We start from the raw sequence: 115343 nt of genomic DNA on the forward strand, positions 1-115343 counted from the left end.
TTCCCATTGTGTGCACAATACGCCAGCCTCCTGCAAGGGTCCCAAGACTTATTGCCGCTTGACATGAAATGACTACCCAACATGGGACATAAAAAGGTCCTTCGATCCAAGCTGCTGAAAAGAGTAATATAGAGATGATCCCCATAGTCTTTTGGCCATCATTGCTTCCATGGGTTAGGCTAAGTAACGCAGAGGAGCATAATTGGAATCCTTTAAAAAACTTGAAATGAGTTTGTTTTGAGTTTTTCGAAAACTTATAAAAAAAGTAAGTAATAAATAATGCAACAACTAATCCAAGAGCGGGTGAAACAAAAATTCCGCCGATTACTTTGGCAAAACCAGTCATTTTAAGCGATGAAAAACCCCCTTTGGCTATTGCCGCTCCCGCTAATCCACCAATAAGGGCATGCGAAGAACTTGATGGAAGCCCGTAATACCATGTCACAAGATTCCAGAAGATAGCCCCGATTAATGCGGCTAAAATAAAATGCGCATCAACAATGTGAGCATCGATTAAGTCGCTTCCAATAGTTTTTGCCACAGTGAGATTAAAAACTAAAAAAGCAATAAAATTGAAAAATGCAGCCCATATTACAGCTTGCTTGGGGGTTAAAACCTTGGTAGTGACGATCGTAGCTATAGAATTTGCTGCATCATGGAAGCCATTAATAAAATCGAAAGCATAGGCAACCATGATTACAAATAATGTAAATAAAAAGGGTGAGTCCATACCAAAACTATTCCTTAGAATACTATATATAATAACTGCTTTTAGTCATTAATTTAGATACAATATGCATTAAGAGTTTGATAACATAGGGTAATTCTATAGCCCCAGACTCCATAGCAAGGGTTGCGTGCTGTTCTTCATCCTCTTTCATCTTAGTTAACAAGGAATGTGATTTTTTATCCTTTGCTGGTAGTTTTTGTAAATGTCGGAGCAAATGGGCAGAGACTTGTCGCTCCGTCTCCATCACAAACCCTAAGCTAACTCTATCTCCAGCTAACCCAGCAAGAGCTCCTAATATAAAAGAACCACCATACCATAAAGGGTTGAGGAGGCTTGTTTTGGAGCCTAATTCAGTTAATCGTTCTTCACACCAGGCTAAATGATCAATTTCTTCAGCAGCTGCATCACTCATCTGCTTTTTAATATGGGTTAATTGCGCTGTTAAGGCTTGGCCTTGGTAAAGGGCTTGCGCACAAACTTCTCCGGCGTGATTGACTCGCATTAATCCCGAGATATGTTTTTTTTCTTGGGGAGAGAGTGATGCCTCAGGAAGATCTTTGGCGGGTGAATGACGTGTTCCTATGCGCTGAGTGGGAGGAAATAAAGTGCGCAAAGTATTGTCTATTTTGTCTATTAATGCATCTATAGTATTTGTTTTGCGCATAGTGATTTCGTGGCTGCTCTTTTATAATTGAGTAAATTGATTAATCGTTAAGGTTAATCGATTAACTAATTCATTGATTTCATCCTCATTAATAATCAACGGTGGCAATAATCGTACAACAGTATCTGCAGTGATATTAAAGAGTACTCCATTAGCAAGCCCTTGCAGACGCATGTCATTGGCTGGCCTATCTAGTTCAATACCTAGCATATATCCTTTACCACGAATTGCTTTAACATTCGGATGTTCACCAAGATTTTTGATTAATTTTTCCATTAATAGCGCACTGTTTTTTGTGACTTTTTCGCAAATTTTATCCCGTTCAATGACTTCTAATACTGTTAAAGCAGTCGCACACGCTAAAGGATTGCCGCCGAAGGTTGAACCATGGTTTCCAGGTTTAAATAAATCCTTCGCTTTTTTGCTGATGAGACAAGCTCCGATTGGAACGCCATTTCCTAAACCTTTGGCTGTAGTAAGAACATCAGGCTGAATGTCATAATGCATACAGGCAAATAATTTTCCAGTACGACCGTTTCCAGTTTGGATTTCATCTAAAATAAGCATCCAATCATGTTGTTCACAAAGTTTGGCAACCGAACGAAGATAACTTTCCTCTGCTGCATAGATACCACCTTCGCCTTGGATAGGCTCAAGCATCACAGCGACGACATCTTCTCTATTGGCGGCAATAGTATGGATGGCATCCAAGTCATTAAAAGGAGCACGAATAAATCCAGGAACCAAAGGTTCAAATCCTGCTTGTACCTTACGACTCCCTGATGCAGTTAATGTCGCCATAGTACGGCCATGAAAAGCTTTTTCCATCACAATGATTGATGGTGTTTCAATTCCTTTTTTGTGACCAAAAAGGCGAGTTAATTTAATTGCTGCTTCATTCACTTCAGCACCTGAATTGGCGAAAAAAACCTGCTCCATGCCAGTCATGGCTGTCAGTTTTTCCGCGAGTAATTCTTGTTGCTTAATGTGAAAGGTATTCGAGGTGTGAATCAGCTTAGCTGCTTGTTGTTGTATCGTTTTTGTGACATCAGGGTGGGCATGTCCTAGCCCACAAACAGCTATCCCGCTTAAGCCATCAAGATAAGCTTTTCCTTGTTCATCATACAACCAAACTCCTTCTCCATGTGTGAACGTTATTGGCATGGGATTGTAACTTGTGATTAAAGCCATAATGTTTTCCTTTAAAACTTAAGGATTTCCATTTTAAATATTTTTTTCTTATTTTTATGGAAGAGCTAATGATAGCTCACATTATAGCCACAACTTTCTTTCCTGCGCTATATGGGAATAAAAATTCTATAGGTAATTTTTAGCAAGGTTTGTTGCATTTTAGACCTTCCACTGTTGGAAAGGTGACGGTTGAGAAAGTGTCCCCCTCTGTGCAACAGCAGGGGGTCTATTAAAGGTATGCTGTAAGATGAGGTTTCTAGCAAATTTATTGCTTTAGACCTTCCGCTTTTGCGTATAGGCGTCAATTTTTCTTAAGTGGGCGCCATTAGCAATTCTTTTTTATGACCGTGTAAAAAGGATACTACTTCATGTTGTCAGCGACAAAATCCCAGTTCACTAAATTCCAAAATGCCGTCACATAATCGGGTCGAGCATTACGGTAATCAATATAGTAGGCGTGCTCCCATACATCACAAGTCAATAGTGCAGTTAATCCCTCGGTCATTGGGGTGCCTGCATTACTGGTGCTAGTTAGTTTTAACTCCCCAGTATTGTCTTGAACAAGCCATGCCCAACCCGAGCCAAAAGTTGTAATGGCGGTTTGTGTAAATTTTTCTTTAAATGAATCAAAAGAGCCAAAATATTTATTAATGGCTTCAGCAAGTTTTCCTTGGGGTTCGCCACCACCATTTGGGCTTAGGCAATGCCAATAAAAAGTATGATTCCATACTTGTGCTGCATTATTAAATATCCCTCCTTTTGATTTTTTAATAATTTCTTCTAACTTCATGGATTCAAATTCAGTACCTGAAATTAGTTTATTTAAGTTAGTCACGTAGGCTTGATGATGTTTACCATAATGGTATTCGAGAGTTTCACTAGAAATATGTGGTTCTAACGCATTTTTTGCGTAGGGTAATTCAGGCAGTGTAAAGGTCATCCTAATCTCCTAATTTATTATTCTGCGCTAAGTTTAGCAGGTAGATGGTGATATTCAATGAAGATTATCCCTAATTAAGAAAAAAGCTTTTTTAATCGCGTACAAAGATTTACTTTATTGCACTATACTTTGATAATTTATTTTTGGTTGTAGAGAAGAGCAAATCGGGTATTGGTTGGCTTTTGGTCAAAGATCTGTTAAGCTAACGTGCCAAAATATTATTGATATGAGCTTGACAGATTTTCGCAATAATGACTGTCATTAAATTTATTACTTATAAGGTGTGTGAGTGGATACTTTAGAAAAAATTAAAAAGCAAATAACAGAAAACGCTATTTTGCTTTATATGAAAGGTACACCGAAAATACCTCAATGCGGATTTTCTGCACGTGCAGTTCAATGTATCGAGGCGTGTGGTGTTGATTTTGCGTATGTAGATATTCTTGCTAATCCTGATATTCGCCAAACGTTACCTCAGTTCTCTGATTGGCCTACCTTTCCACAGCTTTATATCAAAGGAGAATTGATAGGTGGTTCTGATATTATTGCTGAGTTATTTCAACAAGGTGAATTAGAAACCATGCTGCGTGACGCAATTGCTGCATAATATAGGTTTTATTGACAATTCGTTAGATTGAGCCAAAATAATGTGGCTTAGAGTACCAAAGCATCGTTTATATACAAAGCATGCGAATGTTGGTGCCCCATTTTTGCTAAGATATTAGAATGGTCAACAGGCTCTAAAGAGACATACATAATTATAATTAATGGAGATCATAGAATGAGTGTATTAGTGGGAAGAAAAGCTCCTGATTTTACTGTGGCTGCTGTTTTAGCAAATGGTGAAATCGTGGATAAATTTAATTTACACGAGCATTTGAAAGGTAAATATGGTCTTGTGTTTTTTTATCCTTTGGATTTTACCTTTGTATGTCCTTCTGAGCTGATTGCTTTAGATCATCGCATTGATGAGTTTAAAAGCCGTAATGTCGAGGTGGTTACTGTTTCTATTGATTCACACTTTACGCATAATGCATATAGAAATACTCCAGTGAATAAAGGGGGTATTGGTTCTGTTCGTTATACAATGGCTGCAGACATAACGCATAGTATTTGTCAGTCTTATGGAGTAGAGCATCCTGCTGCAGGCGTTTCTTTCCGTGGAGCATTTATTATTGATACCAATGGTATCGTCCGCTCACAAATTGTCAATGATTTACCCATAGGCCGTAACATCGATGAAATTCTAAGAATCATTGATGCCGTACAGCACTTTGAAGAAAACGGTGAAGTTTGCCCTGCCGGATGGCAAAAAGGAAAAGCAGGCATGACCGCTTCTACAGAGGGTGTTGCTGCATATTTATCAGAGCATTCTGATTCATTATAAAATTTGTAGCCTGAGTTGCATGTTGATTGGCTCAGGCTGTCTATTTTTTTTGTCTTGTCTGCCACAAGTTTGTCATATGGCAAAATAGATCTGCTGTTTTCTCTGCATCATAAATTGCTGAATGAGCTTCTTGGGCATCAAATGGAATACCGGCTGCCTGAGCTGCTTTGGCTAATACGGTTTGTCCGTAAATAAAACCTCCTAAGGTTGCTGTATCAAAGCAAGTAAACGCATGAAATGGGGATTTAACTCCAGTTCTCTTTATGGCCTCCTTTATAAACAGCAAATCAAACCATGCATTGTGACCCACTAAAACAGCGCGTTGGCACTGAAATGTTTTGATTGCGGCAAAAATCGGATGGAATAAATTTTCTAGAGCAGTTTTTTCATCTAATGCAAAGCGTAATGGTTGATAGGGATCAATTTGATTAAACTCAAGTGATTTTGGATCGAGTTCCGAACCAGGAAAAGGCAAAATATGCTCAAAATGGCTCTTTCCTCGATAAAGTTTACCTTGATCATCCATTAGAATTAGTACGATGCACATTTCTAATAATGCATTTTTTTGTGGATCAACGCCAGCAGTTTCAACATCAACAACTACAGGTAAAAAGCCACGAAATCGTTCTTTTATATGCATGCCAAATAAAGGATTATGATTCATGGATACTCCATTGAATCGTTTCTCCAGCTGCTATAGGAACAACTTGATACACGCCTAAAGGTAAATAGTCGGGTACTATTTGCGGTGATTTAACTAATTCAATGTGTTGCTGATTAATAGGTAATTGGTAAAATTCAGCGCCAAAATGACTTAGAAAGTGATTCAATTGGTTTAATTGGTTTAATTCATCAAACACTTGTGCATATAAAGCTAAGGCAAATGGGGCTGAATAAATTCCAGCACATCCGCAGGCATTCTCTTTCGTGTGTACACTGTGAGGTGCGCTATCTGTGCCAGCAAAAAATTTAGGGTTTCCACTACAAGCGGCAAGCTGTAATGCTTTTTGATCCTTTTCATGTTTTAAAATGGGCAAGCAATAATAATGTGGCCTAAGTCCACCTGCAAGTAACTGATTACGATTATATAACAAATGATGTGGGGTAATTGTAGCCGATACCGTTTTTGGCGCTTGCAGCACATATTCTACGGCAGTTTGGGTAGAGATATGTTCAAATACTATTCTCAGTTTAGGAAAATTGCTGACTATAGGTTTTAAATATTCATCTATAAATAAAGATTCTCGCGCAAAGATATCACTATGAGTTACTTCGCCATGAATTTGCAGTACTAAGTTATTGCTTTGTAATACTTCAAAAAGAGGATAAAGTTCAGTAAGTGATTTAGCCCCAGCTTCAGAATTCGTTGTCGCCCCCGCGGGGTAGAGCTTTGCTCCTAAAATATAAGGTATGTGTGCTGCTTTATTTAAATCTTCAGCGCTTACAGAATTGTTCAAATAAAAAGTCATATAAGGCTCAAATGTGTTTCCTTTAGGTAAAGCAGCAAGAATTCGAGTTCTATAGTCATTAATTGAAGACAAAGAGGTAAGTGCTGGTTTAAGATTTGGCATAATTAATGCGCGTGCAAAATGCTCAGCGCTAGCTGTTACAGTATGCTGTAATATTTCATTATCTCTGAGGTGAACATGCCAATCGTCAGGACGGTTAATACGTAACGTTTGTACCATAAAGATCTCGTAATTTTGCAGATAAGTAAGGATAACATGAAACACCATTCAAAATGCAGAATGATAGTATTTATTCCTATTTGTACGGAGGACCAACTAATTCGTCTGCAAAATATTAATTTTTTTCACTTTGAGCAAAAAAAATATTCGATGCTCAAAAAAAGCATATCTACTTGAAAATTATTATTTTTTTTAATAATTTTTCTTGACATATTCCACGTCACTGCTAATACTCAACACTGTTGCATGCATCGACCTGAAGCGACGAAGGCATGCTAATGACAACTCCTAGTAGAGAGTTATCAATGAATATAGAAATACAATAATAATTTATGCGGAGACATAAGCATGTTAAGTTTAAAAAAAACAACTTTGGCAATTTTAGCTTTAGGTAGTAGTGCAGTGTTTGCTGGCACTATGGGACCAGTTTGCACCCCAGGTAACGTGACTGTTCCTTGTCCAAGCACTGGATGGAATGTCGGTGGACAGGCATTGGTTTTACAAACAATGACTGATAATAATGTTTCACTAGGTATAGAAGCGAACCCTGTTATAGGCGGTGGTTCTATTAATACTGATTTAGATGCTCAATGGAACTGGGGTTTTCAAATCGAAGGTTCTTATCACTTCAACACTGGAAATGATATTACTCTAACTTGGTATCACTTAGATACAAGCTGGAATAACAGCACGTTTACTCCAGGTTTCGCACCTGACTTACTAATCGGTTTTGGTCACAAAAACAGATGGGATGCAGTTAACGGTGAATTTGGTCAATTTGTTGACGTCAGCGCTAACAAGAAAATCCGTTTCCATGGTGGTTTCCAATTCGCAAGCATTAAGAGAAGCGTTCATGCATTTGCTGCTGATGTAGATGCTGATCCAGATGATTTCCTTGCTCGTTTCAGTGGAAACACTCAATACAATGGTTTCGGTCCACGTACTGGTATCGACATGAACTATGTATTTGGTAACGGTTTCGGAATTTATGCTAAAGCCGCTGCTGCAGTATTAGTTGGTAGTGCTAAGCATGGTTACAACCTTGATGTCTTTACAAGTGCTGCTGGTGAAGTATTTGACTTAAATATCTCTGGAAGTAGAACAACAGTTGTTCCTGAGTTAGAAGCTAAATTAGGCGCTAGCTATGACTATCCATTGGCACAAGGTGATTTAGTACTGGATGCTGGATACATGTGGTTTGACTACATCCATGCATTAAATACAACTGTATTACAAACTACAGCTACTGATTTTGCTGCTGCAGGCCCTTACTTCGGTCTGAAGTATATAGGAAACATTTAATTCGCTATCATTTTAAGAAATTTAATTAATACTGTTGACTTTATAAAGGTCCGGTAAGATAATTGAGCAAGGTACGCTCTCGGTATAGAGCGAATATGCGTACCGTTGCTAACAATTTAAATTGGTAACGAACGGAAATAATAATAAAAAGTGGAGATAAGCATGTTAAATTTGAAAAAAACAGCGTTAGCTGTTCTTGCTTTAGGTAGCAGTGCAGTATTCGCTGGTACCATGGGACCAGTTTGCACCCCAGGTAACGTGACTGTTCCTTGCCCAAGCAGTGCATGGAATGTCGGTGGACAAGCTTTGGTCTTACAAACAATGACTGACAATAATGTTTCACTGGGTATAGAAGCTAACCCTGTTATAGCTGGCGCTTCTATTAATACTGATTTAGATGCTCAATGGAACTGGGGTTTTCAAATCGAAGGTTCTTATCACTTCAACACCGGAAATGATATTACCCTAACTTGGTATCACTTAGATACAAGCTGGAATAACAGCACATTTACTCCAGATTTCGCACCTGACTTACTAATCGGTTTTGGTCACAAAAACAGATGGGATGCAGTTAACGGTGAATTTGGTCAATTTGTTGACGTCAGCGCTAACAAGAAAATCCGTTTCCATGGTGGTTTCCAATTCGCAAGCATTAAGAGAAGTGTTCATGCGTTTGCTGCTGATGTAGATGCTGATCCAGATGATTTCCTTGCTCGTTTCAGTGGAAACACTCAATTCAACGGTTTCGGTCCACGTACTGGTATCGACATGAACTATGTATTTGGTAACGGTTTCGGAATTTATGCTAAAGCCGCTGCTGCAGTATTAGTTGGTAGTGCTAAGCATGGTTACAACCTTGATGTCTTTACAAGTGCTGCTGGTGAAGTGTTTGACTTAAATATCGCTGGAAGCAGAACAACAGTTGTTCCTGAGTTAGAAGCTAAATTAGGTGCTAGCTATACTTACGCAATGGCACAAGGCGACTTAACTCTAGATGCTGGATACATGTGGTTCGACTACATCCATGCATTAAATACAACTGTATTACAAACTACAGCTACTGACTTTGCTGCTGCAGGTCCTTACTTTGGTCTGAAATATGTTGGAAACGTTTAATTTCTTAATTGATTAAGATTTTGTAAAGCCCGTCTTAAAGATGGGCTTTTTTTTTGATGGAGTATTCATGTTTAAAAAAGTAACTATCGCTGTGTTAGGATTGGCAGCAAATGTAACTATTGCCGGAACTATGGGACCAGCTTGTACCCCCGGTAATGTTACCGTTCCTTGCGAAGCAAAACTTTGGGATTTTAGTGCGCAAGCTCTTTATTTGAGATCAGTTTATGGTAGTGAAAAAGCATTTGAACCAGGTACCTCACCTATAAATAAAGAGGTAAAAAATGAATGGAATTGGGGATACCGCTTAGAAGGCTCTTATCATTTCAATACTGGAAATGATATCACCGTTAATTGGATGCATTTCAGCAGTTCTATAGATCCAACAAATTTTTTTGGAATTCTTACTATCCCTGCAATAGGATTACCACCGCTCCCTACTCCATTTGAATTAACAAGTTTTAATAGAATTGATCAAGTCAACATAGTCATGGGGCAATATACTAATCTGAGTGCTAGAGACAAGATCCGTTTCTATGGAGGCTTACAATATGCCAATATACAATCAACAGCAACGAGCTATTATATAACTCAACAACTTCCGATTCCAATTTTAGCAAGCAATCCTTTGAGTAAATTTAATAATACTGATTATAAAGGATTTGGACCCGCTGTTGGATTGGATTACGCATACTACATCACGGATTCACTAAGCATCACTGCTAATGGTGCGGGATCAATACTTTATGGAACTAATCGTTACCATGCTGGGTTTGTTATGGCACCCTTTGATGCTATTGTTGAACAAGTTTTTTTCCGTAAAAAAGGTATTGTTCCTAGTTTAGAGGCAAAGCTTGGGGTGAATTATGCCCATGCTACTCCTATAGGTGTTGCAAATGTTCAAGTAGGTTATCAAGCAGTTAATTACTTCCATGTACTAGAGGCTCAATCCTTCGCAAATTTAGTAGGTCCTGTTCGCCCAGTAGATTATGGAGTTTTTGGCCCATATTTTGGACTCAAACTCATTGGTGATGCATAACTTATTGGTTCTTTTTTACCCAAAAATGAAAATCAAAATAAAAACCCATCTAGCATGGGTTTTTTTTGATTTATAGTTACAAAAATTATGCAAATTTATAATAAAATGTCTAGTCAGTTTTTATTTGCCAAGATATAATTTCACCCCTCCAGCTGTGGAAGTAAAAATAATAAACAGGAGTACCCCATGAAGTTCAAAATAGTTTTATTGGCTTTGGTCTGTTTATCATCACCCCTCTATGCAGAAAATGATCAACAACTACAACGTCAGATAGCACAGTTACAAAAACAGGCACAACTGCTACAAACTCAATTAGAGGCTTTACAAAAAGAGGTAGTGGCTCATAAAGTGAAGCAAAGTAGTAAAACAGCAAAACCAGTTGCCACAAAAGCTGTGTCAAAGCCTGCTAAAAAGAAAGCTAATGTGCATAATAAGAAAGACGAAATGATCAAATATCATTCATCAAGTATTTCAGTTCATACGCCTGAAGAGCATCCCGAATCTATAGGATTTTATCCCACTGCCTTAGTTGCAGATAATCGAGTAGTGACGTATATTGCTGGAACTCCCGTAGTAGCGTCACCCTACTTAGGAGATCGCCCTGCATTCGATGGTTCGGATTATATCGTTAATATTTCAAGTATTAATCGTGATATTCGTTTAATGCAGCAACGTCGTAGATTATATAAAGCTTATCATACCATAGGTTATCCCATTCCCGAGCGACCCATCATAGCAATTAGTGGTAAAGCAGAACCAGTAGGCATGATGAATAGTGATTATGTCGGCGGGACAAATGTTGATTTGACTTTGGGTTCGAGCGAAGTGGATGTTGCGGCCGCTCTTAACCAAAACGTTGAAGCTTATATTGCAATTGCTTATGATTCAAACCCTCCAGATGTAGGCCCAAGAATTAACAATTCTGCATTTAACCTGAATATGGGTTTTGTTAATATTGGAAACTTAGATAAAACTCCTTTTTATTTTACTGCAGGGCAATTGTATGTGCCTTTTGGACGTTACTCTAGTTCGATGATCAGTGCCCCATTAACGTTAAATCTAGCACGAACTAAAACCAGACCTTTCATCTTAGGTTATAAGTCTCAAGAAGATTCGGGACCATTTGTAGCAACCTATATTTATAGAAGCGATACGACCCTAGGACGGACTGGAGTAGGTGGTGCAAATGCGGGGTATAGTTTTGCATTTGCCGATATTAGGGGAGAAGTAGGAGCAAGTTATATTAGTTCCATAGATGATGCTGCGGGAATGCAAAATACGGCAGCTAACCCTGGCACTTTTGGTGGTTTTGGTTCCTTGCTTAATGGAAACGAAGCAGTGCGGAAAACCCAAGCTGTAGATGTTTATGGAAATATGGGTTATGACCGCTTCAATTTTGCTGCGGAATGGGTTGGTGCAACGCAAGCATTTAGAGCACAGGATTTAAGTTTTAACGGACGTGGTGCAAAACCACAGGCATTGCAAACAGAAATTGATATGACCTTTAGAGCCTTTAACAGACCTTCATCTGTAGGTGTGGGTTATCAATGGACTAAGGATGCATTGGCGCTCAATTTACCTCAACATCGTTTTATTGGTGTATTTAACATTTCAATTTGGAAGGATACTGTAGAAAGTATTGAATACCGACATGAAATAGATTATAGCGCAAATGACTTTGCGAATGGAGCAGCACCTCCAGGTCTTGTAAATGCACCTACATTAGGCACAGGCGGTACCGCAGATACCGTATCTGCACAAATAGGAGTTTACTTCTAGTAAAATAAGCAGCCTGGGTGCGAACAAGTACCCAGGTGCGGCAAATCAAAAGTATTAACGTCCTTAAAACTATAGTGTTGATCGCTTCACGTTAGAATCAGCAAAGTCAAAATCCATTATCAAACAATAATTAATAATGAATTAATCTGTGCTATCTTTTAACTTATAAGGTTTTTGAAAGGGATTAGCGCGTGTGCAAAATTCACATGATGCCAAAATCTATATCTATGCCAACTGTTCTAAGGATATCTATATTTAGTGTCCTCATCTTTATTTTATTCATTAATAGTTCCCATGCTTATACGGCAAGAATAGTTGAATTAAATATAAAGGGGGCAATTGGACCAGCCACAGCAGACTACATCGTTCGTAATATTGATAAGGCCCAACAGGCGGATTTGATTTTAATTACTCTTGATACTCCTGGCGGGCTTGATGAAGCAACGCGAACTATAATACAAAAATTTTTATCCTCTAAAGTACCTATTGTGACTTATGTAAGCCCAAAAGGGGCGCGAGCTGCAAGCGCTGGTACTTATATCCTTTATGCCAGCACGTTAACTGCAATGGCTCCTGGAACACAATTAGGTGCAGCAAGTCCTGTGAGTTTAAATGAAATAGGATTTGTAGATGAAAGTGATACAAAAAAACAATCAACAAGCAAAGAAAAGATGACTAATGATGCGCTGGCAACCATGCGTACTTTAGCACAGTTAAGGGGACGTGATCCTGTATTTGCTCAAAAAGCAGTCTTAAATGCATCCACACTAACTTCTACAGAAGCATTAAAAGAAGGAGTAATCAATTACATTGCCACGGATGAAAAAGATTTATTATCCCAATTAAATGGCATAGTGGTGATGCAAAATGACCAAAAAATAACATTAAATACCACTAACCCCATAATCAAGATTATTAATCCTGATTGGCGCACACGTTTTTTATCATTGATTACTGTTCCAACATTAGCATATCTTCTACTTTTGCTGGGGATATATGGCATTTTCTTTGAGTTGGTTAATCCAGGGCATGTATTACCAGGGGTAATTGGCGCTATATCTTTATGCCTTGCTTTCTATGCACTGCAATTATTGCCTATTAATTATGCAGGTTTTTTCCTCATTATCTTAGGTATAGGCTTCATTATTGCAGAAGCATTTATACCTGCATACGGAGCATTAGGAGGTGGTGGTACTATAGCTTTTGTCATAGGTTCTATTATGCTATTTGATACTCATACGCAAATGTATCACATAGCTTGGTCTGTGATATGGATAATGGCTTTAGTCAATATACTTCTTTTTATAGTCTTATTAGGTGTTGCTTTAAAAGCGAGAGGCCAAAGTGTTAAACATGGATTAGCTGTTTTGGAGGGAGCTAAGGGGAGAGCGCTTGGTGATATTGATCGAGAAGGGCAGGCAATCATTCGTGGAGAAATCTGGAGCGTGCGTTCTCAAGAGTTTATTGCGGCGACTAAGCCGATAAAAGTAATTAAAGCATCAGGCCTTATTCTGGATGTTAAAGAGGATTTAGAGAATCAAGGAGAGTAAAAATGGGTCCCTTTTTAATAATTATTTTAGTATTAGCCATTATGTTCTTTACATCAGCAATTAAAGTTTTCAGAGAATATGAGCGAGGTGTTGTATTTATGCTAGGACGCTTTTGGCGCGTAAAAGGCCCAGGATTAATTCTTGTTATTCCTATAATTCAACAAGTAGTACGTGTTGATCTGCGGACTATCGTCATGGATGTGCCAAGTCAAGACGTCATATCTAAAGATAATGTGTCAGTAAGGGTAAATGCTGTTTTATATTTTCGTGTGGTAACACCAGAAAATGCAATTATCCAGGTAGCCAACTACTATGAAGCAACCAGTCAGTTAGCACAAACTACTTTACGTTCCGTACTGGGGCAGCACGAGTTGGATGAAATGCTCTCCGAACGGGAACGATTAAATAGTGATGTCCAAAAAATATTAGATTCTCAAACGGATAGCTGGGGAATTAAAGTGTCAAACGTTGAGATTAAACGTGTTGACTTGGATGAAAGTATGATAAGAGCAATTGCGCGACAAGCCGAAGCAGAGCGCGAAAGAAGAGCTAAAATAATTCATGCGGAAGGCGAATTACAAGCTTCAGCAAAGTTATTGCAAGCATCACAGGTTTTGGCCCAACAACCCCAAGCCATGCAATTGCGTTATTTACAAACGCTGTCTCAAATAGCAACTAATAATAACTCAACTATAATTTTCCCAATGCCTATGGAATTAGGAGATATTTTAGCGAATATGGCAGCAAAAAAATAAAGGATAATTCCTTATTTGAATGATTTGCTCTAATCGGCTTCTTAGCTCCTGGGAAAAATTCCGAATGGACATCCTGCATGAATGCGGATGCCCATGATTGATGCATGCTTTTCTTCACACGATAAATGAAAACACGCAAGAAATTTTATTTGCTAACCGCTTTGACCGAATACTACAATAACTTGCTCTTTAGCACAGTAATCATTCTATGATGATTTAACCGGTTATCCTGGATAATTTAAAGGATTTAAATATGTATTCCAAAAAATTTAATGGGCCAACGCAATGTTTTGAATTAATTGTCATTGGCCTCGGACTGGTTGGCAGTAGTGCGCTTTATGAAGCTGCAAAATTACTTAATGCAGATTCTTTGGCTTTGTCCTCGAATAAAAAACCAAGAGTGTTAGGCATTGAGCAGTATGAAATACCCCATAAATATGGTTCCAGTCATGGAGAAAGCCGTATTACCCGTCAGGCGATTGGTGAGGGGGCTGCTTATGTATCATTAGCAATTAAATCACAAAATAAATTAAAAGAAATGCACGCTAAAACCAATGGCAAGTTTGGCGCGATATATTATGAGGATAACACCGGTGTTTTAATTATTGGCCCAAAAGATAATCAAAATTCATTACTGCATCATACTAAAGGATTTTTACAAACAACGCAAAATCTGGCGCTCCGCTATCAAATCCCTCACGTTAATTTTAACTCTAAAGAAGAGCTCATTCATCATTTTAAGCAATTCAAATTCAAAGAGCATGAAGGAGCTTATCAGGAACAAACTATAGGAATTATGGATCCTGAGGCATGCATAAAAGCACAAATATATTTAGCACAACAAGAAAATGCAGAAGTACACACTAATGAAAAAGTGCTGAACTTTTGTAAAATGGATAATGGAACAATAAAAGTAACTACATCGAAAGGTGAATACGATACAAATAAGCTTATTATTGCTGCAGGACCATGGATGAGTGATTTTGTTAATCCTGAGGTTCGTGATCAGTTAAGTGTTTATCGTCAAACTGTTTTTTATTTTGAAGTGGCGCCCAATTATCAAGAGCAATTTATGTTAGGCCATTTTCCTCCTTTTATATGGGATCTGGGTAGAAATGAATGTTTATATGGTTTTCCTATCATGCAAAAAGGAAAATCAGCTTTAAAAATAGGGGCAGAAGCTTTTTCATACCCTACAACCCCCTCTTTAGTTAATCGTACAGTCAGTGAACGAGAAAAGCGGGAGATGTATGAGCAGTTCATTGAGCCCAATTTACATGGGGTTCTACCCCTCTGTACTGACGCGTTCGTATGCTTATATACGCAAACTCCTGACTCTCAATTTCAAGTTGATTATCTGCCAGGATTTGAGCCTAAAGTGATATTTGCTGCAACGTGTGCAGGCCATGGTGCAAAGCACTCTCCTGCAGTTGGTGAGGCCTTGGCCCAACAAATGATTTGGGGTTATAATGACGAAAATATTTTAAAGCTTAGTAAGACTTGCTCGATATAAAGAAAACATGCCATAGGTTACAAGGCTAAATTTAATAAAAAATCCGGCGAGGTTTGAGTAGAAATGAAATTTTGGTGGCGAGGCTTATTATGGGTAATAAAAATACATAAGAAATGGCCTCGATCATTTTAAACAGGGATTTTCTTCTTCCTTCTGCCAGAGCATAATGTTCGCTAAATTTTTTAAAAAGTAGCCAATTAGCAATTTTAATACCGCTTGCTTTATAGCCTATAAAAAAATAACCTGTAAAATATCCATAAAATTGAAAAAGCTTTTTCGGATAAAAAACATAAGTAGCTGCAGCTGAAGCTTCAAGATAAGTTGTATAGTGCCAACAATTCTTGGGTAAGAATAGCATCTCCCCTGGGCCAAGGGTGACATCATATCCTTCTGCTTGATTTAATCGTGGAAATTGGTGGCATAGGTCATCCCAGGGATAACCAAATTCAATTAAACTATCACCAACGTAGGGTAATTTATAAATATATTCGCTTTGATCTTCAGTAAATAATAAGAGTCGCTTCTTTCCACTTAAACATAAATGCAGATTACAACAATGCTCTCTGTCAAAATGCATCTCTGTATGAGCGCCCTTTCCACCGAAAAAATAAGAAACTTTTAATTTTTTATTAAAATATCTGGGTCGAAATGGAATTTTTTGCCAAAGAGGTACATGTTTTTCAATTTCGGCTGAAAGTTGTCTAGGCAGAATCAAACCAAAAATTCGATGCGGCATGTTGTTGTCCATTTGTTGCATGATGGTCTTATAATCACCTGCTTGACATGATTTCCATAGATCATTTTCATAGGTATCATAGGTTATTTCTCCATACACAAGATTGGCAAAATAATCTAAATTATATTTTTCAGCAAAAGATTTGATTTTTATTAATACAGGTTCTTTGGAGCGGTAAAGAATTTGTTTAAGACTTTCTTCTTCCCCATAGCGATATTCAATTTCCTGAATTTTTTTTGCTTTCACTTCTTAACCCTTTGAATAAAAGAATAAAAATAATTTCTCAGGTGTTTTTTTCCACTTATTTCCATAGAAATTTTGGCGTTCCTATTCATAAGTATAAGCGAACATTCTTTCGTTTGTTCACTATTTATGATAGAACTCATTTTTTTGATGAGCATGAGGTTTATATTGTGTCAATTAAATCAGATAAATGGATAGAAAAAATGGCGCTGGAACATGGAATGATATCTCCATTCCAGTCAAGGCAAGTGCGTGAAAATGATAGTGGACGAATTATTTCTTATGGTGTGTCGAGCTATGGCTATGATGTCCGTTGTGCCAATGAGTTTAAGATTTTTACTAATATTAATTCAGCGATTGTCGACCCCAAAGCCTTTGATGAAAACAGTTTCGTTGATGTCCATTCCGATGTATGTATTATCCCGCCCAATTCATTTGCTTTAGCAAGAACAGTAGAGTATTTTCGTATCCCACGTAATGTTCTTACAATTTGTCTTGGTAAGTCTACTTATGCTCGTTGTGGGATTATTGTCAATGTGACGCCTTTAGAGCCCGAATGGGAAGGACATGTGACATTGGAATTTTCAAATACTACCACGTTACCTGCCAAAATTTATGCCAATGAAGGGGTGGCACAAATGCTGTTTTTAGAGGCCACTGAAGTTTGTGCTGTCTCATATCGTGATCGCAATGGGAAATATCAGGGGCAAACAGGAGTGACTTTACCCAAAGCGTAATTTATATTAGCCGAAGATAAAAAATTTAGAACCCTAAAAATAGAGGTGCTGATAATTCTCATACCTATGCCAAAATGGTACTTTTCATGCACCCATTTTTTAATTAAGATCTACCCAATAGGGCCGTCCTCGGCCTGTTACTCCTCGGGCAGCTCGTACTTATCACGTGAAGCATCAACGCGTTCGCGTAATTCTTTCCCTGGTTTGAAGTGAGGACTATATTTGGCTGTGGTCACCACTTTTTCCCCCGTTTTGGGATTATGGGCATTACGTGGTGGACGATAATGAAGAGAAAAACTACCAAATCCTCGAATTTCTATTCTCTGATTTTTAATGAGTGCTTCGCTCATTAATTCAAGAATTCTATTTACACTATCAGCTATTTGTTTCTCAGTAAGATGCGTCATTCGAGAAGCGATGTGTTCAATGAGTTCCGATTTAATCATATCCACCCCTTGTTGTCGCATGTGTCAAAGTCTGCTACCAGTAAAGATTCGGCGCTAACAATTATTCCTTATTTATAAGTATAGACTGGTAAAAAAATTATTCAATATTTTCAAGACAGTTAGTTCAATATGTTTTTTCGCGTATGAATATAGGCAGAAACAACCCCCCAACTCATTTTTACTTTAGTCTGCTTCAACAGATTGAAATGGATACAGGGTAGGGGTTTACTGGTTGTAATGATTGTGTTGAGGTGTGGTAAGTGATCTATTTTACAACATAGTTTCTCCCAGGTTGGGCCAAAAAAAGCAGTGGAGTTAATAAAAATAAGTGTTGCATCATTTAGGTTTGCCTCGAGAAAATCACCTAAACGAAACTTAATTTTCTTTGCCTGCCGCTCATATTGTTCCAGGGCTGCTAATTGTTCTACTTGGTGGCAGGAGTGTAAATATAATTCAGGAAACAATTCGATACCAATGCTTTTATGGACAGGAAATACCATACCGCAAGCAATGACTGCTTTTCCTGTTCCAGATCCTAAATCATAAAATACAGTATTTTCATTGGGATTTATTAGCGATAAAAGTGCGATAAAAGAGAAAAACTCAATTTCTCCATATGCATACTCCATTGCGTCGTGTCTTCGTCGTGCATTTTGCGATAATATAAATCCATTGCTTGTTTGATATAGATGATGAAAAATTTGCGCATGCTCTTGCAAATGTAACGATTTTTGCCATCGCTTAATTTGAAAATATTTTTTTTTGTGATGTAAATGAAGTAGCGCGACTAGAAATATAAAAAACAAGCAAACAAAATACGGTATTAACTGGTTCAAAATAAGTCCTTATAAATTTGAGCTTTTTCTTATTGCTTCTTTTCCAATAAAGTCATCAGTTCGCTATTTAGAGATTACTATAGCGAATTATTTTGTTTTTATCCTCTGGATAGCACTTATCAGTCTCAAATCCCTATAAATTCTTTTTATTTTCAAAAATATAAAGAATTAAATCAGCTTAACTCTTGCAAAGGTGAACAAGTAAAATTATTGTACGTAGTATAAAATTATAATGTTAAGTGTTATTTTATTATGATGTTTTGCTTTAGAAATAAAATAAGTGTAGATTTATATTTCATGATGTGTAATTAGTTAATATTTCCTTAATTTTGATTCATTAGAATGGAAATATATAGAGGTTTGGAGAGAGCATTATGGTTGCACTTTCGAGTGGTTTTTTTAGTAATAAAACACAGGGATATAAGCCGCGCGAAGAGTATAGCTTCATCAATGTAGGCAACGAGCAGTTTCATGCTGCGGCAGTGGCTTTGATTGATGCTTTATATGGTACGCAGCGTGGTAATGATGCACTTTTGAGAAAAATATTAGAGCGTTTTTATCATTATTTTCCTAGATATGTCAGTAGCCAACCCTTTTTAACGTTGCCAGAGCGTATGGGAATCTTGCTTAACAATACTCGTAAGACAGAACTTGTTGAATGTATGGCTTATGTATTACGTCAGCTGACCGTAGATGAGTTATATATTCATCCTCTTAAATACCGTGAGGTATTTAATGGGTTAAGCTCTGAAACTCCAAAAAATTATTTACGTGATCCTAAAGTCAAGTTGCCTCCTAGTGCTTTAAATGCTCTAGCACATGCTTTGGGAGTTACTGTTACTTTATCTTTTAAAGAACCAGGAAAGGAACTGAGAAAAAGAGATGTGTATGACGGAGAAGCATAATGTCTAAACTTAATTTAATGATTCAAATTCAAGGGGAACAGTATTTCCCGGCTGTAAAGCATAAAACAGAATTTGCTTATGTGGGTCAATTAGCCATTAATGCGCCTAAACCTGTCGAAGAGACACATGAGCAAGACGAAACTCTAGCAGAGATTATGCATCTGATAGCCCGAGATAATAAAGAGTTATTACAGTCCTACGATCAATGGCGCAAGACCATTTTATCTATGGTACTTGCTGGCGAATTGACTTACGACCAACTAATGAATCTTTATATTACTTTTTTGCCTGCACAATCAAATGGTATTTTATCATTGTCTACCTTAGATCAGTCAATGAGAACGCCAGTTATTGCTAGTGTCCCAGCTGAGAAAGAGCAGCATACGAAAGAATTGTTGGCGAGTGCTTTAGCGAGTTGGATTAGTACAAAGCAAGTTGAACCTGATAGCTTGTTTGATCAAATAGAAAATCAATCTACAGCTGTATTGAGGTAATATTCATTAGTTCAAGCGACGCGGAGTTCACAAAACTCCGCGCGGCAAACCATTAGGATTAGAGAAATCCTTGTGCTTTCATCCACTCATCATTGGCAAATTTAGACATATAATTACGAATTGAGTCAGGTAAAATAACGAGGCATTTTTGTCCTTTACTTAAAGATTTTGCGGCCTGTAGTGCAGCCCACATAGCAGCACCAGAAGAGCCTCCTACTAATAAGCCTTCTTCTCGCATTAACTCTCTTGCTGTTTGAAAGGAATTGGCATCATTGATTTTAATATACTTATCGATTAATTGATTATCCAACACATCTGGGAAGAAATCATAACCTATGCCTTCTACATGATAGGACTTGATTTCAGTTCCGCCACCAAGAATGGATCCTTCTGGATCAACGCCAATGATTTTGATTGAAGGATTATATTCTTTAAGACGTTTTGCTATCCCGGTAATAGTACCACCGGTGCCCACGCTTGCAACGATCATGTGTAAGTCTTTGCCAAAATCATCAATGATTTCTTGGGCTGTACCTCGATAATGAGCATTAGGGTTATTGGGATTCGCGTACTGGTCAAGAATATATGAGTTAGGAATTTCTGCATGCAGTTTTTTTGCTAAAGAAATGTGGCTTTCGGGATCATTATATGCAGCTTCTGTAGGGGTGCGGTAAATTTTTGCTCCCAAGCGTTCGAGTACCGATTGCTTTTCTTGGCTCATTTTTTCGGGCATGGTAATAATGACTTTATAGCCCAGTACCGCTCCTGCTAAAGCAATACCTATTCCTGTATTCCCAGAAGTGGGCTCTATGAGCGTATAACCTGGTTTTATGAGACCATCTCGTTCCGCATGAACGACCATCTCATATCCAATACGATCTTTGACGGAGCCTCCTGGGTTAAAAAACTCACATTTGGCATAGAGCTCACACTCGAGATCACGACCGAGGCGATTAATTTTTACGACGGGAGTATGTCCAATGGTCGCAAGTATGTTCGAGTAAATCATATTGGGTCCTTGATTGAAAGATAGGGATTTTAATTATAGGGCTTTTCATCACAAAAAAAAATTTTTATAGCTTAAGTTTTAAAGCAATCGAGAAATGGATTGATTAATATTTTAGCATTGATATAATGTTTTTTAGCCTTTCATCTCGACAAGGATTTAGTATGTTTGCTCGATTTTTTCAAGCTGCAAATCGCGCAGCTCCTTTAGTATCTAGAAACTTAAGTAACTCTATCATTGCTCAGGACATGAATCGTTTATTTTCTTCGTCTGCCAGCCACATACCCAAACCACATAGTAAAGAATACCTGCAGTTACAACAAAAATTATTTAAACTGGATGATATACCTACAGATTTGACCGTATTACATAAAGGAACAGAGCTGGTTGGGTTAAATATTACCGCAGCAGAGCCTCGTTTTTTAAACACAGGCCCAGTATATAATCCTCAAATATTAAAGACGATCTCTGATAGTGAAAAAAATGAATGGCTAGAAATGGCTAAATCGTATTACGCCCAACTTGGGAAATATGAACTCTTATGCGATGTTAATTGCGTTACTACTAAGTCAGAAGCTGGGGTTCCTATTCATTATATTGATCATAGTTTGCTTCACGTGAAATCTTATACCCCTCTAGAAAAAGTATTTGATGTTAAGATAAATACCCCAACACTATAATGCTATATCGGAACTCTTCTCCGAATTGATTTGTAATTGTTGCTAGAGATGGATTTGATATTCTTTAAAATTCCTGGGTTACGGCTCTGCCTTCACCCAGGTTACGGTCATTTATAGTGAGTGGAGTCTCTGATTACTTCTATTCGCTTCCACTAGGACCAGGAGAAGATAATGATTGCTCTTTGTCTTGTTCACTAGTCTGGAGATTTTCCTTATAGAGCTCATAGTGTAATGCAAAATGCTCAGTAACCAAATCCAGGGCATCGCCAACTTTGGGAGCCATTGAACTTTGTGGATCGACACACTCTTTTAATGATTCTGGAACCGCATGAAGAAGCTCCGTAGGTGTCAACTCTACAAAAGGCTGTTTCCAAACATTATGGTTAACCCAATGTAAGGCTGGAAGAACTTCATAATAATTATGATATCCTTGTTTGTAAAAATTACAGCCTGCTAGAACCATACCTAAGATAATCGTCGCATGAGGACCATCTACAAGCCCTGACTTCCCCGCTTTATGTAAAAGCCCCAATGAAGCTTGCATTACTGCTCCAGTAGTTCCTGAAACATCAAAAAAATGGGGCAAATTCATATGGTCATGGAGATGGATGGTCCTACCCTTGGGATCTCTAACGATTACGCTACGTAGTTGCGGGATCTCTGGAAGAGGGCCGCCCTTATGTGCACAACATTCAAGATAATGATTAATTGTAACACGCTCTTCATCTGTTATTGGGGCGCCTTGAGCATATTGCTGCATTTGCAAATGCGCATAGGGTGAGCCTGGTGCTTTAATGTATGGAACATGAAAAAGGCTTAATGAAGGCATCATCACTGTTTCCATAAAACGCTCTAAATCGCCTATATCCCTTTGTTCTTTTTTCGCCTTAGCAACTTTACAGTGAGGACTTCCATAGGTATTGGCAATCATACCCAAAGGGGATAACACAACTTCAAGAACTCTTGATAGTTGTTGCGGTGAAACCTTTTTATCACCGGTAAGGATGCGAATTAACTCAGACTGATTTTCGACCATATCTTTAGAGCGACTTTCTTTAACATTAGAACCCAGCTCAAAAAGGCTTCCCAACGTTTTTGGATCTAATGTAGATAATTCTTTCCCAAGCTCAGCAGCTATAACACGACTGGTTTGATCAATTTGTGGGTTTGGATTTCTTAATATTCCTATTGCGGTGCGCATTAATAATAAGTGTTCAGGGCAAACAGCAAAAATTTTATCTACTGCGCAAGCCTGGCCATAGGTACTTCCGTGAGCATATACAACGGATGAATGAACTATTTTTCCGGAAGCTAATGGTGGTTGCACTACAGCGGTTTCACGTAAAGAGTGCGTTGTTGGTACTATTGTTGCTAATGTTAGCGTTTTAGCAATCTCTTGTTTTGTAGGATTCGTCCATTCTTGATCAAATCGCTTGGAAGCATAGGTAGATATTCCTCGGCTAGGAGCCCCATTAATAAAAGAAGCAGTAATTTTTTGAGCATTGTAGCGCAATACAGTACTGCCACCCCTAGTTAGTATTTTTGAAAACATAATAGTATATACCTCACATATTCACACATAATGGTATTTGTAAAATACAAATTGGTTGTTAAAAAATGTTTTAATTAAGTTTTAATCAAAATGCAGTGTGTTATTTTTGTTTGTTTTGCTCTATTTTACATTACAATGATTAAAGAATTGTTAAGTAAATCTTTTTGTAAATTATTTAGTGAAAAAATAGATTATTAGAGTTGCACTATGTTTTACGGGGGCTCACTGCCATAAACTTAACGTGAGTTATGAATAGGAAATAAATAAATTATTGAAAATAATGAATAAAAATAAGGTTCTTAGTAAATTTCGACTTTTTTCATCCTAGCCAGGTAAGAAAGGAGTCAAAAGGTTACTAGCACCTGTGGTTGAAGTTTTCTGTAATATTGATGATTTTTGCAATAATTATTCGAAAAAAGAAAAACAAAAATATCTTCTCAGTCCGATCAAATCCATTTGCCATATGGAGCATTCTCGGCATCGTAGTCCCCTTAATTTTTTAGTTAATCTTGCTGGGGGGTTTGCGGCTTACTCTATTAAACCCGTAAACCCTCCATTAAAACAACTAAACTACCCCGATCTTTAAATAATGCGCTTATCCATAATTGACGTTCACTTAATGGGAGTTGCGTATAAGCGAACATGGATTTACTTCCTCCTGTTCGGGCTGAGGAAGCGCATAGCGCTGTCTCGAAGCCTAGCACAAATGTTCAAGTTCCATGCTAAGGCATCGAGATGGCATAAATGCCTCCTCAGCCTGAACGGGTTGGGACAAAGGCTGGATCTCAATAGATTCTTTATCCGAAACTCACGTTCACTTAATGGGAGTTGCGTATAAGCGAACATGGATTTACTTCCTCCCGTTCGGGCTGAGGAAGCGCATAGCGCTGTCTCGAAGCCTAGCACAAATGTTCAAGTTGCGAGCTAAGGCATCGAGATGGCATAAATGCCTCCTCAGCCTGAACGGGTTGGGACAAAGGCTGGATCTCAATAGATTCTTTATCCGAAACTCACGTTCACTTAATGGGAGTTGCGTATAAGCGAACATGGATTTACTTCCTCCCGTTCGGGCTGAGGAAGCGCATAGCGCTGTCTCGAAGCCTAGCACAAATGTTCAAGTTGCGAGCTAAGGCATCGAGATGGCATAAATGCCTCCTCAGCCTGAACGGGTTGGGACAAAGGCTGGATCTCAATAGATTCTTTATCCGAAACTCACGTTCACTTAATGGGAGTTGCGTATAAGCGAACATGGATTTACTTCCTCCCGTTCGGGCTGAGGAAGCGCATAGCGCTGTCTCGAAGCCTAGCACAAATGTTCAAGTTCCATGCTAAGGCATCGAGATGGCATAAATGCCTCCTCAGCCTGAACGGGTTGGGACAAAGGCTGGATCTCAATAGATTCTTTATCCGAAACTCACGTTCACTTAATGGGAGTTGCGTATAAGCGAACATGGATTTACTTCCTCCCGTTCGGGCTGAGGAAGCGCATAGCGCTGTCTCGAAGCCTAGCACAAATGTTCAAGTTGCGAGCTAAGGCATCGAGATGGCATAAATGCCTCCTCAGCTTGAACGGGTTGGGACAAAGGCTGGATCTCAATAGATTCTTTATCCGAAACTCACGTTCACTTAATGGGAGTTGCGTATAAGCGAACATGGATTTACTTCCTCCCGTTCGGGCTGAGGAAGCGCATAGCGCTGTCTCGAAGCCTAGCACAAATGTTCAAGTTGCGAGCTAAGGCATCGAGATGGCATAAATGCCTCCTCAGCCTGAACGGCTTGAGACAGAGGCTGGATCTCAATAGATTCTTTATCCGAAACTCACGTTAAACTTAAGGACATTAGTTATCCTCACAAAAGCAAGGGGCTATTGACGGTATGTTGCAAGGCGAAGTTTCTAACAAGATTTGTTGCTTTTTGGAGTCTGACAAGCAAGGGAACGAAAAGGTACCTAAGGCCTAGCGCTGTGGAACTTACGCTTTGATGTAAAATTATTGGAATATTAAGGCGCCGATAATAATTTCTAATGAGTTTGTATTATTTTGTTCTCTGTATTTTCTAATTTACTGATCAAAGTCAACGCAGCCGATAATGCTATCTCTTCCTCTGGACGAAAATCCATTGCCACAGCAAATCCAATATGATCTTCTTCAGGTAACGCTAATTCTCTATTCAAAATTGGTCTAACTTTATCAATGAGTACTTGCATTGCAATATCATCTATTGAAGTAAAATGTATTTTTCTATGAGTTAGCATTTCTCCCAAGGTTATATGTAACGCATATTTCAGTAAATATAAAGCGTCTTCTTGCGATGGCTCTAGGTTGCTTAACTGAATAAGACCTGCTTCATTGTATAAATGGGTAAGCTCATATAGCTCAGGTGAAAAATCATGGTTAAGAATATCGGATTGTTGCACATGTCTCGCTTGGCATCTAAAGAAAAATAAAACAGTATTTTTTCTCTCTAGCTCAGTAATTTTAAAACATCCTTGAAAAATAAAAGGGGTTTCCCAAACAGCAACTAACAAAAGGGTTTCAACCTTAATTCCGGTAAATTTTTTCTTATTTGACATGATACCTCATGTTCCTAATTTGATTTAGTGGTTGATATTATTCTAAGCAAAATCATTAAGCCAGTTTAGATTTACAGCAACATTTAGTGGTCTCAATTGACCTTCTGCTACAATTTTAGGCAACATAAATGAAAAGTGTCCTAAGAAATTAATATGTTTTCGCCCTAATGGTGATAACCTTGCTTCATCTTCTGTCATGATATTCGGCCCATGTTAAATTGTGGCGACTTTCAATTTTATTGTATCAAAATATGGCGTCGGTATTCTTTTGATTTAAAGCAGGAAAATTTATGAAAATTAGACAAATATTGCTTTTTGGGCTCCTATTATTTTTTGGTGGTACTATTTTTGCACAAAGTGGTTTGCCTAAACTATTTTTATTTTTGGGTGGTAACGAGGCAAGCTCATATGAATATGTCCTCAAGAATAATTGTATCTATGGAGTACAAATTATTTACTCATGGAAACAATTAGAACCTAAAAAAGATGTTTATGATTTTTCAAAAATTGAAGATGATTTAGAGTTTCTTAATAAAGCACATAAAAAACTTTTTATCCAACTACAAGACCGCTCATTTGCTCCAGATGTATTTAACGTTCCTAACTATCTCCGCCAAGAAGACGTATATCATGGCGGAGTGGAAAAGCAATATGATTTTCCTGGTGAAGGAAAACCTATTACAACAGGATGGGTAGCACGAACATGGGATCCTGCGGTAAAAGCTCGCTTTCAGTTACTAATACAAAAATTAGCATCTCAATTTGATGGAAAAATATACGGTATAAACCTCCCAGAAACATCGGCTGATTTTGACCCTGACCATATGCCTAAAGATTTTACCTCAGATAAGTATTTTTATTCAGTAATTGATAATATGAGTTACCTAAAAAAGACTTTTCAAAAAAGTAATGTTATTCAGTATGTCAATTTTTTTCCAGGGGAATGGAACAATGACCATCATTACATGAGTAGGTTATTTGCTTTCGCTAGGAATCAACACATTGGCTTAGGCGGTCCAGATGTTGTGCCTTATAGAAATTCTCAGATGAAAAATAGCTATCCTTTTTTTCATAAATTTAAAGGTAGGATAGTAACGGCTATAGCTATCCAAGAACCTGATTATACCTATAAAAACCCAAATACTGGTGATTTTTACAGTTTTTCTGATTTCTATTCTTTCTCGAAAGAATATTTGGGGACATCAATTCTATTTTGGAACGTAGAAGAACCATTTTTTTCAGATCAGCTTTTGCCCAAATTAGATACTAGCTATTTTAAATGTCATGAGTACCATGGTTAGAGTGTCTTTTCGTTCCAATGATTATCATACTCCTTTTTAGACTTTCCGCTGTTGCGGAAGGTGGTGTTTAGGAGAGTATTACCTTCTACAACAGCAGGACTGCATTCAAATTTATTAAGATGTTTCGTGAGACATTTTTATTTTGTGATGACATTTCAGGTAGTTTAAGTGGTGATTTTATTTTTTTTAATCTATATTAAACGTTGATTCATTAAAAACAATAAAAAGCAGGGAGCATACTATGCCAAATTTTAAATCATTAAAATGGTGTTTTGGACTAGCTTTATCTCTTGGGCTAGGTGCATGTAGTATGGATATGCAACGCTCAGAGCACTCGAATTATCCTCAATCTTATGAGCCAATGAATAAAGCGCAAGCGCAAACTCAAAAGCAAGCGGTTAGTAAGCCAAAAGCGAAGCAAAAGACCTATGCTTCCAAAGATCCTACACAACAAGCTACTCCTGGGCCTGCTCGTAAAGCGGCACCTCAAATTCCTGTGATTCAATAATATTAGAATGGCCTTTCTGTTTATAAGACAGAAAGGCACGTATCAGTAAAAAGTTTCATTTACTGGATTTTTCTAGATTAACGGGGTGATGTCATTTCTTCTGGTTTTACAAATTCAGCAAATTGTTCTGCAGTTAAAAAGCCAAGCTTAACTGCTGCTTCTTGCAACGAAGAATTATCATGATGTGCTGTTTTAGCAATTTTAGCTGCTTTATCATAACCTATATGCTGGTTTAATGCGGTGACTAACATTAAGGAATGATGTAAGTAGTAATCAATTACCTTGTGATTGGCCTCGATTCCTTCGGCGCAAAACTCTTGGAAAGAACGACAAGTATCAGTCAATAAGTTAAGAGAATGAAGCACGTTAAGGATGATCACCGGTTTAAATACATTTAATTCAAAATTTCCTTGGCTATCGGCGATACCTACAGTAGCATCATTACCTAAAACTTGCGCACACACCATGGTCATTGCTTCACATTGAGTGGGGTTTACTTTTCCAGGCATAATGGAAGAACCAGGTTCGTTTTCTGGTATTATCAGCTCGCCTATACCACATCGAGGTCCTGATGCTAACCAGCGGATATCATTGGCAATTTTCATGAGTGCACAAGCCAGGGCTTTCATTGCACTGTGAGCAAAAACTAAAGGCTCATGAGATGCCAGAGCGGCAAATTTGTTAGGAGCACTGACAAATGGCAGTTTAGTGATTTGTGCAATATGTTCTGCTACTTTTGTGGCAAACTGAGGATGGGTGTTTAAGCCTGTTCCTACCGCCGTTCCTCCTGCTGCTAATTCATACAGCTCAGGTAAGACATCCTTGAGTCTTTGAATACAAGCGTCAAGTTGAGCAACATAACCTGAAAATTCTTGGCCTAAAGTAATAGGTACTGCATCTTGCAAATGGGTGCGGCCAATTTTAACTATATCTTTAAATGCGGCCATTTTCACTGCGAAGGCATCACGTAAATTCGTGACCGCAGGAATTAATTGTTTATTGAAGGCAATGGCGGCTGCAATATGCATCGCTGTAGGGAAAGTATCATTTGAAGATTGAGACATATTCACATGATCATTGGGATGAATGGGGGATTTACTGCCCATAGTTCCGCCTGCTAATTCGATTGCGCGATTGGAAATGACTTCATTTGCATTCATGTTTGATTGGGTACCACTGCCTGTTTGCCAGACATGTAAAGGAAAATGTTCATCTAACATCCCTTGACTGACTTCCTCAGCAGCTTGAATAATGAGATCTGCTTTTTCTTTAGGTAATTTACCCAAATCAAGATTAGTGAGTGCCGCAGCTTTTTTTAAAATACCGAAAGCGTGCGTCACTTCACGAGGCATAATGTCTTTGCCTATGTTAAAGTGATGTAGCGAGCGCTCAGTTTGTGCTCCCCAATATTTATCAGCAGGAACAGTAATTTCGCCCATACTGTCGGATTCGATACGTGTTTTACTCATAATTTTTAATTTCCTTGCCCCGTTGATGAAATAAAAAATTCTATCATATGGGACAAAAATAAGTAATTTTTGTTATAGTGCTGTTAACGTTTTAACTCAGTTAGGCAACGAAAGAGAAAAAAAACTCATGAGAGCAGTACGTATTTATCAGCCAGGAAACTACGACACAGGCCAGCTACTCGAATTGTCTCCAGAAGCGAGCCAACATGTTGGCGTTGTTTTGCGTATGCAAGTTGGAGAACCTCTTACTTTATTTTGTGGTGATAACCGAGAGTTTGAAGCAATCATCGAGACGGTGAAAAAAAAGCAGGTTATTGTCGTTGTCGGTTCAATAAAAAATGCAAGCCGAGAATCACCTTTAGCGATTCATTTGGCGCAAGCCATTTCCAAAGGGGAGCGTATGGAATGGGTGATGCAAAAAGCGGTCGAATTAGGCGTCGCCAGCATCACTCCTGTTATTACAGAACGCTGCGTGGTCAAATTAGATCAAGAGCGAATGACCAAAAAACTTCACCAGTGGCAGGCTATAGTAATTGCTGCTTGTGAACAATCAGGACGCAATAGTGTTCCTACCGTTCATGCACCTATTACCCTAAACCGTTATATGGAAGAGGCTCGAGCTGAATTAAAATTTATTTTACACCCAGGCGGCAATAAAACTTGGCGTGATTACACTCTTAAAGTCGTGGATATTGTTTTACTTATTGGCCCAGAAGGTGGGTTAAGTGAACAAGAGGTGCAAGAGACAAGTAAGCATGGATTTCTGCCGCTCTCTTTAGGCCCCAGAATTTTACGTACAGAAACAGCGGCAATTACTGCATTAAGTGTGTTGCAAGCAGTGGGCGGTGATCTATAATAGTAAATTAACCAATTTTAAACAACAGAGGTTTACACATGAGCGATCTTATTAAAACCATAACAGACGCAAGCTTTGAACAAGAAGTCATGCAATCCAATAAGCCCGTATTAGTTGATTTTTGGGCTGAGTGGTGCGGCCCATGTCGTGCATTAACGCCTATATTGGAAGAAGTAGCTGCTACTCATAGTGAACAAGTGACATTTGCAAAAATTAATATAGATGAGCATCCACAAACTCCGGCAAAATATGGAGTGATGAGTATTCCTACCTTGATTTTATTTAAAAATGGTCAAGTTGAAGCAGTAAAAATGGGTTTGCTGTCAAAATCTCAATTAAGTGCTTTTGTTGAGAGCCACGTATAATTTTTTATTTTTCTAGATAAAAAATGTTGTATCTTTTAGTAAAGCTGTGATAGCCTGTTTGCAATATGTGATATACTAATAATATATCACATAGGCAGCATTGAATCCTTAGCTGCTATTCTTATAAACATTTTCCCGGATATTCAATTCGTTAAACAACCAATCAAGTGAGAAGTATGAATCTTAGTGAACTTAAGCAATTGCCTATTGCCGATCTCTTTAACATCGCACAAGAGATTGGTGTCGAAAATCCTTCCCGTATGCGCAAACAAGAAATTATATTTGCCATTCTTAAAGCCCACGCTTTAAAGGGTGAAGATATACACGGCGATGGAGTTTTAGAAGTCTTGACTGATGGTTTTGGTTTCTTGCGTTCTGCCGATGGGTCTTATTTGGCAGGCCCTGATGACATTTATGTATCCCCCAGTCAAATCCGACGTTTTGGTCTACGTTCTGGCGATACTATTTCGGGTAAAATTCGCCCTCCCAAAGACAATGAACGTTATTTTGCCTTATTAAAGGTTGATGAAATCAACTACGATTCACCGGATAGTGCCAAACGGAAAATTTTATTTGAAAACCTTACCCCATTATTTGCTACAGAACGTTTGGTGATGGAGCAAGGAAATGGCAGTACCGAAGATTTGACTGCACGAGTTGTGGATCTCTGTGCTCCTTTTGGTCGAGGCCAACGTGGCTTAATTGTTTCTCCACCAAAAGCGGGTAAGACATTGATGTTGCAAAACATTGCTCGCTCTATAGAAAAAAATTATCCTGAATGTTATCTCATCGTTTTACTGATTGATGAGCGTCCAGAAGAAGTGACTGAAATGCAACGTTCTGTAAAAGGTGAAGTGGTTGCCAGTACTTTCGATGAGCCCGCTAACCGCCATGTTCAAGTTGCGGAAATGGTTATTGAAAAAGCGAAGCGTTTGGTGGAACACAAGCGTGATGTGGTGATTTTACTTGATTCGATTACGCGTTTAGCGCGTGCTTACAATACGGTGATTCCTTCTTCGGGCAAAGTTCTTACCGGGGGTGTTGATGCCAATGCGCTACAAAGACCTAAGCGTTTGTATGGTGCTGCACGTAATATAGAAGAAGGTGGTAGTTTGACCATTATTGCTACGGCGTTGGTGGACACAGGTTCAAAAATGGATGAAGTGATTTATGAAGAATTCAAGGGAACCGGTAATATGGAAATCCACTTGAGTCGTAATATTGCTGAACGTCGAGTTTTCCCTGCAATTAACATTAATCGCTCAGGCACTCGTCGTGAAGATCTATTGTTGAGTCCAGAAGATCTACAACGTACTTGGATATTACGTAAAATCCTCCAATCTATGGATGAATGTGATGCAATTGAATTCTTGCTTGAGCGCATGAAGAACCATAAAACCAATGCAGAATTCTTCGATGCTATGAAACGCCAAGAGTAAGTAATATCTATATATAAAAAATAGTCTGGGTGAAGGCTATAACTTGCTGCTATTAAGTAAGAAATTTGCTTTATCTCTACCTTCAGCGATTTGATCTTGAGTGATCTTAAAAAATTAAGATACTGAGGATCTAGGCGCTACGAAAACCGTTCAGCCTGAGGGACACGGTCGTAGACTTAAGGGACATGTTGTCGTTCTCGCGAAAGTGGGGATCTGTTTTAATGTAGGCACAATTGCTCAAATAGAAATGGATTTTCCACTTGTGTGACAATGACAAAACCCTGAAGTCTAGCAGTGATGCTCCAACTTCACCCACGTTACTCTAGGGGATTTATTCATGAAATACTCTGATCTAAGAGATTTTATTGCTCAACTTGAATCTCGAGGACTGTTAAAACGGATCACCTATCCAGTATCACCTTATCTTGAAATGACAGCTGTTAGTGATCGAGTACTTCGTTCTGCTGGCCCTGCCTTACTTTTTACGAATACACCTAATTTTAAAATGCCTGTATTAACTAATTTGTTTGGTACGGTTGAGCGAGTGGCTATGGGCATGGGTGAAGACAATATCGAGGCATTAAGAGAAGTAGGTAAATTATTAGCTGCTTTGAAAGAGCCTGAGCCTCCTAAAGGATTTAAGGATGCTTTTAATAAATTGCCTTTGTTAAAGCAGGCGCTCAATATGGCACCCAAATATGTAAATGGTGCAGAATGCCAAACTCACGTTTGGGAAAAAGATGAAGTCGATCTTACTTCCTTGCCTATTCAAACCTGTTGGCCCAACGATGTAGCGCCATTAATAACCTGGGGGCTTGTGACGACCAAAGGACCTCATCAAGCGCGTGAAAATATGGGGATTTACCGCCAGCAATTGTTAAATAAAAATCAATTGATTATGCGTTGGCTGTCCCATCGAGGGGGGGCATTAGATTACCAGGCCTGGCAGCAAGTTTATCCTGGAGAACGCTTCCCTGTGGCAGTAACCTTAGGGGCAGATCCCGCAACGATACTTGCGGCAGTAACCCCTGTACCCGACACTTTATCTGAATATGCATTTGCGGGATTATTACGAGGGCAACGCACCCGCTTAACACGTTGTATTGGTAATGAATTGCATGTGCCAGCAAGTGCAGAAATTATTCTTGAAGGTTTTCTGGAGCCGGGAGTTGAGGCACCGGAAGGGCCTTACGGGGATCACACTGGTTATTATAACGAAGTACAAAGTTTTCCGGTGTTTACCGTAGAGCGTATTACCCATAGAGATAATCCCATTTACCACAGTACTTATACCGGGCGGCCTCCCGATGAGCCTGCTATTTTAGGGGTTGCTTTAAATGAAGTCTTTATTCCTTTATTGCAAAAACAATTTCCTGAGATTGTGGATTTTTATTTGCCTCCGGAGGGATGCTCTTATCGTTTGGCAGTAGTCACCATTAAGAAACAATACCCAGGTCATGCAAAACGGATTATGATGGCGGTATGGTCCTTTTTGCGACAATTTATGTATACCAAATTTGTTATTGTATGTGATGATGATATTGATGCACGCAATTGGCAGGATGTGATTTGGGCAATGACCACACGCATGGATCCAAGCCGAGATACAGTGATGGTCGAAAATACACCTATTGATTATCTGGATTTTGCCTCACCTATGTCGGGTTTAGGCTCTAAGATGGGTATGGATGCTACCAGTAAATGGCCTGGCGAAACACAAAGAGAATGGGGAATGCCTATTGTTATGGACGAAGAAATCCTTAAAAAAGTCAATGACTATTGGCCTGTATTGGGATTAGATAAATGACGGAAAAAATCATTAAAGCATTGGTAGAAGACATTTCGCCATTAACCGATAGTATTATGCGCTTGATTTTAGCTCCCGAACAATACGTGGATTATCAAGCAGGGCAATATCTGCAAATTGTTTTTGACAAAGATGCTTTTAGCTATTCTATCGCTAATGCGCCTTTAGGATCGCATAAATATGAGCTACATATTCGCCATAGTCTGGAAAATCCATACACACAACAATTATTTGCTCACATTAAAGAGCATGGCTTCGTTCACATCCGCTTGCCTTTTGGTGTATGCTCCATAGAACATTTAGACGCGCAACGGCCCATCTTATTTATTGCTGGGGGAACTGGATTTGCACCCGTAAAAGCGATGATCGAGCAGTTATTAGCAACTTCAGATACGCGACCTTTTGAGTTATTTTGGGGGGCACGTTTGCAAAGTGATTTATATCTGGATGAAAAGGTGAATAGCTGGAATACCCATGTCAGTCGCTTTAATTATTTTTCTTCAGTCTCTGAGGATAACAGTAAACCCTTAGCCTCTTTGGTGTTGGACAGACACCCCCATGATCTGAATCAATGGCAAATTGTGGTTAGTGGTCCTTTTGACATGGTTTACAGCACAAGAGATGCATTAGTAAATAAGGGTGTTTCACCGGAGCATTTATTTTCAGATGCATTTAGTTTTGAAATTAAAAAGACGTAAGCGAGTACACTTTTTTAGCGTATAAATAAGGAACGATTCATGGAAACTTTATATCAAATTTTAGCTCTAATTGGTGCTGGAATGATTATTTTCATTTTGTACCGTACCATCAAAGGCAATCCTGGCCAATTTAGTAAAGAGAATTTGAATAAGAGCTTTTCTACAATGGGGATTTTAGCGCTTGTTTTGATTGCTTTTATTGCGATACTGGTTTTGATTCTAAGAAACACATAGACTGCATTTTCATAAAGCAGGGCTCTTTGTTGCATTATCCAGGATAATGTCTCAGAGAGTTTCTTAATAACTCCCATAAAGAATGTGTCCGTTTCGCGGCACCCATATAGTTTAAACTCACGTCCATATTTACTCACAGAGGTGAGGCTAAAATCGAATAGCTTCGCTGCTTTCGTTTTTTTAATACCCTGCGCAACTACTGTATAGACCACTTTTTTACGTAACTCTAACAATACTTCTACTGATAATTTCCTATTACTCCTCTTGAGGCAAATTGAATCATTTAAAACCATGGAAAATATCACATAAAAATCAACAACTTTTAGACGTCAAGGTAATAATTGCGATAGTATTCTCGCAGCAATGTGAAAATTCATTCTTTGAGTGCGATTCAGAAAAGGATTTAAAAAATGCAAATACCTCATAAACTGTCCCGTGAAACCGAATGCCGTGATACTGATATTGCTATTATTGGGATGGGGTGTCGTTTCCCGGGTGGAGCAAATTCGTACCAGCACTTCTGGCAACTGCTTTTAAACAAATTTGATGCCATTTCGCCGGTTCCCCAATCAAGATGGGATTCAAGAAAATTTTATCATCCAGACAGCAAACACCCGGCAAAGACTACTATTCAATCAGCTGGATTTATTGATCAAAATCTTGAAGAATTTGATCCGCTATTTTTTGGTATTTCACCACGAGAGGCAGCAGCAATTGATCCGCAGCAACGCTTATTGTTAGAAGTATGCTGGGAATCTATTGAAGATGCGGGAATTCTGCTGAAGCAGCTTCATGGGAGTAAAACATCAGTGTTTATAGGCGGCTTTTGTCTTGATAATCAACTGCTTCAACTTAGCGAATTAAACCGCGTATTAATTGACTCACATACTGCGACCAGCGCAAGCATGACTTTATTAGCAAGCCGTCTTTCTTATACTTTTGATTTAAAAGGACCATGCCTAACGCTGGATACTGCTTGCTCGTCTTCTTTAGTAGCCCTGCATTATGCCTGCCAAAGCATTATTCACAAGGAAGCAGATATGGCTATTGCTGGTGGCGTCAATGTCATGTTTAAACCAGAAAATGCCATAGTGATGAGTAAGGGACAATTTTTGTCTCCAGATGCAAGATGCATGACTTTTGATGCCAAAGCAAATGGTTATGCTCGAGGTGAGGGAGTTGGCATTGTCATTTTAAAATCATTAAAACAGGCTTTATTAGATAACGACCGAATTCATGCCGTTATCTCTGCAACAGGAGTCAACCAAGATGGACATACTTTAGGAATTACCTTGCCCAATGGAACAGCGCAACATGATTTAATGCGAGAGGTCTATCATAGGGCGCAAGTTACAGTAGATGATGTAGGGTATATTGAGGCCCATGGAACAGGTACGCAAGCAGGAGATATCACGGAGGTTAATAGTATTAATGCCCTGTTTAACCAACGCAAGAAACCCGTTTATATAGGCTCTGTCAAAACTAATATTGGTCATCTGGAAGCAGCGGCAGGTGTTGCTGGGCTTATTAAAGCTGTTTTATGCTTAAAACATAAAAAAATACCGGCTAATTTACATTTTCATACTCCCAATCCTCATTGTTCGTTGAATCAACTTACCGTACCTGTTAATACTGTGGATTGGCCAGAAGAGTCTTATGCTTCGGTGAACTCTTTTGGTTATGGCGGGACTAATGCTCATGCATTGCTGCGCACCATTGGAGATTGCTCGACCCAAGATCAGGAAGAATTTGAAGCAGATTTGTCTATTCCCGTTGTATTTAGCGCCATGAATCATACACGATTAGATTCAGTCATTAAGCAATATCTTGACTGGCTGTCATGTAATCCCGGGTTACATTTGCGAGATATCGCTTATACGATGAATCATAAAAAGACACATTTTAATTATCGTTTGGTTACCTTGGTTAAATCTAATGAGGAGCTTATTAATAAACTCGCCAGCTATAGTGCAGGAGAGTCCGTAGCGAATTTATTTACTGCCAATGCAAGTACAGAAGAAGTCGTTTTCGTATTCACAGGTATGGGGCCACAACGGCCACAGATGGGAAAAAAGTTATTTGAAAAAGAACCCATATACAGACAAATGGTTCTTACTTGCGACTCGCACCTGCAAGCCATTGCAGGCTGGTCAATATTAGATGAGTTATTTAAGTCGGAGCAAGAAAGTTGTATGCATGAGCCCCGAATTGCACAATTGGCCAATTTTATTTTGCAAGTTAGTCTAACCGCGTTGTTATCTTCTTGGGGCGTAAAACCAGCAGCAGTGGTGGGACATAGCGTAGGAGAAATTGCTGCTTTTTATGTCAGTGGTGTGCTTGATTTACATGATGCCATTTTAATTTCTTATCATCGTAGTTGTCTGCAAAATAGTTTAATGGGTAGGGGAGAAATGCTTGCAGTAAATCTGTCGCGTGACGAGATTCAACCCTTACTTGAAGGAAGATCTGTAAGTATAGCGGCAGTAAATAGTCCCAATAATGTTACTTTATCAGGCGATAAAAAAGACATTCTGGATATAGCTCAGCAATTAACTGAAAACAAAGTTTTTCATCGCTTGCTCCATGTTAATTTGGCGTATCACAGTCAAGTCTTGGAACCGATAAAAAATGATTTTCTCAGTGCCATCGATTCTGTGCAGTTGAGTCAAAACACAATTCCCTTATATTCCACCGTAACAGGCAAAGCTATTTTATCCTCTCCACTAACAGCATCCTATTGGTGGGATAATGCCAGAAAAACTGTAGAATTTGAGCTGGCTATTAACTCGTTACTAGAGGAGGGCTTTCATAGTTTTATTGAAATTGGCCCCCATCCGGTTCTTAAGAATTATTTAAATGAGATTGCCCAACAAACGTCCCTGCAATTATTTCATACGTTAAACCGCCACCAAAAGAATGAAAGAGAGTATTTGCTCGGCACCATTTGTGATTTGTATTGTAGCGGTATCCCCGTTAATTTTAACGCATTACAGCCCTCTGGCCAATTTATTGATACCCCCTTGCAATTGTGGGCAAGAGAAAAATATTGGCGAGAAAGCGAAGCGTCAAAACAACAACGGATAGGCTCAAATAATGAGAATTGGTTTTATCAGGAAATAGCTATTACTCCCCCCTCATGGCAAGTGGAATTAAATGAAGCATTTTTTCCTTATCTACGTGATCATCGAATTTTTAATATGTTGGTTTTTCCGGGAGCAGCTTATATTTCAGCTGCAATTGCGCTACATAAAAAAAGCGCTCCTGTCGCGTCTTGCCTTATTGAAGATATGCGATTTAAATCCATGCTGGTTTATAATGAGAATGATCTCCTGGTGTTAACCTTGACTCAGCAGAAGGAAATCAACAAATTTAGCCTACATACTTCCAATCATTCTTTAAGTCAGGAACATTGTACCGCTTTCTTATACCCAATGGATTTAACGCCACTAGCATATCATACGGATATAAATCAACTTAAAAATCAATTACAGGCTTTTAGTCCAATAGAACAATTGTATGAATCCTTTGATAGATTAGGTTTAATTTATGGGAATTCTTTTAGAACGATTCATTCTATTTATCGAGGTGATAACCAGGTATTAGCACAGTTAGTCTGGAATGGAGAGCATCAGGAATTATTTGATCAAACCTCTATCTATCCTCCTTTACTGGATGGTGCATTTCAATCGTTAATCGCTTTGCAACTTGACAAATCTAAAGCGTATTTACCTCATAGTATTGATAAAATTTTGTTCTATAAACCACTGCCAAAATCCTGTTGGTCGCATGCTTTTTTAACTACTGTAAATGAAAAGACATTATTCGGTAATGTGGATATCGTTGATGAACAGGGGGAGTTATGTCTGCAATTGCAAGGCCTGCGCTTGAAGGCGATCACCTCAGCAAATTCGCTGCTTTCATCGCACATTTACTATAAAGTGCAGTGGCATGAGCATACAGCACAACCTGTTGTTAAAGAACACCTTCAGAGTCAATCCTGGATAGTGATTTATGACGGCAGTACACATTCAGAGTTGGTGCAGCAATTAAAAAATACAATTCAGAATTTAGTCTTTGTGAGTTGGGCAGATGAACGTCTGCAAATCAGTGATAGCCAATGGCAAATTTCTGCCCATAGTGTGGAAGATTATGTATGGCTATGGCAACGTTGTCAGCCTGAACATATTGTTTATATTAGCTCTATAGCAAATGATCTTTCCCTGGAATCTGTGTCAGAGCAAACCTGGGCTTTGATTGTACTTGCCAAATCCTTAAGCACGCATAAAACCCCGCTTAACCTTTTTGTTCTCACCTGGGAGGCACAACATCCCATTGATAAGGATCATTTGGCTTGCTCGGTATTGCCTAATTTGACCCGAGTTATAGAAAATGAAATACCATTGATTAATATTAAGGCCATAGATACCGATAGAGCAACTTCTTCCCGGCATATTCTTGCTGAATTGCTTTCATCTTTATCCTGCGACACAGTCGTTTATAGGAATAATGTTCGCTATATTCAACAAATTGAGCAGGGGCAAGTGAAAAAAAATGAATTTCAAAATATATCTTTGAGTGAGCATAATGTTGAGTTGAAAATAACTCAACCGGGTTTATTGGATAGTATCTTTTTTATATCTGCTCCAATAAGAAAGCCTGCGGCAAATGAAATTCAAATTAAAGTGTATGCCAGTGCGCTTAATTTCAAAGATTTATTAAAATTATCTAACAAACTCGATGATAAAATTACTGAAAATACTTTTTTTGGTGATTCACTCGGTATGGAGGTAGCCGGTGTGATCACTGCTATAGGATCGCAGGTGACGGATTTTCAATGTGGTGACGAAGTTATTGCTCCCTTGCCTCAAAATTTCTCTTCATATGCTTATGTTAATCAACGTTATGTTCTGCGCAAACCGAGTACACTTGATTTTTATCAAGCTCCAGTATTAACCGGTTTTTTGGCGGCTTATCGTGGATTAGTGCAAATTGCCGATATTCAACCAGGTGAAAAAGTCCTTATTCATAATGCAACGGGCGGAGTAGGAATGGCAGCAATGCAAATAGCACAATGGAAACAAGCAGAAATTTATGCAACTGCTGGCACTGTAGAAAAACGAGCCTATCTTCACACGCTAGGTATTAAATATATCTACGATTCAAGAACCTTATTATTCAAAGAGCAAGTGTTGCGTGACACTGATGGGTATGGGGTTGATGTAGTGATTAATTCTATCGCAGGTGATGCGTTGATTCATAGTTTCAATTTATTGGCGCCCTATGGTCGGTTTATAGAAATTGGCAAGAAGGATATAGCTGAAAACACGCTTCTGCCTATGCAGGCATTTAATCAAAATATTAGTTTTTCAGCGGTTGATATTGATCGCATGCTTGTAGATAAAATGGATGGTATTTCCGCCATGTCAAAAACCATTCTGGCTCTGTTCGAAGAAGGTATTTTAACTCCTCAGCCTGTTAAAGTTTTTCCAGCATCAGCAATTAAAGATGCTTTTCATTTTATGTTACAAAGTAAGCATGTAGGCAAAATAGTTATTGATTATAAAAATCAGCAGTGTCCCGTAGCAATCCCTGCTAAAAAAGTCGATGGCCAGGCGTCATATATTGTTACTGGAGGTACTTCAGGGTTTGGTCTTGAAGCAGGAACATTGCTTGCCAAAGAAGGGGCGGGCAAGGTGTATTTATTAAGCCGCCACGGACAAAGGGATCTTCCTTTGCCTTATGCCAATCTTGAAGTCAGGGCTTTGGATGTCAGTGATAAAGAAGCTTTAGCTTCGTTATTTTTTGAGATTAGTCAAAGCCCGTTTCCCTTAAAAGGTATTGTGCATAGCGCCATGGTTTTAGATGACTCTTTGATTCATCAACTCGAACGAGAGCAATTTGATAGGGTTTTACAACCTAAGGTAGCAGGAGCTATTAATTTGCATGAGTTGACCGAAACACTGGATCTGGATTTTTTTATAATGTTCTCGTCAATTTCATCGCTTATTGGAACTATCGGTCAAGCAAGCTACGTGGCAGCAAATGGCTTTTTAGATGCACTTGCTGATTATCGCCAACAGCATGATTTACCTTGCACTTCAATTAATTGGGGCGTATTTACACAAACAGGGGTTGTGGCTCGTAGTGAATATTTACAACCGCTTTTAAACAATGCAGGTATTAAAGGATTTAATAATGATACGGCATTACACATTCTAAATAATTTGTTCTGCGCGCCTTCTCAGTCTTTAGGTGTATTTGATAGTGACTGGGGGCTATGGTCAAAACAGTATAAAAAAATGGCCTCAAAATCTTTATTTAATTCACTATTAACGCAAAATGAGAAACAAGAATCGACCCATTCTTCATTACATGAAGAATTAATGTTATTACCTGCCAATGCCAGAATGGATCAACTAAGCCAAATAATTAGAGATAAACTAGCTGTTATTTTAAAAATGCAAGCGACACAAATCGATGTTAGCGAAAATATAACTTATTACGGCGTAGATTCCATTTTAGCTATAGAACTGGTTAATCTGTTACGATCGACTCTGGAAATAACCTTATCGCCTGCTGATTTTATGGAAGGTAAAAGCATTAAAGAGTTAGCAGGTTTATTAACTGCACGGTATCAACCTATCTCGGCTTAACCCTCGAGATTGATCAAGGATTGAACCTGAATGGTCATTGCAATAACTGGTTGTTCATACCCTTCAGGCTTAATCCAGTCACTACAGGGACTGAATTGATAATGCTGGTAATATGGTACCATCTCTTCGTGTGCTTCAATAAAGATACGTTGGATATTTTTATCTTTTGCATGAGTTAATACTGTTTGCAGTAAACAGTAAGAAACGGAGGTATGATGATATTCCGGCAATATACAAAAAAAACTGAATAGTGCGCAGTTGCCTGTCAGATAATGAGCTGGCACCTTATGATCTTTTAATATAAAGTTGTCACTACTTTCCAGGCAGCTGAAAGGAGTCACACGCAAGGTGCCTACGGGATTATCATTGATGCTCGCTAGGAACAGATAAGATATATCGTCAATTTGGTTGGAGAATAGTTGAAGCTCATGATTCATGCCAGGAGGAGTATGGTGCTTATATACCTGGCTAAAAATATAATACCGTAATCTAAATATCCTTTCTCTTTGCTGGGTATCCCGCTTACTAACAAGTTTAATATCAATATGTTCTTTCATGTGAAACCCTCTATGGGCAAGAGAGCTAATGTAACTCAAGGGCCGTGAAACGTCTATTTTTATAAACTATTTTTGGATGAGTTATTAAAAAATATTCAAACACAGATTTTTGATTTGCAAATACATTTCTCGTACCCCCCAAAATTAAACGGCTACAATCGATTTGTAGCGTTAATACCATTGACTCTCATGCTTTATGCACCTTCAAAGTAAGACCAAGACTCTTCTCTTTGAAAATAATACATTATCGAATAATTTGATATGACATATTAATAGAATTAATTGGATTGATTGAGATCGGTGCGGTTATATAGCGGGTATTATTAATCGATAAAAACTTACTTTAATGCGCTTTTTTAACGAAATCCAAAGAAATAAACATCCTCAAGCCTGCTTAATTCCAGAGATTGTATGGTCCGAAATTTTTAGTGACAACGTATTTCCCAACGTCCTTATTTCTTGGATGAGCATGCCCTATGAAGTGTTAAAGAAACAATTAACTCCCGCCATAGATGTAGAAAAAAACAAGGCATGGATAGCTATAGTACTGAGTCATCCTACCTTAAATAACCAGCAGCTTATTGAGTTGGGTGATATGTTAGGGCTTTGCAATTCAGAGCTTCTCAATCTTGTCGTCATGTTAAGCAATAACACTAACCATTTAGAGTTATTGAAGCAATATTCTCAAAAAGAATTCAGTGAAAGAGACACTTTCTCTGTTGTTGAAAATTATGCTTTAAGAATACAGCGAGTTGCCAAATTAGGGTATTTAAATACCCTGGAGTCTCTCATAGGAATGATTGAGCCTAAAGTAACTAAAAATCAACTGCAAGACATAATGACTCATTACTCCTGTGCTGCTTTTTGCGGAGCGTCAGAGCAAGGACATCTTGATGTTCTTAAGTTTTTGGAGACAAAAGTACCCGAGAAATTGCCCGACATGATTGAAGCAACCAATTACTATGCTTTTCGATGGGCAGCCAAGCGAGGTCATCTTGCTGTGCTCAGATACCTAGAGTCAAAAATGCCTGAGAAGCTACAAGACATGATTAAAGCGGGAAGCTTTTGTGCGTTTCGATTTGCGGCTTCTCAGGGCTATCTGGAAATTCTTAAATATTTACAAGAAAAAGCACCTGATAAGATGCTTAAAATGCTTAAAACAAATACGTTCATTGCTTTTCAATTAGCAGTATTAAAGGGCCATCTTCCCGTAGTTCAGTATATGTTAAGTTATTTTAGTGTATTTGCTTACGCTGAAGCACACCAGCAGGAATACGGAGAACGGTGCGTTTGGCCCTTTGTGTCACAAACACTCACTGTGCTTCGTGCGCAACAACAAGAAACAGAAGCAAATCACTTAGATGCCGTCTTTGATGTTGTCTCTGCTGCAGAAGCAAAACTTTTATTTTATATAGCACGAAACCTGATTCGCAGAAACGATACGACCTTAATTGATGACCTGCGCTTTTTGCTGAACATTCCTTCGGTCAAAGCATTAGCACATACCGAAGTAACGCCAAACCAATCCAATGAGTTGTTACGTCTTGCTTTATCTGCGGGTAATCAACAAGCGGCAAGCGTGCTGCTCAATATTCCTGCTGTACGCCTCCTTGCCGAACAAAACAATTATTACCGTGAGGAGCAACAAGGTCGTCTTGACTTGGCCGCTTTAGCCGCCGACCGTGAATCCTCCATGACTGCGTTAACTCAAGGAGAGCAACAGCAGTTACAAGCAGTCACCGACCGTTATCAACCTCTGTTACATCAAGCAGGAGTTGCCCTGGTAATGATGGATTTGCGCACTACCTTGCAAGCACATTATGAAGCACATCCTGCTACCCTTCTTCTCCAAAAAAATGGTTGCAGCGAAGAGTTAATATTGCCCATGGCTTGGAGTGACTTTACAGCGCTTCATTTAGCCCCCGAACAAAAAACACAAGCATTAACGGCCTACTATCAAAATAAAGCTCATACCGCTTGGCGTTACCTCGCCAAGCCCAATCCCTGGATGCATGAACATGCTGGCTATGTGTACATCAATGATGAACATACGGAGCGTTGGTCTACTTTTGAAGAATATCAATCACTCATTAGCCTTTTGTATTTGGCAGTCCTTGATAAAGAGACGCCGTGTATTGATGACTATACTTTTGCTACACGTCTTGAGCATTTTATTGAGGAATTGGCTCATATAGGACGTGCGCATAATTGGGATAAAAGTAGACGCAAAAACAATGGCCAGCTCGAACAATACGATGATCTCGAAGGTGATCGTCCCAGTTGTTATTCGGGAGTGAAGCGTAGGCTTTTTCAGTCAGTCCTTGGTCATCCTTTATTAAAACTGGTTACCGAAGACGTCATCAAAGCAGAGCTTAATGAGTTTCTGGTGACCCATTTCAAAAAAGCAATCCAGTCAAACAATGGCATTGTCATTAAAGAAGCGTGGGATAAGGGCATTGAAGGAGAGTCATTGAGTGAAGAGGATATGAAGATACTACAAGGCTTGAATGTCAGTGGGGAACAACAGCAAGATTTTAAAAACTACTTGTCTCACAAATATGGTTCTTCTTTTTCTGCTAGTCTTATTCTTCTCATCAATAAGGCTTTTGAATTAACCTCAACGATGAGCTCTCATTTGTTTAAACATGGGGGCTTAATGGCGGCGTTTTTCGCTAAACTTGAAATCACGGAAAAGCAAAAAGAAGGTTACTCCCAAAATCCTAATCGATTTTTTGGAGGTAGTGTTCCCGAGTCGCCAAACTCTGAATCTCTTGCTTCAGTAATGACGGCAAAGAGATAATAATACTGATGGATTTGAAAAGATTATAATGGTCTATGAGTTTTTTTATCGATAAGTATTTTTCTGTCTATAGCATTTATTTCAAAGTAACTCCTACTTTTTCCGCTTCATCAACTGAATTTTCAAGAAGATGTTCTGCAGAGGTTTTCATTCCGAGGGCCTCTTTAATTGTTTTCACCATTTTAGCAAGAAAGGTAAAAAACCATTTATCATTGAAAGAGTGGATCATCAATGCGCTTCGTTTTCCTGCATCAGTCATGTATTCAGCATGGTCTCTTATGTCAGCAGAGTTGCCTTGGGCACTCAATATAGGATTTATTTTTTGGAGTAAGCGATGTAATATTTGTCCGCATTCTTTTTCCGATAACCAATCAATATGTTTTTCGATGTATTGAGTTTTTTGTTTCACATCAAAAGAAACAGGAAAAAACTTTCCCCCAGCCTCTTTTGATGCTTTAAAAACTTCATGGGCAACTAACATAATCAAGTCATCTATAACTGATTTTTTTCCTCTCACATTAGAAACATCTGAATTACTTAGGAAAAATGAACCAGAAAATTTTCTATTGGTGACTATGAAATCTTCTTGCTTCAACTTGTCTTGCAAAATCAAAAGATTGCTCATTACTTCTCTCAGGCAAGATTTTTTCGGGCTAATTAAATTATAAGAAATGTTCAATACATGAAATGCCTGATTCTCTTTTTTTAAATCTGAAAAACTTAAAGTGCGAATAAAACCATCCAGTGTTTTTGCGGTGTCAGGACTTATTTTTATCCCTTGTACAGCTGGTTTTATCATTTCGAACATATAGGATATGTATTTATCTGGCTCTAAACCGCAATGAGTCACTGCATCTTCATAAATTGCAAAAGCACAACGCACAAAGGTTTCTTTGTTTTTAGCGCTATGAGGATTTTTTAAATAGCTTATAAATGATTTTCTAAATTTTTGACTTAAATTGGGCATGGATGTCCCCCGATAAATTAATTTATAACTATTATCGATCATATTGATTAACGATTTATTAAGCGGCGCCGGGGTCAAGGCTACGCCTAGCGTGCCCGCAGGATTAGCTTTGATGCAGGCGATGTGTGGAGCTAATCTCCCAAGTTATGATTGGTTTACGGGCTCATAAATAGATGTATAAAAATCTATAAAGTGGTTCGTTAACTCTATGCATAAGTCAAAGTTCACTTTATTCTATTCTTTTGGTTTTTCTGAACAGTTATGAATAATAAGAGTAAGATATGCTCATATTTCAACACAAAATTTAGACTTGGTAATTGGATGTAACGAAAAGAAATGTCTGAATTACAAGGTGAGTTAGATAAGAAAGGATAATATTTGCCAAATAATTTATTAAACAATGAGCCGAATTTTATTCATTCGGCTCATTGTATCGATTATAATCATAGCGTGCATGCAGCATGAGAACATCAACAAGTATGTGACAATCATAATTATCAGCAGTTAATATTAGTATATGCGAACTTTTGTGGAAATGCGTCGTTTTCTCTCACTTAATGGGGTGATCATTAATAAGCTTAGCATCTTGGAAAGTGTCAAGTACTACACGAAATAAAAGCCACAGAGCAATTTGAAAAAATTTTCAATGCATTAGAGGACGGGGGCATCATAGTGATCAGGGAATATTTTATGATGGCCAAATATTTGATGCATGCCTTCTAGATAATTACATCGATGAAACAGTATTAGAACAATTGGTAAAGTCAAAGCCTAGTGTGCAGATCTGCATGTTGAAAGTATTAGTAATAATTTAAAGCTAGACGTTAAGAAATATAATGAGCTGAACTACTACAAATGAGCAATATAAAAAAATGGAGCTTGTTCAAGTTGGTTTATCTCATGATCGATTTTAATTATTGATGAGCGCGATATTTATTATATTGGTGCTTCATTAAAAGATTTAGGAAAAAGTGGTTTGCTTCCTCTAAATTAGAATGTGAAAGTTTCGGACTAATGGAACAATAAAAATGCAATAAAGAGAGTGTTCATTTAACTGTGTCACCTCATTGATTATCTAAGCCCCAGATTTAATCTATCTTCAAAATAAATATGAAGCTGGGAAATGATAAGCGCCCAATTGTGCATGGGCTGATTCCATTTTTCCAGTACTTTTTAAGCACAATAAATAAGTTTAATAAGTGCGTTTTCGCTAGTGAAAGCCCCTTTGGTTTTAGTGTATTTGCGGACTTGCCTATGGAACCCCTCAACAATATTGGTGGTATAAATGATGCGTCGGAGCTCTTCAGGGTATTTGAAGTATTGAGATAGAGCATCCCAGTTATTGTTCCAGGATTTTAATACAGCAGGGTATTTTTTGCCCCATTTATCTTCCAGCTCAAGCAAATGATGTTCGGCCAAGTCTTTGCTAGATGCTTTATACACAAGCTTTAAATCGGCCATAAACGCTTTCTGGTCTTTGCTAACGACATACTTTAAAGAGTTTCTAATTTGATGAACAACACAAAGCTGAACCTCGGTTTTAGGAAAGACTTCGGCAATTGCCTCAGGGAAGCCCTTAAGCCCGTCAATGCTTGCAATAAGGATGTCTTCAACCCCGCGCGCCTTGAGGTCATTCAATACCCCAAGCCAAAAGCGAGCACCTTCATTCTCAGATAAATAAAGCCCTAAAATATCCTTTCTACCCTCGGGAGTCACGGCCAGGACTGTATAAAATGCTTGGCTGGTGACTTTGCCTTCAACACGTTTTGAAATGCATGGCATCTAAAAAGGCTATAGGATAGACCGACTCTAAAGACCTATTGCGCCACTCTGTAATCATAGGGAGCAATTTATCGGTAATAAGGCTGATTTTAGCGGATGAAATTTCCAGACCATACATCTCCGCTAAATGCTCACTTATCGCGTCATAGCCCATACCTAAGGCATATAGAGCAAGTACTTTATTATCCAATGATTCATTTAGTACCGTTTGACGCTTCTTCACAAGTTCAGGCTCAAAACTTCCATCTCGGTCTCTTGGGGTCTCTAAATCAAAAATACCTGATGTAGATTTCATCGTTTTCGAGGTTTTGCCATTACGGCGGTTGCCCAGCCCAAACTCATGACACTCATCTATATGAGCATCCATTTCACCTTCTAGAGCAGCTTCAAGGAGTTCCTTTATTAGGGGAGTTAAAATGCCGTCTTTGCCCGTTAGCGATTGACCTGATTTTAATTGAGATAAGGCATCTGCTTTGAACTCGTTAAAATCAAAATTGAATAAATCTATTTTTTTCTTATTCATGATCACCTCTTCTAATTGCACAAATTATAACAATTTAAAAGAGATGACACAGTTATTTAAACACTACCGCAATAAAGCGAGCTTGAAGTCACAATTTATTTCTACAACTAATTCAAATTATGCGATCAGTTTATGAAACACTGCCTATTTTAGTTTTTTTTACATCTAAATTGTCCAATATAAATTATTTATATTGCCTTGGTAAAGCAATTTCTACAAAATTAATGTATTGCGGTTCGTTTTTGACCCAGATTTGTAATTCAACCCATAATGATGTTAGTTAGCACATACTCCGGGTCTAAAACGGTGAGCAAACACTGCTTAACTATGTGCAACAATTCCTTTTACATTAGAACAGCTACTTACCTTCAATAATCCATCTTTCTGGCCAAACATCAAAACTAAATAATAACTCTTCATTTTCGAACACAGAATAGAGTGGGGCATCAGGAAATTCCGAGTTCATCTTTATTTTTAAATTATTACTATTATTATCTTTACTTTGATAGATAAATCTTTTTTCCTGAGAACTGTTCCAGTGAATTTCTTTTTTTATTAGCATTTCTAATTGGGTATTCATATTTGTTCTCCTTAGTAAGAGATACCGACTTCTTTAATATGATAATTATTCTTAAAGTAAATATAGGTCCTATTCTGTTACTTTTTCGAATTATTATGCAACCACGATGTGAATTACGTTTCCATCAATATTAGTCCAATTTTATCGTCAGGATCCAATAAGCGGATCCTATTAAGGCCTGAGACTAAAGATTGTTGCTATACATTAACCAACTTATTAAATTTATCCTGGCTTTATAGTAGGTGCATCTTCTCCGACCTTGGTCACTTTATTTTCATCATCAACATTGTAGTCAGACAAAATCGTTCTTTTATTTTCCACAGGAGTCTTCAGTTCATCTTGTTCTTTTTTTTCTATTACTTCTATGACGATTGGTTTGATTTCTTCCCCACAATTTTTATTAGTAGAGAGTATTGGTATTGATGCTTCCACAAAATGATATTCTTTATTAACCGAAGTCCTTGTTCGCATTCCTGCTTGATGTAGAGAGGCATATATTTCTTCAGATGAAGGTTCTCTACCTAGTTTTTTCTCTAATTTTTTCTTTTGGTATTTATAATAATCTTCCATGGTAGGATTTATATTGCCATATTTTCCTAGATTTGATATTGCTTCGTCTGCTTCCAATTTTTTTCTTTTATCTTCGTCCATTTCACTACGAGCCGATTTTTTAAAATGCTCGCGAAACATGGATGTTATTACAACTTTTTGCTCTATAGTAAATGAATTGCCATGAGAAGCAATTATGTTATTGGAATATTCAATGGAATAATTGTATTTTCCACGGATTATATGATCTCTTAGCTTAGGATCTGTAGTATAAGTGCTATTATATAGATTTTTGCTCGTTGCAGCCCATATGACAGGAGCTGCTTTGCTAACCTTACCCATACAATCATTTATTAACTCTTGGCTTAAGCCCTTCATTACTGGTTCAAGATAATGATGTTTTGACTTCATAACCCATCCTCCCACTATAAATTTATTGAAAAATGAATTTTGTTTAATTATAGACCATATTGGCCTAATTGATTGGACTCTGACAGGATTTACTCAAGACCCTAAAAAATGAGAAATAGATCAAATAATAAGAAAAAAAGCAAAGTTATATTGAGTATGCCAAGATATTGGCACCTAAGCATTAGGCTATAATTTCTATAATATAGAAAATAAGTTGAATATTCGAAGTCTATGTCTATTAAAGGAGAGTAAATTATGAATGTCCAAGAAATGCAAAAAAGAATATATTGATGCAGTTCTCAGGAAAAAGAATTTATCTATTAAGATAGTGATAGTCATTTAAAAATAAAAATGAATCCTAATTTTCTTGAAGTTTCACTCTATTTTGTATTTGAATATGGGAGATTATTATACAGTTTGGTTGGCCAGAAAACTGGATTATTGATAATTAACTGATTAAAAGATAAATAAAAAAGAATATCTCGAAGACGAACTAAAATGAATTGAGTTGTCTTCGGTGATTATAAATCAGAGAATTTTACAGCTTTGGTGTTGAAGTATGTTCAATCCAATTGTCCGGCCAAGCATCAACACTGCCAATTATCTTCCCTTCTTTTTGTCTTATTGTGTATAAAGGAACCTCAGGAAACTCAGGATTCATTTTCATTGTTATTTCTTCATTATGAACTGTTGCCTTATATTTGTAAGATTTATGCTCCGTTTCTTTCCAAAAAATCTGAGCTTTGTTTCCAAATAATGTATCATAAAGGGATGTTGTCATTGTTCTTCCAATCGTTCTTGGTGTAAAAACGCTAAACTTGGTAAGGGGTCTACTAATTATTCTACGCAGCATAAAAATGAACCTCCATTGAAAAATTAGACATAACATTAACATGCGGGGCATATTTTGATCAATATATTCGTTCATTTAGTTTCTCATGGCATGCTAACACTTCCACATGATTTCCATTTGCTTCCGTTTCTTGTAAGCATTGATATAGCGTAAATATAGGCATCGTCCTTCACCTAATACAAAATCAAATAGTGTTGATTTGCCGTAGCCATTATGGCCAATAAGACCAATTTTTTGCTTTTCATATAACGTGGTAGTGACTTATCTAATAGAATCTAATTGCCACGATTTAATGTAAGTTGACGAAGAGTAAGCATGATAAATCTTCTTCAATATAATTTCTTAAGCGAATAATTAGAGGGTGTGGGCATAAATTGTCAATGCACTCAAGTTACCTATTCTAACATAAATCCATTCAACTGGGTTCTGGCTCAATAGTTTTTTCCGAGCTGATTGATATTGAGCTTGTTTTTCGATATAAATATAACGATCCATTTTCGCACTGGAACTATGACCAGCATTATCCCGTATATGCTCACGAGGACGAATTTTCACATCTTCAGTAATTCCAGTATGTCTTAGCCAGTGTACTGTTGCAGCAACTAAATTATCAGTTTCTTCAATAGGGCCATTAATTCGAAGTTGTTCTCCAGCTAGGTCAAGGTATAGGAATTTTAAACCACCTATTTCCTGTTTCCAAAAGTATAGAGCTTAAAATAGTAAACCAGGAACTATTATACCCAGACCGTTTTCATGAACAATTTCCCATATCATCCCGACACCACTTCATTTTTATGTTCTATTTGTGCCCATTTATAAATTCAGTTAGATCACAGGCTTGATGTGATCCCATGGTCTTTTGCTCTTTACTTATGATTCATGTACCCCAAAATTTTGTGATTCACTCGCGGCTCTTCAATACACGCAATGATTCTTACATGGCTCTGGCAATGCTTGCAAACCGTTAGGTCAATGTTGACAACTCGCTTCAAACGCAGAGCCCAGCTCATTTTTGAATGGTGAGCTTCACAGTCCTTTGGAACATCAATGGCTGTTGTCTGATTTCTCTTTATTTTCACTAGTCACTTGAGCCCGATATCTACTCTTTGGTGCAAAAACTCCGAAATGAACTCGGAGTTTCAGAACTAAAGCCGCTAATCGAGTAATAAAATCCAGCGGCTCAAATATCACATGAGTAGTACCATTTTTATGGAGTGTTTTCAGCTCGTAACTAATTGCTCCATTTTGTACAGACAGTCGAGAAAACTTTGTTTGTAGGCGAGCAATTAATTGCTTCGTCTCAATATCCGAACTTCGTAGTTTTTGTTGATGGTATTCAGTTAATTTGGAAGAAATGACATAAACATTCTTGCTCTTTTTTTTCCATGTTTACTTAACTCGAGCAAGCTTCTTCTAGGATTTACATTTATTCAACTGTTCAATGACTTCCAATTTGTCTTTTTTCTGCTAATAGAAAATTTTTTATTTCATTTTGAACATATTTTCTCCTTGCATCTCCCAACAATTAATAAATTTGAGCTCGATTAATTTTCACTGCACGCAAAAAATACCAGGGGATTAAAATAAAAACATTTTTTGTTTGTAGAATTTATTTGCAACTAATTGTATTGAAGGCATTTTGTTTGCTTTTAAAATAAAAACGCAGACATACATAAAATGCACAAAAAAGAAGTGAGTTCGTCATTGATTTTTTTGTTGCTTTGAAGGTTTTTGAGTCAAAATCTCCCATCCAAAAACTTATTTTCCTATTCCATTACTGGCGTACCAAGCCATCAGAAAGCATAAAACTATTAGTCATATGAATTCAATATACTTTTTATTTCAGCATTAGATTGAGCTAACTCATTTCGAATTTGTCTAAAGGTAAAGTTATTCTTTTTACTAAATGCACTGATAATATCTGCGATATTTTTATTTGTATAATTTTCATTAGAATCTTCTATTTTTTCTTTAATTAAACAAAGTGATTTTGCAATATCTGCCCCATCATTTAAATTGATATTTTCAATAATTGATTTTATTTGCAAAAAAATATTGGGTACATTATCTATATGTCCTATTAATTGTTCATTTATTAATACAGCATATATGGCTATTATATTAGCCTCTCTTTCATTAGCTGGAACTTTTAAAAGATGTAACTGAGTTTTAAACTTTTGTTGTGGATCTGATTCGTTCATGTTAATTTTTTAGTAAATTTTATATTATAAATTTTAGCATCGACTTTATATTCTTGCGAATAAATGGCAAAAAAACAATTACAAGTTTATTGTAATGTGTTTATAGTGAATATGATGGCCGCCTTTGTACATGACAATAATCAAATCCTCTGAATAAAAAGCGAAGTGGATTTAAGCTTTTTGTTTTAATACAAGCTACGATTTTCAGGTAGTTTGCTTTCCTATTTTATGATGAAATTATTTTCATTTTTCTTAAGACATTAAAAACAGGTATGAAAAACAAACTACAGCCAATTTGGACAACGCAAAAACGGCCTTATTAAACTGTCGGCTAACCAAAAGAGACAGCGTGCCTCTAGCCTCTAATACTGATGAACTGTTCCGTGGATTTTCAAAACTTTCATGTGAATAACTCTTTAAGCGTTTGCTAGCCCTAGGAGCAATAACAACAGAAGATATTGCTTTCCTTAAAACCGTGGTATCAAAGAATTAAACTTAGCAGATAAACTGATTGCAAATGTCATTGGCTATTTTCATCTGTTCCTTTGGGTGTAGCCACTAATTTCAATATTAATGACGAAGACTATGTTATTCCGCGGGTTGTTGAAGAAACATCAATTATTGCGGCCTTATTCAAATCAGCTAAATGAGGTATAGGAATTTTAAACTACCTATTTCCTGTTTCCAAAAGTATAGAGCTTAAAATAGTAACCAGGAGCTTCATGCTGATCCCATGGTCTTTTGCTCTTTACTTATAATTCATGTACCCCAAAATTTTGTGACTCACTCGCGGCTCTTCAATACACGCAATGATTCTTACATGGCTCTGGCAATGCTTGCAAACCGTTAGGTCAAGGTTGACAACTCATTTCAAACGCAGAGCCCAGTTCATTTTTGAATGGTGAGCTTCACCGTCTTTTCGGGGTTAGCGTTTAAAATCCCTTGTTTATAAATTTCAGCATCAATCCAAGCTTTTCCTCTACCAATACATCATTATCGACTATAGTCCACTAGCTTTTGGGAATTTTTCCTGTGCCATCGGACCAGCAGTAAAGTCGATTTTTTAACAAAATCCTTTTTGTCAAAAGGAGCATTCTCGGAACAAATAAGAGTTTGTTTTTTAAGCACCTTGCTTTTTAGATCATCGAAAGCGCCTGATTCTTGAAGAAGTAGATTTAAGGTAGCCTAGCACTCGTTAGTTGCTCTATGACCATCATAAAAATATCCCAACTTCCAGTTAAGATAATCAAGTTTTGAGCTTTCATAATTCCGCTGTTTCCAATCAATATTTTTATTGTGCAACCGAAAGGGAGGGATATAACTTGTTTCTGTATCTCTTCAGGTGTTTGCAATTCTAAGAAGTTACGATCAAATTGAGCATAGTGGCATACTATTAAATGGCTCTCTTTAAGTGCCTGCAACACAAACTCCCAATTAATTATCTTGCCAATTAGATTTTCATTACGAATACCGGTAATTTTTGTGATTTCAGTGAGTATCGGTTTTTCCAGGGTCATTCAGTTCATTATAAGTATGTTTAATTTCTAGAATTCCGTCCTCATTGGAAAATAAAAATGAAGGCATGCCTATTTCAATGATTTCATGTTGGGTTACATCCGTTCCATTGTTTCCAAATCAATGAATGGTTGTCATGTATATTTTAGATGAAGGCTTAGCTACAAGTTCTTTAAATTGCATAGGCATCCGCTTCGGCGTGCCGTGATAATTCGTCGAAGGATTGTTCAATCATAAATAACTACTTAGGAATATTTAAAAATTTTCTGCTGGGTTAAATGGTAACGTAGAGTTATGAGGGTTGTTAGTGTTTTAAAGAAGATGCTACCTGAATATTCATTTTTTCAAATAAAAACGTTATTAAAATAAACTCCAATTATTTGGATATTTTAAAATCACTATGGCTAATATATAATCCAATCTGCTTTTTTCTTTTAAATATTTACCATTATGCCCAAAAATCTTTATCCGAATAACATCGTTTTTTATAGCGAAGAAATGAACCAAATCATTTCTATGAAGCCGGAATTTAAAATTGAACGCCAAACCATGCGACTTTTACCTGTAGATCATCCGGAAAATGTCTATATTAGTCCTGAAAAACAAGCGCTCTATCTGGTACATTTTGATGAAAAAAACGATGAATTTGTTGATGTAGAGGGTGATACTTTAGATGGAGAGTACAATTTTGTATTAACCTGTGAGGAGTCTCCAAAACTGCTTTGTGATCTCAACCTGAATCATTCTTTTTTAAGCAATGGAAAAAAAGTATTAGGTGCAGGAAGTTTGTTTTTTGAAAATGGCTGCTTACGAGAAATTACTAATAATAGTGGCCATTATCGTCCTACTGATAATGAAATGCTCCCTTTTCTTAAAGCAATGAACGCCATGAGTCTAGGGAGTGTTCTGTCTTATAAGAGCTACTGTACTAATCTTCCCAAAATGTTTGAGATGGGCGATCTATTGGATATAAACGATTTTTCCGAGATATTGTCTTTAGATAAAAGTGCAGAACTTGATAGGCCAACCAGCAACCCTAAAAGTAGCTCGGGTTATGACGATAAAGTAGTGGTGAAAAATGAAAAGGATTCATCGAAGGGACGTCGCTTTGGGCAAAATATTTCCAAAGAACTTCTTTCTCAATACCTGAATATTCTCAAAAACCCTATATTTGCAAAAAAAGAAGATCCTGTTAGAGAAACGATACAATCTCAGCTCAATATAAAAAAGTAACTGGGCTCCAGGAAAGAGAAGTCAAAGAGTCATTTGGAGGAAAACTTACAAAAAATCTCAGCCATGTTAAAATAAGTTCAGTGATCCATTCGTTTTCTATGCTATTGTTTTGAAGCATTGGTATTTAAAATAAAACTTAATTTCCCTGTTCGCTCAAGACGTGCTTCTTTTACATGGCTTAAATCATCATGATGAAGTGCTTCTCTTAGGCTCTCGCGCAAATCTTCTTCGGTAATTTGATTTCTTTTTAAAACATTCCAATCGATTTGGCCCTCTTTGATGACGATTACAGGCTTACCTTTAAGTAATATTCCAATTTTATGATGCTGAAAAGCCCCAAATGCCAATAACCAGTGCAAAAAAATGATAACCCCACTACCAGCCATAGACCCTATAAGTGTTGATGAACCATTAATGGCTCGACTTAACACCGATCCCAGGATGATAACCAGTACAAAATCAAATGAGGTTTGTAAATTAAACCGTCGATTGCCAATGCGGATTAAGAAAATGGCATAAATGTAGATAATAAGCGTTCGGATGATTATATAAATGAGGTGGTGATCTGAATTAATCTTGCTAAGGTAAAAATAAAGCATTCTATTTCCTCTTCTTCAATGGATCGTTTTACCTCATAAAAGCTTATCTCTTGAGCTTTTGAACGTGTGATTCATGCAACTATAAAAATTATTACTCTTAATGATAGAGTTATAATTGGATTATGAAAATAAAGGATTTCATTTTAGGGCTAACCCCCTTAAAAATACCCGCCTAGAGATTCTTTGTGAATCAATAATACAAACTCAAGCTTCATTTGTTTTTACCGATATATTATCCAAGATGCCCAATATGGAGTCTTTCATGGATAGAATTGCACAATTTAATATCGGAGATTTAGTCATTCATAAGCACAGTCGCTATAGAGCGATCATTATCGATGTGGATCCGCTTTTTCAGGCTTCTGGGCGCTATAATCCGCAAGCTAAAAAACGTGAATTTGCTACTCGTAATCCCTGGTATCGTTTATTAGTGGATGACAGCAGTCAAATTACGTACGTGGAAGAATGCATGCTCATTGCGGACCAAAGCGCCCTGCCAATTAATAATCCAAACATTGGTTTTTATTTAAAAGAAAAAGAAGGCCATTATTGTAGTGCAAACTCCACCCATTAAATATTAAAGGAAGTGGTACTGTTATTTAGGAAAAGTAGAATCCCCTTCCCAATTTTATGTCTTAAACTAATGTGTGGAATAAAAAGGAGAATCATTATTATGGGCCGTTCGGACTGAGGAGGTATTTACGCTTTCAATGTCTGGGGTATGCTCTTGTTAAAGCTTCGCGACGATGCTGACGTATCTTCTCCGCACCACTGCAGGAATTTGTAGTTGTCCTCGCGAAAGTGGGATCCCAAGTTGGGGGGCACAATGCTTCTGTAGAAATGGATTTCCGCTTTCGCGAAAATGACGAAACTCTTAAGTTAATGGCAGTACTCCTTAGTCTGACCTAAGATATCCTCACAAAATTTAAACTAAAAAATGATTTTGAGCTATCTCCCCTTGGATCGTTTATGCTGAGGAAGCGCGAAGCCTTATACCAGGCCTTCGAGACGGGGCATTTTGCCCCTCCTCAGGCTGAACGGCCCTAAATAGGGACTGGAGACTCTTTTTTAATTGCATGGGAATGGAGCAGGTAGGATCAGGATCTAATAAAATCCTTATCTAACTCATCTTTGGTTAAGAATAACTTTTTGATTTAATAAGATATTCTTTCATTCAATTATTAAGAAAAACGGTAAAGTCAGTTCAAGTATCACTGAATGAGTTATATAGGATCAAACAGATATCAAGCGCTGTTAAACATACTAAAATAACGTGAGTTATGGATAAGGATATAATTATAACGATTCTCTATCACGCTCCGTTCGGGCTGAGGAAGCGCGTAGCGCTGTCTCGAAGCCTTAGCACGAATTTTCAAGATCTGTGTTAAGGCTTCGAGACGGCATACATGCCTCCTCAGCCCAAACGGGCCGAAATGGAGACTGGATCTAAATAGATTCTTTATCCGAAACTCACGTTAAAATAGGGAAACTCAATATAATTTATTGGGTAAGTTGGATTATTCATTAATCCAACTTACTTGCGAGTAAAAACCTAAAACATGCCATTATTATTGGCAGATTCCGCTGGAATATCTTGTATGACATCCCAATGCTCATAAATTTTGTTTTTCTCCAAACGAAAAACATCAATAATTGCTCTGCCTTGGGTATTAGGTTCTAAAACAGAATGGACATGCACAATCACAAAGTTTCCTTCCGCAAAAATTCTTTTTATTTCACTGTGTGAGTGGGGATAATTGATTTTTAGATAATTAATATAATTTTTTAAACCTTCCAGACCGTCTTGGGCCAGTGGGTTATGTTGAATATACCATTCACCTAAGTATTCTTGAGCGGCATCAAAATTTTTTTCATTAAGTGCTTTTTGATAGAAACGTGTTACGACTTGCTTATTTTCTTCTTGAAGAGAACCTGCAAATCCAAAATTCGACTGAATGAATAAACTACTTGCGATGAATGACAGTAATACCTTGTTCATGATTTCTCCTTTATTATCAATTAAATTGATTATAAATAGCTTTTATAATTTAAAAAGCGCATAATTTAGATGAGATTTATCTAATTTTTTGATGAGTACGAGTGAATCGATAAATGACAAAAATAACGCTTGAGCAATGTCGTGTTTTGCAGGCAGTTGTTGACGAAGGCAGTTTCGCGCGTGCAGCACTTACCTTGCACAAAAGCCAATCTAATATCAGTTATTCGCTCGCGAAACTTCAGGACATGCTAGGGGTACAATTATTTCAACTTGAAGGCCGCAAAGCTGTATTGACCGAGCATGGCGCGCAAATTCTAAAATTATCGCGGCAAATGACGCGAGCAGCAAAAAACTTAGAGAATGCAGCACTCCATTTAAAGTCGAATTATGAAAAATCATTGCGACTCGCTGTCGATGAAATTTTTCCAACTCAGGTATTAATGACCATCCTAAAACAATTTAGTGTTCAAAATACATCGACTAAACTTTTTATTAATCACGGCCTTTTATCGGGACCAAGCGAGCAGCTCATTAATGGCGAAGCTGATTTTGCTATTATTTCGAAAATTCCAGAGGGATATATTGGCAGTAAATTAATGGACATACATTTTATTCCTTATGCTCATCAAAACAGTCCTCTCCATCATAAATGCATTACGCTTGACGATTTGTATGATGAGCGCTATATCATTGCTCAAGATTCTGGACTTAATAAAAAACGAGATGAAGGCTGGTTAGGCTCAGAGTACAGCTGGAAAGTAAGCACGCTAGAGTTAAAAATTCAATGCGTGGTTCATGGAATCGGCTTTGCCTGGTTACCGCAACACATCGTTGAAGAGAGAAGCTTACCTATATATCCTCTTAGGATGACGGAAAATAATGTTAGAACCTACCCTATATACTTAGTACATCAATCACTACAAAACCTGGGACCATCTGGAACATTGTTAATGGAATTATTCACCCAGCATACGTTAATGACAAAAGAGAAAGCTTGGTTGTAGTATTCTGTCTCTTTGCACAATTTCTCCTTTATTCATTTTGTTAAGGTACTTGAGCTATGTTTTTGATTTGATTGGTCTTAATCGCGAAAAGTATTTAAGATACCGTGGTAAAAAAAATCATTCTTCACTGAAATATCTCCCGAAAAAGGGAAATCTATGCTAAAAGCAATCGCCAAATTGAACCCCAGGACCACTGCAAAAACGATAATAGGAATTAAATCAATAAACTTAGATTGGCCGCGGATAAAACCTAATATTAAGGTTAAAAAAATGGAGCCAAGAATGAGAGCCGCACTAAGCCGGCTAGGGATAACACTGTTTAATTGATTTACTCTATCTCGCCGCAGTTTATGGACCGTATTAAGATGATGCAGTGCCTGCGTATAATACAATTTCTCTAATTGAGCAGTTGGTGTAAAAGACTGCATGTTCTGATACAACTCTTTTAATGCTTTGGCAGCATTCGGACTTTCTTTACCCCGTTCCATACTTTTCCACTCATCCGTTCTTACGGCAACGGTATAATTACGGATGGCTTCTGAAAGTTTTATTTGGTTTTCTTGCGGAAACACGGCAATATTACGCATCATGACCGCTAATGAGTTCGCTTCTTGGGCGGCGTTATCCTGTGCTTTTAGTAAATAATTCCAGGCGGTGATAATAATAAACGCTAATAATACCGAAAATCCACCGCTTAGGATGGCAATGATTGAATTGGAACGTTCAAGGTGATCTTTGTCATTAGCTATAGAAAAAAAACGAGAAGAGACAAACGCAGCGCCTAGAGTAGTAAGAACAAGAAAACTGATACAGAGACACACTACCCACCAAAATGGAATAAGATCAATAAATTGTCGAAGCATTCCTCACCTGATCTGACGAACATTACTCGATAATTACCTTATCAGGAAGTTATTCCTGGAGCAATGCAGCTGCTAAAAAATATAAACTAGTAATTGATACGGATTTTGATATTTAAATCAGTCACTAACATGCATTTTTGTATAGTTGGCGACTATATAATAAGTGGCAATTGTGGATAAGGCACCGAAAAAACACCAAACAGAGCCGAAGGCCAAGGCATAAAAAACTGCTGCGACAATAAAACCTATAGTCGTTATCGCACCAATAATCCACATGCCCCTAATACTGGAAATAAAAAATGGAACAATGACCGCAATGAGATATGCTCCCGTTAAAACTAAATCAAGAGCATAGGAATAGAAAATATGTTTCATAGAAGAAACACTATAGGTTAAGGCAAACATGGGGTAATTAATATGGTGATCGCTAATAACGGCGGTATGTTTATGAGCTACTAATCGAAATAAAATTTTACTTGCTGCAATAATACCAGTGATAAAAACCATTAAGAGTAGTTTTTTACGCTTTTTATCCTCTTCTAAAAGATACAAACAACCGGATAACCAAAGTGGCCAAAAAGCACCTGCGAAAAATAAAAATCCATAAACCCCTATTTTGTTTAAAAGACTTATAGAATCACCCTGCATTAAAGTAATCCAAACTATGCCTTCTAAGGCTTGCTGGACTGCAAAAAATAAAGGGGTTAGTGCAAAAAGACATAAAGGATAAGTGCGTGCCTTGAGTAAAGAACAAATACCCACAGCAGAAATAATACCAGCGGCAGTAAAACTGGCAGAAGCTGAAAAGCACATAATTTTCATCCTGAAAATATAAGATATGTAACTAATTTTATACCCCAAAAATGAGTGTCGCAAAAATAGTGACAATAATTGCTTGCCACTAAGTTCTCCTTCGTTGACTTAGTCGAGGTTAACAATCCGAATTATGTTTGGTAATTTCAAAAATTCCAGTAGCGACTGGCTTAAAAATACTTGCCTCTAGGGAGCATAGGAGGATAGCTTGGGATGAAAATCTTTTTGCAAGAGCTCGGGAGTAATATATTGGCTCATAGAATACTTACTTACTTCGCCTTCTTCATTTTTTGCTATTTCTTCCATTTTTCTAACCGTATTATAATAATGGGAATCAACTGAACCCGTGCCCTGGATGGTATGAAGAAGATTCGGTACATTTAATTCATGAGTCATTGGGTCATTATTCGTGGTATTAAAATAATAGAGATTTAATATCACATTTGCAGGTATTAAATTGGGATAGCCGCTGTAAAAACGGTTTAAAGGCACTAAGACTTGCTTGAGTAGATCATCATATACGTTAAAATGAATCTTTGCTTGGGGGTGGCAGAGAGCAATACGATGCATTTGCGGGTATATGATGTTTATTTTATCTTCGGAAAAAGTAAAATCGGCATGATTTCCTTGCAAAAGCTCATCTACAACTTCCTCTGATACACGATTTTCTAATAAATTTAATTTTTTTGCGCGTGCCACCTCGTTGATGCAATTAATAGTAAAACCAGGCTTACGATTTGCTGTGATGTCTGCTAATAGGAGAGGATCAAACCATGCTCCCAATGATTTTGCTAATGCTTTTGCCACAGGAAATGCTAAGTTATTTTGATTGTAAATGCTATTAAGACAATCTAGCCTGATACTTTGCCTATTTGAACTACTTGTTACATAATCAACCGTATATCCGTTGTTTTCTTTTTGATGACTGAGATACTCAATCACGGGTTTATGCATTGTCCCAATTTCGCCAGGCTCCATGTGTTGCAATCCAAAACAACCATCATGATCAATTGCATTAACACGAACAAGTTCGCCAAAATTTTTTGTCATTGTCTTAAAGGAGCGCGTAAAAAATGAATTTCTAGGGAGAACGCTTCCTAATTTGTTGAGATATCTGAACATGTCTTAAAAGTTTAAATGCATCATTCTTTAATACTACAGCAACCCGATAATGCAATATACACTTTGAGTTTAAAAAGGGTGAAGAAGAGGTTTAATCGGGGTTGGGATGTTTTGGACTATGATTTGTACTGGAGCATACAACTATGATTGCTGATATTTTGCGAATAAACCTGTTTTTTACTCTGCCTGCAACCGTCATTTTCAGATTTTGATAATAATTTAAAAAAAGTATGGGGGGAGGATAACGATGTTTGTGGAATGATTTCATTATTTTTTAGAATGGCTCTATGACGACTCGTTTTATGATGATTTGATTTTGATAAGCACACTCCATTAAATAAATGCTCGTTTCCAACAAAAGTAGTGATTTTTTTATAATGTAAAAGAGGATCTTTTTCATTAAAAGAATATTTATGTTCATGAGAGGTGCCAATAAACTGATTGTTCTTTACAAGAATATAAACTGGAGAAAAAGTCATCGTTAAAGGGCCTCTTTCCTGGGTATGAATATTAGGAGAAACGACTTGATGAATTTGATAGGCAAGAGTAGCTGTTGTAAATGGGTTGTCTTCAGGTAAAGCGCTTTGAGGATAAACGGAGAGTGATCGTGACAAATCTTGTTTTCCCGTACTTTTTTCGTAGAACATGGCATTGTTTAGCTTGGCGCTATTTAATGAGATACTATGGCAAGTGAACATATTGAGATGCCCAATACAGAGATATTTATTTAATAATTTGCCTAGTTCCCGGCCAGCGGTTTCAAGTGTCCAATCTAAGAATTCTTTCTTTTTATTAATATTGTTATGACCAAAAATCACCAGCGTTATTGTTTGATTTTCATTGTGATGGTGATTTAAAACCTGCTCCAAAGCATTTTTTTTAGTGACAATGCAGCATTGATTAGGATGCTTTTGAATATATAAAGAGATGCTTTCAATACCTTCTTTTGAGGTTAAGTCTTTATTGGTAATATAAATTACCTGGGATGCATTTTGTGGTTCTACAGTATTAGGATAAGCAAGAGGATGGTTTTGACACAGCAAATTGAAAAATTCCTGAGTGTTGTTGCCACCAATGACTGCGTGGTATACCGAGGCTTTTTTACTCAGTAAAAATGGTTTTCTCTCATAAATAGTTCTTATTATTTCTTTTTTATGGGTATCATTTAATCCATCCCATAATTTATTAATAAAAACAGTATGCCTCTTTTTTTTGATTTGGACGTCACTAAAGAGTACTTGATTGACAATATTCATTATAATTTGGAAGCAAAATGCTGAGTTTTTCTTCTTAATTTCTTCATGAATATGGAGTCCATCGATGGTTTTATTTGCTTTAAATCGTATTTCCGGCTTTAACTCTTTCTCCTCTTCCTCGTTCTTTCTATAGGGAACTGGGGTGCAAATGTATAAACGAAACCCATCTTTTTTTGCGGTAGCCGCATTAATTAATTGGGTTTCTCCACCTCTTTGCTGAATATTATTGAGATCCATATCTGGAAAGAGCATTTGTTTTAACCTATATGAATGAGGAGTATTAAAGTTTAAGAAGTAAGTCGAAGCTCGGCAAAAATAAACGACCTTAAACTCGTTAGACCTCCATGCGAGCTCCGACTTATTTTCGTTTTTTCTAAGACCTATGATTTATGATATGTTCGCTCACAGGATCAGGTATGGATTCTTTTATTGATTGTTTAAAAAAACCATATACTAAAAGTAGCCCATGTTCTTGGGTTTTCATGTGATGGTCTTTTTCACCTAATGTCACTTTATAGTGGCTCTTTTTTTGCTCGTTTGCTTTAGAGAGACATATTCCTTGGAATAATTTGGGATCACCAATAAATACAGTGATTCTTTTATAATGCAGAAGAGGGTCTTCCTCATCAGAAAAGCTATGGGGGTAATAGGGTACTCCTTGGGAGGAGCCGATAAATCGTGATTCATTATTATGAATGTAACGAGGGGAAGCAGAAATAACGAGCGGGCCGCGCTCTTTTTCGTGTATTGCAGGAAAAACAATCTGGCAAATTTGATGAGCAATAGTACTCATTTCAAAAGGGTTGTTTTCAGGAAGCGAGCATTTAGGATAAATCGATAAGGAGCGTGATAAATCCTGACTGCCTGTACTTTTTTCAAAGCATATAGCATCGTGAAGCTTGGTCACATCTAATGAGCCACTGTAACACGTAAATAGGTTTAAATGCCCAATGCATGGATGGGCCTTAGCAATTTTGCCAAGCTCATCACCAACAGTTTCAAGTGTCCAATCCAGACATTTTTTCTTTTTATTAAAATTATTATCTGCAAAGACAGCTAAGGTAATGGTTTGATCACGGCCTTTATGGAGTTTGAGAACATTTTCTAAAGCGGATTTATTATGGACGATACAGCATTCGTGCGGATGTTTTTTACTATACAATGCGACGCTTTCTCTGCCATGTCTTAATAAGTACACCTTAGCATCAATAAAAATAATGCGTGATGCTTGTTCAGGAGGTACTGTAGACGGAGTTGAAATAGGATGATTATGACAAACAATATTAAAAAACTCTTTTGCGTTATTACCTTCTATGATGGTGTTATAGACACTTTCTCTACTTGATAGTAAAAGAGGTTTTTTCTCATAAATAGTCCTTATTACTTCGGTCTTATGCTCATAAGTTAATCCATTCCATAATTTATTAATGAGTACCTTATGCTTGTGTTGTGCCAGTTGGATATCTTCGAGAATGATTTTGTTGATGATATTCATGATCATTTGGAAACAAATGGGTGAGTTTTTCTCTTTGAGCGCGTACCCGATACTCTTTCCATTTAATTTTTTATTTGCCCTAAATCTTATTTCGGGTGCTAAAATTTGCGCTATTTTTCCATCTTCATGATATTGAATAGGGGAGCAAATGTATAAACGAAATCCATCTTTTTTATGGGTAGCCGAATTAATTACATTCAATGAGCCCATATGTTGTTTTTGGGGGTTATCCTGGGTCTTATCATACATTCTCAATGTTCCTCTTTTTTATTTGAGCGCTAGGATAGAAAGTAAATGATTTTATTTTGTTCAAGTCAAGTAGAAATTTAATATAGTGGTTTAATATTAATTCATTGTATAAAAAGCCATCAAAAAGGGCATATTTTTTTATGGAAGTTTAAGAAGGAAAGTTTGATGATGCACAAACTAAGCTAAGCCATACAGTCATTAATTGTGAAGGCTGATTGTTGTGCGTATCAGGTTCAATTCAGATTTTGCTGTTGGGCTGAGTTTAGAGTGCAAAATAAACAGATAAAATGATTCCTATTTCGTAGAGCAAACAAAGAGGCAATGCCAGCATAATTTGAGAAAAAACATCAGGTGGAGTAAGCAACATACCTATTATAAAAGCGCCTACAATCACATAAGGCCTGATGTTTTTTAAGGTAATTATGTCAATGATATTTAAGCGTACGAGCACAAAACACACTAAAGGTACTTGAAAGCAAAATCCAAAGGTCATCAGCATTCTAGTGATGAAATCCAATGCATAGCCCATATCCGGCATGTAACGTACTCCTTGGGGTAAGGAATGAGCAAAAAAATGAAACATGAATGGCAAAACTAAGTAAAAACAAAACAAAACCCCAACTAGAAAAAGAATGAGACTCAATATGAGTGCGATACGTAAAATAGTTTGTTCTTTTTTATAAAGCCCTGGGCTAATGAAACGCCAGAATTGGAATAAGGCAAAAGGAGCGCTCAGTAACATTGCGGCATCAGCAGCAAGTTTTAATGGTGTAAACACGGGCGATGTTACCTGGGTGGCAATGATGCTTTCTTTAGTCGATAGCGTATCAAGTAACGGGCTAACCAAGGCTTGAAATAAATGATTGGCCAGGAAAAAGAAAATGAAAAACAAAGCAACAAACCAAATCAAGGTTTGTAGTCCTCGACGGCGCAGCTCTAATAGATGGTTTAACATGGGATATCGTTCCTATTTATAGGTAACACGCTCCTGTACAGAAATGTATTTGCCATAATCGTCAATCTAAGAGTAGGGGGTAAAACGATACTCAATTTGCCAGTAAATCGGCGCTTCATGAAAGCGGGAGACCCATTTTTATATGGGCATGGTACGAGAGCATGACTGGATTCCCGCTGTTGCGGGAATGATGGCATTTGTTTTCTACTCGCTTGACGGTTATGACCTATGCTCATTGAGACAAATTAGGAGTGCTAAACAGAAGTAAGTTCGGGGCTCTTCACGCCAATCTTCTCGGGTCTAATTTCTCTTAATCGATTAAACTGATCCACAAAAACTACGGTTGGAACCAGGTTCGCACAATCCTCTTCTAATACCTGCGTAAAAGAGGCGATGATTATTAGATCCCCAGGAGTGACTAAATGTGCGGCTGCACCATTAACACAAATTTCCGTTGAGCCGGGTTTGCCAGTGATCGCATAAGTTTCAAAACGAGTTCCTGCAGTAATGTTCCAGACATTAACTGCTTCATAAGGTAAAATATTTGCTGCTTTAAGAAGTTCTGGAGAAACAGTGATACTTCCTTCATAGTCCAAATCAGCTTCTGTAACGCAAGCCCGATGGATTTTTGATTTTAACATTTTTCTATAAGCCATAATGATTCCAGCCTTGTTCATAGTGGACGAATTTTACACCATATCTTGAAGCTTACGCTATACAAATTTAGCAACTAAATAGAGGTAAATCTCTATTTGTGAACCTTATTTATGATTACTCAGATTTTATCAGACTACTTTTTAAGATAGAGGCGCGATATAATTCTTTTTTACTCTTTGGAGATGAATTAAAGTGAGGCATAGTCCGCGTAAGCGGTTTGGACAGAATTTTCTACAGAGCCAACATATTATTAATCGTATTTTGCATGCGATAAATCCACAACCCCAAGATAATATGCTTGAGATCGGTCCGGGCTTAGGAGCGCTGACTCAGTCATTGCTGCGCCACCTAAATCATCTCACCGCTGTTGAAATTGATACTGATTTGCAAAAATATTTGACCGAATTATTGAGTGCACAAGGGAAATTGCATTTGATTTCTGCTGATGCATTAACACTTGATTACAATCAATTCGGCCCCAAATTACGAGTAGTGGGTAATTTACCCTATAATATTTCTACTCCATTGCTCATCCATTTATTGCAATTTACGGCTTACATAGAAGACATGCATTTTATGTTACAAAAAGAAGTCGTCGAGCGGATGGCAGCCCAACCAGGATGCAAGGCTTATGGACGATTAACCGTGATGTTGCAGTACCATTGTACGGTAGAACATTTATTTGATGTTCCTCCCGAGGCCTTTGATCCCAAACCTAAGGTAGATTCTGCGGTGGTTCGTCTTGTACCCCATTGCATTTCACCTTTTGAAGCGATTGATGTGGCGCGATTGGAGTATTTGGTGGCTCATGCGTTTGCGATGCGGCGTAAGACGCTGAATAATAACTTAAAAGGGTTAATAACTGCAGAGCAATTACATGCTTTGGGCATTGATGGAAGTAAAAGACCAGAACAAATTTCTGTTTCGGAATATGTTCAACTAGCGAAATTTATTTCCAATTAGTGTAAAATTAACTATTGAGGACTCATTTTTTAGGTCGGAGTTACTAAATTATTATGGAGATGGCTTTGTTTCAACGTCAACGTAAAGGTTCCTTGTCCTCGCAAGGCAAATCTTTGAAAGATTTAACACGCATGGTGAATGCCAATCTTTTTTTAGCAGAAGAAAGAAGACAAACATTACTCAAAAAGATGAGGGTTTTATCGGGCTTAGAAACGTCACGATATGATAGCTTATGTACTACTCTTGTCGATAATCTTGTTCATTATTGCCAAAATCTGCCTGAGACGACACACAGCTATTATTCTCAGCCAGGTGGGTTAGTCGATCATGCTTTAAATCGTACTGAAGCAGCACTTAGCTTATTTCAAGAATTTATGTTACTCGATCAACCTGATGCAATGTCCGAAGAACAAAAACTTTGGCAATATGCACTTTATTCCGCAGCTTTATTGCAAGGTATCGGTAAGTTATATGCGGATTATCGCATTGGGCTTTATGATACCAATGGCCAGTTTCTAAAAGAATGGAATCCATTGCTTGAGAATTTGACAAGCACTGGGGTTTATTATTTTTATGAATTTCAAAAAGAGTCAGAGGTGGAGCTACGTCGTCGACTTAATTTATTGATGGCTAGGACATTGATGCCCGTAAGTGGTTTTAACTGGATTGCTTCTAATCCCGACGTTCTAGCAGTTTGGTTGGCTTTATTAAATGAGGACGAGCGTTCTGCAGGTACTTTAGGTGCGATATTAATTCATGCCGAAGCAATCGCAATTCAACGTTATTTACTTGAATTTATGGGACGAACCGTTTCCGCTCAAGGTGGGGGTCGTTATCGAGCTGCTACATTTTCTGGTGGTCAGCCAGAATCGATATTGGAAAAAGAACAGGCAATAGGAATGGAATTCATCAAATGGATGATTAAATCTTTAGATGAAGGCCGCATTATGATTAATAAAGCACCTTTATTTATGGTGCCTGGTGGTATGTTGATGTGTCCTGAAATATATCAATTATTTGTGCGGGAACATCCTGAATATAAAAATTGGCAAGCTGCTAAAAATGGATTTTTATCCTTAGCACTCCACAGTCGTGCCGCTGATGGGGGGGTAACAAGCCGATTTGAAGCCAAAGGGAAAATGGAGTCAGGTACGGTCTTTTCTAAATATGCACTTGCTTTACCTGCCTCGGTCAAGGTCCAAAATATGAATACTGGTAAAGTTGAGACTATGTCGGCTACGGAATTGATTCATAAAGCTCAGTTCAACAGTCAATTTACCCAACAAAATAGTGGTTTAGTGACCTCATTGCAGAAATTAAATGCGACTGGAAAATGGCAAGCTGTGGAAAATGAAAATAATGCGCTAAGGCCAGGAGCAAAAAACGGTGCCTGATTATGCAATCGGTGATGTACAAGGCTGTTATGAGCCTTTGCAGAGGTTACTGGAGTTAATCGAATTTGATGAAAAAACGGACCGTTTATGGTTTGTTGGTGATCTTGTAAATCGTGGTCCTGAATCTTTGGCTGTTTTGCGCTTTGTTCGTTCCTTACCTCTTACGCCAAAAATCACCTTAGGGAATCACGACTTGCATTTATTAGCCTCATTATTTGCTGGAAGACCTTGGCGAGAGCATGATGATACCTTACAGGAGGTGATGTATGCGGCAGATAGAGAGGACTTAGGTCATTGGTTAAGAAAGCAATCTATTTTGCATTATTCATCAGAGCTCAACGTTGTGATGTGTCATGCAGGGATAGCTCCCTTATGGGATTTAACCCAAGCGATGCAACTGGCTAAAGAGCTTGAAGACGTTCTGGCTGGCGATCATTTTCGCGATTTTCTAGCCCATCTCTATGGTAATAAACCGGATTTATGGTCTGATGGCTTAACGGGTATAGATAGGCTACGAGCTATAACAAATTATTTTACGCGGATGCGTTTTTGTGATGCAAATGGCCGGTTAGAGTTAGGCTATAAGGGAACTATTGCGCAAGCGCCAGCAAATCTTTATCCTTGGTATGAAGTACCGAGTCGTAAAGAAATCAAGTGTGATATTGTGTTTGGGCATTGGGCGGCTTTAATGGGGAAATGTCCTAATCCTAAAATTCATGCCATAGATACTGGATGTCTCTGGGGAAGACAACTAACCGCATTACGTTTGCAGGACAGGCAGCGATTTGCAGTGTGGAACAAAAAATGATCTTAAAAAAAAGAGCCCTGCTTTTTTTGTTTATTTCTTTGTTTACGCGCCAGATCTGGTCCATCCCCGCTGGGGAAAATTCGTCAATAAAAGACGCTGAAGATCGCCTGCAAAAAGCAATAGAAAATCCTGAGTTTATGTTAAAACACTGGATAGAGTTACCTACATCGCCTGCTTCACGCAATAAAGCCATCCATCAGTTGAGTTTACGAGAGGCTATTTTATTGGCTTTACGCTATAACCCTAATATTCAAAATGCCGAACTTGATCGTATTGTCCAGCGCTACCAATTACGTTTAGCGTATAATGAGTTTGAGTTACAATACGCTATAGGGGCTTCAGGAGCAGTGCAGAAAAGTACTTATTCTGGTGTTGGTTCCAATACCAATCATACCCTTCTAGCCACCCCAGAATTTAATTTGAATACGAAGTTGGGTACCTCCGCAAAGCTAGGAATTGATAATAATCTGAATGGGAACAACAGCTACAATCCTGTATTGAGCTTTTCGTTAACACAGCCTTTATTGCGTGGTTTTGGTAAAGCCGTAAATGAAGCGGCACTTTTAAATGCTGAAGATACTGAATGGTTGAACAAATTAAATTTAAAGCAATCGGTAGCTGATCAAGTGACCCAGGTAATCATGGCTTATCGGATGCTGATTCTCAGTGGTAATAACTTACAAAATCAGCGTTTGCAATTAAAAGAAGCCCAAAAGTCTTATGATATCAATGAAAAGAAAATAAAAGCAGGACAATTAGAGCCCACAGGTAATATTCAACAATCTTATCAAATTGAATCGTTAAGTTTGATGGTTGAGCAGGCAGAAAATGATTTTCAAATCGCATCACAAGATTTATTGCAGACCATAGGACTTGATCCAGAAATGCATATCTCAGTACCTAGCGATGTAGTATTAACCAAACTTACTGTTCCTGATCTAAAGCAATCAATTGAATATGCGTTAAATAATAATACTCAATATTTAGCTTATAAAGTTGCCTTGCGTGCTGATGAGCGTGCTTATAAAGTTGCTAAAAATCAGCAATTATGGCAATTAGATTTAGGAGGGAACATACAAAGTGGCGTTGTGAATGATGTTACTGGGGTTAGCGGGGGTGTGCGCGGTATTTATGATGGTAATAATGTGACTGAAACAGCGCGTTTGACCTTAACTGTACCATTGCATGATCTCAAGCGACGGAATCAATTAATTAGTGCAAAAGTTCGTTTGGAAAAAGATCGCTTGGCACTGCTTGCTGCTAAAAGAGCATTGATTACCAATATCACCAACATCATCAACAATCTTAATAGCTTAGCGAAACGTTATCAGTTGGCACAAAAGCAAGTGAAATTGGCACAACAGTCTTATGCTTTGGAAAAGAAAAAGCAACAAGCGGGGATTTCCAGCGCATTGGATGTAAACAACACGCAAAATCAATTAATTCAAGCACAAGCAGGATTAATCAATGCAAAAATTGCTTATTTGAATCAAATATCAAATCTGCAAAAAATTCTTGGAACAACACTGGAGCATTGGCAAATTAAATTAAGGTATGGTGGATGAATAGGTATCTCAATCAATTAACGAGCATCATCATCTTCGTGATGTGCTTATTTTTGCTTTCATGTGGACAACATGAGAAACAGAAAAAGACAACAGCTGTTTTGCATGAATATAAAGTGCAGGAACGCCCTATCCATAAGTCATTGCATTTTACAGGCACAGTTCAGCCTTTACATGAAAGTACTTTAAGTAGTCCCATTGAGGCAGTGGTTGAAACAATGAGCTTTCATTATGGGCAAATAGTTAAAAAAGGAGATGTAATTGTTACCTTAAATTCAACGGAATTACAAAGACAGTTTAATGACACATTAACCGAGTACTTAAAGGCCAAAGACAGTTATACTATTGCTAAAGCCAAATTTGTAGGAACTCAGGATTTATGGGATTCAGGCTTACTGTCCAAAAATAATTATTTAAGTGAAAAATCAAACGTGGATACGGGCCGGGTTACCTTGATGCAGTCCACACGTAAACTGACAGAGATGTTGGAAAAATTAGATGAAAAGCGTTCACAAAATATATCATCATTAAGTTTGGCTGACTTCGATAGGCTAAAAAATATTTTGGCTTCAAATCATAATTTGATTCATTTAAAAGCACCTAATGATGGAGTATTGCTCTATCCTCCTAAAGCCGGAGAAGATAAGAGTGCGCGCGTCACTGTAGGCGCTTCAGTTAAGTCGGGGCAGGTGATTGGACTAATTGGTGATTTGTCGGGAATCAGTATTGAAATTGATGTTCCTGAAATTGATATTACCCAGGTGCAAGCAGGTATGGATGCAACCGTCAGTGGGGTTGCTTTTGGTAAATATCAATTACAAGGGAAGTTGGTTGCTGTGAATGCACAAGCGTCGAATAATAATGGACTTCCATTTTTCACAGCAGTGGTTGAAGTACGAAAATTAAGTGCAGAGCAACAAAAATGGATCAAAGTAGGCATGAGTGCCTCTATAGAGTTAAGTGTGGATCATGGGAAGCAGTTAGTGATACCTATTGCTGCGATCAAACGTGAAAAAGGACAAAGTATTGTTCAAGTGAAAAATGAATCAGGCTCTATTGAAAAACGTGTCATTTCAACAGGTGCAGCCCAAGCAGATTCAGTGCTTGTTGAAACAGGCTTAAAGTCCGGTGATGTGGTGGTTTATGAGTAATTGCTCTGAACTGTGTGAAAAAAGTATGGTGCAGGAAGCCAGCAAGAATAGAAACGGAAAAAAGCAGCCTTTAATGATGCTTACTGATATTGTAAAAACCTATCATCTTGAGGGAATTAGTTCCACAATTTTAAAAGAAGTATCAGTGAAAGTTTATGAAGGTGATCTTCTCGCTATTGTAGGTGCTTCTGGTTCAGGTAAGTCCACATTGATGAATATTATAGGATTATTAGATAAAGCAGATAGTGGTACTTATTTGTTAAACAATCATAATGTAGCCGCCTTAACGGATGATCAAACCGCAGTGTTACGGAATCAAAATATAGGATTTGTTTTTCAACAATTTAATTTACTACCGCGTTTTAGTGCTAAGCAAAATGTAGCGTTGCCTTTAATTTATCGTGGTGTTCCTGCGACTGAAATTGAAGAAAGAGTCCTTGCGGCTCTTGACTGTGTGGGAATGCACCAATATGCAAAGCACAGACCCACACAATTATCAGGAGGACAGCAACAACGTGTTGCTATAGCGCGTGCTTTAGTTACCGAACCCCAAGTAATTTTAGCAGATGAACCCACAGGTGCGCTTGACTCGCGAACAGGTAATGATGTGATGAATTTATTTTTATCCCTACATGCTCAAGGTCGAAGTATCATTATGATTACTCATGATGAGCAGATCGCTGCACTTTGCCAGCGAAAGATTACACTGGTGGATGGCGTGGTAGTAACGGAGACGGTGTAATGAAGTTTTCTGGGCATTGTCAACAAGCTGTAGTCAACTTGACCGCGGCTAAATTACGTTCATTTTTGGCCATTTTAGGCATTCTAGTCGGTACCGCTGCAGTTGTCGCTTTGATTAGTTGTGGTCAATTGGCGACAGAAAAAGCTTTAGCACAATTTAAAGCATTGGGAACGGATTTGCTCTCAGTTGCAGTTTATTCAAAGACTGTAGGTAAACAAGGTAGTCATGAATCAGTTTCTGTAGCGCAATGGGAGCAACTCGCTGAGCGGATCCCTTATATTATGGAGATGGCGCCTTATAGTACTGCATACCAGTCTATAAGTTATCAAGGAAAATCGATGCAAGGAGCAGTCATTGGGGGCAATGAACATTTGGCCAAAATTGTTAACATCAAGTTAGCTGCAGGTCATTTTGTTTCTTTTGTTGACTCTTATGAGCATTACTGTGTTATTGGGGCGAATTTGGCGCGGCAAATAAGAGAAATTAGTTTTGATGAGCCCATAGGTAGGCAATTACGGATAGGACAATCTTTATATACTATTATCGGAATCGCTGAGCCTTGGAAGGAAAATGGCTTTTTTAATGAAGACATCAATCAGGCGGTGATTGTGCCTTTGGCAGGTATAAACCTAATCAGCAAAGATGCCAAAATAAATAATGTGATTTTGAAGTTAAGGCCAGATAGCCCTATTGATGAAGTTATTGAAGAAATAAAACAAATTATTGGTTCCATTGCTCCTAAATTAAATGTGTTTACTCGCAGTCCCAAACAAATCATTGCCAGTATGGAAAGCCAAGGGCAGATTTTTACTTTATTACTTGCTGTAATCGGTGGCATCTCGCTTTTAGTAGGTGGAATTGGGGTGATGAATGTGATGTTGGTTTCCGTGAGTGAACGTAAAAAAGAAATTGGTATCCGTAAAGCGGTTGGTGCTAAAAATAGCGAAATTCAAGCGCTGTTTTTAGTGGAATCGGTCATGCTTTCTCTATTAGGAGGTGTGCTGGGTGTCTTTTTAGGATTAATTGTCACCCGTATTTTAGCCTATTTCAGTGGTTGGAATTTTTCAATTTATTTTCTTCCTCCTGTAGCAGGCTTTTTGGTATCTGCTGCAACAGGGATTTTCTTTGGTTTTTATCCGGCACGCCGAGCGGCAAAATTGGCCCCCGTAGTTTCTCTCCGCAGCGATTGAGCATAACATTTGCTTGAATGTGTAAGAGATAGTAAGTAACGTGCGTTATGGATGAGCGATTGAATCATTATTTTCGAGTCGTTCGGGCTGGGGAGGCATTTATGCCATCTCGAAGCCTTAGCACAGAACGTGAGCGTTCGCGCGAAGGCTTCGAGATAGCGCTCGCGCTTCCTCAGCTCGAACGGTTGGAAGTCAAATCATGTTCTTTTATATGAAATTCGTTAAGTGACAATCAAAATAAGTAACGTGAATTATGGATAAGCGATTGAATCATTATTTTCGCACCGTTCGGGCTGAGGAGGTATTTATGCCATCTCGAAGCCTTAGTCCCGAACTTGAACGCTCGCATGAAGGCTTCGAGACAGCGCTACGCACTTCCTCAGCCCGAACGGTTCGAAGTCAAATCATGTTCTTTTACACGAAACTTGTTAAGTGACAATCAAATTTCGTGTAGAACTTCCGAGGCTTGTCTGTGAGATCCACTTGAGCAGTTACAGTGAAGAATGATAAGTTGCCGTTTTTTCCTGCCCCTCATAGGGTTTTTGATATTCTGAGGTAAAAAAGAAAAGATTCCTATTTACTTCTTTTTTCAGGGAAGACGGTTTGGGTTGTTTGTGCAAGATGTATTCTTTGGTTGCTTGATGAGATTGCTCCCAAACGCAAGCAACATCTTCAAAGCCACCCAAGGCATAAGGTCCGACATAAAGTGTTTGGGCATGCATTTGTTTTTTATCCAATTCCAGCCGAAGCTCCCACGGCAGAGTGGACATATAATCCTTCCAAACTTTGGTTTCCAAAATATCTACATCTGTTACACCGGGTACTTGCATGAGTTCAGTTTTTAATTGCTGTATTTTTTCCGGAGTAAAGACAAAATCCGTACCTTCATTTTTTTGGCTGAGTTTTAAATTAATGTATGCAGTGCATAAACGTCCATCCTTAGGATTGACTCGATTGTCTCTGGTGGTAATTAAGGCTAAATGCTCTAATCCTTCTGGGGTAAGTCCTTTATATTCATAATAGTGATTTGCTGGATAGCCATGCAATTTGACCACTGCGACGGGGTATTGATACCAACTAAGATTATCGACACATTTTTGTTCCGTTTCTGTAAGTTCCATTCCTAATGTGGGCCAATGTAAAGGTGAAATCGCAAGAACTAGGGAGTTTGCACTGATGCTTTGCAAGCCATCATCTGATTCAAAAACAACAGTAATGCCTTCATCATTTCTAGTAATGGATTGAATGTGCGAGTTATAGCTAATATTAAAATCAGCCGCTATGGCTTTCATTAGCTCTTGGAAGCCATTTTGCACGCAGCGTAGGCCGTGCGTGCCAAAAAGCTTGGGAATGATCAGATCAGGTAGAGTCATGGTGCCGTAGTATTCAAGAACAGCGTAAGTAGGACACTCCTTCATAAGACCATAACCAAATGCAGGAACAAACATATAGGAAAACTCATTGACTTTTTCTAGCTTATGTTTTTTGGCAAAGTCTCTGAAAGGGATTTTATAATCTTCGGGCAGATCCTGATGTTTATCTCTTAAATGTTGATATCTTTTAGCATGTCCCGCAAAAACTAACATTTCATGAGCAAACTCTAATCCCCAAAAACCTTTCTTTAAAAGACCCATTTGACTTAAATTTTTATCAAAAGGAAGAGTACTTAGGTCCGATGGTAATACTTGTTCCCACGCTAATTGTTTTTCTTGCATCTTATCAATGACCTTACCATAATTGGGGGCGATTAAAGCAGCTCCCCATTCGGTTTTATTATTTTTATCTAAGGGGTCGGTAAAGGTATGACATTTACCTCCGGCGTGAGCCTCCTTTTCCAAAATGAATACTGATTTTCCATGCTTACTTAAAACATTAGCAGCGGATAAGCCGGAGGGACCTGCGCCTATGATAATGGTGTCTACCTTGTTTAATGTTTTCATGTGCTACTCCTTAAATATTTGCTAAAAAAGTTTAAGAAGGAGCTATTGCCATGTAAAATATAGAATTTTTATAGAGGCTATAAATAAAATTTATGGCCCCAGGTCATCTTGATGGAGCCTTTGGGATACGAGGCATAGCACTGAAACAAAAGGATTAATCGATGTTACCTTCTGCAAGTGATTTAATTTATTTCTACGAGGTTGCTAAAGAATCAAATTTTAGTAGAGCGGCTAAAAAGCTTCACATAAGTCAGCCTTCATTAAGTTTTTCCATAAAAAGACTCGAAGGATTACTCAATACCCACTTATTTATTCGTCATACCCAAGGCGTTACTTTAACGCGAGCAGGTAATAAATTATTCGAGAATTTTGAGAGTTTATTAACCCAGTGGAATTCATTAACTACAACGATCCAAGAAACGAATCAACACATTAAAGGAAAGGTAACCATAGGTTGTTATTCTACACTTTGTACTTATCTGTCGGAAATGAGTTCTGATTTACTGTTGCAATATCCAGAGCTAGAAATTCATTTCAAACATGGCCTATCTGCTGACATTATGCAAGGTATAATCGAAGGTACTGTAGATTTAGGTATTATGACGGATCCTCATCCGCATGCTAATATCATCATTCGTAAGATTGCTGAAACTGAGTTTTCTTTTTGGTCATCTTGCAAACAAGATAATGAGGTTGATTTATATTCTGATGAGTTGTTAATTTTAGCAGATTTAAAAATTCCCTTAATGCACACTCTGTTGAATGAATTACACAAATTACGCCAACATAAACCAGCACCGCGTATTTGTAATGTGGATCAAATTGAAGCATTAGCTGCGATGGCACTAAACCATCATGGCGCTGCTATTTTGCCACGCTGCTACGTTGAACTTCATTTTAAAGATCAATTAAAAAAGATTGCAGATGCGCCAACCTATGTTAAGCCTTTATGTTTGGTATACAGGCCAGATGTGAGGCAAATTGCTGCAGTGAAAGTTGTCTTAAAAGCAATAGATAATTTGCTGCAAGCAAATAAGTTAAAATCGACATCCACAGTGTCTTAGAAGTACCGTGGGTTTTATTTTCTCTATTGCGCCGATTTTATAAGTACCTTAAGATGAAAAAATTCTTCAATCATGAAATGGACTTGAACTATGTTAAAAAAATTTTTAGAAATAAGTGTGTTAACTGCTAGTCTTTGTTCCTTAGGCTATGCAGATACTCCACCTACTTCTTCAACTGACTCGCTCCCTTCAAGTTATATGCCAGTGGATATTCATGAGAGTTTTCAAAGCATTTTGCAGCGTATGAGCGGTGCAAAACAGGGTGTGGATGATCGCCAGCAAGAACTCTTAAAGCAGCGCTATGATTTAAGTAATAATCCTTCTCAAACCGTAAAGATGTCTAATGGAAAACCCGTGCAAGAAGGGGTACGGGTAAAACTGCCTGAAAATGTTACCTGGGAGCAGTTAGCCAAAATGAGTCCTGATGAAATTAAGGCTAAAGGCTTTTTCCCTCAGGGATTCTTACCGTTGCCTCATCCCAATCATCCGGAAGGCGGCATGTTATTTCCCAAATTTGTTATTGATGAAATTAAAAAACAGGAAGATAGAGATTTAACTCGTTTTGATTTGGATTTTGACATTCCCGATCATTTTTTACCTCCTTATCCTGCACCTATTTATTTAACCACCAGGCCGGATCTGGGTGATGTCTCCAAAGGCAAAGTGGTGACTATCGAAAATTATTATGAGTTATTTAATGGTTTATTAAATCCCAAACAATTAGAAGGGTTACGGTTATTAGTTACTCCTTTTATGCAGCAACAATTTAACCAAACTGAAGACAGGCGTACAGTGAAGCCTAGTCGTGGTGTTGCCTGTTTCGATTGTCATGCTAATGGCCATACTAACAAAGCAACCCATTTGGTGGGCGATATCAGACCTCAGGAGTTTCGTCATCGCATCAATACACCAACGTTACGTGGCGTCAACATCCAGCGCTTATTTGGTTCGCAACGTGCTTTGAAGACGGTGGAAGATTTTACCGAGTTTGAACAAAGAGCGGCTTACTTTGATGGTGATCCTGTTATTGCAACCAAGAAAGGCGTCAATATTCTTGAACGTGGCAGCCAAGTTCATTTCATGGCGGAATTCCAAGAAATCTTAGATTTTCCTCCTGCTCCTAAATTGAATTGGGAAGGGAAACTGGATCCTGCTAAAGCAACTCCAGCAGAGTTACGAGGTCAAGAGCTCTTTTTTGGTAAGGCAAAATGCTCCAGTTGCCATACTCCACCCTATTATACTGACAACACCATGCATAATTTACAAACAGAGAAATTTTATCAACCACAAACAATTAATGGTATGAGAGCTGTGGGTGATGGGCCTATAAAGACATTTCCTTTACGAGGAATTAAAGACTCTCCTCCCTATTTGCATGATGGGCGCTTGTTAACATTAGCGGATACTGTAGAGTTTTTTAATTTGGTTTTACAGCTACAATTAACAAAAGACGAAAAAACGGATTTAGTTACGTTTATGGAAGCGCTTTAACAGTCACTGTATAATAGCGCTTCATAGGATTTCAGAGGCAAATGAGTCCGAGCTTTGCACTGTCTCTTGATCACATCCCTGACTATGCCCCGCGGCGTCCAGTGTTTTAACGCAGTGTTTCTGGATTCCGCGGAAAGATAATGTTGCATAGAAAAAATTTGAGCCTTGGCACCAACACGAAGTAATGAATTAAAGCACGCAAAATAGAAAACAAAGGTAACAGAAAAAACTAGGGGGAAGAAGTATGAAAAAATGGGGACTTGCTGCAATAGTATATGTTCTGGTACATCATGTTGCCTTTGCACAACAAAATTGGAATCAATGGGTTGCTGGAGTTAGAGCGGAAGCGTTACAACAAGGGATTTCGCCAGAAACCTTTGATGAAGCATTTGCAAACATCCATGAGCCCAGTCATCAAATTAAAGGACTTTTGCATTCGCAACCTGAACACCGATTAACGTTTATTAAATATCGTAATACGCGAGTGGATAGTTATAGAATCGCTATTGGTCGTAAAGAATACAAACGTAATCAAGCAGTTTTGGATGCGGTGGCTAAGCAGTATGGGGTTAATCCCTGTTTTATTGTCTCTTTTTGGGGTATGGAAACAAGTTATGGCACTTATATGGGGAATTTTCCTGTAATTAAGGCATTAGCTACTCTGGCTTATGACTCTAATCGCAAGGATTTTTTCCGTAAAGAATTATTTATTGCCTTACGAATTCTTAATGAAGGTCATGTGGATTTGGCTGATTTTAAGGGTGAGTGGGCTGGTGCTTCAGGGCAGCCGCAGTTTTTACCCTCAAGCTGGGTAAAATATGCTGTTGATTATGATGGCGATGGGCGCAAAGATATATGGAGGAGTAAACCTGATGTTTTTGCTTCAATTGCAAATTACATGAAACAAAATGGTTGGCAAACTGGGGAGCCTTGGGCTATTCAAGTTAAGTTACCTCCCAAATTTAACATGGCGATGGCAGGTAAAACAATTGTAAAACCTGTAAGTGAATGGAGTGCTGCAGGGGTACGCACAGAAGATGGTAAGCCTTTACCCTACCAAAATTTGCAAGCAAGTATTGTGCAACCATTGGGTGGTCCTACTTTTTTAGCTTTTCCCAACTATAAGATGATTTTGCACTATAATAACTCTATCTATTATGCCGGAGCCGTAGGGTATTTAGCAGATAAAATTTGTCAAGGACAACAAAGAAGGTAATCCACTATGGACAATTATCTTGATAAGACAGCCAGTTTAACTCCTTTAGCGAAACGAGTAATTTGTGAAAAGGCTACAGAATATCCTCATACTGGAGCCTATAATGTTCTGGTGACTCAGGGGACTTATTTATGTAGGCGTTGTGGTTTAGCCTTATTTCGCGGATCAAGTCAGTTCAGCTCGGGATGTGGTTGGCCAAGTTTTGATGATAATGTTGTTCATGCAGTAAAACAGATTCCCGATAGTGATGGTAGGCGTATGGAAATACTTTGCGCACGATGTGATGCTCATTTAGGTCATGTTTTTACCGGGGAATATTTCACCCAAAAGAATTTACGCCATTGTGTTAATTCAGCTTCTATTGATTTTGTTGCCGATAATCAGGTTTTAGACACTGAGGAAGCTATTTTAGCAGGTGGATGTTTTTGGGGAGTTGATCATTTTTTAAAACAGATTCCTGGGGTACTCAGAGTGGAGGTAGGTTATACCGGCGGTGTTACTTTGGACCCCAGTTATGAACAAATATGTCAAGGTAATACCGGGCATTATGAGGCTGTGCGGGTTATTTTTGATAGAGATAAAACAGATTATCATCATGTTTTAAAACGATTTTTCGAAATTCACGATCCGACGCAAAAATCAGGGCAAGGCCCCGACATCGGGCAGCAATATCAAAGTGCCATTTTTTATTACAACCAAGAGCAGCTAGATGAAGCAGAGCTATTAATCCAAATATTGCAAAAAAAAGGATATGAAGTTGCTACGCGTCTTTTCCCCGTACAAACATTTTGGCCCGCAGAAGAGTATCATCAAGATTATTATGCGAAACATCGTAAAGCGCCTTATTGTCATCAACCAGTAAACCGATTTGATTAGTTTTTTTGGGTGTGTCAGGGGATGAAAAATGGAATTTACTTTTCGAGTTGCTACAAAAAAAGATAAAGAAAAGATTGCTTTCTTAGTAGAGAAATTAGCGGAATATGAACGGAAAAAACTTGAAGCAATGAGTTTAACTCTAGATAAAATTGAAGCTCATGGCTTTGGCAAAAATAAATATTTTTATATCTTATTAGCTGAATATAAGAAGGAGCCCGCAGGTTATGCCTTATATTTTTTTTCCTATTCTGCTGCAGAAGGCGCACCTGTTCTTTATGTGGAAGATTTATTTGTTCAGGAAAAATATCAAAATCATGGTTTGGGTACTTCTTTATTGTCTTATCTTGCTCGCCTAGCGCTTGAGAAACAATGTTGTCGCATGGAAGGGCATGCATTTACCTGGAATAAAAAATCCATTCAATTTTATGAGTTCTTAGGCGCACATCCACGCACAGATCTATTGCAATTTCGTTTGACAGATGATTCTTTAGAGCGATTAGCGGCTGGAAAGCTAGAGTAATCGGCATGCACAGCACTTAGTCGCTATTTGTTTTTATTGAAAACAAAAAAGGGATAAACTATGATTAAATTATCAACACAATTTTTATTGTAAGAAATTTGGCATGCCCTCATTTATGACATGCAGGGATGTTATGATATGGAGAAATCAAAGTACTCCCCAAGGATACTTGGCTATTGAGAGTGGTGTGGTTTAATGTGCAAACATGGGGCCAAAAGCAAATGAATTAGCAAGTGGGTATAGCGTTATTCCAATGACCTACTGTGACGTAAACAATATTTGGAGAGTGCTATGGCAAAAACAGAGCAAGAAGTACAAGAAGAGCTACAGAAAAAGAAGCAACAGCAACAACAGCAAGATCCACCGCTCACAGTCCCCAAAAAATCAGGGGCTCCGGAGCAGGAGATGAGCAATCTCGTTGTTGAAGAGCAAGAGAAAGAAGAAAAAAAGAAACAAAGTGTTCTGATACAGAGCGCGGATATGGAAAGGCTTTTAAAAGACTATAAAAGGTTTTGTGAAAAACAAAAGCCTCCGATAGAGTTCAATGAAGACAAGCTAAAACCTGATGGAGAGGGCAAAGTAAATTTTGATTTCAAAACTCCTGAACAGATGACTGATTTCTTTAAACAGCAAGCTGCAGATGGACACCGTTTTGTAATGATTGATGCAGAAACGAATAAAGTTCTCGCTTATTCAAATGGAGACGGAAAGCTTTATAGACCAGGACTTGGAAAGGATAAAGAGCCTGAAGAGATTACTGGTAAGTCTTTGCTGCCTACTAAAGAGCAAATGAAAGATCTTCCTGATCATAAAGGTTTTGAAATGCCTGAGCCGACGAGCTCTAAATTAGAGAATAAATAGTTTTGCAGGAAAAGTTCATTCAGCTTGAGATGGAACAAAAAGTAGGGCATAGGAGAAAATTACAATGGTTCTTCTTTTTTATACTGCTCATCAGCTTCTTGGGCTTTCCGCTGGTTTTCCTGGAATTGAATTTCTTTAAGTTGCTGTTGCCATAAGGCAACAGCCTGTGCTTTGAATTGATTTATTTTTCTGAGCAATAATCCCAAATGAGTCGCGAGCATAGGCAGTTTTTTAGGACCAAATACAATTAAAGCAACAATCAATATCACTAAAATTTCGCCACTCATAAGGATTTGTCATCCTCTTTTGGTGTTTGGGGTTGTTCTTCATTTAATGCTTTACGAAAATTTCGAATAGCTTCACCAAGATCGGCACCTATGGTTTTTAATTTAGAAGTGCCAAAAAGAATAATAATAATTACTAAGATTAATAATAAAGAAAGAGGGCTGATACCACTTAGTCCCATTTTTAATTCCTCATGCTGCGGTTAAGAAGAACAAACAATCCTGTGATGGCAGCTCCTATAAAAGCCAAAGGAGCTAACTGTTTGTGCTGAATAAAATCCCAATAATCCAGCAGGCCCATGAGAAGGAACGAAATACTTGCACCAGTGGCAATACTTTTCCAGTGTACTGTAGCTTTTTCATCTTCTCGTTTTGTATGGGTTAAAGATTTCTGATCGGTGATTAACTCTTCTCTTTTTAATTCAAGAAAATCAAAGATTAATTTGGGCATATTGGGCAATTGTTCTGCAAAAAAGGGGAGATTTTGTTTTAATTGGGTGAAAAAGGCTTTAGGCCCTATTTGTTCTTTTACCCATTTTTCAAGGAAAGGTTTTGCGGTAGTCCATAAATCAAGCTCGGGATAAAGTTGACGCCCTAGACCTTCTATAGCCAATAATGTTTTTTGCAATAAAACCAGCTGAGGCTGTACTTCCATATGAAAACGCCGTGCCACTTGAAAAAGGCGCAAGACAACTTGTGCAAATGAAATGTCTTTTAAAGGTCTTTCAAAAATAGGTTCGCATACCGTACGAATGCCGCTTTCAAACTCATCAACTCGTGTATCGCGGGCAACCCAACCTGATTCCACGTGCAATTGGGCAACACGACGATAATCGCGATTGAAAAATGCCAAAAGATTTTCCGCTAAATAACGTTTGTCATTGTCATTTAATGTTCCCATAATGCCAAAATCAATACAAATATATTGAGGATCTTTAGGATTTTTATAAGAAACAAAAATATTTCCAGGATGCATGTCTGCATGAAAGAAACAATCACGAAAGACTTGCGTGAAAAAAATCTCTACCCCTCGTTCAGCCAGTTTTTTTATATCTATGCCGTGGGCTTGCAAGCTGCTTATATCAGATACAGGTATCCCATGAATTCGCTCAAGGACCATTACGTTAGAGCGTGAATAATCCCAGTATATTTCTGGGATATACAGAATAGGGGAATGATCGAAGTTGCGCCTTAGTTGCGCTGCATTAGCTGCCTCTCTTAATAAATCAAGCTCATCAAGCAAGGTATGTTCAAATTCAGCGACAATTTCTTTAGGCTTCAGACGTCTAATTTCAGGCCAATATCGATCTGCCCATCTTGCGATGGTGTGCATAATGCTTAAGTCATTCTCAATAATACGCCGCATATTGGGTCTTAGGACTTTGACGATGACCTCTTCCCCTGTTTTCAATTGTGCAGCATGTACTTGCGCCATTGAGGCGGATGCTAAAGGTATGGGATCAAATTCAGCAAAAATCTCATAAGGTGATAAACCATAAGCTTTTTCAATAATTGCCATTGCTTTTGCACTGGGAAAGGGAGGAACTTTATCTTGTAATTTACTGAGTTCAATGGCGATATCTAGAGGTAAAATATCAGGACGAGTGGAAAGTGCCTGGCCAAATTTAATAAAAATAGGTCCGAGTGCTTCCAATGAAATCCGTAGTGCTTCTCCATGGGTTAAATGCTCTTTACGGAACCAGTTCCAAGGATTTAAATAAACCATGAAACGAAGCGGCGCAAATAATCTTAATGACACGACTACATTATCGAGTCCGTTTTTTGCCAGAATATAATTAATATGGATAAGACGAATGAGTTTTTTAATGGATTTCATAGTGACTTATTAGTTGATTGACATGGGCTTGTAAGCGTTCTACACTTAAGGACAGTTCATCAATCTCTGCAAAAAAATCTTCCAGCTCGTATTTTGAGGGTACGATACGTAACTCTTCTTGTAAATACTCAGTCATATTTTGGCGTATGGATTCATCAAATTGCTTTTTGAATTTAAGTCCTTTGCGAAACAAAGAGCCAATTTGATGCGCCACCACGTCACCTGTAAAATGAGCAAGGTGACCTTCCCAATCAATATCCATTTCATCAAATAATTTTTTAATATGTTGCCCTAGCTCTGTATCTCCTGTGATGCGGATTTTATCATTAAATAAAGATCGGGCTTTAGATGCGGGCAATAAACTAAGACGGATTAAACCTAGGGGGCTACTGTGAATGACGGTATCTGCTTCTTTCTCATAATGATCAAGTAAGATAATTTCTCCCTTTTGAAACAAAATGAAAAAATTAACATTTAATGGGCTAATCACCATTTCAAGACACTTGTTGTCAAGTGCTTGCAGCTTAGCAGGCATACCCTCATCTAGCTGGGCTGCTTTGTTTATGGCTTTTTGAAGGGCTTTTAAAGAATATTTTTTTAGCATAATCAACTCAATATTTATAGGCAATGTGCAAGGCAACTATGCCGCCGCTTAGATTGTCATAATGACAGTCTTCAAATCCTGCATGCTCAATCATTTTTTTGAGCTCCATTTGATTTGGATGCATGCGTATGGATTCAGCAAGATATTGGTAACTGGCTTCATCTTGCGCAAAAAACTTTCCTATTTTAGGTAAAATATGAAACGAATACCAGTCATAAATAGGTTTTAAGCCGGGGAGTGTGGGGGTGGAGAACTCAAGAATCATTACTTTCCCTCCGGGCTTACAGACACGGTATATCGAACGCAGCGCTTCTTCTTTATCGGTCACATTTCTTAAGCCAAAGCCCATGGTAATGCAATGAAAACTATTGTCAGCAAAAGGCAAACATTGGGCGTTACCTTGTACATAGTCAATGTTTTTATATAATCCTTCATCTAAGAGACGATCACGACCTACATTGAGCATGGCTGAATTAATATCTGTAAGAATAACACGCCCTGTGTCGCCAACTTTTTTACATAATAACCGTGTTAAATCCCCACTCCCACCAGCCAAATCTAAAACAAATTGTCCGAGGCGAAGCCGGCTAAGTTCGATGGTGTAGCGTTTCCATAAATGATGGATGCCCAAAGACATTAAGTCATTCATTAAATCATAGTTTTTTGCTACAGAATGAAAAACTTCCGCCACCTTTTTTTCTTTTTCATCCCAAGCGACAGTAGTGTATCCGAAGTGGGTATTTTTTTCGTGATCAGCCATAAAAATACGGATTTGCCATTAAAAACTTCATATTAACTTATTTTAGGAAAGATACCCAGTCTTACATCCTCTATTCGGAATGTAACCCAAGTTGATAAAGACTATCATAGTTAAAAATAAGGATAAAATTAAAAATAATTATTGCAAAACAATAATAAATTATTATAATTCGTGGTTAATATTATTGTTAAGGGGTTTTCCATGAATAAAATAAAAAATACCAGTCATTTGCTTTATTTGTTCTTTCGAGCACTTTGTTGGCTTATTCCCTTAACGACAGCGCTTTTGATTTTAGTTAAATTCGATTGGATGTGTCATTTAGGAGGTTGGTCTACGGTGATCTCTCCTGAACGCATTTATGATCCGGAACATTTTTCTTTAGCTCATCGTTGTATTTTATTAGCGATTGAAGGATTACCTCTTACCATTACTATTTTGATTTGTTATAAGCTCGCTAAATTATTTAAACTTTTCGAACAAGGGTATTTATTTGAAGAGGACAATATCAAATTAATTAAACAGGTAAGTATTTACATGATATTAGGGGAGCTGGTTCAGCTTATTTATCAACCTCTAATTACGGCTGCTCTTACTTTTAATAATCCTGCGGGTGAACGGTTTGCAAGTATTACTTTGAAATCAGCAAACTTATCTACTCTAATTACCGCATTTATCATTTTAGTTGCCTCCTGGATTATTCAAGAAGCGCATCAATTAAAGTCAGAAACACAATTAACAATTTAAGGAATAGAGCTGTGTCAATTATTGTTAATTTAGATGTAATGATGGCAAAACGTAAATGCAGGCTTAAAGAGTTGTCTGAGGCAATAGGGATTACTGAAGCAAATTTATCTATTTTGAAAAATGGTAAAGCCAAAGCGATACGTTTTGTTACCTTGGAGGCTATTTGTGCTTACCTCAATTGTCAACCTGGAGATATTCTTGAATATCAAATGGAGCAGCAAGATGAATAACTCAGGTAATCAGCAGTGTTGCTGCACCCAGAAATAGTTTATAGATTTGCTAATATGCGCAGATAGAGAGCTTCGTCGGGTGGCAAATTATTTTTTTGTGAAAGCCAAAGAAATTCGGCAAGTTGCTCCATCATTAAATGCTCTACAGTTAGAGGATCATGATGTTTTTGGATTAAATTATTGTAAATGGTATTTATTCCTACAGGGCGATCAGTGGCTACTTGTTCTCTAATAGCAAGATGAAGCCCCATATGTAAAAATGGATTGGTTTCTCCCTGTTCAGGAAAATAGGATTGTTGTTGGAATTTATTCTGATCTCCAAGAATCTTATGGTATTCAGGATGGGCGAGAATGACTTGAACAATTGCATTTTCTAATGGAGATAAGAGTTCTTTTTGCTGAAATTTGTTCCAGCTGGAAAAAAACATTTGTCGTGTTTCTTGGATGGTATCGCCATACAACATGTATTGCTCAAAATTTATAAAAACATAAGTTTAGCTGAAGCGTGCTAGAACGACAATAGACCTTTTGGGAAACTTCATTTCTTAAAATACACGTTCTTGAGTTGACATGGATCATGGGTTATGAGATATTTCGCCTTGCGAGGTTGGACTTGCTATGTGTCATTCCACTGGGTCAATTGGCGACACACTGATTGGCCCTTTCTATCCTAAGTCGATTTTTCGAGCACTCTTGAAATTAAATGGATACTGTCCGTTCCTAACTTAACTCCTATAAAAGCCATGAGTAGGCCGCTAATGAGTTCAATTCCTTTCCATACATTTGCTTTGGTTAAAGTGTCCGAAAAATATCGTGCGGTAAATGTTAATGAGCTGAACCAAAGAAAGCTTGATGTAAGTACTCCTAGTAGAAAAATATGTTCTTTATTAGGGTAGCCGCTACTGCCCCCACCTATAATAACCAAAGAGTCGATAATTGCATGTGGATTAAGTATACTAAAGCCTAGGGCTAAAAGTATTATTTGAGCTCTAGTGCGAGGTTGGGCTGTACTTTCTGAGGTTTTCTCAGTTTTTGCAAAAGCATTGGTGAGTGCTTTTGCAGAATAAAAAAGCAAAAAGGCAGAGCCCAGTAACAGCATCCAGATTTGCAAAACAGGACGAATTATGAGTAACTCATGAAGACCTGCTATACTGCCACAAATTAAGATGAGATCACAAATAAAACAAATAATGGCGGAGAGGATTGCATGATTTTTAAGCGCTCCTTGTTTGATTAAAAAAACATTTTGTGGTCCTAACGCGATGATTAAGGATAAGCCTAAAAGTAAGCCATCAAGATAAACAAACATAATAACGATATAAAAAAAATCAAAGATAGTTATTATAACATTGCAACTTATGTATTGTGGAGTATAAAATGCGTCGGTTATTCTGTCTCCATAAGATATGCGTACAAAATAAGAATAAATAGGAGGGGGCGTGGGCTCTTTGTTACTAAGAAAGCTAATTGTCATTGCAACGGTGACTGTGCTTGGCATGACAGGTCAATTATTACAAGCGGAAAATGCACCTGTTCAAGAGAAGTTGTCAGTTATTGATGGATACTATCCTGCTTATCCACCTACCGCTCCAGCTACAGGTGAGCAACAAGCTTTAATTCAGAAAGGTGAATATTTAGCAAAAATGGGGGATTGTATTTCCTGCCATACTAATGTTAAAGGAGGTACGCCGGCTTATGCAGGAGGATTACCTATAGCGACACCTTTTGGAACATTCTATAGCCCCAATATTACTCCAGATAAAGAAACCGGTATTGGTAATTGGACCGAACAGGATTTTATTCGCGCATTAAGAGAGGGACGCGATCCTCAAGGTAGAAACTATTTTCCAGTATTCCCTTATATTTATTTTTCTAAGATATCCGATGAAGACGCACGTGCCTTGTATGCTTATTTTATGAGTTTGCCACCGGTTCATCTGGAGAATAAATCATTGCCTTTCCCATTCAATGTTCCTGGCGCTCGTTTTACGCTTTGGGGATGGAATATATTATTTTTCTTCCCTCAAGAGGGCGTTTACCAATATCAAAACGATAAATCTCCAGAATGGAACCGTGGAAAATATATAGTAGATGGTTTAGGCCACTGTAGCATGTGTCATACCCCATTAAACGTATTTGGTTCTCCGAAGACCAGATATTATTTAACAGGTGGTTTTATTGATGGTTATTGGGCACCTAATATCACTAAATATGGGTTGGAATCAGCAACTCACCAAGAAGTTGTTGATGTGTTCAAATTTGATAAACTGATTAACAATGCGGGTCCTGTAGCTGGTCCTATGGCTGAAGTGAATCATAACAGCATGATGTATGTAACAGATGCTGATAAAATGGCTGTTGCAACTTATCTTAAAACGGTCGTTAGTGAAGAGCCTTTGGGGCTTCCTGCTTCAGAAAATCCACCTTCTCTTTCTCGTGGAAAGGAAGTTTATTTCACTGCTTGTGTCATTTGCCATCAAGAAGGGGCGATGACTGCTCCATTAATGGGAAATGCTCCGGGTTGGTATGAGCGATTAAAAACAAGTGGCTTAAATGGACTTTATCGCCATGCTATCCATGGTTTTAACTTCATGCCAGTGAAAGGCGCTTGTGTCACTTGCTCCGATAACGACATTATTTCTGCTGTGGATTACATATTAGATAAGTCATTAACTCGTACCCAATTATTAAACCTCAAATCTGGCGGTGCGAAAAAATATCCTACTAATGGTGAGACTATTTACAATGAAAATTGTGCTGTTTGTCACAATGAAGGAAAAGAAGGTGCACCTAAGATAGGGGATAAAAAAGCGTGGCAACCTTTAATTGCAGAAAATATGGATGTTCTCATTGAAAATACTGTTAATGGAAAAAAACATTTGAAAAACGGTGGCTGTAAACACTGTACCACTGATGAAGTAATCGAAGCAATTAAGTATATGGTTAGTAAATCTAAAACTGAAGGAAACTACTCTTTGTGGTAAATTGAACTTTGAGCTAAGGCCTGAAAAAACTCAGGTTTTGCTCAAGAAAAAGGGCGTATGCGTTATGTTCAAATTAAGGTATTACTTATGGCCTTTTCTTGAATAGAGATATTGATTGAATTGAAAAGCCAATTATCTGAATATAAGGCATGGGAACTTTTTCATGTCTTTTATTCAAACTTCAATGATAAGACGAGGAATGGGGATGTTAAACAGGTTAAAAATCTGTAAATTAATAATAATGCTAGGTGTCTGGTTGGGGAGCCAGCCAATATTTGCTACTGCAAATCATTGGCAGCTGAATATGTATGAAGGAGTTACTCCTATCAGTAAGGATGCTTACTACCTGCATATGGTCTGTATGGCTGTATGTGCTGTAATCGGCGTTGTTGTATTTGGGGTAATGATTTACTCTATGATTCATCATAGAAAATCTAAAGGATATAAAGCAGCCTCATTCCATGATAATCCTAGGTTAGAAATTTTCTGGTCTATTATTCCTTTTTTAATTTTGGTTGGACTCGCAATACCCGCGACTCGTGTTTTAATGCGTATGGATGATACGAGACAGTCAGAAATTACTGTAAAAATAGTGGGGTATCAATGGAAATGGCAGTATGAATATCTGGATCAAGGTATTAGCTATTTTAGTATTTTATCTACTCCATTCAATCAAATTGAAAATACTCAAAAAAAGAATGAATGGTACTTATTAGAAGTCGATAAGCCATTAGTATTACCTGTAAATAAGAAGGTTCGTTTTCTGGTTACCTCAAATGATGTAGTTCATTCTTGGTGGGTTCCTGAATTAGGTATAAAACGTGATGCAATTCCTGGTTTTATGTATGAAGCTTGGGCGACTATTGAAAAACCAGGCACCTATAGAGGGCAATGTGCTGAGCTGTGTGGAGTTAACCATGGATTTATGCCTATCGTTGTCGAAGCGGTAAGTCAAGATGATTTTGATAAATGGGTTGCTGCACAAACAAAATCTGAGGATAAATACGCTCAAGCAGAGGCGAGCGAAGCCACACAAAAAACAATGAGCCGTGACGAGTTACTGACGTTCGGGAAAGAAAAATATGACCAAATTTGTTCCCCATGTCATAGACCAGATGGTCTAGGTATTCCTCCGCTGTATCCGGCACTTAGAGGAAGTTCTGTCGCTACAGGCCATCCTATTTCACGTCATATCGATGTAATACTTCATGGTATTCCTGGTTCTGCAATGCAACCTTATAAAGATCAACTGACTGATGAGGAAATTGCTGCTATTGCCACTTATGAGCGTAATGCTTGGGAGAACAACACGAATGATTTAATTCAACCCGCGGATGTTGCAGCACAACGAAAGAATGCTAATCAACAACCAACCATGGTTAATAAAGTTCAAGCTGGAGGTTTGCAATGAGTAGTTATACATTAGCGCATGATGAAAAACATGATGATCATGGACCTGAGCAAGGTAAAGGTGTTTTAGGGTTTATAAAACGCTGGTTGTTTACTACGAACCACAAAGATATTGGTACACTTTATTTGTGGCTAGCAATGATTAGCTTCTTTTTAGCGGGTGGAATGGCTTTGGTGATTCGTGCAGAATTATTTCAGCCTGGCCATCGTTTAGTTGATCCTAACTTTTTTAACCAAATGACGACACTGCATGGATTAATCATGTTATTCGGTGTGGTCATGCCCGCTTTTACTGGAATAGCAAACTGGCAAATTCCAATGATGATTGGTGCTCCAGATATGGCCTTGCCGCGGTTAAATAATTGGAGTTTTTGGATTCTACCCTTTGCTTTTACTTTATTGCTTTCAACAACATTTCATGCGGGTGGTGGCCCTAATTTTGGTTGGACTATGTATGCACCTTTATCAACTACATATGCCCCTCCTAGCACAGACTTTATGATTTTCTCAATTCATATGATGGGCCTTTCATCCATTATGGGTTCCATTAACATCATTGCAACTATCTTAAACTTACGTGCGCCAGGTATGACCTTAATGAGAATGCCCATGTTTGTTTGGACTTGGTTAGTTACTGCTTTTTTATTGATTGCAATCATGCCTGTGTTGGCAGGGGCAGTTACGATGATGTTAGCCGACCGACATTTTGGAACAAGCTTTTTTAGCGCTGCTGGTGGTGGTGATCCAATACTCTTTCAACACGTATTTTGGTTTTTTGGACATCCTGAGGTTTATGTTTTAGTAATGCCTGCTTTTGGTGTTATTTCAGAAGTAATTCCTACCTTTAGTCGTAAGCCCTTATTTGGTTACTATTTTATGGTGTATGCAGTGGTGAGCATTGCTATATTGTCATTTATTGTATGGGCACACCATATGTTTACAACGGGTATACCTTTAGGTGCAGAATTGTTCTTTATGTATACTACGATGCTAATTGCAGTACCCACTGGGATTAAAGTATTTAACTGGGTGAGTACGATGTTCAAAGGGTCTATGACCTTCGAGACGCCAATGTTGTTTGCATTAGCTTTTGTATTTTTGTTTACAATTGGGGGTTTTACAGGTTTGATGTTAGCCTTGGTTCCAGCAGACTTCCAATACCAAGACAGCTATTTTGTGGTGGCTCATTTCCACTATGTTCTAGTTCCTGGAGTAATCTTTGCCCTCTTTTCAGCCACATATTACTGGCTGCCTAAATGGACTGGGCATATGTATAACGAGTGTTTGGGTAAATGGCACTTTTGGTTATCAGCAATTTCAGTAAACATCGCTTTCTTTCCTATGCATTTTTTAGGATTAGCGGGCATGCCAAGAAGAATTCCCGATTATGCGTTGCAGTTTACTAATTTTAATATGATCTCTTCAATTGGCGCTTTCATCTTTGGTTTTACCCAATTACTCTTTTTATATAATGTAATTGCTACGGTCAGGAAGAAAGGAACTAACAAGGATATTGCTGCTGCGCGATCATGGGAAGGTGCTTTTGGGCTAGAATGGACTTTACCTTCACCGCCTCCATATCATACATTTTCAACTCCCCCTAAGTTAGATTTATAGGTGTATTTATATGAGTGAAAGTAAAGGGCATAATAAGTTAGTTTTTTTATTAGCCTTACTTGTTGTGGGAATGTTTGCTTTTGGTTTTGCCTTAGTCCCTATTTACAATAGTATCTGTAAAAGCCTTGGAATTAATGGTAAAACAAACCCAGAGGCAGTCGCGTATGACGCCACTAAGGTAAAGGTTGCTAAAGACAGAATAGTCACTGTTGAGTTTGTTGCAACAAATAATAGTGGAGTGCCATGGGCATTCTATCCTAAAACTCGAAAGATACAGGTTCACCCTGGTGAAATTGCAAAGTTGGCTTTTTATGCGGAAAATAAAACCGATCATTCAATGTCAGTACAGGCAATACCCAGTGTCACTCCAGGGATTGCTGCTAAGTACTTGAAAAAAACGGAGTGTTTTTGTTTTACCCGGCAAACGTTAGATGCGCATGAGGCAATGAACATGCCTTTATTGTTTCATTTAGATGCAGACTTACCCGAAAAAATAAATACGGTTACGTTATCCTATACTTTATTTGATGTAACTGATAAATGATTATTGATACAGGAGATTAAATTACAATGGGAGCACATGGTACTTATTACATCCCTAAACCAAGCCATTGGCCTTTAGTTGCTTCGTGCGGATTAACAACCACTCTTGTAGGCGCTGGATCTTGGCTTCATGATGATTGGTATGGCCCTTATATATTCACCATTGGTCTTGGAATCATGGTTTTCATGCTTTTTGGCTGGTTTGGCCAGGTCATTTATGAAAACTCAAAGGGTGTGTATGACGAACAAGTGGATCGCTCGTTTCGTTGGGGAATGTGTTGGTTTATTTTTTCTGAGGTTTGTTTTTTCGGTGCCTTTTTCGGTGCATTGTTCTACTCGAGACTTTGGTCTGTGCCCCTTTTAGGTGGTGAAGTACATCCTATTACTCACTTTACGCTGTGGCCTAATTTTAATTCAACGTGGCCTATATTAAATAATCCGGATAATCATGTTTTTGCTGGAGCTCATGAATCAATGGGGGCCTGGGGGCTAGCAGCGATAAATACATTAATTTTATTAACCTCTGGTGTTACAGTAACCTGGGCTCACTGGGCATTAAAATTAAAGAAACAAAAGCAATTGCTGATTGGGATGGCTTTAACAATTTCATTAGGTATCTTGTTCTTGGCGCTTCAAAGTTATGAGTATCATGAAGCTTACACGGAGATGAATTTAACTTTATCTGCCGGTATTTATGGCACCACTTTTTTTATGTTAACCGGTTTTCATGGCATACACGTAACATTGGGAACTATAATGCTGATCGTTATTTTTTTCCGATGTAAATATGGCCATTTTACTCCAGAACGACATTTTGCTTTTGAAGGGGTTGCATGGTATTGGCACTTTGTAGACGTAGTTTGGTTATTCTTATTTGTTTTTGTGTATTGGTTATAAAAGACAATCTATAAATCATTATTTCTCGTGGCAAGTCCTTGCTTCTTCATCCTGCGGTTTACCGCAGGATTCCTGACTCTTCTACATAATGGACTGAAAAACCATATTTGGCACATCTTGAACAAAATAGTTCTTACTAAGAGACAACTGGATTCAGAGATCTAGGCCGAAGGTGTATGGATTTTGGGACAAGCAGTGGAACTTAGGGAAATTCTTTGGTGATAATTTATTGAGCAGTTACAAATATTTTTTCAACCTATTGATAAATCGAAATATTTTTTTTAATCTAAGGTAATGGTTTCTATCGCTTGCCTCATTATAAAGTGATTGTAGTGAGACCCTTCCGTAGTTTTTCTTAAATGGAATTTTCATATAGCGTCATCTACTAAGTTCTAGACAAGACGTAAGTAAAGTGGAGGTGAAGAAGTGTACAAGAGTACATGACTGAGCCGAGCGAGCTTGCAACGATGTAGAGAACTTAGTGTGGGGTTATATTTATTTTATAGGATGAGTCATGAATATAAGGAAATTATTCTTATTGAATACCTTTTGGGTATTGCTTTCTATAGGTTCTCATCTATTTGCTGCAGAAAATGAAGAATGTGGGAAGCTTTTAGATCAAATCATTTTAAAATTTAATACAGTAAGTAGTTTAACTAACCCCGATCTAGGTATGGCCTTCTGGAATGAGTTTTCAAAAAAGAATGGACTTCCAGTTCAATCGGTTAAACCTCTGCCAAGTGGTGCTTATCTTGTTATGATTGACTCTAAAAAAATTGAGCAATTAGCACAAATAAAAAATGCATCCAAAGAGGATTATTTCAATCATGCTATTGCTCAATTATTAAAACAAACGGATATAAAGTATGCGGATCGAAATGCAACAGTTTGTGTGATTAAGTCCCCTGTACACACTAAGGCGCCGTTACTATTAGAGCCCAATCAATTAATTTCTCATTCATCGCAATGGAATGAATTTAATGGTCCAGGAGGGGTCTTTCTAGAATCATCACCAGGCGCATTCAACGGTGCTTGGACAACGACATTAGGTTATGCAAACCCACCTATTGTCTTATCCAACTTAGAGTCCATTAATTATAATCCTGATTTGGCACCTAATGTATTAACGGGATGGAGTTTTACTGACAATAGTACCGATGTTTCAGATTCAACGGATAATCACGGAACACATGTCGCAGGAATTATTGCAGCTGCCGGATCGAGTCAGATTAATACAGGCAGTGATATTGCTGGAATGGGCCCCTTTCTGAAAATTCTACCTATTGAACCAAATTATAATTATGCTGACATAGAAACTGCTATTTATTGGGCAATGGGAAGAGACATTCCTGGTGTTCCACATAACAATTATCCCACAAAAGTTATAAATGCCAGCTTTTATGTTAAAGGATCGACACAATGTCCAGTCTCATTGCAGGAAACCATTGATCAATTTAATAAGAGCAATGGGGTTATTATAGTTGCAGCGGGAAATAATAATAAGTCTATAGTAGATGATATGGATGCTATCCTTTCTTGCAAAAATATAATTATTGTCGCGGCTACCCAAATCAATGGTTATAGAGCCGATTATTCGAATTATGGTCCTTTGGTGACATTAGCGGCACCAGGAGGAGAAATACCAGGATCGGATTCTTGTTACCCAGGTGGCATTTTATCAACAGTTGCTGCAAATACGGGTTGTCAAAACAGTGGATTTGCATTTATGGATGGTACAAGTTTTGCTGCTCCTCATGTTGCAGGAATTGCAGGCTTAATTTATGCATTGAATCCGTATATTAACGCTCAAGAAGTGAAAAGTATTTTATTAGAAAGTGTGATGCCCTTTGGAAATACTGCTGATCCCGAACGTTCTTGCAAAGGAGTTAAATCTTGTGGTATTGGAATTGTTAATGCAAATAAAGCGGTGCAGCTTGCTGCTTCAGGTCGAACTGTTATCGCCGCACCCTCACCCACTGATTTAAGATTACAAACTTCATTCGATCCTTTTAATCGATGCCCACCTAATAAGTATGTTTTAAAGGCTCAGTCTATTGCATCACCCATTAGCAGTAAATGGGTTATTAATGATACAACAATTGCGTGTCAAGTGCTTAATGTGTATGAAAATCCAACACTGCAAGTGAACGGACAACAACTCCAAGTGATGTATGGAAAAACTGTATTAACACTGCAAACACCTGGATTAACGTGTCAAGTTAATAATTCACATGGATTCATATGTTAATCATATTTAATAAGGAATAAGATGAAAATCAAATATATTATATCTGTATTAATTTTGTTAATAGGGGGGATTAATTCTGCATTTGCCTTCCAACTGTTGCCTATTTATGTAAAATTAGGCCCAGATTACTTTTGGAGTCAAAGCAGTAATTATTCATTTACACGAATTCATCCTATCCCGGGAACCTTAGAGCCTTCTATTAATTCTGGTTCTCTCAATAGCGGAAACTGGGCTGGAAATTTCGCAGTTGGATTTACACGACAAGTATCGTCTTCCTGGCAATTAAGCCCCGAGGTTTCTTATTTTCAACTAGGGAATTATTCAAAAACCTTTGATCCATTTATGATCGGCCCTTATGAAGGTACTGATATTACTAATACGCTCCATACAAAGATGGAGGGTAATGTTGTCGCAGGTATTCTCAATATTGAATATTTAATAAATAAAAAATACTCAGTCTATGCGGCACCTGGATTAGGCGCTGCCAATATTAGAACTAAGAATTCATTAAATTATCAATCCAATGAGGATGATACTTATTTATTAATGAAATCTAATAAAAATCGAAGTAATTTTAGCCCCCAAGTATCTGCAGGAATAAGGTATGCAGCACTATCAAATATTTTTATAGACTTAGGAGTAGATTATATTTGGTTAGGAAAAATTCCATTTGGTACGTTTTCAAGGGACGAGGATGATTATACTGAAACAAAAGTTTTTGCGAAAAATGCTTACCTGCTTGGACCAAAACTTAATTTTATTTTTTATTTTGGTTAAAGAGTCAGCTTAATCAGGAGCAGGATCTTAGCAAAACTAAATAGATGGTACTAATCAGGATAGATGATGAATATAAGGAATTATTTTATACTTAGTACTTTTTGGGTACTTTCTTCTATAGGCTCTCACGTATTTGCAGCAGAAAAGCCATGTGGGAAATTTTTAGATCAAATTATTTTAAAGTTTAATACGGTAAACAGCGTAAACAAACCTGATTTAGGGATTCGCTTTTGGGATACTTTTTCAAAAGAAAGTGGACTGCCTATCCAGTCAATCAAACCTATGCCAAGCGGTGCTTATCTTCTTGTGATTGACTCTGAAAAACTTAAAAAGTTATCAACAACAAAAAGTTTATCCGAAAATGCTTATTTCAATCAGGCGATTGCTCAATTATTAAAGCGATCTGATGTTAAATATGCTGATCGAGATTTTACATTTTGTCCTATCAGACCTTCTGACATTCATAAAAAATCATCGCTACAAACGTCAAATCTAGTATTGATTTCTCATGCTTCTCAATGGGATGAATTTAATGGTCCCGGAGGGGTCTTTTTAGAATCATCGCCGGGTGCATTAGACGGTGCTTGGGCAATAACATTAGGTCATGCTAATCCTCCTGTTGTGTTAACCAATTTTGAGGCGATTAATTCAAATGCGGATTTAAATCCTAATTTATTATCACCTGGATGGAGTTTTGTCAAAAATAATACTGATACCTCAAATCCAAGCGAGGATCATGGAACCCATACTGCCGGGACTATAGCTGCAACAGGTTCTGTTTCAGGTGTTGCAGGCATGGGGCCTTTTCTCAAAATATTACCAATAGAAATAAAAGTAACTAATTCCGGCATGGTAAATGGTATCTATTGGGCAATGGGTAGAGATGTTTATGGTGTCCCACACAATAACTATCCAGCCAAAGTTATTAGCATTAGCTTACGTACATTGGAGCCTGGAAACTGTCCAGAATCTCTCCAAGAGGCTATCAATAGTTTCTCAGATAATAATGGTATTATTATTGCTGCGGCTGCCAATGATAATATACCTGTTAATGATATTCCTCAAATTTGTCAGAATGTTATCGTGGTTGCAGCGACACAAATCGATGGCTATAGAGCCGAATATTCAAATTATGGACCTCGCGTTACCTTAGCAGCTCCAGGAGGAGAACAATCCAATGGTGATGCATGTGAAGCTGGAGGAATTTTATCTACAGTTTCAACGAATACTGGATGTCAAAATAGCGGTTTTTCATTTTATCAAGGCACTAGTATGGCAACCCCTCATGTTGCAGGAATTGCAGGCTTAATTTATGCATTGAACCCTAATATTAGTTCTCTGGAAGTCAAAAACATTCTCTTAGAAAGTGTGATGCCATTTGGTGGTACTTCAGATCCTGAGCGCTCTTGTAAAGGAACCAAATCGTGCGGTATTGGGATTGTTAATGCAAATAATGCCGTACAACTTGCAATATCAGGTCGCACTATTATAGCTGCGCCTTCCCCTACAGATTTAGCATTACAATCCTCCTATGATCCTTTTAATCGATGTCCTCCCAATAAATATGTGCCCACAGTACAATCTATTGCATCCCCTATTGTCAGTAAATGGATTATTAATAAGCCAACAAGAGGATGTCAAATACTCGATGTATATGAGAATCCAACATTGCAAGTGAATGGACAACAACTTAAAGTGACGTATGGCAAAACCGTATTAACACTGCATACCCCTGGATTAACGTGTCAAGTCAATAATTCACATGGATTTATATGTTAATTCTTTGACTGAGAAACAAGATGGGGAGCAAGTAAGTTGTATTTGCCTTAATAATCTTGCTCTGAATCTTCTACACATCTCTAAACAAGCAATCTAGTTCTGTTCGGTGGCTTGTCCGCGAAATCCAGGATTCAGCGCTTAAGCGCTGAATCCTACTTTCGGGCATAAGTGTTCACTTAAGTAAAAATTGACTATATTTTTTTGCAGGCCACTCTATTGAAACGCAATTTAAAAGAGGATTCAGTCACTATTTAAGGCTGTTCAGCCTGAGGAGGGGCAAAATGCCCCGTCTCGAAGGCCCTGGTATAAGGCTTAGCGATAGCGCTATGCACTTCCTCAGCCCGAACGATCCAAAATAGAGAATCGATGAAAATCATTTTTCGCCTAAGTGCAGTATTGAACGTGTCACTCTCGAGGCTTTTGAAGGAATGCTGCAAGATAATCTTGGGGCAGCAGTTAATACATTCCTTTAATTAACTGCTCAATAATAGTTTGCAAACTATGTTGATTGTCATAGTGAATAACTAAAGATCCTTTGCCAGCTTTTCCTGGTTTCAGCTTAATTGCTGCTTGCAAATGTCTTGATAGATTTTTTAGTTGGTCATGATATAAAAGAGAAGGGTTTACCTCTTTGGAGTGGTGATTATCAAGATCATTTTTACCTGCTTTAATACGTTCAACTAATTTTTCTGTTTCACGAACAGACAAATTTTTAGCGACAATAAGTTGAGCGACTTGATTTTGTTGCTCTTCCTCCAAGATCAATAATGCGCGCGCATGCCCCATATCAATATCGCCATGCTCTAAAAGTTTTTTTACAGGATTGGATAGGGCCAGTAAGCGTATATAATTACTCACTGCGGTTCTGGATTTGCATAAAAGCTCAGCAACTTGCTGATGGGTTAATGAGAATTCATTAATCAAGCGTTGCATAGCACGTGCTTGATCCATAGCATTTAAATCTTCGCGCTGCAAATTCTCAACCAAAGCCATTGCCATTGCAGTTTCATCATCTACCTGTTTTAAGATTACAGGAATTTCAGTAAGGCCTGCCATTTGGCTTGCTCGCCAGCGACGCTCACCCGCAATAATTTCATAACGACCATCACTTAATTCGCGAACTAATAAGGGTTGCAGTAAACCTTGTTTTTTGATGGATTGGGCAAGTTCTTGTAAGGGGGTTTCTTCCATTTCACCGCGAGGCTGATATTTTCCGGGTTGTAAACAATCTACTGCAAGCATGAGACGTTCAGTTTGTGGTTTTTCATTCAAAAGAACATTACTGGATTGGCTTAGTAAAGCGGATAAATTACGTCCTAAACTACTACGTTTTACTGTCATAAATTACCCCTTATCCTGCAACAGTTTGTTTATTAATAAGCTCAGAGGCAAGTACCATATAGGCTGCTGCGCCAGGTGATGTTTTATCATAATGCAATGCAGGTAGCCCATGGCTTGGCGCTTCAGCTAAGCGGACATTACGAGGCACTACAGTTCTATAAACCTTAGTGGGAAAATGTTCCATTAATTGTTTTGATACTTCAGAACATAAGCGATTACGCGTATCGTACATAGTTCGGAGCACTCCCTCAAGCTGTAAGCGTGGATTTACCGATGCTTTAACTTGTTCAATGGTTGAAAGCAGGGCAGCCAAACCTTCTAAGGCATAATATTCGCATTGCATGGGAATAAGGACTGAATCTGCAGCAACAAAAGCATTAATAGTTAAAGTATTTAATGCTGGTGGGCAATCAATTAGAATGAAATCATAATTACTTTGAATAGGCTGCAATGCTTTGTACAAAAAAGTTTCACGATGATTTTGCTCCATGAGGCTTACTTCAGCAACAGTTAAATCACCATTTCCAGGTATTAAGTCATAACCGCCACTTGTGGTAAGACATGCTTGATCTGCCAGACAATCATGCAGTAACACATCGTTGGTTGTATGTACTAGTTGATTTTTATCAACACCGCTCCCCATCGTTGTGTTTCCCTGGGGATCTAAATCAATTAATAATACTTGTTGTCGATTTGCTGCCAAAGAAGCAGCTAAATTAATGGCGGTAGTAGTTTTGCCTACACCGCCTTTTTGATTGGCAATGGCTATGACTTTTGCCATGATTTATTCCTTAGTTGTGTTTTCAATAATGACGCAACAGCGTTCACCGTCAACACCTGCAACAGAATATGATTTTACTGCGCAGTTTTGTTTTATGTCATTCAATTCTATATCGGGGAAGCGCCCTTTCATTGCCAACCAGAGTCCCTCATCAGCAATTAGGTGGTGCGTCCACTGAATCATCTGTCCAAGACTACTAAACGCTCGGCTTAATACTGTATCAAAACCTGGTGTCGGGTGGTAGTTTTCGACTCTATTTTGTACTATCTCAACATTTTTTAAGTTGAGTTGCCGCTTTACTTCATTTAAAAAGCGCGTTTTTTTCCCATTAGAGTCGAGTAATACAAAGTTTATTTCTGGCTGAGCTAACGCAAGCGGAATCCCAGGTAAGCCTGCACCAGTACCTACGTCGATAATTCGATTGCCTTTAAGCCAAGGCAAAATCGCTAAGCTATCAAGTATATGTTTACCAACCATAGTTTCAATATCACGAATTGCAGTGAGATTATAAGTTGAATTCCACTTGTCCAATAAGAATAAGTAACCTGATAATGAAGCACTTATGGCTTTTAAATCAAATGACTGTAACCCCTGTTCAAGCAGTAGTTTAATCTGTGTTTCATCCTTCATGCGTCAATTCGCTGTTTTTTTAAGTGAACCAAAAGCAAAGAGAGTGCTGCTGGAGTCACTCCAGAGATACGTGCTGCTTGTGCTAAAGTAGTGGGTCTAATTTTTGTGAGTTTCTGGATAACTTCATTGGACAATCCGGTTACTTCACTATAATTTAACCATTCAGGCAATATCGTATTTTCCTGTTTACGCATTTTTTCTATATCTTGTTGTTGCCTTTCAATATAACCCGCGTATTTGTTTTGAATCTCTATTTGTTCACTGACTTCATATGCTAATTCAGGCAGATTCAAATCATGGAGCTTTAATAAATGGTGGTAATTAATTTCTGGGCGCTTCAGAAATTCTACAGCCCTGGTGTCATGCTGCATCGGATTAACTAGAACATCAGAAAGTATTTCATTATGGCTCACCCGAACCCAAGTATTGTGTAATAATGACTGAGTGGATTCTATTGCTTCGCGTTTCGTAGCAAAATGATGCCAACGAGTTTCTCCTACTACACCTAATTCCCTTCCTTTTGCAGTCAAACGCAAATCGGCATTATCTTCTCGTAAAAGTAAGCGATATTCAGCTCGGGATGTAAACATTCTATAGGGCTCTTGAGTACCGCGTGTAATTAAATCATCAATCAGTACGCCTATATAAGCTTCATCACGTCGAGGACACCAGAGTTCTTTTTCTTGCACATATAATGCAGCATTCATGCCTGCGATAATTCCTTGGGCTGCTGCTTCTTCATAACCTGTTGTACCATTAATTTGACCAGCAAAAAATAAATTTGGAATCGGTTTCGTTTGTAAAAATGAAGTAAGTCCTCGTGGATCAAAGTAATCATATTCAATGGCATAGCCTGGGCGCGTGATATGCGCATTTTCAAACCCTTTAATTGTCCGAACAAACTGGACTTGCACTTCAAAGGGAAGGCTTGTGGAAATACCATTCGGATAGATTTCTTCAGTAGTTAACCCTTCAGGCTCCACAAAAATTTGGTGGGATGGCTTGTCTGCAAAACGAACAATTTTGTCTTCAATAGAGGGACAATATCGTGGCCCAACTCCTTCAATAACTCCTGCATACATGGGCGATGTATGGAGATTGTTACGAATAATCTCGTGAGTGGCTTCAGTAGTATGAGTGATATGACAAGGAATCTGTTGCGGATGATCACTAACATGGCTCAAATAAGAAAAGACAGGAATGGGAGTATCCCCGGGTTGTACAATCATTTGACTGTAATCTAAGGAGCGACGATCAATTCGTGGCGGTGTTCCTGTTTTTAAACGACCAACGGGCAAATCAAGATCACGCAGGCTTTTTGCTAATGCGACAGAAGGGGGATCTCCTGCACGTCCTCCGGCATATTGATTCATGCCTACATGAATTTTTCCTCCTAAAAAAGTACCCACAGTCAACACGACAGCACGAGCTCGTAAAGTAAATCCCATTTGGGTAATAACTCCGACTACTCGTTCTCCTTCAATCAATAAATCATCAACTGCCTGTTGAAAAAGGGTCAAATTTTCTTGAGTTTGTAATTGTTCTCTAATGGCTTGTCTATACAGTACTCTATCGGCTTGCGCACGTGTGGCACGTACAGCCGGCCCTTTAGAGGCGTTGAGTATGCGAAATTGAATTCCTGCTTTATCTGCGGCTTTGGCCATCGCACCATCTAAAGCATCGATTTCTTTTACTAAATGGCCTTTACCAATGCCACCTATTGCTGGATTACACGACATTTGACCGAGTAAATCCATGTTATGAGTCAGTAATAAAGTTTGCATCCCCATGCGTGCTGCAGCAAGAGCGGCTTCTGTGCCTGCATGTCCACCACCGACTATAATGACGTCATATAATTTTTCAAGATTCATTTCTGATCAATATTTGTGTAACAAAAAAAGGAATTATACACTTTTTTGCCAATTGTCCCAATATCTAGAAAGCTCCTTCTTAATAAATTTGGTTACTTCCCACCTCATCCCATGCTGCACTCAGCATGATATGGGACGTAACTAAATTTGTTTAAAAACAAAAAAGGAATTTTAGCGGTTAAGATGTGCCCGTTAAATTAATGGAGGTGAATTTAAAGATAGGGGAGGTATTTTATTTCCACCCACTTACTTTAAGTGGAAATTTACATAAGAAATCATCAAGTTGACATCATTAATGAATATTTTTCATAGGGTATGAAATGTATTTAAGTTGCAGATAAGACTTAGATAATCTTTGATTGGTATACTGTTTAATGAATAAGCAATTAGAGGGATAAGCAAATGTCTCTTAATAAAACTGAAATTGAAACTATTGAACAGCCGCAATTAAAAGAAAATGCTGAAGGATTAAGAAAAAAATTAGCATCAATGAAGGGCGTTGCTTCACAAAAGTCTATTGCTTTATCTATATTGAGTTTGATTCCCTTTTTTAACAAATTTATAGCATCGGCAAGTGGCACTGGGAATGCAATTACACGCATGATTGAAATAGAAGGGCTGGTCAATAATGCAACTCAAACAGCAGTAAGCGCGTTTCAATACATTAAATTAGGGACTGCGATCATTGATTTCTTTCGGGTTCCAGCTATCTATCTGGGTGCTATTATTGCCAAGCAAGAAGTACCTTTCACATTCACGCGTAATGCCAGACTTTTATATTCATCCGTTATTTTAGGACTTGCTATTACTGCAATAGCATTCCCTCCTGCAGCACCTATTGTCGCTTTAGTTGCGGGAGTGGCTGCATTAGGTCAAAGTGTAGTTACTTTAGCGAACCTGTATTATAAGCGCCTTGAAACTCAAGATAAATTAGCACAAGTAGAAGAGGACATTACTCAAAAAAAAGAGAAAATAAATTTTTTAATTAATGAGTTAGAGAAATTAGAAAAAGCTGCCGCGGTGGCAAAAGATAAGGATTTAGAGTCGTTAAAAGGTCAAATCGCAAAACATTTAAATGAACTTCAAGGATTGTATGATACCCAAGAATATTGCAAGCAAAAATTAGAAAAACTGGGTACAACAGCTGCTTTAGATAAAACCGTAGGTGTTGGCTTAGCTGCTCTTGCATTAGTTGGTATTGTAACCAGTATGATTGTTCCTCCTGTGGGAATAGGAATACTTGCTGCTACAGGCTCTTTAGGAGTGACTTATTTTGTTGCCCGTGTCACTGTTCCTTTGATGAAATTTCTGGTAGAAAAAGCAATTAATGCGGTTGCAAAAAAACCAGCTCTTAATAATGAGCAGCCAAACTCTGAAGGGTTAAAAAATGTTTTGAGCGAAAAAAATGTTTTAACCCGTTCAGATATTTCTTGTATGTTTGAAAATCCTAGTTTAAAAAATGCGGGAAAAGAATTAGCAAAAAAACACAAAGGATTATTAGGCAATTGTTCAAAGAAAGAAATTGACTCTTCGACGGAATTAGTTGAAAGAAGCACCCAGTCGCTAATTACCAATACAATAACAGCCAAGTCTGATCCTAATATAATGGACCAAAAAACGCCTAGTCTAGTAATGAGCAGCTGATTTTTTTTTAAAAATGCACAAACTCTATAAATCTTGAGGCTCCGTTGCAACGGAGCCTAATTTTTATTAGTTGACTGTTGCTGATAATCACGTTTTATCCTTATGTATGGGGAGATAAAACATATTACTCATAGAGAAATGAATCTTAAGAAAGATTTGGTCTAAGATGGAACAACCTCACTTTTAATATGATTAATTGGCAGGAGTACAACAGCTTTACTGGTCTATAATTAAAATTATAACAATTATTAAATCGTGTGAATATGAATGGAGAATTAAAAAAATATAGCCAAATAGTCAGGCAACTAGGTTTTGCAGTGAAACATCAATGTCTCAATGAATCAGAAGTACGGATTACCAAACAGAATGTCTTGGATGGATATAACAGTTGGGCCCATAAGGCTTATAATAAAGCCTTTTTGAATTGGGGATTATGGGATAAAAAAGTATATAATGAATATTCGAAACTTGATTTTAATTTTTCTACCATATGCAATATACAAGATATATATGCACAACTACTGATTTACTACTTAATTTCCCCATTAATTAAAAAACAATTATATTCTAAACGATTATTAGAAATTGGATGTGGAAATGGCATTGGAGTTAGGGTCTGCTCTGAATTACTTAAAACAAGGTACGCTCTAGGAGTGGATCTAGTCCCTAAGCTCACACACAATGCAAACTCTAACTTTTACAAAGAAAACTCTATTAATTACATTTCATCTGATGCAGAAAACTTGCCTTTAGCAAATGAAAGTTTTGATATTGTAACCAATTTAGAAAGCTCACATCTTTATCCTCAAATTGAGCATTTTTTTTCAGAGGTTGAACGTATATTAATACCTGGTGGATTCTTTTGTTATGCAGACATTCATATTGATGAAAAAAATCAAGAAAAACGATTGGAAGCATTTATTAATTCACGAAAAAACTTAAAAGTGATTCAAAAAAATAATATTACAAAAATGGTCAGATCAGCTATCTACGAACGTATTATTACACGAGAAAATGAGTTCTATCTTCATGCTCAATCATTGTTTGGCCAAGAACCTCAAATATTACTCACAGAAATTCCTGCACTTGCTGAAGCCATGGGTTTATCCTTTCTTCCTTGGTGGAAAATTCGATTTAAAACACCATTACTCCAACCTATTGGAAAAAATATACGCAAAAGAACTTATTGGGGTGGAAAGAAATGCTTTTTTTATTATCTAATCCAGAAGGTTTTTGAATGAAAGTTAAAAAAATTAAAGAATTGGATTATTCGTATGGCGATGAACAATCCCTTATTCAAGTTTTATATAAATCAAAAGAGCCTCTCTTAATTAAAATAAAAAATTTCCCGGATAGATTTAATTTGGATTATTTTATTGAACGATTTAATCAAAAAATAACTTATAGTATTTTTGAAAATGATATATATGTTGGTAATAAAGAAAGTGACTTATACACAGTGCTCTTAGCAATAAAAGATAATAACCCATATCGAGTTTTTGGAGTAGTTCTTCCTCGAAAAGATTCTGCACTAATAGAGTATCACATTCCGTTGTGGCAAAAAATTCCTTTAAGACCCAGATTTTTTAAAAAAGATTTCAAAGTTGGATATTATTTTGGCGGAAAAGGCGCTCATACTGAGATGCATTATGACCGAGAGCATTGTTGCAATCTTCATGTATGTTTAAGCGGGAAAAAGGAGGTATTATTATTCACCCAAGATCAAAGTGATAATATTTATAAACTTCCATTCATTAGTGATAGTTGGATTGACTTTGGCTACCCTCTAGACTTAGTAAGTAAAGATTTTAAGAAACTAGAGCAAGCTGAAGGATATCAAGTACTTATGGAAAAAGGGGATATGTTGTTTTTGCCGCGAAATTGCTGGCATTATACAACTTACCATGAAGCTTCTTCTGCAGCTACTTATGTCTTTTACCCCCACAAATTTTTTCATTTTTATGGGTATTTCACTGGACACTTTTTTTTAGGTTATAAAGTTAATTCTGAAATTTCTGAATGGCCATGGTTCAAATCGTTTAATAAGCACTATGTATTTGCATCTGGAATAAAAAAATATTACCTGAAAGCAGTTGAAAAAATAATATTAGCCATTTTATTTTTCCCCATCAGTATCCGTAATATTATTTCTAATAAAACAAATCCAGATAAATCTGAAAAGACCAATTGAATCCAGCACATCCATTATCAGGAGTTACGAAAAACCCATTCATTAAGGCACTAGATCAATCAAATAGAAGAAATTTCGGCTCCGTTGCAAAAACGAAAATCTGTACAAAAATCCATCTTCCGGGTAGATCTCAGCGAAGTATAAACCATCGCTCGTTTTTGCAACGGAGCCAATCTTGAGCAATGTCCCTCCGAAGAATATTCAAGAGGGATTGATGGGGGGTAAATCGTTTTTGCTTTCTTTTTTATGTGTAGTATTTTTTTTCATTTGCTGAATACTGCGCCATAACTCATCACCCCGCCACAAGATTTTCTCATGATTTTTGTATAAAATTTGTGAAAGAATCTGCACTTGTTTTTTAAAAGCAGCATTAGTGCTTAGTCGTGTTAAATCAGTCAGATTTAATATAGGTGCGTCTGGCCAGTATAAATTAGCCCATTGGAGTAATGCATCACGTGCACGTTGGGGATTTGCCTGCATACATGATTTTTGGAGCTCGTTAAGTACGGTTTTGTATTGGCCTTTTTGAGAGATTTTATGACGTTTTTGCCGTCCCCATAAGATTAAAGTAACGAACCAGGCAAAAGCAAAAAGTGCTGCAACTATCCAGGCCCAATTAAACTGATTTGTGGGGTGGGATTCATTTATTTTGGCCGTTGGTTGTGGTTCCTTTTGATTATTTGCTACGGTAGGTTGGTTGGTGCTTGATACAGGCATAGTGGCTGATGCTGTAACATCAATGACTTTTGAAGGTAAAGTGGCAATTTCTTCTTTGCCTGTTTCTGTGTTAAACCAGGGTAGTTTTAGTTCAGGAATAGTAATTTTTCCCGATTTGTTAAATAGGTAAGTAATCTTAATTTCCGTACGGCCAATTAACTCTCCCTGAATGACTTGATTTTTATCTTTGCCTTTTTCAGGATAAACATTAACCCCATCAATTTCCGAAAAAGTAAGTGTTGGCAAAAGCTGAGCTGGGACTCCAGTTCCTTCTAGAGTCACCGTGCGAATCAGGGTATTGCCTTGAGTAATTGTTGGTTCTGAGTTTTCGTAGTGTTCAGTGAATTTAACTTCTTTTGCAGGAAGCCAGGTCTTACCCGAAAATTCCTTAGGGATCGGGCGTACCTCTAAATTAATTGTTTTATCCTGAGCTTTGACACGTTCTGGATTAAAATCATAAATTAAGGCAGTAAATATGGGTGATTTTATCTTTAAAGGGCCACTTTTTTGCGGAAAAATAGCATAGTTTTGTTCTTCAACAAGATAGTTAATATTATTCTTTTGGGTTTGATAACGCTTTTCCTGTCCTAAGGGTATCAGTAACGCGTTTTCAACTTGTGGGCCTTGATAATCAGCATCTAACAGATGTTTTGAATTGTATAAAGTTACCTTATAAATAATTTGCTGGTTCACATAGGGTTTCTTTTGATTGACTGCGGTAGTTAAATAGATGCTTTGCTGTTGATTGGAATCAGTAGGCGTACTTTGTTGGGTTGGCACACGTGTGGTGGTTACATTGATAGTTGTAGGCGCGGTATACTCTCTGCCGATTTTAATGGCCGGAATGGTTAATTTTCCTTCTTTCTGTGCTTTTAGCGTGATGGTCCATTCACTGGAGGATTGAGTTTGCCCATTGATAATGGAATAATTCATTCGGCGTTCTGTACCTAGAATCACGAATTCATTTTGTAATGGAGTTAGATCAGGAATACCGCCATTTTGCAAATTATCTTGGGTTAAAATCAATTTGAATGATTCATCTAAACTGACTTGAGATGGGTCAATTTGCACTTGTATTTCTGCATTAGCCACTAAACTAAAGAAACAAAAGACTCCAATTATTAATAATTTTTTCATTGATACCATCCACGTTCTCTTCGTAAATGGTCACGTAAGAATTTTTCTCGCATTAATCCCGCGGGATCATCTGGAATCAAACGTAACCATTGTTCTTTCGCTTGTTGTTTTTCTCGCTCAGCTTCAGACTGAGCTTCACTATTTTGAGGGGTCTGATTTTTTTTATTTTGTTGATCTTTGTTTTGCTGATCTTTGTTTTGTTGATCTTTGTTTTGCTGATCTTTGTTTTGCTGATCTTTGTTTTGCTGATCTTTGTTTTGTTGATCTTTGTTTTGTTGATCTTTGTTTTGTTGATCTTTGTTTTGTTGATCTTTGTTTTGTTGATCTTTGTTTTGTTGATCTTTGTTTTGTTGATCTTTGTTTTGTTGATCTTTGTTTTGCTGATCTTTGTTTGGTTGATCTTTGTTTTGCTGATCTTTGTTTTGCTGATCTTTGTTTTGCTGATCTTTGTTTTGCTGATCTTTGTTTGGTTGATCTTTGTTTGGTTGATCTTTGTTTTGCTGATCTTTGTTTTGCTGATCTTTGTTTGGTTGATCTTTGTTTGGTTGATCTTTGTTCTTCTTTAAAAGATCTTCAATTAATTTGCGGTTATAAAGTGCGTCTTGGTTTGCAGAATTAATTGCTAATGCTTTATCGTAGGCTTTGAGCGCTTCTTGGTATTTTCCTAGATGTACTAAAGAATTTCCTTCGTTATAATATCCCTGCTCATTTCCTAAGTTTTGATATAATTCAGCTGCTTTTTGATAGTCGCCGGCTCGATATGCAGCGGTTGCGGCCCAATCATTGCGTGTAAAGGTTTCTTTGGCTTCTTTAAATTGATTTTTCGCCATTAAATCTTGTCCTTGTTGGTCTGGGGTGGCCCATAAATCGTACCAATTAAAGGCATGAACAGAAAAAGAACAGAATAAAAACAATAAAAGAATGAACCAGCGCTTCATACAGTTACCCTCTGTATCCAACCGCGTCGAAATACAGGTAAGAGCAACAGCAACGCAGGGATTAAAAACCATCGCCCTTCATCTCGCCAAAGTGGGATATCTTCATCTTCGCTTAGAGTAAATTTGTTGGTATTTCCAGATTTGAGCCATTGATCCAAATCACTTGAATCAGAGGTATATTTTATTAATTGTCCTTCTCCTGCTTGGGCAAATCTCTGAAATAAGGGATTTAAATTTTTATCTGCTCTGACTGGCATGATGGAGGAATAAATACCCGATTCGGTTAGTTTTTTTGCCAAAGCAATTGACTCACTGGAAGGGGAGTCTGCAGTCATTACTAAAATTTGTCCTTGATGATAACCTGCTTGTTTGATTAGCGTACTGGCTTCGTTTAATGCGCTGTATAAATTTTGACCTGTTACTGGCATGATATCTGGTGTCAAAGAAGCAAGTAATGATGAAATCGTTTGTCCATCATCAGTAAGAGGGGAGACGACAAAAGGTTCACTAGTAAAAACTACTAAGCCAAATTGACCTACATCTTTATAAGCAAATAAGTCATGTAATTTAAACTTAGCGCGGCTTAAACGATTTGGCGTTAAATCATTCGCCATCATATTATCTGACATATCCAAAATCAAAACTCTGGGCTGTATTGGTTTATAGGTTGCGGCAGGTAATTTGTACCATGCAGGTCCTGCAATACTTAAAATCATAAATAGAAGGCTACCTATTAAGCACAGCAAAGAACTCATTCGTTGTCCTTGTTCTTTTTTTTGGAGTAGGTGTTTGAGCAAATGCGGATCACAAACTTCAGACCAGGCATGTAACTTAGGTTTTTGTCGCCATAAAATCAGAGTCAAACCTAATAACGGTATTATCATTAAAAGCCACCACGGCCTTAGAAAATGAAAAGTTGCCATCATGATTTTAATGCCTCCCTTTTTTCTGCCGAAAAGTTTACTCGCAGAGGCAAATCGGTTTTTTCAAACAGCCAATAGAAGCAAAGAAGCAAGGCGAAACCAACAAACCATGGATAATATTCTTTTTGTGGGCGTACAGTCGCTTGCTCTTGGTCTATTGTTTCTAATTGATTAATCGTTTTGTAGATTGAATGGAGTGATTCAGTATCTGTTGCACGAAAATAGCGTCCTCCCGTCATATCAGACATTTTTTTCAAGGTTTCTTCATCCAAATCTGCTGCAGGATTTTGCATGAGAAAATTACCGACGAGTGCTCTGGAATCGGCTTCAGAACCCAAACCAATAGTATAAATTTTAATTCCTTCCTCTTTTGCTAATTCAGCCGCTTTCAGTGGAGCAAGTACGCCTGAATTATTTGCTCCATCGGTTAATAGAATAATAACGCGTCCTTTTTGAGGCACCCTATCCAAACGTTTAACAGCAAGGCCAACCGCATCACCAATAGAAGTTGTTTTGCCTGCAAGTCCTGCTGTGGCATCTTCAAGGCGTAAAAGTATTGAATGTCGGTCGTAGGTTAGGGGTGTTTGTAAGTAAGCTCGCGTACCAAAAAGAATCAAACCAATTTTATCGCCTGAGCGATCACGCACAAATTGTTCAGCGGCACTTTTTACTATATTTAAACGGCTTGTAGGTCTCCCATGCAAAATCATGTCCGGAATTTCCATGCTGCCTGATAAATCCAAGGCCATCATAATGTTATATCCTTCACGAGAAATGGGTTTAGGGGCACCAACCCAACGTGGTCCAGCTAAAGCAAATACAAGTAATAACCATACTAAGGTGGGTATTAAGAGAGAGTGTTGTATCGAAATAGATCGCGTTTCCTGATCTGCTATATCAATCATCGCTGTAAAAAAAGGGACTCTTAAGGCAGTGGGTAATTTTACTTTTACCCTTGGCAGTAAAAACCAGATAATTAAAGGCAAAGGAAAAAGTAATAAAATCCAAGGATTAGCTAATTCGAACATGGCACTCTCCTTTGTTTAATCCAAAGCCGTGCGGTGTTGAATAGGGGATTGAGATCCATGGTTTGACCTGTTTTAAAAGGGGCATCTAAAAGCATGTCTTTTACTAAGTTGAAGTCTATTTCTTTACCTGTTTCATTTAAAAAATGCAGCCATTCTTTGCCATGTAAACTGGCAACTTTTTCTCTTGGATAGTAGGCTAAGGCGACTCGGCGTAATAACTCCGAAATACGGGCACTGGTCAGGGCTACATTTTGCTCTTTTTCGTATTCCATTTGATAATTCATTAATAAAATTAAAGCGTAGTTCTTCGCTTTTGCATGACGATGGTTCTTGTAAATATAATAAAAAATAAAGATGGATATTAATACAATAAGTGCAATGACTAGATACCACCCTGGGGCTAGAGGCCACCAGCCTATAGGCGTGGGCAGATGAATATCTTTTAATTGCGCCAAGGGGTCAGTGTTAGCCACGGGAAAACCTCCTGGGAAAAGTTTGCCGTACTAATGGCGCTAAATCAACATCTGCAGTTACTTGAACATACTGAATATGTAAGCGGCGTAACTCTTCTTGTAATTGGGTGATGCGGTGCTGACAGTAATGTTCGTAAGCAATACTTACTGAGTGAAGGCTGGTATCAAGAATTATTTCTTGTTTTCCATTGGTAATCGCATATTGCTGCGGTTTTGGCGGCGCAAGCTCTATTCGGTCACAGATATGATATGCCAGAATATCGTTGTGGGAGCGCAGCCGATTTAAATGCCGTTCACTTTCATTATCCAGAGAATAAAAATCACTGATTAAAACTAAAATACTTCCAGGTCTAATCACGCGATGTAAACGGATTAATACATCACTGAGTTGTCTTGGCTGCGCTTCTCGTTGTTCTTCGGTTTGTGCCGTATAATGGCTTAACGAGGCTAACATGGGAAGAACCCCTACATCACGGCTACGCGGCATAAACTCACTGTGCTCGGTGGCTGAAAAAAATAAGCCCCCTACTCTATCTCCTTCCTTAATTACCGTCCAAGCAAGAAGGGCAGTTAGTCGTGCGGCGATGACGGATTTAAATGCGATGCGAGTACCAAAAATCATCGAAGGATTAAAATCAGTAAGGATGACTACAGGACGCTCTTTTTCTTCTTGATACACTTTGACATGAGGTCTACCAGTACGTGCAGTGACACGCCATTCCATATGCCGAATTTCATCCCCAGCTTGATAATTTCTTACTTCGGCAAAATCCATCCCTCTACCACGTAATCTGGATAAATGATTGCCTGAGCGTATCGCTTTACCTTCTGGATGATAACGAACAGATTGTACATAACGCCTTAATTCAATCAGTTCATTGAGTTCTGCAATAACACCATTTGTCATAAAGACCTCTAGTACTTCATCATATTTTAGATTGGGGCTTAGCCTATTAGATTCAAGGTTATTATTTACATTGGTCCAGGACGCATGTTGCACATACTGAATCTTCTCCATATCTTCAAGATAAGAGACAGATTACACAAGAGGCCTTCTCTAAGGAACAGCAACTAAGCGTAACAAGGAGTCAATAAAGTCATCACTATTAATTCCCTCTGCTTCAGCTTCAAAACTTAATAAAATTCTATGTCGTAATACATCATGAGCAATCACATGGATATCATCTGGAGTTACGTAATCCCTTCCTGAAAGCCAAGCATGTGCTTTTGAACAACGATCTAAGGCAATTGTAGCACGAGGACTGGCCCCAAAACGTAACCATCGTGCTAATTCTTCGCTATAAACCCCCGGATTTCGGGTAGCGACCACTAATTGTACCAGATAATTTTCTAATGCTTCGCTAGTATGAACATTGAGTACTTGCTTACGTGCTTCAAATAATATTTTTTGGGGTAATTTTTCAGTTGTAGCAGGCTTGTTGGCCATTGCTAGGCCTAAGGCTTCTTTACGAGACAACGCTAAAATATCATGCTCTACCTTCGCATCAGGATAACTAATTTTTACATACATTAAAAACCGATCCAATTGTGCTTCCGGCAAAGGGTAAGTGCCTTCTTGTTCAATAGGATTTTGAGTTGCCATTACCAAAAATAATTCAGGTAGCGGATAAGTTTTACCTCCTATAGTAACTTGTCTTTCTGCCATGGCTTCGAGTAAAGCAGATTGTACTTTAGCTGGAGCACGGTTAATTTCATCGGCTAAAAGCAGATGATGGAATATTGGACCTGGTTGAAAAACAAAAGAGCCATTTTGGGGATGATATACATCAGTTCCTGTTAAATCCCCGGGCAATAAATCTGGTGTAAATTGAATGCGGTGAAAATTCCCCTCAACTCCATCAGATAGCTCTTTAACAGCGCGCGTTTTTGCTAAACCAGGTGCTCCTTCAACCAATAAATGGCCATCAGCAAGTAAGGCGATGAGCAGACGCGAAATTAATCCTTGTTGGCCTAAAATTTGCGAGTTTAAGCGATGACTTAACTGTAATATTTGATGCTGCACCGAATTTTCAGTTTTATTGTCTTCTACTTGCTCCATAGTTTTCTACCTTAAATATGAATAAATTCAATACTGAGATTAGGGGCTATTGACATTTGCCTCCCAGGTCTACGTGCCGTTCTTTCTTTATGTGTGGCATCCAGCGCTGATGATTAAAGTAACACGATACTTATCGATTCACTATCGTCTGGATTCCGTACATAAAGCTCGGGAAGTAGACAACTTAGAATGAATTGTCAACACGTTCTAAAATAAAGAACTTATCCTAACGTGAATTGCATCTGCTGCCAAGTCCTACAGACAACTACTGTGAATTATTTGAACATTTTGGGGTTTATTATTAACCTTCTGAAAAATCGCTAAGGAAAATAAAGGGCAAGAACAATTAGAATGCAGAAGCGAAATACGGATCAGTTACCTCTGAAAACCCCGCCTAACCCTGTTCTTCGACATCCCCAAGGCATTGGCAAAGATGTGATCAAGAGGCAGGGTACATCTGGAAGACGCCGTGTTTCTCCAAGCCTATCGTTGGTAATCAGGGTGAAGTTCTAAAGGCATCATCATTTGCAAGCGCTGATAAAGGGAAAGGATTTCTTCACAAAAGACATGAAATTGTTGTTGGTTTTCCCACAGATCAAAATCAGTCCCTTTGTGAAAAGCCTGTTGTTTGGTCAATGTTTTTAATAAAATGATTTCTTGGTGAGAAAATCCCAGATGGCTGTTTAACTCAACCAGCTCCATGAGCTTTTTATATTCCTTGATTGGACGATGCTCATGCAAACAATAAGCCTTTAGTGTAAGTTGAAAGGCTTGATACATCAATGAAGTGATCGGTGTTAATACGGTGAGAGAATCAGCTTCTCTTACCGTTCCATGAGTGAGTTGTTGAAGTAAGTAATCTGCTGCATAGGCATGTTGTGTCGCAATGTTGAGTATTTCTAAAGGAGATAAATAACGTTTGTCCATGAAGGATTTATCCTATT

Annotated in this window: 103 protein-coding genes and 5 pseudogenes (1 of these 108 only partly in view); 54 read left to right on the forward strand and 54 right to left on the reverse strand. The window is 37.9% G+C overall.

Annotated elements, in window-relative coordinates:
- The 4 genes from DYH34_RS00255 to sodB all read right to left on the reverse strand — a co-directional run.
- Positions 1-730, reverse strand: partial view of an inorganic phosphate transporter gene (locus DYH34_RS00255; protein ID WP_058464187.1) — the 5' portion only. It extends 257 nt beyond the left edge of the window; only the first 730 of its 987 coding nucleotides appear in the window; its start codon is at positions 728-730; its stop codon lies off the left edge, out of view.
- Positions 731-752: 22 nt separating this feature from the next.
- Complete coding sequence (gene coq7 / locus DYH34_RS00260; RefSeq protein WP_058464186.1) at positions 753-1394, reverse strand: 2-polyprenyl-3-methyl-6-methoxy-1,4-benzoquinone monooxygenase; 642 nt, start codon at positions 1392-1394, stop codon at positions 753-755.
- A gap of 21 nt (positions 1395-1415) precedes the next feature.
- A complete protein-coding gene (locus DYH34_RS00265) occupies positions 1416-2585 on the reverse strand; it encodes an aspartate aminotransferase family protein (protein ID WP_058464185.1) in 1170 nt (389 codons plus the stop codon).
- 361 nt (positions 2586-2946) lie between these two features.
- Positions 2947-3525: a superoxide dismutase [Fe] gene (sodB, locus tag DYH34_RS00270; RefSeq protein WP_058464184.1), complete on the reverse strand. Its 579-nt coding sequence runs from the start codon at positions 3523-3525 to the stop codon at positions 2947-2949.
- A gap of 289 nt (positions 3526-3814) precedes the next feature.
- Between sodB and grxD the strand changes: the two genes are divergently transcribed.
- Together grxD and DYH34_RS00280 are read left to right on the forward strand one after the other, a co-directional pair.
- Positions 3815-4132 carry a Grx4 family monothiol glutaredoxin gene (gene grxD, locus DYH34_RS00275; protein WP_058464183.1) on the forward strand — a complete coding sequence of 106 codons (318 nt, stop codon included), beginning with the start codon at positions 3815-3817 and terminating at the stop codon, positions 4130-4132.
- A 174-nt stretch (positions 4133-4306) separates the two neighbouring features.
- Positions 4307-4912: a peroxiredoxin gene (locus DYH34_RS00280; protein WP_058464182.1), complete on the forward strand. Its 606-nt coding sequence runs from the start codon at positions 4307-4309 to the stop codon at positions 4910-4912.
- 40 nt (positions 4913-4952) lie between these two features.
- Here the strand turns inward: DYH34_RS00280 and rnt are convergent, their stop codons facing one another.
- Together rnt and pyrC are read right to left on the reverse strand one after the other, a co-directional pair.
- The gene (rnt, locus tag DYH34_RS00285) at positions 4953-5576 is read right to left on the reverse strand and encodes a ribonuclease T (protein ID WP_058464181.1); all 624 of its coding nucleotides are present in this window, start codon (positions 5574-5576) and stop codon (positions 4953-4955) included.
- Complete coding sequence (pyrC, locus tag DYH34_RS00290) at positions 5566-6600, reverse strand: dihydroorotase (protein WP_058464341.1); 1035 nt, start codon at positions 6598-6600, stop codon at positions 5566-5568. The genes rnt and pyrC overlap by 11 nt, the downstream gene beginning before the upstream one ends.
- 348 nt (positions 6601-6948) lie before the next feature.
- Between pyrC and DYH34_RS00295 the strand changes: the two genes are divergently transcribed.
- The 7 genes from DYH34_RS00295 to solA all read left to right on the forward strand — a co-directional run bounded on the left by DYH34_RS00295 (position 6949) and on the right by solA (position 15651).
- Entirely contained in the window at positions 6949-7902 is a 954-nt protein-coding gene (locus DYH34_RS00295) for an Lpg1974 family pore-forming outer membrane protein (protein ID WP_115342533.1), read from the forward strand.
- A gap of 162 nt (positions 7903-8064) precedes the next feature.
- The gene (locus DYH34_RS00300) at positions 8065-9018 is read left to right on the forward strand and encodes an Lpg1974 family pore-forming outer membrane protein (protein ID WP_115342534.1); all 954 of its coding nucleotides are present in this window, start codon (positions 8065-8067) and stop codon (positions 9016-9018) included.
- 67 nt (positions 9019-9085) lie between these two features.
- Positions 9086-10054 carry an Lpg1974 family pore-forming outer membrane protein gene (locus DYH34_RS00305; protein WP_058464180.1) on the forward strand — a complete coding sequence of 323 codons (969 nt, stop codon included), beginning with the start codon at positions 9086-9088 and terminating at the stop codon, positions 10052-10054.
- A 186-nt stretch (positions 10055-10240) separates the two neighbouring features.
- Complete coding sequence (locus DYH34_RS00310; RefSeq protein ID WP_058464179.1) at positions 10241-11833, forward strand: LbtU family siderophore porin; 1593 nt, start codon at positions 10241-10243, stop codon at positions 11831-11833.
- Positions 11834-12042: 209 nt separating this feature from the next.
- Entirely contained in the window at positions 12043-13383 is a 1341-nt protein-coding gene (locus DYH34_RS00315) for an NfeD family protein (RefSeq protein ID WP_115342535.1), read from the forward strand.
- Between the two features lie 2 nt (positions 13384-13385).
- Positions 13386-14138 (forward strand): slipin family protein, encoded by a 753-nt coding sequence (locus DYH34_RS00320; protein ID WP_058464178.1) that lies wholly within the window; start codon positions 13386-13388, stop codon positions 14136-14138.
- 253 nt (positions 14139-14391) lie between these two features.
- Positions 14392-15651 carry an N-methyl-L-tryptophan oxidase gene (solA, locus tag DYH34_RS00325; RefSeq protein WP_058464177.1) on the forward strand — a complete coding sequence of 420 codons (1260 nt, stop codon included), beginning with the start codon at positions 14392-14394 and terminating at the stop codon, positions 15649-15651.
- Positions 15652-15682: 31 nt separating this feature from the next.
- Here the strand turns inward: solA and DYH34_RS00330 are convergent, their stop codons facing one another.
- Positions 15683-16633: a cupin-like domain-containing protein gene (locus DYH34_RS00330; protein ID WP_058464176.1), complete on the reverse strand. Its 951-nt coding sequence runs from the start codon at positions 16631-16633 to the stop codon at positions 15683-15685.
- 167 nt (positions 16634-16800) lie between these two features.
- Here DYH34_RS00330 and dcd point away from each other — a divergent pair, with 167 nt between their 5' ends.
- On the forward strand, positions 16801-17367 hold the full coding sequence (dcd, locus tag DYH34_RS00335) for a dCTP deaminase (RefSeq protein ID WP_058464339.1): 567 nt from the start codon (positions 16801-16803) through the stop codon (positions 17365-17367).
- A 137-nt stretch (positions 17368-17504) separates the two neighbouring features.
- Here dcd and DYH34_RS00340 read toward each other — a convergent pair whose 3' ends face one another.
- Positions 17505-17813 carry an integration host factor subunit beta gene (locus DYH34_RS00340; RefSeq protein ID WP_058464175.1) on the reverse strand — a complete coding sequence of 103 codons (309 nt, stop codon included), beginning with the start codon at positions 17811-17813 and terminating at the stop codon, positions 17505-17507.
- Between the two features lie 119 nt (positions 17814-17932).
- Positions 17933-18649 (reverse strand): class I SAM-dependent methyltransferase, encoded by a 717-nt coding sequence (locus DYH34_RS00345; RefSeq protein ID WP_115342536.1) that lies wholly within the window; start codon positions 18647-18649, stop codon positions 17933-17935.
- Positions 18650-19023: 374 nt separating this feature from the next.
- On the opposite strand from DYH34_RS00345, the gene DYH34_RS00350 reads away from it, so the two are divergent.
- Positions 19024-19554, forward strand: a complete 531-nt coding sequence (locus tag DYH34_RS00350) for a hypothetical protein (RefSeq protein WP_058464173.1) — start codon at positions 19024-19026, stop codon at positions 19552-19554.
- Positions 19554-20048: a hypothetical protein gene (locus DYH34_RS00355; protein WP_058464172.1), complete on the forward strand. Its 495-nt coding sequence runs from the start codon at positions 19554-19556 to the stop codon at positions 20046-20048. The genes DYH34_RS00350 and DYH34_RS00355 overlap by 1 nt, the downstream gene beginning before the upstream one ends.
- Before the next feature lie 58 nt (positions 20049-20106).
- Here DYH34_RS00355 and DYH34_RS00360 read toward each other — a convergent pair whose 3' ends face one another.
- Positions 20107-21057, reverse strand: a complete 951-nt coding sequence (locus tag DYH34_RS00360; RefSeq protein ID WP_058464171.1) for a pyridoxal-phosphate dependent enzyme — start codon at positions 21055-21057, stop codon at positions 20107-20109.
- A gap of 161 nt (positions 21058-21218) precedes the next feature.
- Here DYH34_RS00360 and DYH34_RS00365 point away from each other — a divergent pair, with 161 nt between their 5' ends.
- Complete coding sequence (locus tag DYH34_RS00365) at positions 21219-21734, forward strand: hypothetical protein (protein ID WP_058464170.1); 516 nt, start codon at positions 21219-21221, stop codon at positions 21732-21734.
- 139 nt (positions 21735-21873) lie between these two features.
- Here the strand turns inward: DYH34_RS00365 and DYH34_RS00370 are convergent, their stop codons facing one another.
- The 3 genes from DYH34_RS00370 to DYH34_RS17920 all read right to left on the reverse strand — a co-directional run bounded on the left by DYH34_RS00370 (position 21874) and on the right by DYH34_RS17920 (position 26056).
- Complete coding sequence (locus DYH34_RS00370) at positions 21874-23286, reverse strand: hypothetical protein (protein ID WP_058464169.1); 1413 nt, start codon at positions 23284-23286, stop codon at positions 21874-21876.
- A gap of 2020 nt (positions 23287-25306) precedes the next feature.
- Positions 25307-25858 carry a hypothetical protein gene (locus DYH34_RS00380; protein ID WP_058464167.1) on the reverse strand — a complete coding sequence of 184 codons (552 nt, stop codon included), beginning with the start codon at positions 25856-25858 and terminating at the stop codon, positions 25307-25309.
- 42 nt (positions 25859-25900) lie between these two features.
- Positions 25901-26056 carry a hypothetical protein gene (locus DYH34_RS17920; RefSeq protein ID WP_157061442.1) on the reverse strand — a complete coding sequence of 52 codons (156 nt, stop codon included), beginning with the start codon at positions 26054-26056 and terminating at the stop codon, positions 25901-25903.
- A 92-nt stretch (positions 26057-26148) separates the two neighbouring features.
- Here DYH34_RS17920 and DYH34_RS00385 point away from each other — a divergent pair, with 92 nt between their 5' ends.
- Together DYH34_RS00385 and DYH34_RS00390 are read left to right on the forward strand one after the other, a co-directional pair.
- Positions 26149-27159, forward strand: coding sequence for a hypothetical protein (locus DYH34_RS00385; protein WP_058464166.1), 1011 nt, complete (start codon positions 26149-26151; stop codon positions 27157-27159).
- 241 nt (positions 27160-27400) lie between these two features.
- Positions 27401-27667 carry a hypothetical protein gene (locus DYH34_RS00390; protein WP_058464165.1) on the forward strand — a complete coding sequence of 89 codons (267 nt, stop codon included), beginning with the start codon at positions 27401-27403 and terminating at the stop codon, positions 27665-27667.
- 77 nt (positions 27668-27744) lie between these two features.
- On the opposite strand, the gene fumC is transcribed toward DYH34_RS00390, so the two are convergent.
- Positions 27745-29136 carry a class II fumarate hydratase gene (gene fumC, locus DYH34_RS00395; RefSeq protein WP_058464164.1) on the reverse strand — a complete coding sequence of 464 codons (1392 nt, stop codon included), beginning with the start codon at positions 29134-29136 and terminating at the stop codon, positions 27745-27747.
- Positions 29137-29263: 127 nt separating this feature from the next.
- Here fumC and DYH34_RS00400 point away from each other — a divergent pair, with 127 nt between their 5' ends.
- The 7 genes from DYH34_RS00400 (at position 29264) to DYH34_RS00430 (ending at position 41188) form a co-directional block, all read left to right on the forward strand.
- Positions 29264-29992: a 16S rRNA (uracil(1498)-N(3))-methyltransferase gene (locus tag DYH34_RS00400; RefSeq protein ID WP_058464163.1), complete on the forward strand. Its 729-nt coding sequence runs from the start codon at positions 29264-29266 to the stop codon at positions 29990-29992.
- Between the two features lie 38 nt (positions 29993-30030).
- Positions 30031-30357, forward strand: coding sequence for a thioredoxin (gene trxA, locus DYH34_RS00405; RefSeq protein ID WP_058464162.1), 327 nt, complete (start codon positions 30031-30033; stop codon positions 30355-30357).
- A gap of 176 nt (positions 30358-30533) precedes the next feature.
- Entirely contained in the window at positions 30534-31796 is a 1263-nt protein-coding gene (rho, locus tag DYH34_RS00410) for a transcription termination factor Rho (protein ID WP_027272008.1), read from the forward strand.
- A gap of 337 nt (positions 31797-32133) precedes the next feature.
- Positions 32134-33603, forward strand: a complete 1470-nt coding sequence (gene ubiD, locus DYH34_RS00415) for a 4-hydroxy-3-polyprenylbenzoate decarboxylase (RefSeq protein ID WP_058464161.1) — start codon at positions 32134-32136, stop codon at positions 33601-33603.
- Complete coding sequence (locus DYH34_RS00420; RefSeq protein ID WP_058464160.1) at positions 33600-34301, forward strand: NAD(P)H-flavin reductase; 702 nt, start codon at positions 33600-33602, stop codon at positions 34299-34301. Before ubiD ends, DYH34_RS00420 begins: the two co-directional genes overlap by 4 nt.
- A gap of 39 nt (positions 34302-34340) precedes the next feature.
- Entirely contained in the window at positions 34341-34535 is a 195-nt protein-coding gene (locus tag DYH34_RS00425) for a hypothetical protein (protein WP_083502721.1), read from the forward strand.
- 410 nt (positions 34536-34945) lie between these two features.
- On the forward strand, positions 34946-41188 hold the full coding sequence (locus DYH34_RS00430; RefSeq protein WP_058464158.1) for a type I polyketide synthase: 6243 nt from the start codon (positions 34946-34948) through the stop codon (positions 41186-41188).
- Here the strand turns inward: DYH34_RS00430 and DYH34_RS00435 are convergent.
- Positions 41185-41745 carry a GNAT family N-acetyltransferase gene (locus DYH34_RS00435; protein WP_058464157.1) on the reverse strand — a complete coding sequence of 187 codons (561 nt, stop codon included), beginning with the start codon at positions 41743-41745 and terminating at the stop codon, positions 41185-41187. The genes DYH34_RS00430 and DYH34_RS00435 overlap by 4 nt on opposite strands.
- A 346-nt stretch (positions 41746-42091) precedes the next feature.
- Between DYH34_RS00435 and DYH34_RS00440 the strand changes: the two genes are divergently transcribed.
- A complete protein-coding gene (locus tag DYH34_RS00440) occupies positions 42092-44545 on the forward strand; it encodes an ankyrin repeat domain-containing protein (RefSeq protein WP_058464156.1) in 2454 nt (817 codons plus the stop codon).
- Positions 44546-44621: 76 nt separating this feature from the next.
- Here the strand turns inward: DYH34_RS00440 and DYH34_RS00445 are convergent, their stop codons facing one another.
- From DYH34_RS00445 to DYH34_RS00490, 9 genes and pseudogenes are all read right to left on the reverse strand, one after another.
- Positions 44622-45512, reverse strand: a complete 891-nt coding sequence (locus DYH34_RS00445) for a hypothetical protein (RefSeq protein WP_058464155.1) — start codon at positions 45510-45512, stop codon at positions 44622-44624.
- 1071 nt (positions 45513-46583) lie between these two features.
- Positions 46584-47817 (reverse strand): annotated as a pseudogene (locus tag DYH34_RS00455) (IS256 family transposase).
- A 358-nt stretch (positions 47818-48175) separates the two neighbouring features.
- On the reverse strand, positions 48176-48397 hold the full coding sequence (locus DYH34_RS00460) for a hypothetical protein (protein ID WP_058464154.1): 222 nt from the start codon (positions 48395-48397) through the stop codon (positions 48176-48178).
- Between the two features lie 222 nt (positions 48398-48619).
- The gene (locus DYH34_RS00465; RefSeq protein WP_058464153.1) at positions 48620-49357 is read right to left on the reverse strand and encodes a hypothetical protein; all 738 of its coding nucleotides are present in this window, start codon (positions 49355-49357) and stop codon (positions 48620-48622) included.
- A gap of 538 nt (positions 49358-49895) precedes the next feature.
- The gene (locus DYH34_RS17880) at positions 49896-50138 is read right to left on the reverse strand and encodes a hypothetical protein (RefSeq protein ID WP_131775180.1); all 243 of its coding nucleotides are present in this window, start codon (positions 50136-50138) and stop codon (positions 49896-49898) included.
- Positions 50139-50381: 243 nt separating this feature from the next.
- Positions 50382-50485: pseudogene (locus tag DYH34_RS18635) on the reverse strand (ATP-binding cassette domain-containing protein); the annotation flags it as partial.
- Between the two features lie 157 nt (positions 50486-50642).
- Positions 50643-50870: pseudogene (locus tag DYH34_RS18260) on the reverse strand (site-specific integrase); the annotation flags it as partial.
- A gap of 384 nt (positions 50871-51254) precedes the next feature.
- Complete coding sequence (locus tag DYH34_RS18640; protein WP_083502720.1) at positions 51255-51566, reverse strand: transposase; 312 nt, start codon at positions 51564-51566, stop codon at positions 51255-51257.
- A 455-nt stretch (positions 51567-52021) separates the two neighbouring features.
- Positions 52022-52411 carry a hypothetical protein gene (locus DYH34_RS00490; RefSeq protein WP_058464150.1) on the reverse strand — a complete coding sequence of 130 codons (390 nt, stop codon included), beginning with the start codon at positions 52409-52411 and terminating at the stop codon, positions 52022-52024.
- Between the two features lie 349 nt (positions 52412-52760).
- Here DYH34_RS00490 and DYH34_RS18590 point away from each other — a divergent pair.
- Positions 52761-53058, forward strand: a pseudogene (locus tag DYH34_RS18590) (hydroxymethylglutaryl-CoA reductase, degradative); the annotation flags it as partial.
- Positions 53059-53586: 528 nt separating this feature from the next.
- Here DYH34_RS18590 and DYH34_RS18270 read toward each other — a convergent pair.
- The gene (locus tag DYH34_RS18270; RefSeq protein WP_238589445.1) at positions 53587-53928 is read right to left on the reverse strand and encodes a hypothetical protein; all 342 of its coding nucleotides are present in this window, start codon (positions 53926-53928) and stop codon (positions 53587-53589) included.
- Positions 53929-54424: 496 nt separating this feature from the next.
- Here DYH34_RS18270 and DYH34_RS00505 point away from each other — a divergent pair, with 496 nt between their 5' ends.
- Positions 54425-55159 (forward strand): hypothetical protein, encoded by a 735-nt coding sequence (locus DYH34_RS00505; protein ID WP_238589444.1) that lies wholly within the window; start codon positions 54425-54427, stop codon positions 55157-55159.
- A gap of 101 nt (positions 55160-55260) precedes the next feature.
- On the opposite strand, the gene DYH34_RS00510 is transcribed toward DYH34_RS00505, so the two are convergent.
- Positions 55261-55758, reverse strand: a complete 498-nt coding sequence (locus DYH34_RS00510; RefSeq protein ID WP_058464149.1) for a DUF421 domain-containing protein — start codon at positions 55756-55758, stop codon at positions 55261-55263.
- A gap of 262 nt (positions 55759-56020) precedes the next feature.
- Here DYH34_RS00510 and hspQ point away from each other — a divergent pair, with 262 nt between their 5' ends.
- Entirely contained in the window at positions 56021-56332 is a 312-nt protein-coding gene (hspQ, locus tag DYH34_RS00515) for a heat shock protein HspQ (RefSeq protein WP_058464338.1), read from the forward strand.
- A 978-nt stretch (positions 56333-57310) separates the two neighbouring features.
- Here the strand turns inward: hspQ and DYH34_RS00520 are convergent.
- Entirely contained in the window at positions 57311-57757 is a 447-nt protein-coding gene (locus tag DYH34_RS00520; protein WP_058464148.1) for a nuclear transport factor 2 family protein, read from the reverse strand.
- Between the two features lie 113 nt (positions 57758-57870).
- On the opposite strand from DYH34_RS00520, the gene DYH34_RS00525 reads away from it, so the two are divergent.
- Complete coding sequence (locus DYH34_RS00525; RefSeq protein WP_058464147.1) at positions 57871-58761, forward strand: LysR family transcriptional regulator; 891 nt, start codon at positions 57871-57873, stop codon at positions 58759-58761.
- A gap of 77 nt (positions 58762-58838) precedes the next feature.
- Here the strand turns inward: DYH34_RS00525 and DYH34_RS00530 are convergent, their stop codons facing one another.
- The 7 genes from DYH34_RS00530 to panD all read right to left on the reverse strand — a co-directional run bounded on the left by DYH34_RS00530 (position 58839) and on the right by panD (position 66170).
- Complete coding sequence (locus DYH34_RS00530; protein WP_058464146.1) at positions 58839-59624, reverse strand: bestrophin-like domain; 786 nt, start codon at positions 59622-59624, stop codon at positions 58839-58841.
- 117 nt (positions 59625-59741) lie between these two features.
- Positions 59742-60437, reverse strand: coding sequence for a DUF6629 family protein (locus tag DYH34_RS00535; protein WP_058464145.1), 696 nt, complete (start codon positions 60435-60437; stop codon positions 59742-59744).
- A gap of 186 nt (positions 60438-60623) precedes the next feature.
- A complete protein-coding gene (locus DYH34_RS00540) occupies positions 60624-61487 on the reverse strand; it encodes a hypothetical protein (protein ID WP_238589443.1) in 864 nt (287 codons plus the stop codon).
- A 188-nt stretch (positions 61488-61675) separates the two neighbouring features.
- Positions 61676-63067 carry a hypothetical protein gene (locus tag DYH34_RS00545; RefSeq protein ID WP_058464143.1) on the reverse strand — a complete coding sequence of 464 codons (1392 nt, stop codon included), beginning with the start codon at positions 63065-63067 and terminating at the stop codon, positions 61676-61678.
- Positions 63068-63188: 121 nt separating this feature from the next.
- Entirely contained in the window at positions 63189-64559 is a 1371-nt protein-coding gene (locus DYH34_RS00550; protein WP_058464142.1) for a hypothetical protein, read from the reverse strand.
- 262 nt (positions 64560-64821) lie between these two features.
- A complete protein-coding gene (tatC, locus tag DYH34_RS00555; protein WP_058464141.1) occupies positions 64822-65514 on the reverse strand; it encodes a twin-arginine translocase subunit TatC in 693 nt (230 codons plus the stop codon).
- A gap of 254 nt (positions 65515-65768) precedes the next feature.
- Positions 65769-66170: an aspartate 1-decarboxylase gene (gene panD / locus DYH34_RS00560; RefSeq protein WP_058464140.1), complete on the reverse strand. Its 402-nt coding sequence runs from the start codon at positions 66168-66170 to the stop codon at positions 65769-65771.
- Between the two features lie 193 nt (positions 66171-66363).
- Here panD and rsmA point away from each other — a divergent pair, with 193 nt between their 5' ends.
- The 7 genes from rsmA to DYH34_RS00595 all read left to right on the forward strand — a co-directional run bounded on the left by rsmA (position 66364) and on the right by DYH34_RS00595 (position 73984).
- The gene (gene rsmA / locus DYH34_RS00565) at positions 66364-67134 is read left to right on the forward strand and encodes a 16S rRNA (adenine(1518)-N(6)/adenine(1519)-N(6))-dimethyltransferase RsmA (RefSeq protein ID WP_058464139.1); all 771 of its coding nucleotides are present in this window, start codon (positions 66364-66366) and stop codon (positions 67132-67134) included.
- Between the two features lie 53 nt (positions 67135-67187).
- Entirely contained in the window at positions 67188-68528 is a 1341-nt protein-coding gene (locus DYH34_RS00570) for a conjugal transfer nickase/helicase domain-containing protein (RefSeq protein WP_058464138.1), read from the forward strand.
- Positions 68521-69336: a symmetrical bis(5'-nucleosyl)-tetraphosphatase gene (locus tag DYH34_RS00575; protein WP_058464137.1), complete on the forward strand. Its 816-nt coding sequence runs from the start codon at positions 68521-68523 to the stop codon at positions 69334-69336. The genes DYH34_RS00570 and DYH34_RS00575 overlap by 8 nt, the downstream gene beginning before the upstream one ends.
- Complete coding sequence (locus DYH34_RS00580) at positions 69333-70901, forward strand: TolC family protein (RefSeq protein WP_115342537.1); 1569 nt, start codon at positions 69333-69335, stop codon at positions 70899-70901. The genes DYH34_RS00575 and DYH34_RS00580 overlap by 4 nt, the downstream gene beginning before the upstream one ends.
- Positions 70898-72052 carry an efflux RND transporter periplasmic adaptor subunit gene (locus DYH34_RS00585; protein WP_058464136.1) on the forward strand — a complete coding sequence of 385 codons (1155 nt, stop codon included), beginning with the start codon at positions 70898-70900 and terminating at the stop codon, positions 72050-72052. The genes DYH34_RS00580 and DYH34_RS00585 overlap by 4 nt, the downstream gene beginning before the upstream one ends.
- 73 nt (positions 72053-72125) lie before the next feature.
- Complete coding sequence (locus DYH34_RS00590; RefSeq protein ID WP_058464336.1) at positions 72126-72794, forward strand: ABC transporter ATP-binding protein; 669 nt, start codon at positions 72126-72128, stop codon at positions 72792-72794.
- Entirely contained in the window at positions 72794-73984 is a 1191-nt protein-coding gene (locus tag DYH34_RS00595; protein WP_058464135.1) for an ABC transporter permease, read from the forward strand. The genes DYH34_RS00590 and DYH34_RS00595 overlap by 1 nt, the downstream gene beginning before the upstream one ends.
- Positions 73985-74475: 491 nt before the next feature.
- On the opposite strand, the gene DYH34_RS00600 is transcribed toward DYH34_RS00595, so the two are convergent.
- On the reverse strand, positions 74476-75924 hold the full coding sequence (locus DYH34_RS00600) for an FAD-dependent oxidoreductase (RefSeq protein ID WP_058464134.1): 1449 nt from the start codon (positions 75922-75924) through the stop codon (positions 74476-74478).
- A 161-nt stretch (positions 75925-76085) separates the two neighbouring features.
- Between DYH34_RS00600 and DYH34_RS00605 the strand changes: the two genes are divergently transcribed.
- The 6 genes from DYH34_RS00605 to DYH34_RS00630 all read left to right on the forward strand — a co-directional run bounded on the left by DYH34_RS00605 (position 76086) and on the right by DYH34_RS00630 (position 81952).
- Positions 76086-76988, forward strand: a complete 903-nt coding sequence (locus DYH34_RS00605) for a LysR family transcriptional regulator (protein WP_058464133.1) — start codon at positions 76086-76088, stop codon at positions 76986-76988.
- Between the two features lie 90 nt (positions 76989-77078).
- On the forward strand, positions 77079-78479 hold the full coding sequence (locus tag DYH34_RS00610; RefSeq protein WP_058464132.1) for a hypothetical protein: 1401 nt from the start codon (positions 77079-77081) through the stop codon (positions 78477-78479).
- 244 nt (positions 78480-78723) lie between these two features.
- Positions 78724-79695 carry a lytic murein transglycosylase gene (locus DYH34_RS00615; protein ID WP_058464131.1) on the forward strand — a complete coding sequence of 324 codons (972 nt, stop codon included), beginning with the start codon at positions 78724-78726 and terminating at the stop codon, positions 79693-79695.
- A 6-nt stretch (positions 79696-79701) separates the two neighbouring features.
- Positions 79702-80571, forward strand: a complete 870-nt coding sequence (locus DYH34_RS00620) for a bifunctional methionine sulfoxide reductase B/A protein (protein WP_058464130.1) — start codon at positions 79702-79704, stop codon at positions 80569-80571.
- Positions 80572-80599: 28 nt separating this feature from the next.
- Positions 80600-81091 carry a GNAT family N-acetyltransferase gene (locus tag DYH34_RS00625; RefSeq protein ID WP_058464129.1) on the forward strand — a complete coding sequence of 164 codons (492 nt, stop codon included), beginning with the start codon at positions 80600-80602 and terminating at the stop codon, positions 81089-81091.
- Positions 81092-81382: 291 nt separating this feature from the next.
- Positions 81383-81952, forward strand: coding sequence for a hypothetical protein (locus DYH34_RS00630; protein ID WP_058464128.1), 570 nt, complete (start codon positions 81383-81385; stop codon positions 81950-81952).
- Positions 81953-82011: 59 nt separating this feature from the next.
- Here the strand turns inward: DYH34_RS00630 and DYH34_RS00635 are convergent, their stop codons facing one another.
- From DYH34_RS00635 to ubiE, 5 genes are read right to left on the reverse strand one after another with little or no spacing between them, the layout of a single operon-like run.
- Positions 82012-82239 carry a Sec-independent protein translocase subunit TatA/TatB gene (locus DYH34_RS00635; RefSeq protein ID WP_058464127.1) on the reverse strand — a complete coding sequence of 76 codons (228 nt, stop codon included), beginning with the start codon at positions 82237-82239 and terminating at the stop codon, positions 82012-82014.
- Positions 82236-82418, reverse strand: coding sequence for a twin-arginine translocase TatA/TatE family subunit (tatA, locus tag DYH34_RS00640; RefSeq protein ID WP_058464126.1), 183 nt, complete (start codon positions 82416-82418; stop codon positions 82236-82238). The genes DYH34_RS00635 and tatA overlap by 4 nt, the downstream gene beginning before the upstream one ends.
- 2 nt (positions 82419-82420) lie before the next feature.
- Complete coding sequence (gene ubiB, locus DYH34_RS00645; protein WP_058464125.1) at positions 82421-84073, reverse strand: ubiquinone biosynthesis regulatory protein kinase UbiB; 1653 nt, start codon at positions 84071-84073, stop codon at positions 82421-82423.
- Complete coding sequence (locus tag DYH34_RS00650; protein ID WP_058464124.1) at positions 84060-84677, reverse strand: ubiquinone biosynthesis accessory factor UbiJ; 618 nt, start codon at positions 84675-84677, stop codon at positions 84060-84062. The genes ubiB and DYH34_RS00650 overlap by 14 nt, the downstream gene beginning before the upstream one ends.
- 7 nt (positions 84678-84684) lie before the next feature.
- Positions 84685-85437, reverse strand: coding sequence for a bifunctional demethylmenaquinone methyltransferase/2-methoxy-6-polyprenyl-1,4-benzoquinol methylase UbiE (gene ubiE, locus DYH34_RS00655; RefSeq protein WP_058464123.1), 753 nt, complete (start codon positions 85435-85437; stop codon positions 84685-84687).
- Between the two features lie 201 nt (positions 85438-85638).
- On the opposite strand from ubiE, the gene DYH34_RS00660 reads away from it, so the two are divergent.
- A complete protein-coding gene (locus DYH34_RS00660) occupies positions 85639-86181 on the forward strand; it encodes a DUF2975 domain-containing protein (protein ID WP_058464122.1) in 543 nt (180 codons plus the stop codon).
- A gap of 11 nt (positions 86182-86192) precedes the next feature.
- Positions 86193-86411, forward strand: a complete 219-nt coding sequence (locus DYH34_RS00665; RefSeq protein ID WP_058464121.1) for a helix-turn-helix domain-containing protein — start codon at positions 86193-86195, stop codon at positions 86409-86411.
- 38 nt (positions 86412-86449) lie between these two features.
- Here the strand turns inward: DYH34_RS00665 and DYH34_RS00670 are convergent, their stop codons facing one another.
- Positions 86450-86875, reverse strand: coding sequence for a DUF1841 family protein (locus DYH34_RS00670; protein WP_058464120.1), 426 nt, complete (start codon positions 86873-86875; stop codon positions 86450-86452).
- Positions 86876-87081: 206 nt separating this feature from the next.
- Positions 87082-87720, reverse strand: a complete 639-nt coding sequence (locus tag DYH34_RS00675) for a LysE/ArgO family amino acid transporter (protein WP_058464119.1) — start codon at positions 87718-87720, stop codon at positions 87082-87084.
- A gap of 130 nt (positions 87721-87850) precedes the next feature.
- On the opposite strand from DYH34_RS00675, the gene DYH34_RS00680 reads away from it, so the two are divergent.
- The 8 genes from DYH34_RS00680 (at position 87851) to DYH34_RS00715 (ending at position 98666) form a co-directional block, all read left to right on the forward strand.
- Positions 87851-89395: a c-type cytochrome gene (locus DYH34_RS00680; RefSeq protein WP_058464118.1), complete on the forward strand. Its 1545-nt coding sequence runs from the start codon at positions 87851-87853 to the stop codon at positions 89393-89395.
- 205 nt (positions 89396-89600) lie between these two features.
- The gene (gene coxB / locus DYH34_RS00685; RefSeq protein WP_058464117.1) at positions 89601-90806 is read left to right on the forward strand and encodes a cytochrome c oxidase subunit II; all 1206 of its coding nucleotides are present in this window, start codon (positions 89601-89603) and stop codon (positions 90804-90806) included.
- Positions 90803-92422, forward strand: coding sequence for a cytochrome c oxidase subunit I (gene ctaD / locus DYH34_RS00690; protein WP_058464116.1), 1620 nt, complete (start codon positions 90803-90805; stop codon positions 92420-92422). Before coxB ends, ctaD begins: the two co-directional genes overlap by 4 nt.
- A gap of 10 nt (positions 92423-92432) precedes the next feature.
- The gene (locus DYH34_RS00695) at positions 92433-92966 is read left to right on the forward strand and encodes a cytochrome c oxidase assembly protein (RefSeq protein ID WP_058464115.1); all 534 of its coding nucleotides are present in this window, start codon (positions 92433-92435) and stop codon (positions 92964-92966) included.
- Between the two features lie 26 nt (positions 92967-92992).
- Positions 92993-93862, forward strand: coding sequence for a cytochrome c oxidase subunit 3 (locus DYH34_RS00700; RefSeq protein WP_058464114.1), 870 nt, complete (start codon positions 92993-92995; stop codon positions 93860-93862).
- A 514-nt stretch (positions 93863-94376) separates the two neighbouring features.
- Positions 94377-96110 (forward strand): S8 family peptidase, encoded by a 1734-nt coding sequence (locus tag DYH34_RS00705; protein WP_058464113.1) that lies wholly within the window; start codon positions 94377-94379, stop codon positions 96108-96110.
- 21 nt (positions 96111-96131) lie between these two features.
- Positions 96132-96887 (forward strand): outer membrane protein, encoded by a 756-nt coding sequence (locus tag DYH34_RS00710; protein ID WP_058464112.1) that lies wholly within the window; start codon positions 96132-96134, stop codon positions 96885-96887.
- 66 nt (positions 96888-96953) lie between these two features.
- Positions 96954-98666, forward strand: coding sequence for a S8 family serine peptidase (locus DYH34_RS00715; RefSeq protein ID WP_058464111.1), 1713 nt, complete (start codon positions 96954-96956; stop codon positions 98664-98666).
- Between the two features lie 456 nt (positions 98667-99122).
- On the opposite strand, the gene DYH34_RS00720 is transcribed toward DYH34_RS00715, so the two are convergent.
- Genes DYH34_RS00720 through mnmG form a run of 4 tightly spaced genes read right to left on the reverse strand, consistent with a single transcriptional unit; the run spans position 99123 to position 103289 of the window.
- Positions 99123-100007: a ParB/RepB/Spo0J family partition protein gene (locus DYH34_RS00720; protein WP_058464110.1), complete on the reverse strand. Its 885-nt coding sequence runs from the start codon at positions 100005-100007 to the stop codon at positions 99123-99125.
- 10 nt (positions 100008-100017) lie between these two features.
- A complete protein-coding gene (locus tag DYH34_RS00725) occupies positions 100018-100788 on the reverse strand; it encodes a ParA family protein (RefSeq protein ID WP_058464109.1) in 771 nt (256 codons plus the stop codon).
- 3 nt (positions 100789-100791) lie between these two features.
- Positions 100792-101418, reverse strand: a complete 627-nt coding sequence (gene rsmG / locus DYH34_RS00730) for a 16S rRNA (guanine(527)-N(7))-methyltransferase RsmG (RefSeq protein ID WP_058464108.1) — start codon at positions 101416-101418, stop codon at positions 100792-100794.
- On the reverse strand, positions 101415-103289 hold the full coding sequence (gene mnmG, locus DYH34_RS00735) for a tRNA uridine-5-carboxymethylaminomethyl(34) synthesis enzyme MnmG (RefSeq protein ID WP_058464107.1): 1875 nt from the start codon (positions 103287-103289) through the stop codon (positions 101415-101417). The genes rsmG and mnmG overlap by 4 nt, the downstream gene beginning before the upstream one ends.
- 402 nt (positions 103290-103691) lie before the next feature.
- Here mnmG and DYH34_RS00740 point away from each other — a divergent pair, with 402 nt between their 5' ends.
- From DYH34_RS00740 to DYH34_RS00750, 3 genes are all read left to right on the forward strand, one after another.
- Positions 103692-104933, forward strand: coding sequence for a hypothetical protein (locus tag DYH34_RS00740; protein WP_058464106.1), 1242 nt, complete (start codon positions 103692-103694; stop codon positions 104931-104933).
- Positions 104934-105196: 263 nt separating this feature from the next.
- Entirely contained in the window at positions 105197-106174 is a 978-nt protein-coding gene (locus tag DYH34_RS00745) for a class I SAM-dependent methyltransferase (protein WP_058464105.1), read from the forward strand.
- Positions 106171-107124 (forward strand): cupin-like domain-containing protein, encoded by a 954-nt coding sequence (locus DYH34_RS00750; protein WP_058464104.1) that lies wholly within the window; start codon positions 106171-106173, stop codon positions 107122-107124. The genes DYH34_RS00745 and DYH34_RS00750 overlap by 4 nt, the downstream gene beginning before the upstream one ends.
- Positions 107125-107325: 201 nt before the next feature.
- Here DYH34_RS00750 and DYH34_RS00755 read toward each other — a convergent pair whose 3' ends face one another.
- Positions 107326-108978 (reverse strand): BatD family protein, encoded by a 1653-nt coding sequence (locus tag DYH34_RS00755; RefSeq protein WP_058464335.1) that lies wholly within the window; start codon positions 108976-108978, stop codon positions 107326-107328.
- 88 nt (positions 108979-109066) lie between these two features.
- Between DYH34_RS00755 and DYH34_RS18645 the strand changes: the two genes are divergently transcribed.
- Positions 109067-109597, forward strand: coding sequence for a pentapeptide repeat-containing protein (locus tag DYH34_RS18645; protein WP_425324459.1), 531 nt, complete (start codon positions 109067-109069; stop codon positions 109595-109597).
- Positions 109598-109610: 13 nt separating this feature from the next.
- Here DYH34_RS18645 and DYH34_RS18650 read toward each other — a convergent pair.
- From DYH34_RS18650 to DYH34_RS00790, 7 genes and pseudogenes are all read right to left on the reverse strand, one after another.
- A pseudogene (locus tag DYH34_RS18650) lies at positions 109611-109988 on the reverse strand (hypothetical protein); the annotation flags it as partial.
- Positions 109913-110842 (reverse strand): vWA domain-containing protein, encoded by a 930-nt coding sequence (locus DYH34_RS00765; protein ID WP_058464102.1) that lies wholly within the window; start codon positions 110840-110842, stop codon positions 109913-109915. The pseudogene DYH34_RS18650 and the gene DYH34_RS00765, both read right to left, overlap by 76 nt.
- Positions 110839-111867: a vWA domain-containing protein gene (locus DYH34_RS00770; RefSeq protein ID WP_058464101.1), complete on the reverse strand. Its 1029-nt coding sequence runs from the start codon at positions 111865-111867 to the stop codon at positions 110839-110841. The genes DYH34_RS00765 and DYH34_RS00770 overlap by 4 nt, the downstream gene beginning before the upstream one ends.
- Positions 111855-112340, reverse strand: a complete 486-nt coding sequence (locus DYH34_RS00775) for a DUF4381 domain-containing protein (RefSeq protein WP_058464100.1) — start codon at positions 112338-112340, stop codon at positions 111855-111857. Before DYH34_RS00775 ends, DYH34_RS00770 begins: the two co-directional genes overlap by 13 nt.
- Positions 112333-113247, reverse strand: a complete 915-nt coding sequence (locus tag DYH34_RS00780) for a DUF58 domain-containing protein (RefSeq protein ID WP_058464099.1) — start codon at positions 113245-113247, stop codon at positions 112333-112335. Before DYH34_RS00780 ends, DYH34_RS00775 begins: the two co-directional genes overlap by 8 nt.
- Positions 113248-113397: 150 nt before the next feature.
- Positions 113398-114399, reverse strand: a complete 1002-nt coding sequence (locus tag DYH34_RS00785; RefSeq protein WP_058464098.1) for an AAA family ATPase — start codon at positions 114397-114399, stop codon at positions 113398-113400.
- Positions 114400-114882: 483 nt separating this feature from the next.
- Positions 114883-115326: a hypothetical protein gene (locus tag DYH34_RS00790; RefSeq protein ID WP_058464097.1), complete on the reverse strand. Its 444-nt coding sequence runs from the start codon at positions 115324-115326 to the stop codon at positions 114883-114885.
- Between the last annotated feature and the right edge of the window lie 17 nt (positions 115327-115343).

It is taken from the genome of Legionella cincinnatiensis, assembly GCF_900452415.1.
GTDB classification, from domain to species: domain Bacteria; phylum Pseudomonadota; class Gammaproteobacteria; order Legionellales; family Legionellaceae; genus Legionella; species Legionella cincinnatiensis.

What these genes read in the sequence shown, in the direction of transcription:
- coq7 (WP_058464186.1), bottom strand. Translation starts at nt 1,394, where the DNA reads ATGCGCAAAACAAATACTATAGATGCATTAATAGACAAAATAGACAAT.
- DYH34_RS00265 (WP_058464185.1), bottom strand. Translation starts at nt 2,585, where the DNA reads ATGGCTTTAATCACAAGTTACAATCCCATGCCAATAACGTTCACACAT.
- sodB (WP_058464184.1), bottom strand. Translation starts at nt 3,525, where the DNA reads ATGACCTTTACACTGCCTGAATTACCCTACGCAAAAAATGCGTTAGAA.
- DYH34_RS00280 (WP_058464182.1), top strand. Translation starts at nt 4,307, where the DNA reads ATGAGTGTATTAGTGGGAAGAAAAGCTCCTGATTTTACTGTGGCTGCT.
- rnt (WP_058464181.1), bottom strand. Translation starts at nt 5,576, where the DNA reads ATGAATCATAATCCTTTATTTGGCATGCATATAAAAGAACGATTTCGT.
- pyrC (WP_058464341.1), bottom strand. Translation starts at nt 6,600, where the DNA reads ATGGTACAAACGTTACGTATTAACCGTCCTGACGATTGGCATGTTCAC.
- DYH34_RS00295 (WP_115342533.1), top strand. Translation starts at nt 6,949, where the DNA reads ATGTTAAGTTTAAAAAAAACAACTTTGGCAATTTTAGCTTTAGGTAGT.
- DYH34_RS00300 (WP_115342534.1), top strand. Translation starts at nt 8,065, where the DNA reads ATGTTAAATTTGAAAAAAACAGCGTTAGCTGTTCTTGCTTTAGGTAGC.
- DYH34_RS00305 (WP_058464180.1), top strand. Translation starts at nt 9,086, where the DNA reads ATGTTTAAAAAAGTAACTATCGCTGTGTTAGGATTGGCAGCAAATGTA.
- DYH34_RS00310 (WP_058464179.1), top strand. Translation starts at nt 10,241, where the DNA reads ATGAAGTTCAAAATAGTTTTATTGGCTTTGGTCTGTTTATCATCACCC.
- DYH34_RS00315 (WP_115342535.1), top strand. Translation starts at nt 12,043, where the DNA reads ATGCCAAAATCTATATCTATGCCAACTGTTCTAAGGATATCTATATTT.
- DYH34_RS00320 (WP_058464178.1), top strand. Translation starts at nt 13,386, where the DNA reads ATGGGTCCCTTTTTAATAATTATTTTAGTATTAGCCATTATGTTCTTT.
- solA (WP_058464177.1), top strand. Translation starts at nt 14,392, where the DNA reads ATGTATTCCAAAAAATTTAATGGGCCAACGCAATGTTTTGAATTAATT.
- DYH34_RS00340 (WP_058464175.1), bottom strand. Translation starts at nt 17,813, where the DNA reads ATGATTAAATCGGAACTCATTGAACACATCGCTTCTCGAATGACGCAT.
- DYH34_RS00350 (WP_058464173.1), top strand. Translation starts at nt 19,024, where the DNA reads ATGGTTGCACTTTCGAGTGGTTTTTTTAGTAATAAAACACAGGGATAT.
- DYH34_RS00355 (WP_058464172.1), top strand. Translation starts at nt 19,554, where the DNA reads ATGTCTAAACTTAATTTAATGATTCAAATTCAAGGGGAACAGTATTTC.
- DYH34_RS00360 (WP_058464171.1), bottom strand. Translation starts at nt 21,057, where the DNA reads ATGATTTACTCGAACATACTTGCGACCATTGGACATACTCCCGTCGTA.
- DYH34_RS00365 (WP_058464170.1), top strand. Translation starts at nt 21,219, where the DNA reads ATGTTTGCTCGATTTTTTCAAGCTGCAAATCGCGCAGCTCCTTTAGTA.
- DYH34_RS00370 (WP_058464169.1), bottom strand. Translation starts at nt 23,286, where the DNA reads ATGTTTTCAAAAATACTAACTAGGGGTGGCAGTACTGTATTGCGCTAC.
- DYH34_RS00380 (WP_058464167.1), bottom strand. Translation starts at nt 25,858, where the DNA reads ATGTCAAATAAGAAAAAATTTACCGGAATTAAGGTTGAAACCCTTTTG.
- DYH34_RS17920 (WP_157061442.1), bottom strand. Translation starts at nt 26,056, where the DNA reads ATGACAGAAGATGAAGCAAGGTTATCACCATTAGGGCGAAAACATATT.
- DYH34_RS00385 (WP_058464166.1), top strand. Translation starts at nt 26,149, where the DNA reads ATGAAAATTAGACAAATATTGCTTTTTGGGCTCCTATTATTTTTTGGT.
- DYH34_RS00390 (WP_058464165.1), top strand. Translation starts at nt 27,401, where the DNA reads ATGCCAAATTTTAAATCATTAAAATGGTGTTTTGGACTAGCTTTATCT.
- fumC (WP_058464164.1), bottom strand. Translation starts at nt 29,136, where the DNA reads ATGAGTAAAACACGTATCGAATCCGACAGTATGGGCGAAATTACTGTT.
- DYH34_RS00400 (WP_058464163.1), top strand. Translation starts at nt 29,264, where the DNA reads ATGAGAGCAGTACGTATTTATCAGCCAGGAAACTACGACACAGGCCAG.
- trxA (WP_058464162.1), top strand. Translation starts at nt 30,031, where the DNA reads ATGAGCGATCTTATTAAAACCATAACAGACGCAAGCTTTGAACAAGAA.
- rho (WP_027272008.1), top strand. Translation starts at nt 30,534, where the DNA reads ATGAATCTTAGTGAACTTAAGCAATTGCCTATTGCCGATCTCTTTAAC.
- ubiD (WP_058464161.1), top strand. Translation starts at nt 32,134, where the DNA reads ATGAAATACTCTGATCTAAGAGATTTTATTGCTCAACTTGAATCTCGA.
- DYH34_RS00420 (WP_058464160.1), top strand. Translation starts at nt 33,600, where the DNA reads ATGACGGAAAAAATCATTAAAGCATTGGTAGAAGACATTTCGCCATTA.
- DYH34_RS00425 (WP_083502721.1), top strand. Translation starts at nt 34,341, where the DNA reads ATGGAAACTTTATATCAAATTTTAGCTCTAATTGGTGCTGGAATGATT.
- DYH34_RS00430 (WP_058464158.1), top strand. Translation starts at nt 34,946, where the DNA reads ATGCAAATACCTCATAAACTGTCCCGTGAAACCGAATGCCGTGATACT.
- DYH34_RS00435 (WP_058464157.1), bottom strand. Translation starts at nt 41,745, where the DNA reads ATGAAAGAACATATTGATATTAAACTTGTTAGTAAGCGGGATACCCAG.
- DYH34_RS00440 (WP_058464156.1), top strand. Translation starts at nt 42,092, where the DNA reads ATGCGCTTTTTTAACGAAATCCAAAGAAATAAACATCCTCAAGCCTGC.
- DYH34_RS00445 (WP_058464155.1), bottom strand. Translation starts at nt 45,512, where the DNA reads ATGCCCAATTTAAGTCAAAAATTTAGAAAATCATTTATAAGCTATTTA.
- DYH34_RS00460 (WP_058464154.1), bottom strand. Translation starts at nt 48,397, where the DNA reads ATGAATACCCAATTAGAAATGCTAATAAAAAAAGAAATTCACTGGAAC.
- DYH34_RS00465 (WP_058464153.1), bottom strand. Translation starts at nt 49,357, where the DNA reads ATGAAGTCAAAACATCATTATCTTGAACCAGTAATGAAGGGCTTAAGC.
- DYH34_RS17880 (WP_131775180.1), bottom strand. Translation starts at nt 50,138, where the DNA reads ATGACAACATCCCTTTATGATACATTATTTGGAAACAAAGCTCAGATT.
- DYH34_RS00490 (WP_058464150.1), bottom strand. Translation starts at nt 52,411, where the DNA reads ATGAACGAATCAGATCCACAACAAAAGTTTAAAACTCAGTTACATCTT.
- DYH34_RS18270 (WP_238589445.1), bottom strand. Translation starts at nt 53,928, where the DNA reads ATGACCCTGGAAAAACCGATACTCACTGAAATCACAAAAATTACCGGT.
- DYH34_RS00505 (WP_238589444.1), top strand. Translation starts at nt 54,425, where the DNA reads ATGAACCAAATCATTTCTATGAAGCCGGAATTTAAAATTGAACGCCAA.
- DYH34_RS00510 (WP_058464149.1), bottom strand. Translation starts at nt 55,758, where the DNA reads ATGCTTTATTTTTACCTTAGCAAGATTAATTCAGATCACCACCTCATT.
- hspQ (WP_058464338.1), top strand. Translation starts at nt 56,021, where the DNA reads ATGGATAGAATTGCACAATTTAATATCGGAGATTTAGTCATTCATAAG.
- DYH34_RS00520 (WP_058464148.1), bottom strand. Translation starts at nt 57,757, where the DNA reads ATGAACAAGGTATTACTGTCATTCATCGCAAGTAGTTTATTCATTCAG.
- DYH34_RS00525 (WP_058464147.1), top strand. Translation starts at nt 57,871, where the DNA reads ATGACAAAAATAACGCTTGAGCAATGTCGTGTTTTGCAGGCAGTTGTT.
- DYH34_RS00530 (WP_058464146.1), bottom strand. Translation starts at nt 59,624, where the DNA reads ATGCTTCGACAATTTATTGATCTTATTCCATTTTGGTGGGTAGTGTGT.
- DYH34_RS00535 (WP_058464145.1), bottom strand. Translation starts at nt 60,437, where the DNA reads ATGTGCTTTTCAGCTTCTGCCAGTTTTACTGCCGCTGGTATTATTTCT.
- DYH34_RS00540 (WP_238589443.1), bottom strand. Translation starts at nt 61,487, where the DNA reads ATGACAAAAAATTTTGGCGAACTTGTTCGTGTTAATGCAATTGATCAT.
- DYH34_RS00545 (WP_058464143.1), bottom strand. Translation starts at nt 63,067, where the DNA reads ATGCTCTTTCCAGATATGGATCTCAATAATATTCAGCAAAGAGGTGGA.
- DYH34_RS00550 (WP_058464142.1), bottom strand. Translation starts at nt 64,559, where the DNA reads ATGTATGATAAGACCCAGGATAACCCCCAAAAACAACATATGGGCTCA.
- tatC (WP_058464141.1), bottom strand. Translation starts at nt 65,514, where the DNA reads ATGTTAAACCATCTATTAGAGCTGCGCCGTCGAGGACTACAAACCTTG.
- panD (WP_058464140.1), bottom strand. Translation starts at nt 66,170, where the DNA reads ATGGCTTATAGAAAAATGTTAAAATCAAAAATCCATCGGGCTTGCGTT.
- DYH34_RS00570 (WP_058464138.1), top strand. Translation starts at nt 67,188, where the DNA reads ATGGAGATGGCTTTGTTTCAACGTCAACGTAAAGGTTCCTTGTCCTCG.
- DYH34_RS00580 (WP_115342537.1), top strand. Translation starts at nt 69,333, where the DNA reads ATGATCTTAAAAAAAAGAGCCCTGCTTTTTTTGTTTATTTCTTTGTTT.
- DYH34_RS00585 (WP_058464136.1), top strand. Translation starts at nt 70,898, where the DNA reads ATGAATAGGTATCTCAATCAATTAACGAGCATCATCATCTTCGTGATG.
- DYH34_RS00590 (WP_058464336.1), top strand. Translation starts at nt 72,126, where the DNA reads ATGATGCTTACTGATATTGTAAAAACCTATCATCTTGAGGGAATTAGT.
- DYH34_RS00595 (WP_058464135.1), top strand. Translation starts at nt 72,794, where the DNA reads ATGAAGTTTTCTGGGCATTGTCAACAAGCTGTAGTCAACTTGACCGCG.
- DYH34_RS00600 (WP_058464134.1), bottom strand. Translation starts at nt 75,924, where the DNA reads ATGAAAACATTAAACAAGGTAGACACCATTATCATAGGCGCAGGTCCC.
- DYH34_RS00605 (WP_058464133.1), top strand. Translation starts at nt 76,086, where the DNA reads ATGTTACCTTCTGCAAGTGATTTAATTTATTTCTACGAGGTTGCTAAA.
- DYH34_RS00610 (WP_058464132.1), top strand. Translation starts at nt 77,079, where the DNA reads ATGTTAAAAAAATTTTTAGAAATAAGTGTGTTAACTGCTAGTCTTTGT.
- DYH34_RS00615 (WP_058464131.1), top strand. Translation starts at nt 78,724, where the DNA reads ATGAAAAAATGGGGACTTGCTGCAATAGTATATGTTCTGGTACATCAT.
- DYH34_RS00620 (WP_058464130.1), top strand. Translation starts at nt 79,702, where the DNA reads ATGGACAATTATCTTGATAAGACAGCCAGTTTAACTCCTTTAGCGAAA.
- DYH34_RS00625 (WP_058464129.1), top strand. Translation starts at nt 80,600, where the DNA reads ATGGAATTTACTTTTCGAGTTGCTACAAAAAAAGATAAAGAAAAGATT.
- DYH34_RS00630 (WP_058464128.1), top strand. Translation starts at nt 81,383, where the DNA reads ATGGCAAAAACAGAGCAAGAAGTACAAGAAGAGCTACAGAAAAAGAAG.
- DYH34_RS00635 (WP_058464127.1), bottom strand. Translation starts at nt 82,239, where the DNA reads ATGAGTGGCGAAATTTTAGTGATATTGATTGTTGCTTTAATTGTATTT.
- tatA (WP_058464126.1), bottom strand. Translation starts at nt 82,418, where the DNA reads ATGGGACTAAGTGGTATCAGCCCTCTTTCTTTATTATTAATCTTAGTA.
- ubiB (WP_058464125.1), bottom strand. Translation starts at nt 84,073, where the DNA reads ATGAAATCCATTAAAAAACTCATTCGTCTTATCCATATTAATTATATT.
- DYH34_RS00650 (WP_058464124.1), bottom strand. Translation starts at nt 84,677, where the DNA reads ATGCTAAAAAAATATTCTTTAAAAGCCCTTCAAAAAGCCATAAACAAA.
- ubiE (WP_058464123.1), bottom strand. Translation starts at nt 85,437, where the DNA reads ATGGCTGATCACGAAAAAAATACCCACTTCGGATACACTACTGTCGCT.
- DYH34_RS00660 (WP_058464122.1), top strand. Translation starts at nt 85,639, where the DNA reads ATGAATAAAATAAAAAATACCAGTCATTTGCTTTATTTGTTCTTTCGA.
- DYH34_RS00670 (WP_058464120.1), bottom strand. Translation starts at nt 86,875, where the DNA reads ATGTTGTATGGCGATACCATCCAAGAAACACGACAAATGTTTTTTTCC.
- DYH34_RS00675 (WP_058464119.1), bottom strand. Translation starts at nt 87,720, where the DNA reads ATGTTTGTTTATCTTGATGGCTTACTTTTAGGCTTATCCTTAATCATC.
- coxB (WP_058464117.1), top strand. Translation starts at nt 89,601, where the DNA reads ATGTTAAACAGGTTAAAAATCTGTAAATTAATAATAATGCTAGGTGTC.
- ctaD (WP_058464116.1), top strand. Translation starts at nt 90,803, where the DNA reads ATGAGTAGTTATACATTAGCGCATGATGAAAAACATGATGATCATGGA.
- DYH34_RS00695 (WP_058464115.1), top strand. Translation starts at nt 92,433, where the DNA reads ATGAGTGAAAGTAAAGGGCATAATAAGTTAGTTTTTTTATTAGCCTTA.
- DYH34_RS00700 (WP_058464114.1), top strand. Translation starts at nt 92,993, where the DNA reads ATGGGAGCACATGGTACTTATTACATCCCTAAACCAAGCCATTGGCCT.
- DYH34_RS00705 (WP_058464113.1), top strand. Translation starts at nt 94,377, where the DNA reads ATGAATATAAGGAAATTATTCTTATTGAATACCTTTTGGGTATTGCTT.
- DYH34_RS00710 (WP_058464112.1), top strand. Translation starts at nt 96,132, where the DNA reads ATGAAAATCAAATATATTATATCTGTATTAATTTTGTTAATAGGGGGG.
- DYH34_RS00715 (WP_058464111.1), top strand. Translation starts at nt 96,954, where the DNA reads ATGAATATAAGGAATTATTTTATACTTAGTACTTTTTGGGTACTTTCT.
- DYH34_RS00720 (WP_058464110.1), bottom strand. Translation starts at nt 100,007, where the DNA reads ATGACAGTAAAACGTAGTAGTTTAGGACGTAATTTATCCGCTTTACTA.
- DYH34_RS00725 (WP_058464109.1), bottom strand. Translation starts at nt 100,788, where the DNA reads ATGGCAAAAGTCATAGCCATTGCCAATCAAAAAGGCGGTGTAGGCAAA.
- rsmG (WP_058464108.1), bottom strand. Translation starts at nt 101,418, where the DNA reads ATGAAGGATGAAACACAGATTAAACTACTGCTTGAACAGGGGTTACAG.
- mnmG (WP_058464107.1), bottom strand. Translation starts at nt 103,289, where the DNA reads ATGAATCTTGAAAAATTATATGACGTCATTATAGTCGGTGGTGGACAT.
- DYH34_RS00740 (WP_058464106.1), top strand. Translation starts at nt 103,692, where the DNA reads ATGTCTCTTAATAAAACTGAAATTGAAACTATTGAACAGCCGCAATTA.
- DYH34_RS00745 (WP_058464105.1), top strand. Translation starts at nt 105,197, where the DNA reads ATGAATGGAGAATTAAAAAAATATAGCCAAATAGTCAGGCAACTAGGT.
- DYH34_RS00750 (WP_058464104.1), top strand. Translation starts at nt 106,171, where the DNA reads ATGAAAGTTAAAAAAATTAAAGAATTGGATTATTCGTATGGCGATGAA.
- DYH34_RS00755 (WP_058464335.1), bottom strand. Translation starts at nt 108,978, where the DNA reads ATGAAAAAATTATTAATAATTGGAGTCTTTTGTTTCTTTAGTTTAGTG.
- DYH34_RS00765 (WP_058464102.1), bottom strand. Translation starts at nt 110,842, where the DNA reads ATGATGGCAACTTTTCATTTTCTAAGGCCGTGGTGGCTTTTAATGATA.
- DYH34_RS00770 (WP_058464101.1), bottom strand. Translation starts at nt 111,867, where the DNA reads ATGTTCGAATTAGCTAATCCTTGGATTTTATTACTTTTTCCTTTGCCT.
- DYH34_RS00780 (WP_058464099.1), bottom strand. Translation starts at nt 113,247, where the DNA reads ATGACAAATGGTGTTATTGCAGAACTCAATGAACTGATTGAATTAAGG.
- DYH34_RS00785 (WP_058464098.1), bottom strand. Translation starts at nt 114,399, where the DNA reads ATGGAGCAAGTAGAAGACAATAAAACTGAAAATTCGGTGCAGCATCAA.
- DYH34_RS00790 (WP_058464097.1), bottom strand. Translation starts at nt 115,326, where the DNA reads ATGGACAAACGTTATTTATCTCCTTTAGAAATACTCAACATTGCGACA.